The following is a 111,189-nucleotide window of genomic DNA, read 5'->3' as shown; positions in this document are numbered from 1 at the left end:
CGCCACGAACAGCACACCCAGACCATCCGCACCCAGCCGGACGGCGTCACGGAGCCGACCACGTCGACCAAGACCACCGTGACCGTCCGCAGCATCCACGGCCGCGACGTCAGCGTGATCCGCGACTTCGCCCGCGCCCTGGACGTCGCCGGCGCGCCCGGGACCGCCCTCGTCGAGATCAGTCAGGACCGCCTCACCGCCCGGTGGACCGAACCCACCGCAGAGACGGAGGGCTGAGCCGTGGACCTCGATCGCCTCCGCCGGGCCGCCGACACCCGGCCCGGCTACGCCACGTACCCGTCCACCGAGCCGGGCTCCCCGTCCTGGTGGTCCCGGCCGGGCGAGGAGTGCGTCCTGGTGGTCCGGCAGGGCGTCGGCATGGTGTGCGTCCACGCCGATCATCGGCACCCGCAGACCTGGCCCGCACCGGCGATGCCCGCCCCGCCGCCGGCCGCGCCGGCGACGGCCGACAACCAGACCGGCGCGCCCGGCAAGCTCGACCCCGAGCGGCTCGCCGAGGCCTTGACGGCCGCCCTGACCACGCCCCGCCGTCGCTGGTGGCATTGGTTCCGGCGGGCCAGCCGGTGAGGCCGCCCATCCCGTACTACGGCGGGAAGATCACCACCGGCCCCGCCATCGCCGCACTGCTGCCCGAGCACCACCACTACGTCGAGCCGTACGGCGGATCGCTGGCTGTGCTGCTCGCCAAGCCCCCGAGCCGGCACGAAACCGTCAACGACCTCGACGGCGACCTCATGACCTGGTGGCGCGTCCTCCGCGACCAACCCGAGGACCTCGCCCGCGTCTGCGCCCTTACCCCGCACGGACGCGCCGAATACGCCGCCGCGTACGAGCCGGCCAGCACCGACCTGGAGCGGGCCAGGCGCGTCTGGGTCCAGCTCAGCCAGAGCCGCGCCGGACAGCGAACCCGCACCGGCTGGCGACACTTCGTCAACCCGCTCGGCTCCTCCGTCGGCATGCCCCGCTACCTCGCCGGCTACGTCGACCGGATCGGCCCCTCTGCCGAGCGCCTGCGCGACGTGTCGTTGGAATGCATGCCCGCCCTCGACCTGATCGCCAAGTACGGCGCCGACGAGCGGTGCCTCCTGTACGTCGACCCGCCGTACCTCGGCAGCGCTCGCCAGGCTGGCGGCGGTGGCTACGTGTACGAGATGAAGGCCGAGGCCGACCACCGCGACCTGGCCGCCGCCCTCCACACCTGCCGCGCCGCCGTCGTCCTCTCCGGCTACGCCAGCGACCTCTACGACCGCGAGCTCTACGCCGGCTGGGACCGCCACACCATCGCCGCCAGCACCGGACAGGGCGGCACCTGGGCCAACCGCACCGAGGTGCTGTGGAGCAACCGCCCGCTAGGCGTCCAGCCGTCCCTGCTCGACGCCTTCGTCACGGCGGAGGTGGCCGACCTGTGAACCAGCAGGCGTTGATCCCCGACGGCCGGGTCCGGATCTGGCCACGGTTCCGCCTGTCCGGCTCCCGCGCCATCAACGCCGCCCCCTGGATGGACGCCCTGTCCCGCAACGAACCCGTCGGCAACTGCCGCTGCGGCGCCCACCTGTGGCCCGGCCAGCCGTACACCCCCATCGGCGCGAACCGCCAGTGGTACCCGGCCACCTGCAAGCCCCCTGCCGGCTGCGGCCACCAGCTCGCCGCAGCCGGCCCCGCACCCACCCGCAGAAGGAAGAGCCGATGACGACGCGCATCGACCCGACCCGGTGGCCCGCCTTCCTGGACGAGGCCACCAACCCGCCCGCCTGCCGTGGCCACGACCCGGAGACCTTCTTCCCGGAGCACCGCAAGGGCGGGCCGGCCGTACACGTCCAGGCCTCCCGCGCCAAGGCCATCTGCGCCGAGTGCCCGCTGCTCGCCCCGTGCCGGGAGTGGGCGTTCGAGCAGTCCCCCACCGCCCTGCACGGCATCTGGGGTGGCACCACGTACAACGACCGCCGCTACCGCCCTGGACGCCGCCGCGGCGTCCAGCCGCCGCACTTCCGCAACCCCGTCAAGAAGAGGAGCGCCAGCTGATGCCCACCCGCGTCCGCACCGTCCACAACGGTCCCGCCCGCAACCGGCCGAAGGGCACCGCCCAGTCGCCGGCGGCCACCGCCGACCCGACCCGGTGCTGCTGCGCGGGCGGCCCGGTCACCATCGGCACGTTCCGCGCCCAGCGCCTGGTCGACGTCGAGCGCCGGCACCTGCGGTCGCGGGGCTGTGTCCGCCCCAGCGAGCACGTCGAGCCCCGCGACTACCAGGCCGACCTGCTGACCCGCCGCCGCTGAGACCCGGGCCCGGCCGGCTTCCCCTCGGCCGGGCCGACCAGGCGCCACCCCGCTCAACCCCGCAAGCCCCGGAGGCCCGCACACATGACGTGGTTCAAGGTCGATGACTCGTTCTACGACCACCCCAAGGCGTTCGACGCATCCGACGCCGCCATCGCGCTCTGGCTCCGCGCCGGCACCTGGTCCGCACGCAACCTCACCGACGGGTTCGTGCCGACCGGGATGCTCGCCCGGCTGTCCACGACGCCCGATGCGGCCGCCGGCGAGTTGACCGCCCGAGGGCTGTGGAAGAAGGCGCGAGGCGGATACCGGTTCCACGACTGGGCCGACTACCAACCAACTCGAGAGGAGGCGACCGCCGGGAAGAAGAAGCTGTCGGCCGCCGGCGCGCTCGGCAACCACCGCCGCTGGCACGTCGTCGCCGGCAAGGTCGACCCGGAATGCAGGTACTGCCGGGGCGACGGACCCGATCGGGTACCGCCAACGAACGACCAACGAACGCCCGACGAAGAGCGATCGAAGGCATCGGGTACGCGATCGGGTTCGTCCGACGAAGACCCGTCGAGCACCCCCGGGCAATCGGGCAATCCGGCATCCGACCAGCAGGAACAGGTATCGCCCACCCGATCGGGTGGCGATCGGGTGGGCGAAGGGGTACCCGAATCGCCCCCGATTCCCCCCGACCCGGCCCGACCCGTCCTTAAGGGGGGTAGCTCTACGACCGTTACTCACGACCGCGCGCACGCGAGCCCGCCCCCCTCCCGATGCCCGGAGCACCTGACCGACCCGAGCCCGCCGCCGTGCCGCAATTGCGGTGACGCCCGCAAGGCCCGCGAACAGCACGACCGGAACGCCGCCGCCGCGCTCGCCCGCATCCAGTCCGAACGTGCCCGCGACCAGGCGGCCGCGTCCCGGGCCGCCATCGACGCCTGTCGGCTCTGCGACCAGCACGGCCAGCGCGACGGCCGGCTCTGCCTGCACGACCCCGACCTCAACGACCGATCCCGCCGAGGAGCCGCCGCCGCCCGCGCGGCGATTCGACCTCGCACCGCCTGACGGAGGAGAACCCATGGCAGAGCCGCACCTCGACCACCCCGGCGAGATCAGCTGGTTCAGCGGCGAGCACCCCGTCCCGGTGCTCGGCCCCTGCCCGCACGCCGACTGCCGGCACCTCGGCCAGAGCGTCATCGCCTGGGGACCCAGCTACGGGCGGTACGAGCTCGTCGAATGCGGCATCCGCGACGACGCCACCGGCTGCGCCGGCCGGTGCCGGGCCTGGTCCGACGGCCAAGGCCGCATCACCACCGCCTGGCTGCACGTCGACCTCGACGCCGCCCGCACCACCACGTGAGCACCATCCAGCCCAGCACGCACCACCGACCCGGAGACGCCTTGCACCCCCACCAGCTCCACGCCACCCGCGCCGCCTGGTCCCTCACCCACGCCCGCCGACGCCTCAACGACGCCGTCGCCCAGGAAGCCGCCGAACGCCGCGCCGAAGCCCGCGTCGTGGCCGCCGCGAGCAGCCTCCAGGCATGGCGCCCGATCCCCGGCCCCTCGGGCCGCGGTGGCCACGGCGACCCCGCAGGACGCGCCGTCGTCGACACCCTCGAACCCGACGTCCGCGACGGCCGCCTCGCCCGCTTCGCCGCCACCACCACCCAGACGCTCGCCTGGCTCGCCGATGCCCTCCGACTCCCCGCCACCAGCGACCCGATCCACGCCCTGGGCGACGCCGTGCCCGCTCTCCGCCCCACCACCTGCCGCGAGCTCACCCTCTGGCTCGACGAAGCCGACACCCGCATCCGCGACCGCCTCCACCTCGACCCCGACGGCACCGACCTCCCCGGCCGCCGCTGCCCCCGCTGCGCACGCCGCCAACTCACCGCCCACACCACCGGCCCCCGGTCGACCTGGACCGTCACCTGCGCCCCCACCTGCCTGTGCATCGGCGACGACTGCCCCTGCGGCATGGACATCCGAGCCCTGGACGTGCCCCACGTCTGGGGCCCCGACCACCAGCTCACCACCACCCTGCCCACCGCAGCCTGAGAGAGAATCAACCTGTGATCTCGTCCAGCGACATCCCCGACCGGCCCGGCGAACCACTCGCCACCTACGGGCGAACCGCAGCCGAGTTCGCCGACCTCATCAAGCGCATCTTCTGCACCCACCCCGGCCGCGTCGACATCTCGACCATTGCCGACAAACACCAGACGCTGCACTGCCCGGCATGCGGCGAACAGTGGACGGAGGCACGGTGACCGACAACGAGTGGATCCACCACAACGGCGACCACTGGGGCACCGCCCGCATGATCGCCAACCACCTCGGCCCCGACATCACCGAAGCCATGATCCGCAACTGGGCCGCACGCGACGGCCTCCCGGCAGTACGAATGCGCGACAGGCACGGCCGCCGACAGACCCTCTACCCCCGGCAGAAAGCCACCGACATCGAAGCCAAGAAGTACCTCTCCGGCCGCGGCCGACCCCGCCGACTTGACGCCCACACACCCGCCGCCGCATGATTTGATCACTCCGAACCACTAGGCGAACCCTGCCCAAAACCACGAACGGCCCGGTCGAGCACACGCTCCCGGGCCGTCGTCGTACCCGGGGAGGAACGATGCCTGCCCAGCGCGTCTGCGCCGAACCCGGCTGCCCCACCCTCACCTCGGCCCGCCGCTGCGACGACCACCAGCGCCAGCGCGAGCAGGCACGCGGCACCCGACAGCAGCGGGGCTACGACGCGGCGCATGACCGCGAGCGCGAACGCTGGCGGCCACGAGTCGAGCGAGGCGAGGTCGACTGCCAGGCGTCCACCTGCGTCATGCCCGAGCGGCGCATCCAGCCCGGCCAGGACTGGGACCTCGACCACACCGACGACCGGCGCGGCTACCGCGGCCCGGCTCATCGACCCTGCAACCGAGGATGGAGGCGAGGCCAGTGAGCGACGTCGACGCCGCGAGCGACCGCATCACCGCCGCCATCGGCGACGCCATCCGCGCAGGCGAACTCGGCGACACCACCACCGGCATGCCCGCCGGCTGGGTCCTCGTCGGCACCTACCACGACGCCGAAGGCGAACTGCGCACGTACTTCCTGACCAACAACGAGGCCAAGCAGCACGAGACCCTCGGCCTCATCGCGCTCGGCCAAACCGTGTGGCAAGCCGAGGCGCAGCGATGGGCGCTCGGCGACGAAGCCGACCCCGACTGACAGGACCGCTCGAAGGATGGACGCACGATGACGCTGCACGCCGGCGGGATCCGACGCCGCCTGATCCTCACCACCCGACGGTTCAGGGCCGCGCGTGACCTGCTCGTCGCCGCCGACGGGATGCGCGACCGGTGGGCCGAGGCCGACGATGCCGCACGCGGCGAGCTGTGGACCAACCTGCATCAGCGCGCCGACGACCTGCGCGACTCCATGGCCTGACCGGGCATCACCCTGAGTCACCAGGGGTGGGGGGTGACCCCCTGGATGCCCAGGTCACGGGACCGCCGGGGAGGGCGCCGTCCGGTCCGCCGGGTCAAACAAAAGCAGACCGTCACGCAAGGTGACGGCCAACCGAGGTGCCGCGCAACGCGGCCCGAGGAGTGATCGAACATGCCGTCAGGTGGACACGCCAACTCCGGCCCGCCGCCGGATCCGGGCGCTCTACGCCGTGACCGTGCTACCGACCCGGGCTGGCGAGTTCTGCCCGTCACTGGGCGGGTCGGTCCCGCGCCGGAGTGGCCGCTGACCGAGGCGACCGACCGGGAGCTCCTGCTGTGGGCCCGGGTCTGGGCGAAGCCGCAAGCGGTGATGTGGGAGCAGCTCGGCCAGGTCGAGGAGGTCGCGTTCTACGTGCGCCGGTTCGTGGTTGCCGAGCGGCCCGACGCCAGTTCGGACGCGGTGAAGGTGCTGCGGCAGATGGGCGACGCGTTGGGGCTGACGATCCCGGGCCTGGCCCGGAACCGGTGGCAGATCGGCGGCGAGTCGCACCAGCCGCCGCATGCCCCGCCGGCGACCGGCACGGAGGGCCAGCCCGCAACACCGAGGCGGGCCCTGGCAGCCGGCCGGGAGCGTGGCCGGCTGAAGATCGTCAAGCCCGATGGCGAGTGACGAATACGTCGTCGACTTCCCGACCTTGTGGGTCGCGCCGGCGTGGATCGAGGCGCACTGCATCCAGCCGGCCGGGTTCAGGCGGGGTGCCCCGTTCCGCCTCTACGACTGGCAGATGTGGTGCACGCTCAACCACTACCGGGTCAAGCCGTCGGCGTACTGGCGGCCGGAGAACCCGATGCTGGCCACCGCGTTCCACTACCGCCGGTCGGTCATCATCGCCCCGCAGAAGGTCGGCAAGGGGCCATGGTCGGCAGCGGGTTGCGCGCTCGAGGGAGCCGGGCCGGCGCTGTTCCGCGGCTGGGCGGGCAAGGACGACGGGTACGCCTGCTCGGATCACGGCTGCGGGTGCGGCTGGGAGTACCCGTACGAGCCGGGCGAGCCGATGGGCATGCGCTGGCCGACCCCGCTGATCCAGATCACGGCCTACTCCGAGAAGCAGACCGACAACATCTACCGCGAGGCCCTCCAAGCGATGATCCGCCTCGGGCCGCTCGGTGACCTGATGCGCGTCGGCGAGGACTTCATCCGGATCGGCACGGCGGGCCGGATCGACACGGTGTCATCGTCGGCGAAGTCGCGTCTGGGGAACCCGGTCACGTACGTGCCTCAGGACGAGACGGGCGTCTGGACCGATGCGAACGGGATGCGGGAGGTCGCCGAGACGCAGCGGCGCGGTCTGGCGGGCATGGGTGGCCGGGCGCAGGAAACGACGAACGCGTTCGACCCGGCGCAGGACTCGGTGGCGCAGCGCAGCTACGAGGCGGCGGCCACGGACATCTTCCGCTTCTACGAGCCGCCGCCGGCGAACCTGAGCTACCGCAACCGGCGGGAGCGCCGGCGGATCCACCAGATCAACTACGCCGGCAGCCCGCACGTCGACGTCGACGCGATCGACGCCGAGGCGGCCGAGCTGGCGGAGAAGGACCCGGCCCAGGCGGAACGGTTCTTCGGCAACCGCATGGTGTACGGCGCGGGCACGTGGATGGAGGGTGACCGGTGGGACGCCCGGGAGTGGCTGCGGTTGCAACCAGCCGGTACGCCGCGGCGGGTGGTGCCGGCCGGCACGCCGGTGGTGGCCGGGTTCGACGGCTCGGACACCGACGACTGGTCGGTGATCCGGCTCCAGACCGAGGACGGCTTCCAGTTCACCCCCCGGTACGGGCCGGACCGGCTGCCGTGCGTGTGGGATCCGGCGCAGCACGGTGGTCAGGTGCCGCGCCTGGAGGTGCGGGCCGCGTGGGACGAGATCGTCGAGACTTACCGGCTGGTGCGGGCGTACCTGGACCCGCCGGGGTGGAAGACGGAGATCGACGAGCTGGCCGAGCGGTACGGCGAGAAGGTGTTCGTGCGGTGGGAGACGTACCGGCTGACGCAGATGCACGCCGCGGTGCTGCGGCTGCACACCGACGTCACCAAGTCGGGGACCACGTTCACGCACGACGGTTGCCAGACCACCGCGGTGCATGTGCGGAACACCCGGAAGCTTCCCCGGGCCGGTCAGAGGTACGTGCTGGGCAAGCCGTCCCAGGCCCAGAAGATCGACGCGACCGTGTCGTCGGTGCTGTGCAACGAGGCCGCCGGCGATGTGACGGCGGCGAAGGCGTGGCCACGCGAGGAGCAGTCGCGTCACGTGCTGGTGTTCCGATAGCCGAGAGGGGGGCCCGTGGCGCTGACCGATGACGAGCGTCGACTCCTCGGCAAGCTGCAGATCAAGGTGGGGCGCGCTGAGCGCCGCAACCGCCTGATGGAGGCGTACTACGAGGGCGAGCAGCGCGTCGAACAGCTCGGCCTGGCGATCCCGCCGGAGCTGCGCCGGTTTTTGACGATCGCGGCGTGGCCGGGAACGTGGGCCGACGAGATCGCCGCACGGACCACCCTGGAGGGCTTCGAACTGCCGGACGCCACCGAGGCCGACGAGCAGCTGTGGCGGATCTGGCAGGCGAACGGCTTGGACGCCGAGTCGAAGCTGGGTCAGCTGGACGCGATCGTGCGGGGCAGCAGCTTCCTGGTCATCGGGGCCGGCGACGCGGACACCCCCGACGCCCCTTCACCCGAAGGTGGCGACGACGACCGGGAGCGGTCGGCGGAGATCCCGTTGATCAGCGTCGAGTCCGCCGACGAGATGGCCGTCGAGCTGTCCCCACGGACCCGGCAGCCGATCGCGGGCGCGAAGTTCTACACCGATGACGGCACCGCTAAGGCCACTCTCTACCAGCCTCGGGCGACGGTGTGGCTGGAGCGGCGCAACGCCCAGTGGGTGGAGGTCGACCGTGACGAGCACGACCTGGGCGTGGTGCCCGTGGTGCCGCTGGTGCGGGGTGCCCGCCTGTCGAGACGTGATGGTCGGTCGATCTTCACCCGCATCATCGGGCTGACGGACGCGGCGGCACGGGCATTGACGAACGGGCAGGTGGCGACGGAGGCGCTGGCGGTTCCGCAGCGGTTCGCGGCTGGCATGAAGCCCGAGGACTTCCGGGACAAGGACGGCAACTTGCTGCCGACCTGGGAGGCCTACTTCGGTGCCGTCTGGGCGACGCAGAACCCCGACGCGAAGTTCGGATCGTTCTCCGCCGCCGACCTGGCGAACTTCGACACCATCGTCAGCCTCTACGCCAAGCTCGTGTCCGGGGTGTCGGGTCTGCCGATGCGCTACCTCGGCCAGGCCACGACGAACCCGCCGTCGGCGGAGGGCATCCTGGCTGACGAGTCGCGGGTCATCAAGCAGGTCGAGGACTTCCAGACGGCCCTGGAAGCGGCCTACGAGCGGGCCATGAAGATCGCGGTCCGGATCCGGGACGGCCGGTGGGATCCGCGAATGGAGCAGCTGGAGACGCAGTGGCGGTCGGCGGCGACGCCGACCCGGGCGCAGGCCGCCGACTACGCGGTGAAGCTCGTGCAGCAGAAGATCATCCCGCGTGAGGCGGCGTGGGTTGACCTCGGCTACTCGGCGGCGCGGCGCAAGAAGCTCGCCGCGCTGTTCGCGGCCGAGGAGGCGAGGGACCCGAGCCGGTTGATCGCCCGCGAGCTGGGCCGGGGCCGCAACGGACTGACCGACGCGGACGTAGACGACCAGGCGGACGCGGACGAGGCGGTGCCGGCCGGTGCCGGCTGAGCAGGTCGCCCTCGACCACTACCGCAGCCGCCGGCAGCTCGTCGACGCGCTCGCCGACATCGCCCAGACGCTGTGGCTGCGCATCGACCCAGGCGACATCGCCCGGTCGTGGACCAGCTTGTTGGTCGACCTCCTGGTGATGACCAACGCCACTCAGCTCGCGGCCGCGCGGTCGGCCGAGGAGTACCTCGACGTGGTGCTCGACGAGCAGGGCATCGACCCGACCGCAGAGGGCCGGCTGGCGCCGGCCGCATTGGCCGGGGTCGCCTCCGACGGCCGGGACCTGGCGTCGCTGCTGTACGAGCCGGCGATCGGCACCCTGACGGCGATCGGTGCCGGGGCGGATGTTGACCGAGCGCTCGGCATCGGCGGCGACGCGCTGGACACGATGGTCAGGACGCAGGCCGCAGACGCTGGCCGGGCCGCCGACCAGGTGGCGCTGGTGACCCGGAAGCGTGCCGGCGGGTATGTCCGGATGGTCGTGGGCCGTACATGCGGTCGTTGCGTCGTCCTGGCGGGCCGCCGGTACGCGTGGAACCACGGCTTCGACCGTCACCCCCGCTGCGACTGCGTGCATGTGCCAGCCGGGGAGGACACGGCCGACGACGTGCGGACAGACCCGCGCGCCTGGTTCGACAGCCTGAGCCGCGCAGAGCAGGACAAGCAGTTCACCAAGGCCGGCGCGCAGGCGATCCGCGACGGCGCGAACATCAGCCAGGTGGTCAACGCTCGCCGGGGCTCGTACGGCCTGATGCCGGCCGGCGCGCGGATCACCGCCGCCGAGGCGCGTGCGCTACGCGGCGGCAAGGACCGCGGCCGGCTGGAGGCGGTCGACGTCTACGGGCGGCAGCTGTACATCACCAGCGAGGGCGTCACCACTCGGGGCGTGGCCGGCACTCGGCTCGGCGCTCGGGAGACCGGCGTCAAGCGGCCCGGCGGCCGGTACCGGTCGGCCCGGCCGCCCCGGCTCATGCCGGAGTCGATCTACGCGATTGCCGGCGACGACCGCGACGAGGCCCTCCGCTTGCTCAAGCGGTTCGGCTACATCCTTTGACCTCCCGCAGCGCAAGGCGGCGGGCCGACCCCGCAATGGAGTCAGCATGACCATCTACCTGCCGGCCATCGGGCCGGACCTGCCCGTCCATCCGCGTACCGGGCTGACCGCGATCGGACTGCGCCGCAACGGCCAGCCGATCTGGCCCGTCAAGGGCGGCGCTCCGGACGACGGCGACGACTCCGACAGTGGGAGCGACGGCGACGACGGGGCGGGCGACGAGGACGGCGACGGCGAGCAGGACGGCGACAAGCCGCTCGGCCCGGCCGGCGAGAAGGCCCTCGAGGCGGAGAAGGACAAGCGGCGCAAGGCCCAGTCCGCTCTACGCCCCTGGTCGGCGCTGGCCCGCGAGCTGGGCGTCAAGACGCCCGACGAGCTGAAGGCGCTAATCGCCGGCAAGAAGCCGAAGGACGGCGGTGACGGGTCCGACCAGGTCGACCCGGAGCAGATCCGCCGGGAGGCCCGCGCCGAGGCGCATCGGGAGACGCTCAACGAGCGGGTCCTGGACAAGATCGAGGCGAAGGCCCGGAAGTTCGCCGACCCGGCGGACGCGGCCGCACTGCTGTTGCGCGAGCACGGCGTCGACGACTTCCTGGACGGCACCCGCATCGACGGCGACGCGATCGCCGAGGCGCTCGACGACCTGCTGGAGAAGAAGCCGTACCTGGCCGCGTCGACCGGCGAGCCGAAGGCCCGCAAGGGGCCGAAGCCGGACCCGTCACAGGGATCCCGCGGCGGCGGCAAGGGCGGCTCGGTGGACGCCGGGGCGAGCCTCTACCAGCAGAAACACGGCAAGAAGAACTGACTGCGCGGGCGGGTGTACCGCGCTGAGACCCGCGCCAGGGTGGCGCGGTTTCGCTCGCGAAGGAGAGCACGATGAACCTTGCGCCTGTCACCGAGTCCTTCGGCCAGGACGACCAGTCCTGGCTGGGTTCGGCCGAGGGCACTAGCCGCGCCATGTCGATCACGCTGGACACCAGCGCGTTCAACGCCGGTCTGCACTACCCCGACGGCTACTTCAAGTCCGGCATCATCCTCGGCCGGATCACCACGACCGGCCTGTACGGCCCGTACAGCTCGGCGGCGTCCGACGGCACCGAGACCGCGGCCGGCATCCTGCTGTGCGCGGTCGGCGCACCGAGCACGAACACCATCGACGTGCAGGGCGCCATGCTCTGGCACGGCCGGGTGCTCTTGTCGAAGCTGCCGATGGCCGAGGGCCTCAACGGCGGCCCCGACGCCGGCGGCGCGTACAAGACCGACCTGCCGCAGATCCGATTCGACGCCTGAGAGGGGTGATTGACCGATGCTGCTGACCGACGAGTTCATCACCCCCGCCGAGCTGACCGGCTACGTGCGGGCGGCCCTGGCCGACATGGACCGCAACCGGTTCACGCTGTCGCGGTGGCTGCCGCGCCGGGAAATCGACGACCTGCTGTACCGGTACACGCGCGGCGGTGAGGGCCTCACCGAGGCCGCGACGGTCCGCGCGTACGACGCGGAGTCGCCGATCGGCTCCCGACCGGGTGTGACCCGGGTGACCGGCGAGCTGCCGCCCATCAGCCGCAAGATCCGGCTCAGCGAGTACGACCGGCTGCGGATGCGCCGCGACGACGCCGGGATCCGCAGCGCGATCCTCACCGACGCCGAACGGATGGCTCGCGCCGTTGCGGCCCGTCTGGAGATGTTCCGCGGCGAGGCCCTCTACCGGGGCCAGCTCGTCATCTCCGAGAACGGTGTGATCGCCACGGTCGACTTCGGCCGTTCCGGCAGCCACACGGTGGCCCCGGCCACGCTGTGGTCCGACCCCGCGGCGGCGACCCCGCTGGCGGACCTGATCGCCTGGCGGGACACCTACATCGCCACGAACGGGGAGGCGCCGGGCGCGATCGTCACGTCCACCACGGTGCTCGGCTACCTGCTGCGCAACGCCGAGATGCGGCAGCTCGCCGCGACCGTGGCCGGCACGCCGGCGATCGTGTCGCAGGCGACGGTGAACGCGGTGTTCGCCGCCTATGGTCTGCCGCCGATCGAGGTCTACGACGCGCAGGTACGCGTCGGCGGGTCCGCCACCCGGGTCATCCCCGCCGACCGGCTCATCATGCTGCCGGCGCCCGGCGACCCAGACGACGCGGAGAGCACCGACCTGGGGGCGACGCTGCTGGGTACGACCGCCGAGTCGCTGGAACCGGAGTACGGCCTGTCGGGCGTGGAGCCCGGCATCGTGGCCGGCTCCTACAGCACGAAGGACCCGGTGGCGGTGTGGACGAAGGCCGCAGCGATCGGCCTGCCGGTCCTCGCGAACCCGGACCTGACGCTCGCCGCCGACGTGGCCTGACCGGAAGGGGTGACCAGATGGCACGCAAGCTGAGCACGTTCGTGCACGTCCACGAGCGGGGCGAGGACGGCAATCCGACCGGCCGGACCGAGGTGTTCGGCCCGAACGACGACCTCCCGGACTGGGCGGTGCGGTCGATCAACAACCCGAACGTGTGGGCCGACAGCCAGGACGCCGCGCAGGCTGACGCCAACCCGGGCGGATCCGGCGGCCAGGACGGTCCGCCGCCGAAGGGCGGGGCCGGGTCCGGGGCCCCGGCGTGGCGGGAGTACGCCGCCCGCAACGGCGTGGAGGTGCCGGCGGACGCGTCCCGCGAGGACATCATCGCCGCCCTCGACGAGGCGAAGGTCCGCACCGAGTAGGACTCCGGCCGGCCCGGGAAGCCACGGGCCCGGGCCGGCCGGACCACGAAGGGGGAACCGGTGCCTGACGCTCTGTTCACGAAGGTCGAGCTGGAGGCGTACCCGCCACCGGTGACGGTCGCGCAGGCCACCGCCGACTTGGTCCTGGCGCTCGTCACCGCCGAGATCCGGGGCGTGGTCGGCGCGGACCGGTACGACGCGCTCACCGACGTGTCCGCGCTCAAGCCGGTCGCGTTGGCGCTGGCCCGGCGGATGGTCGACAACCCGGGCGGGAAGCGGTCAACGTCCCGGCAGCTCGACGACTACTCCGAGACGGACACGTATGCGACGGAGTCCCTGGCTCCGGCCGAGCTGACCGACAGCGAGATCGACCGGATCCACCGCGCGGTGGGCCTGGACCCAGCGGGGGCGTTCACGATCCGCCCGGCCGGCACTGGTTCACTGCGGCGGTACCGGTCGGTGCCCGTCTGGAGGCGGTGCTGATGGACGTCGCCGCGGTGCTGGCACGTGGCCGGGCGGCGGCCGAGGAACGGATGCGCGACGAGTGCGCCTTCCGCCGGAAGACCGGCACGACGACCGACCGGGTGACAGGGAAGATCACGCCGGTCTACGCCGACGGGTACGCGGGCCGCTGCCGGGTGAAGATGCCGAACCCGCAGGGCACGTCGACCGAGGCCGGCGAGGCGGTGGTGGTGATGTCGGCGATCGAGGTGCACATCCCGATGTCCGGCACGCCGGTGCCGCAGGTCGGCGACGAGTGCGTGATCACCGGGTCGGCAGGTGACCCGGCGCTGATCGGGGCGGTGTTCGTGGTGGACCGGCCGCACCGGCAGCCGGACTCGACGGCCCGCCGCATCGGCGTGAAGGAGAGGTCGTCGTGAACATCGACCTGACGTCGTCGGAGCTGAATCGGCTCGTCGCCGACCTCGAGGAGGTGCCGCCTAACGCGCACCGGAACATTCGCAAGGCGGTCGAGTTTACGGCCCGGGGCATCAAGGACTCCGCCCGCGACTTCGCCGGCGGCATTGCGCACGCCCCGCACTACCCGGCCGCGATCACCTACGACATCGACGACCAGGGCGTGGGCGTTGGGGTGTCGGCGGAGATCGGTCCGGACAAGGACCGCAAGCAGGGGGCACTGGGCAACATCCTGGAGTACGGCACGGTGAAGAACCCGCCGTACGCGCACCTCGGCCCGGCGCTGGACATCTGGACCCCCGACCTCGAAACGGGCCTGGAGAAAGCCGCCGGGGACGCCCTGGAGGGGCGAACGTGACCATCGACATCCAGGCCCACGCCGACGCTGTCCTCGGCCTGCTGCGGGCCGTCGGGCCGGACCTGACGGTGTATCCGCCGGAGGACCCGGACGACACGGGTGTGATCGTGCCCGACGGGGCGGATCCGCCGTACGTGGCGGTGTACATCCGGCCCGGGTTCGGCCTGGCCGGTCGGGTAGCCGACGCCACCACCAACGCCGTCTTCGACGTCACCTGCCACTGCGTGGGAGGCAACGACATCGCCGCCCGGGCGGTCGCCCAGATGGTGGTCGACGCGCTGCTGGACGTCGAGCCGGTCATCGCCGGCCGGCAGTCCCGTCCGATCCGCTACCTCGACTCGCCGCCGGCCCGCCCCGACGAGTCCACTGGCCGCCTGGTCGTCGACCAGATGTACCTGTTCCGCTTCGAGACCCTGCCGGGCTGACCGGCACCACACCCACAGGAGGAGTCGTGCCGACCGAGTTCGTGCGCGTACGCGACAAGAACAAGACCGAGTCGAGCCTGCCCGTGCGGCGGGCGAAGCAGCTCGCCGGCCGGGGTGACGTCGAGATTCTCGACGGACAGCCGGCGACCAACACGTTCGGCCAGCCGCTCCCGGCAAGCAGCCAGGACGAGAACCGCGCCGCCGACGACGGGCAGGACGACGCCACCGAGTCCGCCACCGTCAGCACCCCGGCCAAGCGCGCCGCCGGCAACAAGAGCAAGGAGCAGGCCCGATGACGCAGCCGCTGCCCGCCTCCGTCAAGTCCGACGGCACCCTCACCCTCCGGTACGTGCAAACCCTCGCCGACCCGACCGCCCCGACCCTCACCGAGATCAACGCGGTCACGTCGCAGGATCTGCACGGCTACATCACCGGTGACGGCTGGCAGCCGTCCGGTGAGCAGGCCACCGTCAACGACGAGCGGATCGCCTCGACGCAGACGTTCGAGAAGCCCGGCCGCAAGAGCAAGAGCCTGACGATCGTGGCCGTGCACAACCCGGCCTCTCCGGACGACAACGAGGCGTACCTGACCCTCGCCGAAGGGGTCACCGGGTACGTGCTGGCCCGGTACGGGGTGCCGCGTACGCAGGCGTGGGCGGCCGACGACATCACCGACGTGTGGCCGATCGAGGCGGGCGAGCCGATGAAGCAGTGGAACGGGGCGAACAGCGTGCACACCTACACGCAGCGGCTGTTCGTGCCGAACACGATGGTGTCCGACGCGGTGGTGGTGGCGGGCCCGTGACCGACCCGAACGCACTGCTCACCAGCGCGCGCCTACCGGAGGATGAGGTGCGGATCTGTACCCGCCTCGACCTGGTCACCGAGTGGCGGCGGCTGGCGGAGGAACTGGCCGCCGCGAAGGTCCGCACCACGGTGGACCCGCGTATCGCCGGCAGCGGCGTCACCGAGCTGGCGGAGCGGATGGAGGCGCTGCGTGGCCAGGTGGAGGCCGCCACCGTCACCATGAAGGTGCGGGGGCTGCCCCCGAAGCGGTGGAACGAACTGGTGGAGGCGCATCCACCGCGTCCCGGCAACGACCAGGACATCCGGATGGACGTCAACCGGGCGACTTTCCTGCCGGTGCTGGTGCGGGTCAGCACCTACGAGCCGGAGCTGACCGAGGAGACGTGGGCGGCGCTGCTCGACCCGGACGGCGAGCTGCTCGACGTCCAGCAGTGGCGCACCTGGTGGCGGACCTGCTGGAACCTCAACATGAAGCCCATCGACCTCCCTTTCTCGCTCGCCGGATTGCTGACGACCCCGGACTCCGGCAGCGAATCCGGCTCGCCCGCACCCTCGGCGTAAGCCCCCGCCGCCTCGAGGGATGGGAGCCGTCGACCATCCACGAGTACGACGACGCCGGCCGGCTCATCCGGTCGACGCCGGAGACGGAGTGGACGGCCGAGCAGGTCGGCTGGCTGGCCGCGCTGGAGGAGTACGAGGCGGGGCTGTGCAAGCAGTGCGGCCAGCCGCTGTCGGAGACGACGAAGCCGGAGCACGACTTCAACAATCCACTCAGCCCCGCCTTCTACGAGGCCGCCCCGGGCACGCCCGTGCAGTGCCACTGCTGCGCCGCGTTGCAGCGCAGCGAGCGGGACACGGCCGCCCTGAATCCACAGTTCCCGTCCGCGCTGATACACGCGGTCCGGCTCGTCCGAAGGTGGTGAATCGTGACCCGTACCGTCAAGGTCGGCCTGGACGTCAACGAGCAGCCCTTCGTCCGGGGCATGGACCGGGCCGCCGGGGCGGCCGGACGCCTGGAGGACGCCCTCGACGACGTCACCGACTCGGCGAAGGACACGGCCGCCGGCACCGACCGGGCCTCCGACTCGGCCGATGATTTGGGCGACTCTGCCCGCGACGCCGCGAAGGATCTCGACCGGCTGCGTACCGACGCGGCCCGCCTGGATCAGCAGATCGACGAGACGGCCCGGGGGATCCGTGACCTGGCGCGGGAGATCGCCCGCACCTCGGATGAGGCGGCCCGCGCCGACCTGAACAAGAAGCTGACGGTGGAGCGGGGACGGCTGCGGGAGCAGGTCGACCTCCGCAAGCTGATCGACTTCACCGACGCTGACGGCTTGGGCGCGGAGCTGGCTGAGAAGGTGTCCCTGTCGTTCACACAGCGGATCGGTCCGCTGATTGCGCGAGCACCGCTCGCCCCGGCTGGCGCGATCGCCGGTGGCGTCCTGGCTGCCGGGCTCGCCCCCACCCTCGGGGCGGCGGTCGCCGGTGCGGTCGCCGGTGGTGTCGCTGGCGGTGGCGTCATCGGCGGTGTCGTCCTGGCCGCCCGCGACCCGGCGGTCAAGGCCGCCGGCACCGCGCTGGGCGAGTTCATCCTTGCCGACCTGGAGCAGCGGGCGTCCGGGTTCACGCCGGTGGTGCTCGACGCCATCGACGACATCCGAGACGGCTGGCGGTCGCTGGGCCCCGACCTTGACCGGATCTTCCGGGCCAACCGGTTTGTGGATCCGCTGGTGGCTGGCGGGATCTCCGGTGCCCGGAAGATGGTGGCCGGGATCGCCGACGTGATGGACAACGCCGACCCGGCTGTGGACGCACTGGCAGCCGGCTTCGAGCGTATCGGCGATGCCGCAGGGGACACCTTGTCGACGCTGGCGGAGGACGCCGACGAGGGTGCGTCAGCGATCGACGATCTGACCATGGCCGTCTCGAATCTCATCCGGGTGACCGGCGGGATCGTGCACGGGGCTGCACAGGTGAAGGGCTTTTTCGACGAGGTAGACCAGGGCATCGACCGGGGCCGGTTCGCGCTGGAGGACTGGATGTCCTCCGGTGGGGCGTTGGAGAACTTCGGCATCCAGTTGGACCTAACGGCCGATGGTTTCGCCGCCGGTAGCGAGGCGGCGGAGGCATACCGGAAGGCCACCCTCGGCACCGCCGAGGCGGCCGACTTCGCCACCTTGAAGACGGCAGGGATGACCGATGCGGAGATCGCCGCCGCCGACGCCAGCGGCAGGTTCCGCATCCAGACCGAGCAGGCCGCCAAGGGTGTGCGCGATGTGGGTGACGCGGCTGCCGAGGCCGCTCCTGAGGTGCAAACCTTCACGCAGTTCCTGAACGAGTCCCTTGGCCGTGCGGCGGAGTCGGAAGAGGCGACCATTCGGATGGGCTCGGCCTTCCTGCGGTTGAAGGACGCGGCGAAGGACGGTGCAGACAAAGGCATCAACCCGCTCACGGAGGCAGGGAACCGGAACCGTGAGGCGCTCAAGGCCGCCGCCGACGCGGCGAACGCCAACGCGGCGCAGATCCTGAAGACCACCGGTAACCACCAGTTGGCCGCGCAGGTGACCGAGGATGCCCGGAAGCGGTTCCTGGCTGCGGCGGACGCGATGGGCGTCGAATCGGGTGAGGCGCGGACGCTGGCGAACCAACTGTTCGGCATCCCGAAGAACGTGAAGTCGACGGTCAACGCGGACACCGGCCCGGCCCGCCGGGCGGTGCAGTCGTACGACGCGTGGCTGGCGTCGGTGAACCTGGACAAGACATCCACCATCTATCAGCGGGTCATCACCGAGCAGAACACGGCACGCGGTGGACCCCGGGAGTTCAACCGGTGGGGTGGCGTGTACGAGCACGCCGCCGAGGGCGTTCTCCGTGAGGCGCAGATCGCCGCTCCGGTCTCGCCGGCCCGGTACGCGTGGGCGGAACCGGAGACCGGAGGCGAAGCGTTCATTCCGCGTATCGGTGATCGGGGGCGGTCGCTGGACATCCTCGACCAGGCAGCGTCGTGGTACGGGATGGGCATCACCAACCGGACCGCGACTCGGCACAGCGGCGTCACCTCGACCGTCGTGCAGCAGAACCAGTACACCCTCAACTTGACCCCCGGGGTGGTCGGATCCCGGTACGAGCTGGAGCAGTGGCTCGTCGGGGCGCTCGACTCTCTCCAGAGGCGAGGCAGAACATGATCCCCGACTACGACATCCGCATCGACTGGAACGCCGACGGCGACTTCGACGGGACCGGCGAAGACGTCACCGGGCGGATCAACGACCGAGGGCCAGCGCTGCAACTGCGGTACGGCCGTGACCAGGCACGCGCGTTCTCCCCCCTCGCCGGCGGGTCCGGGGCGATGGAGCTGAACAACGACTCCCGGGACTACTCGCCAGAGAACACGGCATCACCGCTGGCCGGGCTGGTCCAGCCGGGCCGGGACGTGCGGATCCGGGCGACGCTCGACGGTGTCACGTACGGGCTGATGCGCGCCCACCTCGACGACTACGTGGTGATCCCCGACCGGGAGCGGCGCGGAGTGCGGCTGTCGCTGCTCGACGGTCTGGCCCGGCTCAGGGGCGTGGAGGTGTCCACACCGCTGTACCACTCGGTGCGTACCGGGCAGGCGATCGGCCTGCTCCTCGACGCGGTCGGCTGGCCGGCTGACGCCCGCGACCTGGACGTGGGCGCCACGACCATCCGCTGGTGGTGGCTGTCCGGCACCGACGCCCTGTCCGCACTTCAGGCGATCCTCGACGCCGAGGGGCCGGGCAGCCTCGCCACCGTCGACATCGACGGCCGGCTCGTGTTCCGGGACCGGCATCATCGGCTGCTGCGTGCCCGGTCGCAGACGGCACAGGCCACGTACCGCACGACCGGCACCGTGGAACCCCTGATCAGCCCACCCATGGCCTACCACCACGGATGGCGGGAGATCGTCAACTCGGTGACGTTCGACATCCCCGTCCGTGTCCCGTCCGGTCAGCTGTCGCAGGTGTGGCAGATGTCCGGGCAGCGGGCACTCGCCGACGGCGAGACCGTGACGCTGTCCGCCCGCTCGTCAGATCCATTCGTCGGGGCGATCGCGCCGGTCGCTGGTACGGATTTCGAGGCGCTCGCCGGAACCGTCCGGACGACGTTGACGCGGACCTCGGGGCAGGACATCACCGTGCTGGTCACCGCAGAAGGCGGCCCGGCGGTGATCAACGGGATGGCGGTCCGGGCGTACCCGATCGACACCCAGACGACCGTGCACGTGGAGGCCGAGGACTCGACGAGCATCGCCGACGTCGGACGCCGGTCGTGGCCGTCGGGGCGCGCCCCCACGTGGGCGTCCCTGCCGGACGCCATCGCCATCGCCAACATGATCCTCGCCTACCGGGCCCGACGCCTGCCCACCGTGTCGATCACGCTGCGGGGCGGGGGCGTGGACCGGCTGCGTGAACAGCTCGCCCGGGACCTGTCCGACCGAGTCCGGATCGTCGACCCGGAAACCGGCCTGGACGCCGACTTCTGGGTCGAGCAGATCGAACACTCCAGCAGCCGCCTCGACCACACCACCACCTTCGGCTGCGAGCAGATCCCCACTCCGGCGGGCAACCCGTTCACGTTCGACCGGTCCGGCCGCGGCTTCGACCAGGGCACGTTCGGTGACATCGGCCGAGACGACCCGGCCACCGTTTTCATCTTCGACCACCCCACGCAGGGCTGCTTCGACGTAGGCCTGTTCGCGAACTGAGGAACCCATGGACGCTGTCGCCTACGTCAACCACGGCAGGTGGATCGCGGACTGCCCCCGGCCGCACTGCGGCAACGCTGAGCGGCTGTCACCTCGGCAGGCGAGCCTCCACTGCTCGAATTGCCTGCTGGTCAGCGCGGTGGCGTGGCCTGCGGACCCTGACGGAATCTGGTCGGCGCTGGAGGTCAGGCCGGTGCCGCAGACCCGAAACTGGGCGCCGGCCGGGCATCGGCAGGCAATCGCCTGCGGGATGCCGGAAGGGCAGTCGGTGGCGGACCTGATCAACGAGACACGAGAGCACGAGGTGTGACGTGACCTGGACTGCACCCATGACGGCAGTAGCGAACAGCGTGTTCACCGCCGCCCAGTTCAACACGCACGTCCGAGACAACCTGCTGGAGACCGCTCCGGCCAAGGCGACCACATCCGGTCGGATCTTCGTGGCGGCCGGCCTGAACCAGATAGCGGAGCGGCAGGCCGGCATCGCGTCGGTGATCCCGAACGAAACCACCTCCTCTACATCGCCCACCAACCTGGCCACGCTCGGCCCGACCGTGACGATGACGACCGGGTCTCGGGTCATCGTCATCCTCGGCTCGTACATGTCCAACACCAGCGCCAGCGGCACCAACTCGATGAGCGTGGAGGTGTCAGGCGCAACGACCATCGCCCCCACCGATCCAGCCAACGCGGTCCATTTCCGATCGAGTAGCGCGTCCGGTGAGGCGCAGATCAGCTATGCGTTTCCGCTGGACGTGACTGCCGGGACAAACACATTCACCGCGAAGTACGCCGTGAACATCGGCACCGGGACTTTCGGTCGCCGCCGGATCATCGTTCTCCCGTTCGGCTGACCGGCACCCCTCGCCACCACCCGACCTCACACCGAGGAGCACCCATGCGTGTGCCCGGAATCCGGTTCGTCGCCGGCCGCAACGACTACACCGACCGCGATGGCCGCAAATTCGGCGTCGCAATCCACAACACCAGCAACGACGCCTCGGCCGCCGGTGAGGCGTCGTACGCGACCCGCCGCACCGACGGCGTCAGCGCCCACTTCTACGTCGACGACCGCGAGGTCATCCAGTCGATCGACACGAAGCACCGCACCGGCCACGCCGGCTCGTCGCAGGGCAACGACAACGCCGTGTCCGTGGAGATCACCGGCACGAACGGCAAGAGCCGCCAGTGGTGGCTGAACAACGTCGCCTGGGACCGTCTCGCCCAGGTGCTCGCCGTGGTCTGCCGGGAGTACGGCATCGAGCCGCGCCGGGCCACGGTCGCCGAAATGAAGGCCAACCCGAAGGTCCGAGCGTTCTACGGCCACGACGACATGCGGTTGGCCTGGGGCGGCACCACCCACACCGACCCCGGGCCGAATTTCCCGTGGGACCACCTGCTGGCGAAGGTCAAGCAGGCCATGTCCAAGCCGAAGCCGGCCCCCGCGCCGGCACCTCAACCGGAGGATGAGATGGAACAGAACGACAGGCTCGTACAGCGGACCGACTACCCGACGCGGACCGTGGGGCACGTGCTCGCGGACGTGGCGAACCTCCGTAACCTCCTGGTCTCCGCCCCGGGATCGCAGGATCAGTACATCAAGCCGGCGGCGGACTCCCCGCTGGCGCTCCTGATCGATTTCGTCACGCTGGCGGACAAGCCCCTGCCGGAGGTCGCGAGCAAGCTCCGGACGCTGTTCGGCGAGGACCGGGCGGCGGAGCTGGGCGAGCTGCTCACCACCGGCACCGCGCCGCAGGACTGATGGACACGGCGGCCGGGGGCCTACGGCGGCGGATCGGAAGGCGCGGCGCAGCCCTGATCGCGTTCGCAGCCCTCGACGTGTCGATCGGGCTTCGGATGGCCACCGCCGACCCGGCCGCCCAGCCGTTCTACGCCTGGCTGGACATACCTGCGCCCCTCTGGGTGTGGGCGGGTCCGTGGCTGCTGGTGGCTGGGGTGTGCCTCGTCGGCGCGGTCAGCAGACGCGACCGGACCGCGTTCACCCTGGCGATCGCCATCAAGGTTCTGTGGTGCTGCCTTTACCTGTCCGGGTGGGCCCTCGGTCAGGTGCCGGACGGGTGGGTGTCTGGAGCGGTCTGGGCCGTCTTCGGGTTCTGTGTCTGGTTGGTAGCGGGGTGGCCTGAACCGGTCACGGAAAGGGGACGACCGTGGTGGACCCCACCACTGTCCTGACGTCTGTGCTGTCCACCGTGGCGGTGCTGGGGGCGGCATGGATTACGAGCCGCGTCGCCGGCCGAGCATCGCGGCGCGACTCGATGCTCACGTGGGCGCAGCAGCTGCGAGACAGCGAAACGGCCGCGCGAGAGGAGGCCCAGGCCGCACGCAGGGAGGCCCAGGAATCCCGGGAGCGAGCCGAGCGGATCAAGGAAGAGGCGGACAACGACGTCAAGGCGATCCGCTCCGAGATGACCGGGCTCCAGGCCCAGGTGCAACAGGCCAGAGAAGCCCTGGCGCGGATGACGGACAAGATGACGATGGTCGCTTCCGAGGTGTGGCGACCGGAGCCGGACATCCCGGCGCTGCGTCGGCTGGTGGGCCGTCCCAACTCGCAGGGCGTCAACGGCCACCCGCTGTAGGCCGGCAGTCGTGCTGGTCCTGCGTGACCTGGCCGCACCCGTCCCGCCGGCACCGCCAGTACCGACCCATCAGCCCGCACGTCGGGCACGCACCCCACCCGGGCGAGACGTCCGAGTGGCCGGCCGGGCACGCCCCGGCGATCTCTTCCCAGCCGGCGCGGGTCCGGCGCATCCGCACCACCCAATCACCGTACCGAGGAGGTACCTGTGCAGCAGCCGACCATCGGCAGCAGCGTCCACTACCAGAGTTTCGTCCCAGTCGGCAGCCCCGAGCCGAGCGTGTGCCAGCCCGCGATCGTCACCGCAGTCGACGGGGAGGTGGTGGACGGCGAGTTCGTCGGGCACCTCGACCTGGTGGTGTTCACCCGGCAGGACTCGTTCTTCAACTGGGGCACCAGCCACACTGCGGAACGCCACCCCGGCACCTGGCACTGGCCCGCGCAGGCCTGAACCGCGAACCCACACCAAGGAGACCCTGTGAAAATCCTCGGCCGGGAGCCGGCGCTGGTCATCGGCGCGATCGGCTCGATCATGACCGTGCTCGCCGCTCTCAACGTGCCTGGCATCGACGCCGGAGCTGCGGCGGCCATCACCGCTTTCCTCGCGTCGTGCATCATCGCCGCGACCACCCGGCCGGTCGCTCCGGCGCTGTTCACCGCCGTCATCTCCGCCGGGGTCGCCCTGGTTGCCGAGTACGGCATGAACGTGCCGGACGCGGTCACCGGTGCGCTGTCCGGTGCGGTGCTGGCCGGGTTCGCCCTGTTCGGCATCCGACCCCAGGTGAGTCCCACCCCGAGCCCGGAGACCAACACCGGCACGATCTGACTATCCTCGTGCAGACTGCGGCCCCCGTCGCCTCCCTCGGTTCGAGGGTGGGCGACGGGGGCCGCTTCGTCGTATCCGGGGTCAGCCGCAGGTGGCGGTCTTCCACGCCTGGTACGAGTTCATCACCTTCGCCACAGCCGCCGCCGTCTTCTCGGCCTGCTCCTGGTCGACGCCATCGCCCATCACGACTTGGAGGTTGACGAAGGAAATTTCGACGTTGTACTGCGCGATCGCGCTGGCCAGCTCCTTCGACGGCTGGTCGTCGTAGCCGGTGACCGCGTTGAGGTAGTTCTTGCCGTCCTCCATTGCCAGGCGCACGGCGCCCTCGTTCATGGCGGCAATCTCGTCGGCGGTGCGGAGGAGACTGGGGCGTTCCCACGCGTTGTGGGCGCGGTTGATGTTGACGCACTCCACCTCGTTGCGGGGCGCCGCGCTGGTGGCGGCCGGGGCGCTACTGCTTGCGGCGGCGGTGGGCTGGCCGGTCTCGTCGCCACCGCAGGCGGCGAGGGAGACGGTGAGGACGAGCGCGGCGATGGTGGCGGGGAGGGAACGAGTCACCGGGGCACGGTAGCGGCCGGTGTCCACAGTGGGTGTCGGGTGCGCGACACGGGCCCGGCGGAGCAGCCGAACGTACGCCACGGTGTACGCCGCTGCGGCCAACAGGAACCCGTACTGCCGGCTGATGACCGCGTACGCGAGCCACAGCGCCTGGGCGACGATGTTGATCGTCCAGCCGGCGCGCGGGTGGCGGGCGGCAACGAGCAGGCCGGTGATGCCGGCGGTGGAGAGCAGGTAGGACCACACACGCCGAGGGTGCCGGGCAGGCCCCGCCTGGACCCCGTAGAAGTACGGGTTCCGGGCACCTGGTCACTCCGGAGCGACCGCGTCGAGGATCTGCTTCCGGATCTCGGCGACGCGGGCCCGCCGCTCCGCCGATGGCCGGTACGCCGTGTAGGTGCCGCGCGGGCCGCGCGTGGTGTGACGGGCGGTAAGGCGGGCGTACTCGTCGAGCAGCTGCTCCAGTTGGTCTCGGGTCACGCCGGTCATGGTGCACGCCCCGAGGGCCGTACTGCTCACGGACTGCTCACGCTCGATGATCGTTGACCTTAGCGGCACGAGTGGCGCGCGTCACAAACTGATCGTCGGATGCGACGTGATCAGCGCCGGTCGATAGTTGGTAGCCAACCGCCCTGCCTGGCCTTCCCCCCGGTTGAGGCCAGTTCGGACGGGCCGGCCGGCCGGGCCCGGAGGAGGTGCCCGGCCGGCCCTTCTCTACGCGTGCCGCTTCAGCAGTTCGGCCCGCTCGATGACGTTGGTCGGCACGCCGATCTTGCGCAGCTCGGCCGGGTCGCAGGTGCCGGCGTACTTGATCGTCCAGGCCCGGTCGGCGGCCGAGATCCTCGGCCAGTCCTCCGACTCGGGGCCGCAGTACGGGCAGGCGGCCTGGTCGCGGCAGGAGTACTCGGGTCGGCCGGTTTCGAGGCAATCGACCATGCCGCATTCCTCGTGGCCGCAGTGGGGTCCGTAGACGGTCACCGGCCGGACCCTCGGCCCTCGATCGCCCGGCGGGGCCGCCTCGCCCGTACCGGCGGGGCCTCGGCCGGACCGGTGGTCGCGGTCGCCCGCACCGACGGCCGCCAGCCCGGCATGGCCACCGAGCCGTACAGGTGCGAAAACCCCTCCCGGCGGGCCTTGACGGTGCCGACCAGCACGTCGCAGCCGGCCGCGCGCAGGGCCTCCATCAGCGCGCGGGCCTCGCCCTCGTCGCCCTCTAGGCGGATGTGGAGCATGCCTACCTCCTCAGGTCATGGTCAGTCTGGCGGCTCAACGGCGTGGCCGGCGGCCCGCAGCGATGCCACCTTGTGGGCAGAAAGTCGTCACGGCCGGCCGGGCTCGGATGAGCCCGGCCGCCTCTACCTACGCGGCCAGCGGCCGGTTCCGCTTCATCCAGCCCTTGGCCGTCGACAGCCCGCAGCCGGCCGCCTTGGACAGTTCCTTCCCGGTCGGCCGCCGGCGCAGCTCCCGGGTCAGCCGGTCGTACTCCCGGGCGAGCCGTGCCGTGTCGAGCGGCCGGCCCGGACCCCGGCCAGCCCGGTCATTCCCAGTCGGCTCGGAGCCGGCGGGCTCGGAGCCGGGGATGGGGAGCTGGGCCGGGACCTCCGCCGATTCCGGCTCGGCCGGCTCGGCGGGCGGCGTGGTGGGCACCTCGGCCGCTCGGCGCGACCCGGCCGAGCCGGACCACCGGCGCACGGCCCAGGCGGCCCCGGACGTCAGCCGGGAGCGGGCGGCGGCCATCTGCGCGAGCAGTTCGGTGCACCGGCTGTCCGGCTCCGGCTCGGCCAGTGCGGCCGGCGTGGCCGGGGTCGGCTGGACGGTCCGGCCGAGCAGCGCGGCCCACGCGGCCCGGAGCCGGCCGGTCGGCCGGGCGGCCCGCTCGGCTCGGTAGCCCTCCCATGCCTCGATCGGGTTCCGCACGTTGTGGTCGATGCTCCACCGGCGGGCCGCCCAGCTGCGGAGCGGGAACGCCCGCCGGCGGGCCGGGTCGAAGGCCGCGCCGGTCGCGTCGACCAGCTCGTCGCGCAGCAGCTGCACGTGCTGGACCCGGCGGGTGTGCAGGCCCCAGAGCCACGGGGACAGGCAGGAAAGCACCCCGACGATCACCGCCAGGGCGGTCGGCTGGGTCAGCTCGTCGACGAAGTGCGAGTAGTTCGCGGCCGCCATGACCGCAGCGATCCCGTACGAGGCCCGGCGCAGCCACCGCGCCGTGGTGTACGCCCTGGCCAGCAGCGCATCGTGAGCGTGCCAGCCCACGTAGAGCGCCACCGACTCGGCGGCCGTGGCCACGCCGATGGCGACGGCGACCCGGGCCGGCTCCGGCCAGTCGGCGGGCGTCTCGCCGTGGACGTAGGCGAGCTGCGCGCCGATGGTGACCGCGTTGACGACGAGGAGCGGGCCGACGGTGCGGGCCGCCTCGGCGTACCGGCGCAGCGTCCGGATCCGGCGAGCTCTCGCCTTGGCCTTGGCCTTGGCCCGCTTCCGGGCGGTCCGCTCGGCCTCCCGGGCTACGCGGCGTTGCTCGGCCCGGTCGGCGGCGGCCTGCTCGCGCTGGACCTGGTCGAGCTGCCGGATCCGGTCGACCTCGGCGTCCAGCTCGATGCGGCGCAGCGTGGCGATCTCCTCGGCGGTCAACTGGGGACGGCGCGTCAGGAGCTTCACCGGGCACCCCCGGCGAGCGCCTCGGACCGGCAGGGCCCGCAATTGTGAGCGAGGGAGCCCCGGTGGCGGGGGCACTGGTCGGCACCCGGCGGCGGGGGCGGGGCGGCACCACGCCGGACCGGGTCGGCGCCCGCCTTGGTTTTCGGAATCCAGCGACGCCAGTCCCGCGCCCCGCGCGGCTTCTTCTCCTTCAAACCCTCTTCGCCTTCGGGTGCCACGTCCCCGCTGTCCTTGTCACCCCCGCCGGCCTGATCTGGCACCCCCCGCTTCCCAGATGACACCCCCTTGATCGCGGATGACACCCCGTCGATGACGATCCGGTACGTGCGGGTGGCCCGGCCGGCGACGTGACGCCAGACGAGGCGGCCCAGGTTGACGAGCCGGGCGAGGGACCGCTGCACGGTCCGCTCGCTGACGCCCACGTAGTCCGCGATCGTCTGCACGCTGGGCCAGGCGTCGCCGGTGGTGTCGGCGTGGGCGGCGATGGCGAGCACGACCAGGCGATCGGTGCCGCGCAGGTCGCGGGTGGCTAGCAGGGCGGCCTTGACGGGCATGCTCACCGGACACCGCCAGCGGTCAGCGCGGTAGCGGTCCGGGCCGGGCGGCCGACGGCGGCACCGGTGAGCAGCGCGGTGCGCAGCCCGGATGCGGGGCCGACGTAGCCGGCGGCCAGGCGCGGGGGCAGGGTGATGTGCGCGCAGGGGCGCGCGTCAGGGATGATGTGCACGGGTCGACTCCAGTCAGTCGATCAAGGGCCCGGGGCACAGGAGCGCCAACTCCTGCCGGGCCCGCCTTCAGTTGTGGGGTAGGTGCGTCACGTGGTGGCGCGCGGTCGCTGGCCACGCCTGGACGGTGCGCCGGTACGCCGCCGGTGGGCGCTGATCCGCCGGTTGATCTCGCTGCTGGAGATCTCGGCCTCCTTGGCTACCTGCTCGTAGGTCGCCGTGGTGGTGGCCTCGGCGATCGCGGCGTCCTGTTCGGCCGCGATCGCGCTCTTGATCTCGGAAGCCAGGTTGCGCAGCTCCCGGTACCGGGCTATCGGTGCCAGGTGTCGGGCTGCGGCGAGCCGGCCCCCGAGGCACGAGAGCGGATCCGTGTCGGTCACGTGGAGGACACTAGACCACCCTGTTCTCCAAATCAACACGACACCCTGTTGAATCAGCCGGCCAGAGTCCAGGCTGCCGGTGGCCTTCCGACCGAGCCGCCCCACCGCCCGAGGGTGTGGCCGGCGGCTGGAGGGTGACCTCGCCGACCCGGTCAGCGTGCCGGCTGCCGGGCGGTCAGGGCAACCCCGCCGCCTCCAGCGTGTGGATAACTTCCGACCTGTGGACAAGCCGCGCCGTCCACCGCGCTGTGCTAGCCCTCGGCGTAGACGTCCTGGAGGACCTCGCGGATCCGCGGGGCGAACTGGGCCGGGTGCACGTGATCGGCCGGCAGGCGCCCTACGCCTGTGTTCACCCGCGACTCGACCTCCGGGCCGGTGTATCCCGCCGGCAGCTTGAGGAACCACCGCCACCCGCCCGGGCGAGCGGGTATCCCCGCGTCGCCCAGGTACTCGTTGATGGAGTCGTCGATCATCTGCTGGTCCTCCGGCGAGCGCGCGACGGTCCTCTCCCGCGTCCCGGTCCGGTCGGTGCACACCTCGGTGTACCTGTGGGGAAGTCGGTCCGGGCAGCGCACCATCCGGTCGACGCCGCTGAGCCACCCGATGATGGCACCCCATCCGTTCTCGGTCAGCTCGTAGTAGCCGTCGCCCGGCGGGTCGTCCAGAACGGGCACGTCGTCCCAGCGGGGCGTGGCGGTGGCCGGCTGGTCGTTGGGCACGGGACTCCTTCACGGCGAGATGGAGCCGGCGACGCCGACCCCATCCGCCATCCTCGCAGTTCAGACGGTCCCTACAGAGAGAACTTGCACCGGGTGTCGCTGCCGACGTCCGCCGGGCACTTCCACTTCGACGTCCGTAGCGGCGGGTGGGTGTAGCCCGGGTACCCGGTCGGCCAGAAGGTCGCCGTCACATCGGCGTAGTAGGGGTTCGCGTTGGCCAGCCGGTTCCCGTACAGCGTTCCCGAGTTCCAACGGAAGGTCGCCGGACCGATCAGCGGGCCGCCGGCGTAGTGGTCGCCGCAGTTCGCGTCGGGGAGGTTGTTCCGGTCCTCCCGGCAGCGCACGGTCACGTCGTTGAAATCGATGCTGGGCCCGCCGTCCCAGATCAGGGCCATGCCGTGGTTGGCCTGCCTCCCGTTGAGGCTGGTCCGGATGATCACGTCGTACCGGCCGATCGCGCCGCTGGAGTTGCCGTAGGCGACGTTCCCCTTGGTTTCGTTGATGTAGTACGGGGTGATCACCCGGCGGCAGATGCCGCTGTGCTCGCACCAGGTGTCCCAGTCGTCGAGCGGCCCGAGGTCCGAGGCGGTGACCGGCTCCGACCAGACGACCGGCTGCTCGATCGGCGTGTAGACGGGCGGCTGGGGCTGGCCGGTGTCGTCGACGTCGACCTCCACCAGCATCTCGCTGGTGCAGGTCCAGAGGTCCGCGCCCCTGCTCAGCGCGAGGCTGACACAGGGCTCGGGCTGCGGTTCGGTCGCCGGGGCCGGCTTGGCGCTCGCAGAGGTGGGGGTGAGAAGGGTGGCGAAGGTCAGGGCGGCCAGGGCCGCCGTGATGGTTCTACGGGTGGTGCGCAATTTCAACCTCCATCGTTGGGGGTGACGCCAGGCTTGCGCTTGCTCTGAGCTGTGCCGATGGGCGATTGCATGGGGTGCGGCCGACTATCGGAGGGCCGCGACACCGGTCGACACGGGCAGACGTGTCGTCCACCGCCGTCAGGTACGCCTCGGCGGTCGAGCGTGCCTGGCAGTCGGCCACCCGGCAGACCGGGCACCGGCCGTCTCGGCGCGGCTGGTGGTCCCGCACGATCCACCGCGCCGACAGGATCAGCCGGTTCCGGATCTGCGCCAGCGACAGGTGCGGCGCGGCCATCACGCCACACCCAGCGTGGTGGCCAGCCGGGTCACCGCCGGCGGCATGTCCGGACAACGGACCACCCGAGTCATCACGTCCCGGGCCGCCGGCCGGTCGACCTCGGCCGGGGCGAGCCGGCCGGCGTCGACCAGTACGCGGCCGGCGGCGGCCGGATCATCGGCCTGGAGGTACGCGCGGGCCGCGTCGACGAGATGCCCGGCCCGGTGCTCCGGCGGCAGGCACCGCCAGCCGTCCCGCGCGGTGGCCTTCTCATGCCATGCGACCGCGTCGCGTCCGTCGCCCAGCTCGACGGCCGCCGTGACCCGGGCCAGATCCACCGCCGTCGGCCCGAACCCGGTCCGGTGGTGGTCGTGGCCGTCGCCCACCCGGGTCGCCAGGTCGGCGGCCTCGTCGACGAGCTCGGTTGCGCTGCGCTCGTCGCCGTGCCCGGCGGCGGCCAGCGCGGCCTGCACGAGCAGCGCCCCGCAGAGCGACAGGTCCTCCGCCGGGGCGTCGTCCGGGTTGGGTGCAGCGATCCGGTACGCGGCGGCCAGCAGCGCCGACATCGCCGCCCGGGCCCGACCGGCCGCGCGCAGCACTTGGCCGAGCTGCACGGTCGCGGTGGCCACCAGCACCGGATCACCGGTGGCCACCGCCATGGCCCGGTCGACGGCCAGCCACGCCAGGTCGGGCTCGGCGAGCTTCACCAGCAGCGACGCCGTCACCCGGTACGTGTCGACCAGCGGCGCCCGCCCCGACACCGGCCCGTGGGCGTGGGTGCGCTGCGCGGTGCCCAGCAGGCCCGGCAGCAGCGCGACCAGCTGCGGGTACCGGGCATGCTGGTAGGTGGTCCACGCGTGCTCGACCCGGCCGGCCAGCTCACCGGCGGGCACCACGGCGAGCGGTGCGTTCGGCCGGGCGAGGGCGACCTCGTACGTCGACAGGACAGCACGGATCCGCTCGACGCCGTCGACCCGCTCGGCGACGTCGTCCGTGCGGGCGTCCCGGCCGAGGAGCACCGCGGTGTCGATCCCGAGGGCCTCGGCGATCTCGCGGATCGTGCTGACCTTCTCCAGGCGGCGCACACCTCGCTCGACCTTGTCGACCCAGCTCTTCGACTTGCCGAGCCGGTCGGCGAACACCTGCTGGGACATCTTCCGTCGGGTCCGCCACTCGGCGACCCGACGGCCTATCGGCAGCTCGTCACCGTCCACGACGCCACCGCCGGTCCGGTACGGCCCGGGTCACCTCGTCGACGGGCACCCGATCGGCTTCGGCAAGGGCGAGGAGTCGCCGCTTCGCCGCTTCCTGCTCGGCCGCCTGGACCTGCTCGCCCCGGCTTGCTGCCGGAACCTCTGTATCGCCCACGTTCGCCCCCTGGGAGGGGGCGCGGCGGCGGGTGCTCTTGGAAGGACCGCCACCGCCGCGCCCAACTGGCGAGGGCGACCCGCGGCCGAGTCGGTGCTGATGGACCTCGCGTCGGTCGCCCTGGTGAACTCATGCTCACCCAGAGCGACCGATGATCCCAGGTGCCCGACTGACCACATTGGGCCCGAGGCGGAGAAGGTCGTACGCAGCGTGCGACTACGCCCCGACCAGCGACACCAGGTCAGCCAGCTCCTGGCTCATCGCCCGCCGGCGGTGCTCCGAGATCGACTGGACGATGTCTCGCGCGTACCGCTGCTGCCGTAGCCACATCGGGGCTTGGTGCCGCAGTTCCACCAGTACCCCGGTGGCCTCGGCGTGCGCACCTACCTGCATCTGCGACCAGGCGACATCCAGGCGATGCCGCCGCCAGGACGTCGCCGTCGTCTTGTCGGCCGGCACCCGCTCGGCCAAATCCAGTGCCCGCCCAGCATCGCCCGCGACCGCCGCCACCTCGACGCGCATCATGTCCACCCGCGCCGCCCGGAACCCGCCGACGACCGCCAGGTGCCCGTCGCCGACCGGCCGGGATCCGAGACGTGCCGCCGCCGCCGACGCCGCGTCCAGCATCTCCACCGCGTCGTCCGGCCGGTTGTCGCGGGCCGCCGCCGCAGCGCCGGCCAGCAGCAGCCAACCCCACACCGCCAGCTCCGCCGGGGCGGCCTTCCGCAGCCGCGGCTCGATGCTGTCGGCGGTGGCTACCGCCACCTGCTCCGCCTCGGCCAGACGACCCTGCCGCAGCAGGAGCCACGACGCGCCCTTGACCGTTGACGCACCGAGCAGCGGATCGCCGGCGGCTTCGGCCGCGTCGAGCGCACCGGCCACCGCCGCGTACGCCAGGTCGCCGGCGCGCAGCTGGATCAGCAGCTCGGTGGCCAGGTAGCGAGCCTGCGCCAGGGTGGCATGGGCCTGCGCCGACCCGCCGTCCTCGGCGGCCCGGCGGGCGTCGTCGAGCAGTCGGGGCGCTTCGGCCAGGGCGGTGGCGTAGTCGCCCCGGTGGTACGCCGCGTCGGCCGCCCATAGCCTCCCTCGCACGGTCTCCAGCGTGGGCGGCGGACCGTCCGGCACGGTGGCCACGGGGCCGGCCAGGCTGCGCGCGGGGGTGAGTACCCGGCGGATGCCGGCCAGGGAGAGTGGCCGGTGGTCGGGCTCCCGCCGCGCTGCGGCCTTGGACGCGTCGCCGAGCAGCGCCGTGGTGGGCACGCCCAGGGCACGTGCCAAGGCGTGGAGGGTGGGCAGGCGGGCACTGCTTCGCGCCCCCTGCTCCAGCTTGCGGATCGTCTCGATGGAGATGCCCGACTCCTCGGCCAGGCGTTCCTGCGTCATCGTCGACTCGGTACGCAGCTTGCGCAGACGGTCGCCAATGGTCTTCTTCGGCATGGCTGTCTCCCAGGTAGCGGTCTGGGCGGCGGCTCCGCCGGCCGCTACTCCGGCGGGCCGCCACTTCGGACGGTACTCCTCGTTCACCAACTGAACGCGCGGCTGCGGATGTAAGGCGCGGGCGGTGTCGAGATTGAGCTAGCGAGCTAGCGAGCTAGCTCAATCCTGGCCCCGCCATAGCGTGTGGTGGTGATCTTCCCGGGCCAGCCGCCGGTCGGCTACCGCGAGCTGGCGGACATTCTCCGCGAGCAGATCACGTCCGGCCAGATCAGGCCCGGCCACCGGCTGCCGAGCGAGAAGGTGCTCGCCCAGACGTACGGCGTGGCTGGCAAGACCGCACGGGCCGCGTTGCTGCTCCTGCGCCAGGAAGGCCTGGCGGCCGCCGTCCGGGGCTACGGTGTCGTCGTGCAGGAGCGCGCGGAGCCTGAGGTGATCGTCGCCGAGCCCGGGTCGACCGTGTCGTCCAGGCCGCCCACGCCGGAGGAGCGCGAGACGTACGGCGTGGCCGAGGGCTGGTCGCTGCTGATCGTGACCGACCCGGTCGGGGTCCAGTGGTTGTACCCCGCCGATCAGTACGTGGTACGGGTGCCTTCAGAGGGGGCCGACCGTCCGGCCGAGTAGGACGTCGCCCGACCTGGGGCTTCCGCCAGCCGCCCCGGCCGAGGCAGACTGAACCGCCTGAGAACGACGCGGCGGCCAGATTCGTTACGCCCCTGTTGCAGGAGTAGCGCCATCTGCAAATCTGGGCGACGGTGCGTGTCGATGCGCCCATGATCGATGAGACTCCCGTGAATGGGATTCGTGAAACAGCAGGTAGAGGACGCCGCCGAACTCCCGGGCGGCCCGTTCACATGATGCGCGCGGCGATCTACGGGCCCGCCCGGGACATCGGCCGCTGGCACCCGATCTGCGCTGCCTGGTGTGCCCAACGAGGCTACGACCTGGTGGCGGTCGTCGACGAGTCCGGGGCGACGACCGAGTGGAGACGGGTGCTCCACATGATGGCCGACCGCACGGTCGACGTCGTGGTGGTGGCCACTCTGGCGGATCTGCCGCCGCTGCGGCTGGCCCGCGTCGAGATCATCGGCCGGGGGCGGCCGGCTCGACGGCCCGGACTGCGGGTGGTGATCTACGGACCCGCCGAGGGTGGCGGCCAGTGGGAGCGGCACTGCGCGACGTGGTGCGAGCGTGCCGGCTACCAGATCCACGGCCGGGTGGCGGAGACGCCCGACGCGGCCCACTGGCCGGATGTCGTCCGCATGATGGCGACCGGCGAGATTGACCTTGTAGTGATGGAGAGCTGGGGGCATCTGCCCCCGCACCGGGTGCCGCGTCTGGAAATTGCAGGCGTCGACCCGCCGGGCCTGCTCCAGCCTCGGGCGTCAGGCTGGTGGTGACCGACCGTCCGGACAGGACGCGGAGTCGGCTGGGGGACGTATCTATCGGCTGAACTCATGTTCCGATTCGCGAGCGTGACGTTCTAACGCCGATCGGCTGATGGATGAACCCTGGCCGCCCGGCCATTTCACGATCGGTGGCTAGACATGGTCATCGATTCGGAGTCTGATCGATGCACCGCCGACCACTGTAGATCGGCGGGCCAATTGTGGGGAGGAACTAGCTGTGGGGGAGCGTGGGCGTGCCACTCGCAGTAAGACAGCAGTGGCGCGAATGTACGTCGCGGGACTGGTTGCCCTGGGGGTGACCGCGGCGGGGGTCGGTCACGTCAGGTTGAGCGAGCGCCGCAGGCGTCACCGCGAGGAGTTGGCGGCGGCGCGAGAGGACGGCATGGAGGAGGGTTTCGCGATCGGCTACCAGGCGCGCCTCAGGGAGTGCGGGGTGACGTACTTGCCGGGCCGCCGGCGCCGCCGACTCACCGGTGACTCATGATCTTCGGCTGAGAGAGTCAGAGGCCGGCTGGAGAACTCTCCAAACCGGCCTCTGACCTTGCTATATAGATGTGGGCGATACTGGGATCGAACCAGTGACCTCTTCGGTGTGAACGAAGCGCTCTCCCGCTGAGCTAATCGCCCTCAGCGCGCATGACTGTACCCGATCGGGTCCGGACTCCGCGAATCCGGGGTCAGTTCGTCGCCAGGTAGTGCAACAGCCGGGCGACGACGTCGATGCCGAGGCCGACCTTGAGGGAGAGCCAGACGACCGCGCAGACGAAGAGCAGGCCGACCGTGCCGAGGGCCAGGCGCACCGGCCACGAGCGGCTGGTCACCCACCTGGTCCAGCGCTGGACGTGGCGGCGGGTGAAGTTGAGCAGCCGCCGGGCCCAGTGGAACTCGACCGCCCAGATGCCGAGTCCGGCGATCACCAGCAGCCAGCCGGGGCCGGGCAGCGGGATGAGCACCGCGCCGATGGCGACCACCAGGGCCCCGGCCACGGAGATGAAGACCTTGAGCGCGATACGGCCGGTGGGGTTGGCCCGGATCAGCTCCAGCGTCGTCCGCAGCCGCCGCCAGCGGACCCGCCGTTCGGCGACCCGCACACCCCCTGTGCCGCCGGCACCGTGCCCGCGCAGCCCGTTACGGCCACGCCCCTCTTCCGGCACCCCGTACCCCCGATTTCCGGTCTTTCCGGTCACCGGACCCGGCAACCGACGCCCGGCCGCAGCCTCCATTGAGGAATGTTCCGCGACCATCTCACCCCCAGTGTCGCCCCGGCCCGTCACTCCTACCGACGACTGGACGTTACCGGAGTAAGTCGACGACTGAACCACCCGATGCCGGGCGGGACCAAGTTCTGGGCAGAACCGGATATCGTACATGAATTCTCACATTCTGGCGGCGTTTCCGAACCCCTTCCCACCACTGGGTGAAGTCAGCGTATGGCGGAGCGTAGCCATGAGGAGCGCCTGAGTATGGAAAAGCGGAACACGCGCGTTCCGCAGCGGTGCCGGGGGGAGAACGTCCATGAGTGTCATCCGACCGACGACCGTAGAGGTCGAGACGTCGCTAAGGCTCGTCGCACCTGACGCCACGGCCTTGCCGGTGCGTGCCAGTCTGCGCTACGACCCTGCTGACCCGTATGCGGTCCATGTCCTGTTCCATGCCGAATCCGCTGGCGGTGAGGCCGTGAGCTGGTCGTTCGCCCGCGAACTGCTGGTGACCGGGCTCGACGAACCGGCCGGCATCGGCGACGTCCGGGTGTGGCCCTGGGCCACACCACGCGGCGACTTCGTCGCGCTGGCGCTGTCGTCACCCGACGGCAACGCCCTGTTCGAGGTACCACGCAGTGTGCTGGTGCGCTTCCTGCGCCGCACCTACGTCGTCGTCCCGCGCGGCCGGGAGGCCGAGCACCTGGACGTCGACACGGCGGTGAACCGGCTGCTGGCCGGTCGCTGACGCCACACTACGGCGGGGCCGCGCGGATCTGCCGAGTCCGCGCGGCGCCCCGCCACCGATCCACCGGGTACGCCGCGACGTCCCGACCAGGTGGTCAACCGTGTGTCGTGATGCCGCCGTCGACCGGGATGACCGCGCCGGTCAGGTACGCCCCGGCACGGGAGGCCAGGTAGATCGCGGTGCCGGCCATGTCCTCGGGTCGGCCGATGCGGCCCAGCGGCACCTGCTGCTCGATGCCGGCCCGGGTCGCCGGGTCGTCCAGGGCGAACGCCATCATCCTGCTCTCGAACGGGCCGGGCGCGATCGCGTTGACCGTGACGTGCTCCCCGGCGAGTTGGTGGGCGAGAGTGCGGGTCAGCATGTGTACGGCCGCTTTGGTGGCCGAGTACGCGTACACCTCCATCGTCGGCACCCGGGTGCCGTCCACCGAGCCGATGTTGATCACGCGGGCCGGGTCGTCGGCGCTGGCCGCCGCGCGCAGTGCGGGCAGCAGCGCGGTGGTGAGCCGGAACACCGCCTTGACGTTGACCGCCCAGAGCTTGTCGAAGGCGCTCTCCGGGTACGCCTCCAGCGGCGCGCCCCAGGTGGCTCCGGCGTTGTTCACCAGCACGTCGAGCCGGGAGGTGTGGTCCCGCACGGCGGCGGCGAGGGCCTCCGCCCCGGCGTCGGTGCCCAGGTCGGCGGGGATCGCCACGCACCGACCGTCGGCGGACAGCTCGGCGGCGACGCGCTCGCAGACCTCCGCCTTGCGGGACGAGATGATCACCTCTGCCCCGGACCGGACGAAGCCCTGGGCGATCATCAACCCGATGCCCCGGGAGCCTCCGGTGACCAGCACCGTCTTGCCTTCGACCGAGAACAGATCCGTCATGTGCATCCCATCGCGAGTCGGCGGGGCCGCCCGCGCCGGCCGACCGGGCGCTACCGACCGGTAGCCTAACCGTCCCGACCCCTGTCGGAGGGCCGGCGATCCCCTACGTCCCCACCGCCGACATGCGGTGGGCGGCCCGGCGGGCTAACGTCGCTGGTGATGGTCTCTTCCGGTCAGCTCGCCCCGGCCACGGACGCCGCTCCCGCGCCGGTCGCAACCGGGATCCAGGCCCTCACGCTGGGTGATCTCGGCGCTGACCCGGCGTGGCGGCGACCGGTGCTGATCGGTTCGGACCACCTGATTCTGGTCACCGGCGGTCACGGCACTTTCGAGGTCGACTTCCACCCGTTCCCCTGCCGGCCCGGCACCATGTTCCGGGTCCGCCCCGGTCAGGCGGTGCGGCGCACCGACGCGCTGGACGCGGTGATGGTGCGCTGGAGCCCGCACGCCCTGCACGGGCTGGACGTCGACCCGGACGCCGTACCGGCCCACACCCAACTGGTCGGCGAGGACGAGGAGGCGGTGATCAACGAGGTCAGCCAGCTCGTGGTGGACTGCCGGCGGCACCCGGGCGTGGCCGGCGAGAGCCTGCTCCGACACCAGCTCGCCGTTCTGCTGCTGCGCCTGACGCTGACCACCGCCCCGACCGGCGGGACCGAACCGCGTACGTTCCGGCGGTTCTGCCGGGAGGTCGAGCACCACTACCGGTACACCCGGCGGGTCGAGGACTACGCCGACCGGCTGGGCTGCTCGGTGCGTACCCTCACTCGGGCCTGTCTGGCGATGACCGGGCGCAGCGCCAAGCAGGTCATCGACGAACGGGTGGCCTTGCAGGCCCGCCGGCTGCTCGCGGCGACCGACGAGCCGATCGCCCGGATCGGTCGGTATCTCGGCTTTCCCGAGCCGACGAACTTCGGTCGTTTCTTCAGCCGGGAGGTCGGCCTGAGCCCGGGTGCGTTCCGGGCGACCGGCGGCCGGGTGGCCGTGCCGGCGCGAATCGTCCGCCCCCGGCCGCCGCATTGGACCGACCGGGCATGATGGCATCGTGCAAATCTCGGCCCGTGGCGACTACGCGATCCGGGCGGCGCTGAGTCTGGCCGCCGCGTACCCCTCGCTGCTCTCCACCCAGTCCATCGCCGCGGAGCAGGACATGCCGCGCAAGTTTCTCGAAGCCGTCCTGGCGGATCTGCGCCGGGCCGGCATCGTCCGGGCCCAACGTGGGGCCGAGGGCGGCTACACCCTGGCCCAACCGCCCCGGGAGATCGCCGTCGGCGCGATCCTGCGGGCGGTGGACGGGCCACTGGCCGGCGTACGGGGGATGCGCCCCGAGGAGACCGAGTACCTGGGTGCGGCGGAGAACCTGCCCCGCCTCTGGGTGGCCGTCCGGGCCGCGGTCCGGCAGGTCGTCGACGAGGTGAGCCTGGCCGACCTGTCCACCGGCAAGCTGCCGGCGCACGTGCGGCGGCTGACCGCCCGGCCGGGTGCCTGGGAGCCGCGCTGAGGGGCTTCGGCGACCGGTGACCGCGCCGCCCGGCCCGGCCGGTGTTCCACCGTGGAACGATCACGGGTTTCGTGAAACGGCCATCCGGGCATGTTCGACACCGAACACGGACGGCTGGTCATGAAGGGAGGCCCCGACATGGGCCTGATGTTCCGCAAGCGGAAGAAGTACGGTCCCCTGGTCCTCAACTTCACCGAGAACGGCTTCTCCTCCTGGACCGTCCGGCTCGGCCGGTGGTCCTGGAACTCCAAGGCCCGGGCGCACCGGGTCGACCTGCCCGGCCCGCTCTCCTGGAAGCAGGACAAGTCCCGGTCGCGGGCGTAACCGGCACGACCGAAGCTCCCGACGTCGAGCGGGGTGCGTGGTGGACCACCACCGGCACCCCGCTCGACGTGTCCGGATCGTCCGCCCGCCGGGTGCCGGGTTCACTCCTCCGTCAGCCGGGACTCCGCCACCGGGTGGATGAGCACGTCCCCGCCGAGCCGGCCGTCCGCCGGTTCCCGGATCACCGTGCCGGCGTCCAGCAGTACGGTCAGCGCCCGTACCGCGTCGGCGGCCCGGTACGGGGTGGCGGTCAGCACGTGTCGGCGCAGCTCGGTGACCGTACGGGGGCCGGAGCGGGCCAGCTCGGCGACCAGCAGCGCGCCGAGCCGGTCGGCGTCCGGGGCGGCGGTGAGGTCGCGCGCCACGCCGTCAAGGTCCCGGTACCGGAAGCCGGCCGTCGCACCGACCTGCCAGATGGCCTCCTTGCCCGCCTCCAGGTTGCGGTCCGAGCCGGTGCCGAGGGCGAGCAGCCGGGCCGGTTCGTCGTCGGCCGGGCTGGTCTCGACCCCGGTGACCAGCGGGAAGCCGGCCCGGTGGAGAGCGGCCGGGCCGCCCGCGTCGGCGGGCACGGCGAGCAGCAGGTCGGCCGGGCGGCCGGCTGCGGCGGCGGTGAGGAGGGGCATGGCCGCCGGTCCGCCCAGCACGACGCCGGCCGGGTCGGCGAGGACGGTGAAGGTGGGTGCGCCGGCCGCGCCGGCGGCCTTCAGTGCCACCGGCAGTCGGTCCGGCGCACCGGGTACGGGGTACACGGCCACGTCGGCGGGGAGACGGGAGGTCACCGCGCCGAGCCGGGCCGGCAGGTCCGGGTCGACGCCGACCGCCACGACGGTGACGCGACGGCCGTGTACCCGGTCGGCGGCGTCGGTCAGGGCGCCCAGAGCGGCCTCGACGGTCCCGCCCACCGGGCCGGCGTACGCGAGGGCGAGCGTAACCCGCCGCGATCGGCGCAGCGCCCCGGTGAGCCAGGTGTCGAGCTGGCGGGCGAGGAGCCCGCAGAGAACGGCGTCGTACGGGTCACGCGGCATCCTGTGGTTCTACCAGGCGGCCGGTGCCAGCCCCGAGGGCCGGGGGCGGACGGGGCGCTCCGGACAGGGGGCGGACGGGCAGCCGCTCCGGGTCAGGCCGGGACGGAGACGCCGACGCCGCCCCGGGTCTGCCCGCCGTAGCGCTGCCGCTCGCGGGCCAGGTCGAGGCGGCCGATCCGGGTGCGCGCGGCGAGCGCGGCGGCGTCGAGCCGGTCGGCGGGAACCAGCCAGACGATCTCGAATTCCAGGCCGTCGGGGTCGCGGCCGTAGAGGCTCTTGGTGGTGCCGTGGTCGGAGCTGCCGACCAGTGCGCCGGCCGAGGTGAGCCGCTCGGCGGTGACGGCCAGTTCGTCGAGGGTGTCGACCTCCCAGGCCAGGTGGTAGAGGCCGACGGTGCGGCGGCCCGCCTCGGACGGGCCGGCGGCGGCGCCGATCTCGAAGAGGCCGAGGTCGTGGTCGTTGGTCGAGCCGGGCGCCTGGAGGAAGGCGGCGCCGGTGAACCCGTCCGGGGTCATCGGCACGGGCTGGAAGCCGAGCACGTCACGGTAGAAGGCGACGCTGCGCTCGACGTCGCGGACGAAGAGGACGGCGTGGTTGAGGCGGTGGATTCCCATGCCCACCACGGTAGCGCCATTTTGTTGAGCGTTCAACTAGTTGTCGTATGATGGCCGCATGACCCGGTGGTTGGACCCCGACGAGCAGCGCACCTGGCGGGCGTTCCTGGCCGCCTCCCGGGCGCTGATGGAAACCCTCGACCGCGAGCTGCAACGTGACGCCGGAATGCCGCACGCGTACTACGAGATCCTGGTCCGGCTCTCCGAGGCGCCCGGACGGGAGCTGCGGATGACCGACCTGGCCCTCGCCAGCGGGTCCTCGCGCAGCCGCCTGTCGCACGCGGTGGCCCGCCTGGAGGCCGCCGGCTGGGTGTGCCGCCGGGACTGCCCGACCGACCGGCGGGGACAGTTCGCCGTCCTCACCGACACCGGCTTCGCCGCGCTCGCCGCCGCCGCGCCCGGCCACGTCGAGGGGGTACGCCGACACCTGTTCGACGCGCTCAGCCCGGCGCAGGTCGACCAGTTGCGCCGGATCAGCGAGTCCCTCGTGGACCATCTGGGCGTCGATCGACCACTATCCTGACCAAACTGCCACCTGACGGGTCTTGTACATACCGTCGCGGAATGCGCACGATGAGGCGTGTCCTCCCCCTTCGGTGAACTGACCGGCCAGGCGCACCATCTCGTGGCCGCCGGCGATCTCTCCGGTGCCCAGGAGCTGCTCGCCGACGCCCTGGCCGACGCGGACCCGCGCCCGGCGAACGCCTCACCCGAGCTGGCCGAGGCCGCCGGTCTCCAGGCCCGGGTGCTGGTCACCCTCGGCGAACCGCACTCCGCCCGGGGCTGGGCGGCGTTCGCGTACGCCGCGATGACCCGGCTGTACGGCACGTCCGACCAACGGACCGTGGCCGCCGCCGCGACCCTCGCCGCCGTACTGCACCGGGTCGGCAGCTACGCCCGCGCCGCCCGGCTGTACCAGGAGGTGATCATCGAGCTGACCGCGCTCGACGGGCCGGAGTCGCTGCGGGTGCTCGCCGCGCACGCCGACCTGGCCACCGTCGAGTACGCCCGGGGCGAGTGCACGACCGCCCGGGAACGCCTCCAGGACGCCTGGGAGCTGCACCGCGAGGTGTACGGCGACGGGCACGTCAGCGGGATCAAGATGCTCGCCCGGCTCGGGGCGATGCAGCGCGACTGCGGTCACTTCGCCGACGCGCACGACAACCTGGCCCTGGCCCGGGAGCTGTGCCGGCAGCACCTGGACCCGGACGACCCGCTCGCCGCCCAGGTGGCCGGTCTGGCCCGCGCCGCCGCCAACCCGGACCACGCCTGCGACCACGTCGACGACGCCGAGCCCCCGGTGGTGCCCGCCGCGCGGACCCCCTCGGCCGACGAGGGAGACACCGGCGGGCCCTGGCCCCCCGAGACGGCCGACCACTCCGACGGGCCCGGACCGGAGACCTGGTACGCCGGGCGCGACCGGGGCACCGACGCCGGCTACCGGACGGGCCCGGACCACCGTACGGACCCCGGCCACGACACGGCGGCGGGCCACCGCCGGGACGCCGGTCACGACGACACCTACGGGACGGACACCGGCTACGTCACGGAACCGGCGTACGGCCCCGGGGCGGGGTACGGCACGGACCCGGGGTACGGGGCGGCGGCCGGTCACGGCCCGGTCCCGCGCCCACGTGTGCCGGAGGAGCCTGCCGGCTCCGGCCCGGACGACGCGTACCCGGCCGGTCCCGACCGGTTCCGGACCTACCCCGGTCGCCACCATCCCGGGGAGCCGGCGGCCAACGGCGGGCAGCGGCACGACGCCGGGTACGTCGACGAGGCCGGATACGCCGACGAGGGGGTCGGCTACGCGGGCGAGGGGGTCGGCTACGCGGGCGACTCCGGGTACACCGACGAACGCACCCGCAACGGCAGCGGGGGCCCCGGATCGGACGGCGGATGGTCGACCGGCCACCGGTACGCCACCGACGGCCGCTCGTACCGGCACGACCAGCGGTTCACAAGCGCCGGGCGGTACGGCGACGACCCCGACGGCGACGACTGGTGGCCCCCGGAGGGAGAGGTGGACCGCCCCGACGAGCCGACCGGTACCCGTGGTCCGACCGGGCCGGCACTGCCGCCTTCGGTGGTCGGCCTCACCGGCGGGCAGCACCCGGAGGAGTCCCCCGGCGTGCGCCGGGTCGCCCACCTGCCGGTGCGGGTCGGCTCGCGGCTGCCGGTGCACGTTCCCCGTCCGCCAGCCGATCCGCCCCGCCGGCTCGCGCCGCTGGTCGTCGCCGGGGTGGTCGTGGTGCTGCTCGGCACGGGGGCGGTGATCGCCGGGGTGGCCCGGGTCGACGAGCCGGCGGGGCAACCGCAGCCCGCCCCCGGCACCGGGTCGCCCCCGGGCGCGACGCCCGGCGGCACCGCGAAGCCGGCCAGCGCGGCACCCGGCGCTCCGCCCGGCGGGGTGACCCTGCGCGACAACCGGGACAGCGTCACGTTGAGCTGGACGTATCCGGCGGGGGCGGAGGGTCCGGTGGTGGTCTCCGGCGGCCGGGTGGGGCAGGACGCCCGAGCCTTCCAGGAGTTGCCGGCGGGCGCGACCAACTACATCGTCTACGGGCTGGACCAGGGCACCGACTACTGCTTCACGGTGGCGGTCGTCCACTCGGCGGACACCGTCGGCCGGGCGAAGCCGGTCTGCACGAAGCGGAGCTGAACCGGCCGCCCACCCGCAGGGTCGCTCCGGTCACGGCTCCGGGTCGGGCAGGGCCGGCAGGCGCACCGAGACACGCAGTCCCGGTTCGGCGTCGGACAGCCACACCGTGCCGCCGTGCAGCCGGACGAGTTCCCGGACGATGGCCAGACCCAGGCCGGTGCCCCCGGCGTCCCGGTCCCGGGCGTCGTCCAGCCGGGTGAACCGGTCGAAGACCCGTTCCCGGTCGGCCGCCGGGATGCCCGGCCCGTCGTCGGTCACGGTGACCAGGTGGATGCCGGCTGCGGCGTCACCGCTCACCTCGACCACGACCGTGCTCCGGCAGTGGCGGACCGCGTTGTCGATCAGGTTCGTCAGGACGCGGTGCAGGTCGTCCGGGTCGCCGACCGTCCACCGTGGCCCGGACGCCGGCAGGACGCGTACCGGAGGGGACGGGAAACGGGCGGCAACGGCCCGGACCAGCTCGGTCAGCTCGACCGGGCCGGTGGCCCGCCGCCCGCGCCCGGCCCGCCCGGGGACCCCGGTCCCGGCGACGGCGCCGGCGGGGGTGTTCCCGGCCTCGTCCAGGCGGGCCAGCAGCAGCAGGTCGTCGACGAGACGACTGAGCCGTTCGGTGTCCGCGAGCAGGTCGCGAGCCACCACCGGCCAGTCGGTGCGCTCCCCCAGCCGCCCGGCCACCTCCAGTTCGGTGCGCATGTTCGTCAGCGGACTGCGCAGCTCGTGGGCGGCGTCGGCGAGGAACGCCCGTTGTCGGGCGCGGGCCGCCTCCAACCGGGCCAGCATGTCGTTCAGGGTGACCGCCAGCCGGTGGATCTCGTCCCGGGAGGCCGGCACCGGCAACCGCCCGCCGCCGGCCCGGCCGGTGATCTCCTCGGCCCCGCTACGCAGCGCCTCGACCGGGCGCAGGGTCGCCCCGACCACCCGCCAGGCCACCCCGCCGAGGATCACGACCAGCAGCGGGATGCCTACCAGCAGGACGAACCGGACCACCTCGGCGCCCTGGTTCACGTCCGCCATCGACTTGCCGACCAGGACGGTCAGCGGTTCGGCCGGCGTGCCGGTGGGGACGCTCACCACCCGGACCGGGCCGGGCAGTCCCAGCCGCTCCCCCCGGACGAAGGCGCGCTGCCGGGCGGCGTGGTCGATCCGGTCCACCGGCAGCATCGGCACCAGCCGGTCGGCGTCGATCGAGGCGGCGCGGACCCGACCCTGTCCGTCGACCACCTGGACGCGCACCTGCCCGGCGGCGACCGGCAGTGGATCGGGCAGGGCGTCCTCGGCGGCGAGCAGCGCCACCGCGTCGGCGGTCTGGAACGCCTCGGCGTCGACGCTGCGTTGCAGGACGTGGCCGAGCACGCTGAGCAGCGCTAGCCCGCCCAACGCCAGCCCGACGGCCAGCCCGAGGACGCTGACCAGGGTCAGCCGGCCGCGCAGCCCGAGGGGCGGCGGCCGGCGCAGCCCCCGGCCGCCGGTCCGCTCCTCGCCCGGCGCTGGCTCCGGCGGTCGGGTCACGGCGTGAGGCGGTAGCCGGCGCCGCGGACGGTCTCCAGGTGGTGCCGGCCGATCTTGCGGCGGAGGTAGCCGACGTACACCTCCACCGCGTTCGGCGCGGTCTCCACGCTGGCGTCCCAGACGTGGTCGAGCAGTTCGGTCTTGGACACCACCTCTCCGGGGCGGCGCATCAGGTAGTCCAGCAGGGCGAACTCCCGGGCGGTCAGGGCGATCTCGGCGTCGCCCCGGGTCACCCGGCGACCGGCCGGGTCGAGGCTGAGATCACCGACAGTCAGCACGGTGGGGCGTTGCGGTGCGCCCCGGCGCAGCAGGGCCCGCAGCCGGGCCAGCAGCACCACGTACGAGAAGGGTTTGGTGAGGTAGTCGTCCGCTCCGCAGTCCAGCCCGTCGGCCTGGTCGTACTCGCCGTCCTTGGCGGAGAGCATCAGCACCGGCAGCCAGTGCTCCTCGGCCCGGAGCCGGCGCACCAGCTCGTAACCGGAGAGGCCGGGCAGCATCACGTCGAGGATCATCGCGTCGTAGCCGCCGTGCCGCGCGGCGTCCAGTCCGGCCGGGCCGGTGGTCGCCACGTCCACCGCGAAGCCCTCCGCCTGGAGCCCCCGTTGCAGCGTCCCGGCCAGCCGGGTCTCGTCCTCCACCACCAGCAGTCGCACGGGTCAAGGGTGCCACCGTCGCGCCGCCGGCTGTTTCGTCTTCCTCAGCCCCCTCACAGCATGGGTCGGGCAGGATGGCGGTCAGGAGGTGCACATGTCTGTTCTGACAAGCCGTCCGGCGTTGCGCTGGATCGTGCCGACGGCCGCGACGGTCGTCCTGATCTCCGGTGGCGCGGCCCTCGGCCAGTTCGCCGCCGAGGCCGAGCCGAGCCTGCCACCGAGGAGCGCCGCCCAGCTCCTGGTCGACCTGCAGACGTCCCGGCTGGAGGGGCTTTCCGGCACCGTGGTGCAGCGCGCCGACCTCGGCCTGCCGCCGCTGGTCGCCACGGTCGCGCAGCGCCGCGAGGACCTGACCGCCCTGGTCGCCGGCACCCACACCATGCGGGTCTGGTACTCCGGTCCGGACAAGGCCCGGATCGCCTTCAAGGACACCCTCGGCGAGCGGGACGTCATCCGCAACGGCACCGACCTGTGGGTCTGGAACAGCAAGAAGAACGAGGCGCACCACCGGACGCTGCCGGCCGACACCGGGCAGCGGCCCGACGCCGGCACGGAGCTGCCGGTGACCCCGGCCGAGGCTGCCGACCGGGCGCTGGCCGCGATCGACCCGAGCACCGAGGTCAGCGTCGGCCGGTCCGCGACGGTGGCCGGGCGGGACGCGTACGAGCTGGTGCTCAAGCCGCGCGACAGCGCCTCCCTGGTCGACCAGGTGCGGATCGCGCTGGACGCGAAGGAGCACGTGCCGCTGCGCTTCGAGCTCTTCGCCGACGAGGGCGACGCGCCGGCGATCGAGGTGGCCTTCACCCAGGTCGACTTCAGCCGTCCGGACGCCGACCAGTTCGCCTTCAACCCGCCGCCGGGGGTCAAGGTGAACGAGGAGAAGTCCACCGGGACGCGGCCCGAGCGTCCGGCCGGGTCGGAGAAGCCGGCCGGCGCGAAGGACCGGGACGCGACCGTGGTCGGTGAGGGCTGGGCGGCCGTGCTGGTCGCCCGGACCGGTGCCGGGTCTTCCGCCGGACGGCCGGCGGGGCAGGACGCCCCCGCCAGCCAGCCGGAGAGGCCGGAGGCCGCGGCCGGGCTGGACCTGCTCAACCAGCTGCCCAAGGTCAGCGGTCCCTGGGGCAGCGGTCGGCTCTTCTCCGGCACGGTCTTCAGCGTGCTGCTCACCGACGACGGGCGGGTGCTCGCCGGTCTGGTGACGCCGGAGCGGCTCTACGAGGTCGCCCGCGGCTGACCTCTCCGACGAGCCATGATTCGCGTCACCGGAACCCCGTTCCGGTGACGCGAATTCTTTGCCTGGACTTGGTCGGCACCGCCGGGGCACGCTATCTTTCTCAGTTCAGACACAAAAAGAACGACCATTAGCAAATGGCCGCTCGGAGCTATTTTAGCGAATTGGGAGAGGGCTTGTCAACGCAGTCCGACGAGCAGCAGCACACCGACGAGATCGGCCACGAGCAGGAGTACGTCTCGATGCTCTACCGCCGGCTGGACGGGCTGCGCGACCAGGCCGCCCGCCGGTTGGCCGAGGAGCTGCGCAGCGACGGTGGCACCATGCAGGCCCGCTCCCAGCGGGACACCGCGGTGCGGATGTACGCCGAACAGGTCGAGCAGTTCTCCGCCGTGGAGCAGGGGCTCTGCTTCGGCCGGCTGGACGCCGACGACGGCGCGCGTCACTACATCGGCCGGATCGGGATCTTCGACACCGGCGACGACTACGACCCGCTGCTGATGGACTGGCGGGCCCCGGCCGCCCGGCCGTTCTACCTGGCCACGGCGGCCAACCCGCAGGGCGTACGCCGCCGCCGGCACCTGCGGACCCGGGACCGCAAGGTGGTGGGGCTGCACGACGAGACCCTCGACCTGGCCAGCGCCTCCCCCACCGCACACGAGGAACTGACCGGTGAGGCGTCCCTGCTGGCGGCGCTGAACGCCAGCCGGACCGGCCGGATGCGGGACATCGTCGAGACCATCCAGGCCGAACAGGACCGGGTGATCCGGGCCGACCTGGGTGGCGTCCTCGTCGTGCAGGGCGGGCCGGGCACCGGCAAGACGGCGGTCGCGCTGCACCGTGCCGCGTACCTGCTGTACACCCACCGTCGGGAGCTCTCCAGCCGGGGTGTCCTGCTGGTCGGGCCGAACGCGACCTTCCTGCGCTACATCTCGCAGGTGCTGCCGACGCTGGCCGAGACCGGCGTGCTGCTGCGCACGCCGGGTGACCTCTTCCCCGGGGTGACCGCCCGCCGCGTCGAGTCGGCCCGCACCGCAGCGCTGAAGGGCCGGACGGCGATGGTCGAGGTGCTCGCGGCCGCCGTCCGGGACCGGCAGCAGGTGCCGGACGAGCCGCTGGAGATCGAGCTGGAGCAGCGCGACGTGCTGACGCTGACTCCGCAGATGTGCCGGGAGGCGCGGGAACGGGTTCGCCGCTCGGGCCGGCCGCACAACCTGGCCCGCGCCCTGTTCGACATCGAGATCATCCATGCCCTCGCCGACCAGGAGGCCGACCGCATCGGCGCGGACCCGCTCGGCGGGGAGAACCTGCTCGACGAGGCCGACGTCGCGGAGATCCGCCGGGAACTGCGGGAGGAAGCGGGGGTCCGCGCGGCGCTGGACCAGCTCTGGCCGGTGCTCACCCCGCAGCGCCTGCTGGCCGACCTGTTCGCCGATCCGGACCGGATCGCCACCGCCGCGCCCATGCTGGACGAGGACGAGCGGGCGTTGCTGCACCGCGAACCGGGCGGATGGGCCCCGTCCGACGCGCCGCTGCTCGACGAGGCCGCCGAACTGCTCGGCGAGGACGACCGATCGGCGGCGGCCCGCCGGGAACGGATCCGCGCGCAGGCCCGCGAGTATGCCGAGGGCGTGCTGGAGATCTGGCGGGGCTCCCGCTCCATCGACGTGGAGGACGAGGCGGACGGCGGCGAGATCCTCGGCGTCACCGACCTGCTCGACGCCGACAAGCTGCTGGAACGGCAGGAGACCGGTGACACGCTGACCACCGCCGAGCGGGCCGCCGCCGACCGGAACTGGGCGTTCGGGCACGTCATCGTGGACGAGGCGCAGGAGTTGTCACCGATGGCCTGGCGGCTGCTGATGCGCCGCTGCCCGAGCCGGTCGATGACCATCGTCGGCGACGTCGCGCAGACCGGCGCGCTCGCCGGCACCCCGTCCTGGCGGGAGGCGCTGGAGCCGTACGTGGCCGACCGGTGGCGGTTGGCGGAGCTGACCGTCAGCTACCGCACCCCGGCCGAGATCATGGCGGTCGCCGCCGACGTGCTCGCCCGGATCGACCCGGAACTCCGCCCGCCCCGCTCGGTGCGCAGCACCGGGGTCGAGCCCGTGGAGCGTACGGTCGCCCCGGAGCGGCTCGCCGCCGAGGTGATCGACGTTGCCCTCCGGGAGGTGGCCGACCTCGTCGACGGCCGGCTCGGCGTGATCGTGCCGGCCGGACGCGTCGACGAGTTGGGCGCGGCGGTGACCGGCGCGCTGCCGGAGGCGGCGGTGGGCGAGCACCCGGAGCTGGCGAGCCAGGTCGTGGTGCTGACCGTCGCCCAGGCGAAGGGGCTGGAGTTCGACTCCGTCCTGCTGGTCGACCCGGACGCGATCGTCGCCGAGTCCCCGCGCGGCGAGAGCGACCTGTACGTCGCCCTCACCCGCGCCACCCAACGCCTGACCACCCTCGTCTGCCCTTGAGCCGGGGCGGGTGGGTCAGTCGTCGGTGAAGCCGCCGGTGTGGCTGGCGGGCGCCGACTGGTCACTGGTGGAGCTGCCGGCCGGGGTGCTCAGGCCCCCGGTGGTGGCGTCCCCGGTGGTGGTCGGAGCGACCGTGCCGGGATGCCGCTCCGGCTGCCGCGCCAACCGGCGGACGCTCGCCGGCCCGGCGGTGCCGCCGGTGGTGGTGACCGCCCCCTGTCCCCGGGTCGGGCCACCGTCGCGCAGCACCTCCGGGTCGATCGGGACGTCCGCCGGGTCGCCCGGGTCCTCCCGCTGGAGTTGCTGCTGCACGTCGCTCGGGGGCGAGTTCATCTCGTTCAGGGCGTCCTCGCCGTAGACCCCGGCGAGGAGCCGCTTTTCGGTCCGGCGGGCGGACTCGCGCATGCTCTCGGACACGTGGATCACCTCGCAGAATTGTCGGTGACCCGTGGCCTGCCCGACCCCGGCCCGGCTAAACCCCGCCGCCGGGCGGCCGGCGTCGACGGTCGTCCCCGGCGGTTCACCGTCACGTCGTCTGCCGCTCGCCCGCGCGCCGACCGCGCTCGGCGATGCTGTCGGGCGGGTAGGCGGGACCCACCCGCCCCCGAGGGGAGCAAGCGTGCGGACAGTACGCCGTACCGCCACCGCTGTCCTGGCGGTGGCGATCGTGACGACCGGGCTCAGCGTGCCCGCGCAGGCGCGGCCGTGACCGGACCGGACGTTCGACGTGCAGGCCCACCGGGGCGGGCTGGGCCTGCGGGTGGAGAGCAGCCTCGCGTCGTTCGGCAACGCGCTCCAGATGGGTGTGACCACCCTGGAGCGCTGAGCCTCCTGCGCTGAGCCGGCCGGCGGACCCGGCGACGATGTCATCCGCCCAGGGCAGGCGCGTTACTGCCCCACCGACGCCGGGTAGCCAGGCGGTGCCCCGCCGAGTACCGCCCCGTGACCGGAACGCGGAGTGGGGGCGTGGGTGCAGTACTCATCGCATCCTGAGGAGGAAAGATGAGCACGCAGGCTGCAAGCACCAGGCCGGTCAACCGCCCGGCGCAGGACATGCAGAACCGGGCGGGACAGGACATGCCGAACCGCGCGATGGCGGAGGCACCGACCCGTCCGATGCCGGCGATGCACGACGGCCGGCGCGAGGCCATGCAGGCACCGGGTACGGAGACGAAGAACGCCTTCCGTACCACCGAGTTCTGGGTCTACGTCGCCGCCGTGATCGGCGTCCTGGCCGCCTCTCAGCTGGTGGGCCGGAACTCGACCGGAGTGGACATCTTCCGGGCCGACAACGCCTGGTTCATGATCACGCTGCTGACCATCGGTTACCTCGGTAGCCGTGGCCTGGCCAAGGCCGGAAGCGCCTTCCGCAGCGGCGCGGAGCGCACCGCCCGGCACTGACCGGACGGACGGTACGCGCGGTCACTGACCGGCGTCACCGCGACGGTGGCCCCCGGGGATTCCCCGGGGGCCACCGTCGTCGTATCGTCCGGGCCGGTCCTGCGACCCGGGTGGGTCACTCCTCGAAGTCGCCCCCGTCGTCACCCTCGAAGGCGTCGTCGAGCATCTCGCCGGCGATCATGCCGCCGGCCACGCCGAGGGCCGCGCCGGCCACCACGCCGCCCATGCCCATCCCCCGGCTGTGGCCGTGGCCGTGCCCGGGGCCGTGGCCGTGGCCGTGGCCGTACCCCTGCGGGGCGAAACCGTGCGGGCGCATGCTGCCGTAGCGGTTGATGGTGTCCTGGAGCCATCCGTCGACCACCTGGGCCCAGTCGACCCGGTCGACGTCGGCGTGGGAGACCGTGTAGCGGCCGAACGTGTCCTGCCCGGGGGTGAAGAGCCCGCCGCGCTTGTCGCACTCCAGGATCACGTCGACGCCCTGCTGGCTGGTCACGAAGGTCAGCTCAACCTCCCGGACCGTGTGCGCGTACTGCGGCGCGGCGAAGTACTCGATCTCCTGGTAGAACGGGAGCGTCTGCTGCACGCCGTAGATGTGCCCCCGCTCCAGGTCGGCGTTCTTGAACCGGAACCCGAGGCGCTGGAACGCCTCCAGGATCCGCTCGTGCACCGGCAGCGGGTGCACCGAAACCTGGTCCAGGTCGCTCTTGTCGACCGCGCGGGCGATCGCCAGCTCGGTACGCAGACCCATGGTCATGCCGTGCAGGCGCTGGCCGTACACGTCGGTGATCGGGGTCTCCCACGGCACGGGCAGCTGGAACGGAATGGAGAGCTGTTGCTTCGGGGCGAGCTGGAGCGCGCCGCTGACCCCCATCCGGTGGAACTCCATGACGCCCGCGTACTCGCCGTCACCGGTCTCGACCTCGACCCGGGTGACCAGCCCGACGCTGATCTGCTCGATGTTCGCCGGGGCGTCCCCGCCGACCAGGTTGACCTGGCCGTCGAGCATGAGGCCGGGTCGGGTGTTCGGGTTGGCGAGGACGGTGTCCACAGTCGGCCCGCCGACACCGAACGCGCTCAACATCTTCTTGAAGACCATGTCGCAAACTCCCGGGAAATCGCACCGGCCCTCCAGGTGGAGCCGGACGCCACTCTCCGCACCCTAACCGCTCCCACTGGGAACTACCTGGGAGGACACCACCGGTCACAGCGGACGGCCCGGTCCGGCCGGCCGGGTGGTGAGCAGCCCGCGCAGCCAGGCCCGCGTCCAGGCCGCGATGGTGAACGAGTCGGTGACGACGCCGTCCCGGATCAGCTCGCCCACCTGCTCCGGTGGATACGTCCGGGCGGACCGGATGCCCTCCTTCGTGTCCAGCGGGCCGAGCTCCGCTATCTCCACGAGATAGAGGTGGACCCGGTCGGTGGCGGTGCCGGTGTCCGGGTGCAGCAGACCGAGGTCGACCACCCGCGTGGGCACCGTCCCGAGTTCCTCCCGCAGTTCCCGGGCGGCCTGCTCCATCGCCGGTACGCCGGCCTCACCGAACCCGCGCGGAGCTTCGAGCTGCCAGGCCCGGATGGCGTGCCGGAAGTGCTCCACCAGGACCACCGCGCCGTCGAGCACCGGCAGCAGCACCACCCCGTCCGCGTCGCTGCCCGGCATCGACCGGATGTACGTCCCGAGCGACCCGTCGGAGAAGCGGACCGGGTCACGGACCAGGGTCACGTACTCGTCCCGGTACGCCACCCCGACCCGGCTCCACTCCGTCGGCAGGCCCCGCCTGCGGAGCGCCTCGGCCTTGGCCCGCTCCGCCGCCACCACCTCCTCCGGTTCGTGCAGGATGCGCACCGCGGCGTCCGACGGGTTGGCGAAGCGATCGGGTTGCCGCTCGCGCAGTTCGACGTACTGCTCCCAGCTACTCGTCACCGTCTTCTCCCTGCGCCCGGTCGATGTTCGGCTCGTCGTCGCGTGCCGCGTCCCCGTCGGTGACCGGGAAGCCCAGCTCCTGGAGCCGGCGGACGAGTTCCCGCCAATCCTCCCCGGCCCGTTGCAGACGCACACGCATCACGTCGATACCGGTGCTCAGTTCCCGGGCGGCGCGGCGCTCGTCCCGGCCCACCACGGCGAAGCGGAGCACGGCGGTCGCGGCCCGGGCGACCACCTCGGTCGGCACCTCGCCGAGCAGTTCCAGCCTCGGATGGCCGTCGAAGACGACCGAGAGGACCGCGCCGGAGACCTCGACGGTGACCCGGATCGCCGGGTCCCAGACGTTCATCCGGTTCTGTCGCCGCTCGCCCACGATCTCGGCCAGCCGCCCGGCGAGTGCGACGTACCGGTCGTACAGCCGCTGGGACCGGTCGACGAAGTCGAGCGGCTCGTCGAGCAGCGCCTGCAGGGCGGCGACGTAGTCGCGCCACTCGTCGGTCTGCCGGGCCTGCCGGACGTGGTGCAACTCCAACCCGGTCAGGTCGAGCCGCAGCGGCAGCTGCGCCAGGTCGAAGACCTGTGGCCGGAGTGTCTGGACCACCTCCAGCAGGTCGTCGAGCCCGCGCCGCACCTGTTCCGGCCGGCGGTACTCCTGCATCGCCGTACGGCGGAGCGAGTCCGCCGGGGTCAACGGGTACCTGTCGACGGCGTCCGGGAGGGTGGTGTTGTACCGCAGGTCCACGAGTTGCTTGAGCTCGGCGACCAGCGGATCGGTGCGGAAGATCCCGTCCGCCGGGTTGGTGCCCGGCTCCACCAGGAACTCCTGGTAGAAGCTGTTACGGGTGACCTGCTCGACGTCGACCGCCCAGTTGTTGATCTCCCGCAACCGGCGCTTGAGCCCCGGTCGGTCCTCGTCGCGCAGGCCCAGGTCCCGCTCCAGTTGGGGCAGGTCGAAGACGGCCATGTCGACCAGGAACCGGCGGAACTCGGCGTACATGCAGCGCTGGGTCAGTCGCTCGTTCTCGTCGTCGTCCCACGACAGTCGCAGACAGCGGACGGAGTCCACCTCGTCGAGGACCCGCAGCCAGGCCGGCCAGCCGGCCGAGTCGACGCCGAACTGCGGTTCCTCGGTGGGGTTGCGCTCCCGTAGCAGGAAGGGCACGATCACGCCCTCGTCGAGCAGGTCCCGGAACGCCTCCCGCTGCGGACCGGTGGAGACGAAGTCCCGGTGGACGACCGGGTTGTTGAAGAAGTACGCACGGTTGATGACCACCTGCTCGGCGTTCAGGATCGACCGGAGGTACTCGGCCCGCGCGTCGCGCTGGCGCTGCCGCTCCACGTCCCGGAACGACCGCCGCCGCTTGATGATCTCGGTGAGCAGGTCCTGCGTGATCCACTGGTTGTCCAGACACTGGGCGACGACCGCGACCCGCGCGAGGTCCCGATTGTCGAGCTGCGCCCGACGTACACCGCTGAAGAGTTCCGACATGACGCTCCCCTGTGGATGGACGTTCCCCCCACAGGGATGATGACGGACCGGTGCCAGCCGACGACACGGCGCCGGCCGACCCTGCGGCCGGCCGGCGCCGTGGACCTTTCCCGGTCGGGGTCACCCGGCTCCGGGAGGGTCGGGGTCAGGCGGCGGTGCAGGTGGGCGTCGGCGACGTGTTGCCGCCGGACGTCGAGCCGATGAAGCCGAAGGTGGTGCTGGCCCCGGCCCCGAGGTTGCCGTTGTAGGCGACGTTCCGGGCGGTGACGGCCGAGCCGCTGCTGGTCACCGTGGCGTTCCAGGACTGGCTGACGGTCTGGCCGTTGGCGTAGGTCCAGTTCACCGTCCAGCCCCGGATGGCGGCGGAGCCGGCGGTCACCTTGACCTCACCCTGGAAGCCACCCTGCCACGAGCCGACCACCGTGTACGTCGCCGTGCAGCCGCCCGGCGGCGGGGTCGTCGGCGGGGGCGTGGTGGGCGGAGGGGTGGTGGGCGGGGGCGTGGTGGGCGGCGGGGTGGTCGGCGGCGGGGTGCCGCCGAAGACGGTGGCCTCCCGGGCGGTCTGCTTGATGCCGTTGGCACCGTTGAAGATCCGCTGCCCCCAGCTGCTCAGGTTGGCCGGGTCGAAGTTGATCGCCATGTCGAGGTACTCGACGCCACCGCCGTTGCCGCTCCACGACCAGCCCAGGTAGCCGATACCGTTGGCCTGGCTGTAGGAGAGGATGGCGTCCTCGTCCGGATCGCCGTCGGAGTGGTTGTGGCCGAACTCGCCGACCACGATGGGCAGTCCGGCGGTCCGGAACCGGCCCAGGTAGTCGCTGATCTTCGCGGCGGTGTTGAACACGCCGTACATGTGGATGGAGAAGACGGTGTTCTTCGCCGGGTCGGCGGCGAAGACCGAGGCGGCGTTGTCCCGCATGGTGTACGTCCAGTCCTGGCCCCAGTTCGGCCCGTCCACCATGATGGTGTGCGCGAACCCGGCGGTCCGCAGCCGCTTGATCGCGTTGGCGGTGTCGGTCGCCCAGCCGCTGTAGTTCTGGTTGCCGTACGGCTCGTTGCCGATGTTGACGATGACGTACTTCTCCTGGCCGGTCAGGGCCGACTGGATGCTGATCCAGTAGTCGACCGCCTGGGCCAGGGTGGCCGCCCCGCTCTGCTCGCCGTAGCCGGTGGTGTCGTGCACCTCCAGCACGCAGATCAGGCGGTTCTGCTTGCAGAGCGAGATGACGTTGGCGACGTCGGCGGTGTCGTTCTTCGTCCAGCGCTGGCCGCTGGCGAGCACCACCCGGACGCTGTTCGCGCCGAGTGCCTTGATGTTGGCGAACGAGCTGGTCTGGTGGGCGTACCAGGTGTGGGCGTGGTTGACGCCGCGCATGATGAATTCCGCGCCGTTGGCGTCGTACAGCTTGCCGTTGGCGACGGTGAACCCGGTCGCGGCGTGCGCCGGCTGTCCACCGAACGCCACCAGGCTCACGACGAACGCGAGCAGGGTGGCGGCGACGACGGAGAGTCGTGTCTTCATGACCTTCCTCAGGGATGACCCCCGGCCCGACGGGGGTGAAGGGTATGACGAGGGCGGCTGCAGCCCGACAGCCGCGCCCGACTCCACGGCGCGGGATCAGCGTAGGCCGATGCGTTCCGGGAGGCAACCTGAACCGGTTAAGAAAACCACCCAGCTGCGGCCCCGCACACGGTGACGGACGGAGGGTTGAGCGGCGGGGCCGGGGGTAAGCCGGAGGGACCGGTGCGGCGAGAGGAGCGTGATGGTCAACGTCGGCTACACCCTGATGTGCGAGCAGGCCGGCCCGAAGCAGCTGGTCGACTACGCGGTACGGGCGGAGGCGGCCGGCTTCGACCAGCTCGTCATCTCCGACCACTACTACCCGTGGCTGGACTCGCAGGGCCACTCGCCGTACGCCTGGTCGGTGCTCGGCGCGGTCGCGCACGCCACCAGCCGGGCCGAGCTGATGTCCTTCGTGACCTGCCCGATCCGGCGCTACCACCCGGCCGTCGTGGCGCAGAAGGCCAGCACCGTCGGCGTCCTCTCCGACGGCCGGTTCACCCTCGGCCTCGGAGCCGGGGAGAACCTCAACGAGCACGTGGTCGGCGGCTGGCCGCACGTGCAGCAGCGGCACGAGATGTTCGAGGAGGCGTTACAGATCATCCGGCCGCTGCTCAACGGCGAGACGCTGACCTTCTCCGGCAACCACTACGACGTGCCCGACGCGTACGTGTGGGACCGGCCGGAACGGCCGGTGCCGTTGGCGATCGCCGCCTCCGGCCGGCAGTCCGCCACCCTCGCGGCCGAGTACGGCAACGGCATCGTCGCCACCGAGCCGGACCGGCACATCATCCAGATGTACGACGACGCGGGCGGCGCGGGCCAGCCCCGCTACGGGCAGGTGGCGATCTGCTACGGCCCGGACGAGGCCGAGTGCCGCAAGATCGTGCACGACCAGTTCCGCTGGTTCGGCCTGGGCTGGAAGGTCAACGCCGAGCTGCCCGGACCGGACGCGTTCGAAGCGGCCAGCCAGTACGTCCGGGAGGAGGACGTCGCCGAGGGCATCTCCTGCGGTCCGGACGTCGAACGGCACGTCGAGGCGGTCAAGAAGTTCGTCGACGCCGGCTTCAGCCACGTCGCCGTCGTCCAGGTGGGCGGCGAGAGCCAGCCGATGTTCCTGGACTGGGCGCGCGAGGAGTTGCTGCCCCGGCTGCGCGACCTGTGAGCACCCCACTGGTCCCGGCCCCGAGGGGCACCGGGCGGGTGCCGACGACCGGTCCGGCCCCGGACGGTTTCGGATGGGCGCAGCTGCGGCTGGCGTTGGCCGCGCCACGTCCGGCCGCCGGGTTGACCAGCGAGTGGCGGTTGGTGGACGGCATCCGCACCCACTGCCGGCGGTCCGCCGGGGCGCCCGGCGGGCGACTGCCCGTACTGCTGGTGCACGGCCTGGCTGTCTCGCACCGGTACCTCACCCCGCTCGCCGCAGCCCTCGCGCCCACGCATCCGGTCTACGTACCGGACCTGCCCGGCTTCGGGTTGAGCGGCCCGCCTCCACGTCCGTACGACGCGGCCCAGCACGCGGCGCACCTGGCCGCCTGGCTGGAGGCGTACGGCCTGGGGCCGGTCTGTGTGTTCGGGCACTCGTTCGGTGCGGAGGTGGCCGCGGCGCTCGCCGCCCGGCACCCCGACGCGGTCCGGGCGGTCGTGCTGGCCGGGCCGACCAGCGACCCGGCCGCCCGGTCCCGGTGGGGGCAGGTCCGCCGCTGGCTGCTGGACACCACCCGCGAGGCCGCGCTCCAACTTCCGGTCCTGCTCCGCGACGTCCGCGACGCCGGCCCGCACCGGGTGTACGCCACGTTGGCGCACTCGGTGCGCAACCCGGTGGAGGCGGACCTGGCCCGGATCACCGTGCCCACCCTGGTGCTCACCGGCGCGCGGGACCCGATCGTGCCGCCCGCCTGGCGGGAGACGGTCGCCCGACTGGTCCCCACGGCGACCACGGTGACCGTGCCCGGGGCCGCGCACAACGTCGCCACCACGGCACCGGCGCGGGTGACCGACGCGGTCCGTGCCTTCCTCACCCGACCCGACCTCCTCGACGGACAGGTGGACACCCATGCGCATCGGTAACACGGAGATCCGGCCGCTCGGCGGCGGCCTCGGCTGCCTGCTGATGATCCTCTTCTCGGTCCTCGCGTCGATCGTGCTGACCGTGCTGGTCAACACGGTGCTCTGAGCACCCCTCAAAGACAGCTATGGCTTTCGATATTTACCGCTAGTAACATGACGCGCACTCAGGGCGCGGCGACGATGCCGACCTCAAGCACACCCAGCCTGGAACACCAGCGTGTACCAGCCGCTGCCGAAGGGCGGCGCGTACAAGTGCGAGCCGGACCTCCAGGCCTTCTCCGACGGCCAGGTCTTCCTGGCCCCCAGCCCGACCTCCACCGCGTCGACCGGCGGCCTGGCCCGCACGCTCAGCTTCGCGGTACGCGGCCTGACCATCGGGGCGGTGGTCCAGGTCGTCGGTGGCGTCAAGATCTCGGTCACCAAGGACCCGGCCACCGACTCGTTCACCGCCGTCATCGGCACCCCGAAGACGCTGCGGGCCCAGGTCGAGGCGACCGGCCCGGACGGCAACGTGGTCCGCGCGGTGTGGGACTCCAGTTCGCAGGGCCAGCCGAACGACGACAGCATCCAGCTCGCGTTGCCGGCCGGGGTGAACCTCGACCCGGTGGTGCAACTGCTCCAGCTCTACCTGGACCTCGACGCGCCCAGCCTGGACGACGCCACCGCCGAACGTCGCCGCCGGGTGGTCTACCTCTGATCCGCCTGCCGCCTCGGTGCTGACGGTCCTCGCCGCGACGGTGCTGGCGGTCCTGTCCGTTGATCGGCAGGACCCGGTCGGACGGGTGGTCGCCTTGCCGGTCCTTTGGAGCTGCCCCGTTTGTGCGGGCACCGGGTGCGCTGGAGCCGGTCGGTCTACTGACGGCAGAGACCGCTAGGGCCTACACGAAGGTCGGCGGTGACGCCTGGACGGTGTCACCGCCAGGCGGCCTGTCCGTGGCGCCGGCCACGGAGCCTGCGCAGAAAACACGTTCGGCGGGTCACGGCGGCCGCTGCTAGTGTTCTGGAGGCCGTGCGAGAGACCGAGGAGGTGGTACCCGTGAACGTTCGACATGGGTGCTCCCCTCTGGGGTCACGGTCGGGCGATAGGTCGTCCGGGAGCGCCGTTCACGAGCACTCCCGAAGGGCACGACCATGCGATTCACTTCTGAACAGCGCCTTGATGACGGCGTCCTCGAACGCGAATTCACCCTCGGCGAGATCCCCGGCATCCTGTGGACGCCCGGGTCCGCATCCGCACCGGTCCCGCTGATCCTGCTCGGCCACCCCCCGCTCGGGCTGCGCAGGATGTACCCCCGTCTGGTGACGCGGGCCCGGCACGCCGCAGCGGACGGCTTCGCCGCGGCCACCATCGAGCTTCCCGGCAGCGGTGACCGGCCCCGTTGGGCCGCCGCCGAGCGGGCCCGCGCCGACCTGCGTCGGGCCATGGAGGCGGGCGAGCCGGTCAGCGACGACATCATCGACGCCCTCGTCCTCCCGCTGGTCGACAAGGCTGTCCCGGAGTGGCGGGCCGCCCTGGATGCCCTCCTGTCGCTGCCCGAGATCGGCGGCCCGGTCGGTTACTCGGGGGGAGTAATCTCCGTCGGCATCCGGCTTGCGGTGGTCGAGCCGCGCATCATGGCCGCCGGCTTCTTCGCCGGGAGTCTCGTACCTCGCACCATGTTCGAGGAGGCCCGACAGGTCACCATTCCGCTGCACGTCCTGCTGCAGTGGGATGACGAAGGGAACGACCGGCAGGCCGCCCTGGACCTGTTCGACGCCTTCGGCTCCAAGGAAAAGACGCTGCACGCCAACATGGGCGGACACACCGGTGTTCCGCAGTTCGCCGGGCAGGACGCGGCCGCGTTCTTCGCCCGACATCTGCGCTAGAGCCCGGTCGAGCGCTGTGGAGTCCACGGGCGCTGATTGCCGACATTGCAGCGGGTGAGCGGACATCCGTTACCGCACGCAGTGGTGACAGCTCAGATACACGACACGCCGGGCGGATCACACCTCAGGCAGCCACGAACCTCGAACACCCTGACAGACGTGGGTGGGGCCTGACTTCAGCCAGAGTCAGGCCCCACCCGTCGTCCGATCAGTGACGCCGGGTCAGTGCGCCAGCCACGGTGGCCCGAGCGAAAGCCGCCCATGCGGCGGGCGGGAAGGACAGCACCGGCCCCTGCCGGTCCTTGCTGTCACGAACGCCCACCACGTCAGGCAGGTTCGTCGCCACCTCGACACAGGTGGAACCGCCGTTACCGCTCCGGCTGGACTTCCTCCACACCGCCCCGGTCAGGTCCATGACTTCGCCGCCTTCTGAATCAGCTCACGAGAAGCCCTGCGCGGCAGCGCCTCCCCACGCATGGCCTCCCACTTGCGTTGAAGAGTATCAACGTCTTCCGGTCTGTCGGTGACGTGCGCGCGGAGTTGGTTGTCGAGATGCACGACCTCACTGCCGTCCGGCGTCTTGGCGAGGATCAACGCACCGGCGAGGCCAGCGTGAGCACCTGCCCCGAACGGCATCACGTGCAGATGAACGTGCGGCCACTCGGAAACCTGCGCCAGGTGCTCGAACTGTTCGACCATGAGCGCCGGCTCACCGACGGCGCGGTGCAGCACCGCCTCGTCCAACAAGGCCACGAACTGCGGAGGCGTGTCAGCCGAGAGAATCGCTTGCCGTGACATGCGGGACGTGACCCGTTGCTCGATCTCGGGCTGGCGAAGCAGCCCGCCCCACGCCAGGACCGCGCGGGCGTACGCCTCGGTTTGGAGTAGGCCGGGGACGAGGGACGGCTCGAACCAGCGGATCAGGGTGGCCTCCTTCTCCACGCTGATCCACTCACGCAGCCAAGGCGGCGCGGCATCGGCGCGAACCAGCGTGAGCAGCCGCTCGAACAGGCCACCGGCCCGCAGTTCGGCGTCCACCCGGACGATGAAGTCCTGTGACGGCGTCCGGTGCCCGATCTCCACCATCCCCACCAACGAGGACGAGTAGCTGATCCGCTGGGCCAGGTCGTCCCGGCTCAGCCCGGCCTCCTTGCGCGCCCGCCGCAGCTCCGCGCCGAGGAACTCCAGGGTCGACAGTCGACCGTCCGCCATCACACCTCCACCACCGCCTGGGACACCGCACCCCTTCGGAAGGTAGTCGATTGACCGCAGAGTGTGAACAGGCGATCCGGTAAGCGCTGAACAGCGGCAGCGAGTACATCCCTTCGGCGCGAGCAACGGCCAAGCCATCGCCCAACAGCTCGGCCTCCCCCGTCACCTGACAGACCGGATGGTCTGATTAGTCACGCGGCGTCAGTGCGCCAGCCACGGTGGCCCGAGCGAAAGCCGCCCATGCGGCGGGCGGGAAGGACAGCACCGGCCCCTGCCGGTCCTTGCTGTCACGAACGCCCACCACGTCGGGCAGGTTCATCGCCACCTCGACACAGGTGGAACCGCCGTTGTCGCTGCGGCTCGACTTCCGCCAGACCGCGCCGGTCAACCCCATGACTTCGTCAACTCCTGAATAAGGTCCCTGGTCGCCCTGCGGGGTAACGCTTCTCCGCGCAGACACTCCCACCTACGTTGAAGGCTATCAACGTCCTCCGGCCGGTCGGTGACATGCGCCCAGAGCGGGTTGTCCAGGTGTGCGACCTCAGTTCCGTCCCGCGTCTTGGCCAAGATGAACGGTCCAGCCAGACCAGCATGCATGCCAGCATCGGCCGGCACGACGTGCAGATGGACATGGGAGCGCTCGGCAACCTGGAGTAGATGTGCGAACTGCTCGACCATCACGGCCGTTTCGCCGATACGACGATGCAACACCGCCTCGTCCACCACGGCCACGAACTCAGGAGGATCGTCCCCCCACAGGATGCTCTGCCGCTCCAACCGGGAACCGACACGTTGCTCGATCTCACTCTCCCGGAGCATGCCGCTTCCGCCCAGGACCGCGCGGGCGTACGCCTCGGTTTGGAGTAGGCCGGGGACGAGGGACGGCTCGAACCAGCGGATCAGGGTGGCCTCCTTCTCCACGCTGATCCACTCACGCAGCCAAGGCGGCGCGGCATCGGCGCGAACCAGCGTGAGCAGCCGCTCGAACAGGCCACCGGCCCGCAGTTCGGCGTCCACCCGGACGATGAAGTCCTGTGACGGCGTCCGGTGCCCGATCTCCACCATCCCCACCAACGAGGACGAGTAGCTGATCCGCTGGGCCAGGTCGTCCCGGCTCAGCCCGGCCTCCTTGCGCGCCCGCCGCAGCTCCGCGCCGAGGAACTCCAGGGTCGACAGTCGACCGTCCGCCATCACACCTCCACCACCGCTGCCCCACCCGGTGTCACCGCCCCGACACGCGAGGTCGACCGGAGAGCACGCCCGACGTTGGGACACCACATCCTCTTCGGAAAGTAGTCGATCGACCGCAGAGTGTGAACAGGCAGTGAGGAGAGGATCGAGATGGCACGTCGTCCCAAACCCGTACCACTGGCTCCGCGACCGCTGGACCGGGTCGACGAACCCCGACGGAAGGCGAGAGTGTCGTGACGTCCCAGATCCTGTCGGTCGTGTTCGGCGGGCTGATGCCGGGGTTCCTGCTCGGCCTGCTCGCTTTCCGGGTCAAGTCCCGCTGGTGTCCGCGCTGCGGCGAGCACACCGAACCCGTCCACCCGACGGAGCGGCGGTGAACGCGCCCCGCCAGCCCGACCGCCGGGACCTACCCATCGGCCGACGCGTCGCACAACTACGCGCCCGACGCGGCATGAGCCAACAGGTCCTCGCCGACCGAATCGGCCGCTCGAAGAGCTGGGTCGACAAGGTCGAACGCGGCGTTCGCACCCTCGACCGCCTTCCCATGATCGAAACAGTCGCCGCCGCCCTCGGCGTGGCGCCCGGCATCCTGCTCGGCCGGCGCGTCCAGCGCGCACCCGCCACCGACGCCACCACCGCCATCGAACGTGTCCGCGAAGCCTTCGCCAGCCACCACACCCTCGACACCGCCGGCCGCGACCGGCCGCCGTCCATCGCCGCCCTCGACCACCAGGTCGGATACGCCTGCACGGCATACCGTCACGCGCACCACGCCCAGGTCCTCAGGATGCTGCCCGACCTGCTCGCCGCCGCCCATCCCGCCCGCCACCCGGCCTCGACAGCCGGCGCTCTTCTCCTGGTACGCGTCTACCGGCTCACCGCCCAGACGCTGGTCAAGCTCGGTGAGCCGCACCTCGCCTGGCTCGCCGCCGACCGGGCCATGACCACCGCAGCCGGGGACCCGTGCCGCACGGCCCTGGCCGCCGTCCCCCTGGCCCAGGCGCTGCGCACGCTCCACCGGGGCCGGCTGGCGCTGACCGTCGCCACCACCGCCGTATGCCCTCTCGACCTGACCCGGCACCGCGAATCCCCGCCGGACCACCTCGCCCTGGCCGGGACGCTCCTCACCGAAGCCGCCCTCGCCGCCGCCACCTGCGGTGACCCCACCGCCGTGGACGACCTCACCGACCGCGCCGCCCACCTCGCCGCCACCCACGGTGAGCTGCCCGACCACAGCTTCGGGCCGATCGTGGTCGACCTGGCCCGCGCGCTGGCCGCCGCGCACCTGGGAGACAACCATCTCGCCGTCACCCTGCACCACCGCGCCACCACCACCGACGCCTGGCACCGGCTACCCGCCGAACACCGCGCCGCCCACCTCGTCGACATCACCCGAGCCCACCTCGACCTCGGCGATCACCACGCCGCCGGCCGTGCCCTGCTCACCGCCGACCGGATCGCCCCCGCCGAGGTACGCCTCCGACCCGCCGCCCACACCATGCTGACCGCCGTGCTCCGCGCCGGCCCCACCCCCGCCGACCTCACCCGCCTCGCCGCCGCCATCGGCCTGACCGGGTCACCGTGACGGGGCTGGCGGGGAACGGTGCCGGGGGCCTCGCGCGTGCGCCGGTCAGGCCGGGGAGAGGTCGAGGTCCACGACGACCGGGTAGTGGTCGGAGGCGTACTCGGTCGCGCCGCCGCGCACCACCCGGCAGTCACGGGCGCGGGCGGCCAGCGCGGGCGTGCCGAACAGGTAGTCCAGGCGCATTCCGGAGAACTCCGCGCCCCCGCCGTACCGGGTCGGGGCGGTCTCCGGCTCCCCGGAGCCGGCGTGGGTGAACAGGTCCACCAGCCCGGCCCGGTGCAGCCGGGCCACCGCCCGGGTCTCCACCGTCCGACCGTCACGGCGCAGGTGCCGCCGCCGGTACGCCGCCGGCAGCCGGGCGATCCGCGCCCGATGGTCGACGCCCGGTTCGAGGGTGTTCAGGTCCCCGGCGAGCAGGGCCGACTCCCCCGGTGCCCGGCGCAGCGCGGCGGCCAGCCAGCCCGCCTCCCACAGTCGCCGACGCCCGCAGTACGGGTCCAGGTGGGCGCTGACCACGGTCAACGGTCCGGCCTCGGCGGTGGCCAGCGTGACCCGCTGCGCGGCGTGGTGGAACGGCCGGCGTACCGGGCCGGCGGAGAGCACCCGCCAGGGCGGGCGGACCAGCACCGCCACCGGCTGGCCGAACCAGCTTTTGGCCAGGTGCACCCGCATCTCCACCGCTTCGCCGAAGCGCTCCGCCACGCCGGGCGCGTCGAAGCCGCGCAGCTCCTGGAGGGCGAGGACGTCCGGCCACTGCTCGCCGACGACCCGGACCAGCCGGTCCCGGCGGTCGGCGGTGCGGTCCCGGCCGCCGGTCCGGACGTTCCAGGTCATCACCCGCAGCATGGCGGCGGCCTCAGTCGACCCGGCCGGCCTTGACCAGCTCGTCGTCGAGGGTGTGCACGTCCTCGGACTCGATCGCGGGTCGGTTGCCCTCGGCCACGTCGGCGTTGGGGCGGACCACCCAGTAGAGCAGGCCCACCCAGCACGCGGTGAGCATCATCGCGCCCATGAAGTCGGTCGGGTGGTGCATGCCCCGGTACATCCGGGAGATCGCCACCCCGAGCGGCATGACCACGGCGAGCCCGACGAACACCCAGCGCCACCAGCGGTCGGTGCGCGGGAACACGACGATCGCGATGGCCACCCAGACGCAGAGCGTCGCGGCGATGTGGCCGGACGGGAAGGACGAGGTGGGCATCGGCCCGTCCAGGTTCTCGATCGGCGGGCGGGGCCGGTCCACCGCCGCCGAGCTGGCCAGGAAGAGGGTCAGCTCACCGAACATGGTCAGCGCCACGAAGAGCACCGGCCGCCAGCGCCGCCAGACGGCCAGCACCAGGGGGCAGAAGACCAGCGAGATCAGCAGGATGGCGTGGGTGTCGCCGACCTTGCTCCACCAGTGGCTGAGGTCGTCCCGGCCGGGGGTGCGCTGCGCGTCGAACCACTCCGGCACGGCGCGGTCCATGGTGGCGAAGAAGGTGCCGTCGGCGTGGTAGCTGACGAAGGTGCCGAAGCCGTAGAGCACGCCGAGCACCAGCACCCAGCCGATGATCAGCTCGGCCACACCGGCCCGGGGATGCGGCAGCAGCCGCTCCTCGTCGGGCGCGGGCGCGACGTCGTGCGCGGCCTCCGGTTCCAACCCCTCCTCGATCGGTACGGCGGGCCGGCCGCGCTCCAGCCGCCACAGCCGGAAGGCGTACGCGGTGACGCCGAGCCAGACCGCGCCGAGCAGCCAGGCCCCGAGCACGTCGGAGACGAAGTGGACGCCGAGCGCGATCCGGGTGAAGCCGATCAGGGCGACGACGAGGGCGGTGATCGCGATGGCCGGCTTGCGCCACCGGTGGGACATGGCGGGCAGGAAGACCAGCAGCAGCGCGCCGTACGCCACCATCGAGCCGAGCGCGTGCCCGCTGGGGAAGCTCTCCCCCGAGTAGGTGCCGATGGGCACCTCGACCTCGGGCCGCAGTCGGTCGACCAGGGCCTTGACCGTCGGGTCGAGGATGAGCGCTCCGGCCCCGGTGACCAGCAGGTAGACCGCGAGCCGTCCCTGCTTGCGGATCAGCAGGCCGACCACGCCGACCGACACCAGCCAGAGGATCACCGCCAGCCCACCGAGGTCGGTGACCGCGTTCAGCACGGTGACCAGCGGGCCGTGCGGTGCGATCTGCTCGTTGAGCCAGGCGGCGATGCCGTGGTCGACGTCGTAGAGGGGGGTCCACCGGCCGCGGACTCCGACGAGCAGCACCCCGAAGGCGACCCCGGCACCGAGGACCAGCGCCAGGCCGGCGAGGCTCCGTTCGGTGAAGTGTCCCAGGGGTCGACGCAGAACCTCTCTGACCGTGGTCACGTCCAGCCTCCCTTTTCGCCTCTGGCGAGCCGAATTACCCGGACGGGCGGTTCGGTACACGCGTCCGGCGCGGGGGTCAGAGCGCGGTCATCTCTCCGGTGTCGTGGATCTGTTCCCGGTGACTGTCCGGCTCCCAGAGGTCCGGTTGGGCGGGCTCCTGCACGCCGATGCGCAACGCCTCCAACTGGGCGGCGAAGGCCAGCCCACCGAAGAGCGCCATGCCGGTGAGGTTGGCCCAGAGCAGCAACGCCATCATCCCGGTCAGCGGTCCGTACGTCTGCCCGAAGTTGTCGCCGAAGGCGACGTAGCCGGCGAGCAGCAGGCTGGCCAGCCACCAGAGCACGGTGGCGATGGCCGCTCCGAAGAACAACCAGGACAGGCCAGGCTGCTTGCGGCGCGGCGCGTGCCGGAACAGCACGGAGACGGCGAGGACGGTCAGGCCGAGACTGAGCGGCCAGCGCAGCACGCTCCAGACGCCGTGCGCGGCGTCGCCCCAGGCGTAGTGCCGGCGTACCGAGTCGCCCATCGCGCCGCCGCCGACGAGGATGAGGAAGCCGGCCAGCGCCGGCAGGCCGGCGGTGACGGCGAGCACGGCGGCCCGCAGGTACTTCCAGAGTGCCGGGCGGTCCCGCTCGACGCCGTAGATCCGGTTCGCGCCCCGCTCGATCTGGGCCATGGTGGAGGTCAACGCGACCAGGCCGGTCAGCAGACCCAGGGTCAGCGCCAGTTCGCCGACCTCCTCGGTGCGTTCCCGGTCACTGAGCAGTTCCTTGACCATGTCGTCGCTCGCGCCGGGGCTGAGCGCGAGGACGGTGTCCGCGACGACCGTGCCGCCCTCCTCCACGCCCAACTCGCTGATCAGACCGGTGAGCGCGATCATGAACGGCACCACGGCGAGGCAGAGTTGGAAGGCGAAGGCGCGGGCGTGGCTGAAGCCGTCGCCGTAGCGGAACCGGACGAAGGCGTCCCGCAGCAGGGACCAGCCGCCCTCGCGGCGCAGGGTGTGCCACGCGTCGTCGGCGGAGAGTTCCTCGTCCGCCATGCACCGGGTCTCGGGGACGATCCGGGTGCTACTCACCGCGTGCCTCCTCGACCCGGCGTTCACCCCGCTCCGCGACCGCGTCGGCGTCCTCGGTGAGGTCGGGTGCCTGCGCCGGGCGCGGTACGCAGAGCCACAGCGCCCCGGGGCGGACCTCCACCCGCAGCGACCGGCCGGGTTCGATCAGGTCGCCGTCGAGTTCCCGGGGCTGCGCCCGGTTGCTGGTGATCTCGACGCGTCGGCACCGGAGGACCTCCATCCGGGGCACCCGGTCGCGGCGGCGCATCACCGCCCAGCCGAGTTCCAGCCAGTGCCGCAGCGTGCGCGGGGTGAGCACGGCCACGTCGAGGTAGCCGTCGTCCGGTTCCGCCTCGGTCAGCAGGGTGACCCCGCCCTGGAGCCGCCCGACGTTGGCGACCAGCACCGACCGGGCGCGGCGGCGCAGCGGGGGACGGTCGTCGACGCGGATGCTGACCTTCATCGGCCGGTCCCGCAGGTGGCGGGCGGCGCCCACCACGTACGCCGGCCAACCGATGCGCGCCTTGGTGGTCTCGGAGGTGTCGGCGAGCATCTGGGCGTCGAAGCCCATGCCGGCCATCACCACGAAGTGGTGCCCGTCGACGGCGCCCACGTCGAGGCGGCGGCGTCCCCGTTCGACGGCGACCTCCAGTCCGGCGGCGAGGTCGCCGGAGAGACCGAGGTTCGCCGCGAGCAGGTTGCCGGTGCCCTGCGGGAGCACCGCCAGGGCCACCTCGGTGCCGACCAGCCCGCTCACGCAGGACATCACCGTGCCGTCGCCGCCGCAGGCGAAGACGACGTCCACCCCGGCCGCGACGGCCTTCTCGGTCTGGCCGCGACCCGGATCCTCGACGGTGGTCTCGTACCAGAGCGGCTCGGGCCAGCCCGCGGCGGTCAGGGTCTCGTCGACGACGCGCCGCAGGTCGTCGAGATCGGCGACCTTGACCGGGTTGACCACCACGGCGGAACGCAGCCCGCCCCGGTCCGCCCCGCGCCGTCCGCCCTCTCCAGCATCCACGGCGCAAGTGTGCAGCAATGTGACGGCGGCAGCGACCCGGCGGCGTCCGTCGTCGAGCACACCACAAAAAGGTTTCCGGCGGGCCCCCGGTGGTCAGGGACCGCACCGCTGTGGCCCGGGCGGTTCGACCCGTCGCCGGCTACGCCCCACCCGGCTGGAGAGTCCCGGGGATCGGCAATCGGGGAAAGCGGACGGCGGTGGCGGCTCTGGTCGCCACCGCCGTCCGGGCTCAGGCCACCGCCCGCACCGCCACGTCGACGCGGTGACGCAGGTCACGCAGGTCGACACCGGCCTCGGCGAGCACCTGACCGGCCAGGCCGGCACGCTCGTGCCGCAGGCCGAGCAGAATGTGCTCGGTGCCGATGTGCCGGTGCCGCAGGTGCAGCGCTTCGCGCAGGGCCAGTTCCAGCACCTTCTTCGCCCGGGGCGAGAAGGCGCCGCCCTCCGATCGCCGCCACCAGCCCCGGCGGCGTGGAGGCGGGGTGGGGCCACGCAGCGCGCCCGGCCCAAAGGTCTCCTCGATCCGCGCCTCGATGGCGGCCAGGTCGATCCCGATCTGCCGCAGCGCGTCGGCGTCCGCCTCGCCGAGCACCGCACCCCGGTCGACCTGGGCGACGATCCGGGAGCGCAGGTCGTCCGCGTGGAGTCCACCGTCGGCGAGCACCCGGACGGCCAGGCTGTCCGGGTCGGCGAGCAGGGCCAGGAGCAGGTGCTGGGTGTCGACCGGCTCCGGGCCGGCCTCGTCCCGGGCCCGCCCGACAACCTCACGGGCCCGGCGGGTGAACCGTTCGAACATCACGCCTCCCTGGAGTGCTCGACCGCCGGACGCCCGGCGTGCTTCTTGTGGACCGCCTGCCGGCTGACCTCGAGCGCGTCGGCGATCTCCTGCCAGGACCAGCCCGCCCGTCGGGCGTTGTCCACCTGGACCACCTCCAACCGCTCCAGCAGCCGGCGCAGGGCGAGCACGGCCCGCAGCCCGACCCGGGGGTCGGCGCTGCCGGCCGCGGCCGCGAGTTCCGTCGCCTGACTCATACTGTCAATGTACGTTGACACTCCACCCCTTGTCAACCTCAGTTGACAGACCCTGGTGTGGCCGGGCGGTGATCCGTACCATCGAGGCGCGTCAGCGGCATCCCGGCACGGGTGCCGCCGCGGAGCGGGACCACCCCACCGGCATGCGGGCTCATGCCGGCCGACCGGCGTGCGGTCCCCGCGTCCTCCTCGCACCGACGCCCCCGCGCGCATACACCCGGACCATGGAAGGACAACCCATGCGCGCTGTCAGAACGCGCCACCGTCGGGCGCTGCCGGGCCTGCTGGCCCTGGCCGCCCTCGCCACCGCCGCCCTCGCCGCCGTGCCGCTGACCGGTCCGCCCGCCCACGCCGCCGACCCCGTCGTGGTGCTCGACGCCACCTTCGAGAACGGCACCACCCAGGGCTTCCGGGCCCGGGGCGGGGAAACCGTCGCGGTCAGCACCGCCGCCGCCCACGGCGGCACCCGCAGCCTGCTCGCCTCCGCCCGGACCGCGAGCTGGCAGGGCCCCACCGTCGACCTGCTGGACGAGATGGTCAAGGGCACCCGCTACGAACTGTCGATCTGGGTCCGGCTCGCCGCCGGGCAGTCCCCCGCCCAGGTCCGGCTCAGCGTGCAACGCGACGCCGACGGCACCTCCGCCTACGACCAGGTGGCCGGCAACACGGCCGTCACCGCCGACGCCTGGGTCCGGCTGCGCGGCACCTACGTCCTCGCCCACGACGTGGACGGCCTGTCGGCGTACGTGGAGACCGCCAGCGGCACCGCCGACCTGCACGTCGACGACTTCACCCTGTCGTACCTGCCGACCAAGCCGGTGCAGACCGACATCCCCGCGCTGCGCGACGTCCTCGCCGACGACTTCCCGATCGGGGCGGCGATCAGCAACCGGCAGATCATCGGCGACCAGGCCACCCTGCTGCGCCGGCACTTCTCCACCGTGACACCCGGCAACGCGCTCAAGTGGGACGCCACCCAGCCGACCGAGGGCACCTTCCGCTGGGCCGACGCCGACGCGCAGGTCGGCTTCGCCACCGACCACGGCCTGGCCGTGCGGGGGCACACCCTGGTGTGGCACCAGCAGACCCCGGCCTGGGTGTTCACCGACACCGACGGCACCCCGCTGACCTCGGACCCGGCCGACCGGGCGCTCCTGCTCGACCGGCTGGAAACCCACATCCGGGCGGTGGTCGGCCGGTACGGCGACGCGGTCGGCGTCTGGGACGTCGCGAACGAGGTGATCGACGAGAACCAGGCCGACGGCCTGCGCCGCAGCCGGTGGTACGAGATCAGCGGCCTGGACTACCTGCGCACCGCGTTCCGGGTGGCCCGCCAGGTCGCGCCGCAGGCGAAGCTCTACATCAACGACTACAACACCAACGTGCCGGCCAAGCGCGACACGCTGCGCAACCTGGTGAGCCAACTGCGTGCCGAAGGCGTGCCGATCGACGGGGTCGGGCACCAGATGCACGTCAACATCCAGTGGCCGTCGGTCGCCGAGACCGAGGCGATGCTCCAGGCGTTCGTCCCGCTCGGCGTCGAGCAGCAGGTCACCGAGATGGACATCAGCATCTACACCAACAACGACGAGTCCTTCCCCACCCCGCCCGCCGACCGGCTGCTCACCCAGGCGTACCGGTACCGGGACCTGTTCGCCCTCTACCGCCGCTACGCCGACGAGCTGACCTCGGTGACCCTCTGGGGACTGGCCGACGACGACACCTGGCTCGACACCTTCCCGGTGGCCCGCAAGGACGCGCCGCTGCTCTTCGACACCGAACTCCAGGCCAAGCCCGCCTACTGGGGGATCGTCGACCCGACCCGGATCAACCCGACCCCGTCGCCCACGGTCAGCCCCTCCCCCACCGGCACTCCCACCCCCGACCCCACCGGCGGGATCGACTCCTGCCGGGTCACGTACGCCGTCACCAACCAGTGGTCGGACGGCTTCCAGGCGACCGTCCGGGTCAGCAACACCGGCACGCGGGCCCGCACCGGCTGGACGGTGCGCTGGAGCTTCCCGGACGGGCAGCGGATCACCCAACTCTGGAACGGCACCCACCAGCAGTCCGGCACCGACGTGACGGTCTCCCCCGCCTCGTGGAACGGGACCCTGCCCGGCGGCGGGACGGTCGAGGTCGGCTTCCTCGGCAGCTGGTCCACGGCCAACCGGCACCCGTCCGCGTTCTCCCTCGACGGCCTGCCCTGCCTCCTCGGCTGAACAGCCCTCCGGTTCCGCCGACTCGCCCTGACGGCGGCGACCACGCCACTACTGTCGGCGATGACACGGTGACGGCCGGGAGGTGACGCGACAATGAGCGCAGCCGCCGACGCGCCCGTCGTGGTCGGGGTGAGCGGCTCGGAGGAGAGCCTGCCGGTGGTCCGGCTGGCCGCCCGCGAGGCGGCCGAGCACGGCCGGCGGCTCTGCGTGCTGCACGCCTTCAACTGGGAGGCGGCACTGGCCGCGCCGAGCCTCGCCGGAGCCCGGGCCGAGGCCGAGCGGGGGCTCACCCGGGCCGTCGAGGTGGCCGGTCGGGTGGCCCCCGACCTGCCGGTGGACGCACACGTCGTCGAGGGTGCGGCGGTGGCGGCGCTGCTACGGCAGTCCGAGTCGGCCTTCCTGGTCGTCGTCGGCGACGGCGGCATGGCCGCGCGGGACTGTGTGTCGCCCGAGGCGGCGGCCGTGCAGGTGGCCTCCCGGGCCGGCTGCCCGACCCTGGTGGCCCGGCTCGACCCGCCGCCGGAAGGCCCGGTCCTGGTCGGACTGGACGGCTCGCCCACCTCCCGGTTCGCGCTGGACTTCGCCTTCGACTGCGCCACCCGGCACGACGGCCGGCTCCGCGCGGTCCGGGTGGTCGAACCGGACGACGACGCCGAGCGGGCCGGGCGGGACGTCGGCGACCTGCTCGCCGAGCGGGGCGAGCGGCACCGGACGGTCACCGTCGAACGGGAGGTGGTGCTCGGCGACCCCGGCCAGGTGCTGATCGACCAGTCCCGGTCGGCCCGGCTGGTGGTGGTCGGCACCCGGGGCGACCAGCCCTGGCGGGGCCTGCTCGGCGCGGTCAGCCAGTCGCTGCTGTACCACGCGCCCGCCCCGGTGGTGTTCATCCGTGGGGTCACCGACGTGCCCCTGGAGTCACCGTGACCGACGGGTCGTCCCGCCCGGTGCTTCCGGGACCAACGACCCTGCGCCCACCGCAACGGGCCGACGAGGCTGGAACCGCCGGACGAATCCGCCGCTGGCGGATGCAGGATCCCCCGACCCGCGAGAGGCTTGTGCAGATGGACACCGCTCTGGAGCTGCCCGTCCCGCTGACCGACGACGAGCTTCGCCGGCTGGACGCCTACTGGCGGGCGGCCAACTACCTGACGGTCGGCCAGATCTACCTGCTGGACAATCCCCTGCTGCGGGAGCCGCTGCGCGTCGAGCACGTCAAACCCCGACTGCTCGGCCACTGGGGCACCAGCCCCGGCCTGAACCTGCTCTACGCGCACCTCAACCGGCTGATCGTCGACCGGAACCTGAGCGCCGTCTTCGTCACCGGCCCCGGTCACGGCGGTCCGGCCCTGGTGGCGAACACCTGGCTGGAGGGCACCTACAGCGAGCGGTACCACTCGGTCGGGCGCGACGGGTCCGGCATGGCCCGGCTGTTCCGCCAGTTCTCCTTCCCCGGTGGCATCCCCAGCCACGTGGCTCCGGAGGTGCCCGGCTCCATCCACGAGGGCGGCGAGCTGGGGTACGCCCTCAGCCACGCCTACGGCGCCGCGTTCGACAACCCCGACCTGCTGGTCGCCTGCGTGATCGGCGACGGCGAGGCGGAGACCGGCCCGCTGGCCGGCAGTTGGCTGTCCAACGTGTTCCTCAACCCGGCCCGTGACGGCGCGGTCCTGCCGATCCTGCACCTCAACGGCTACAAGATCGCCAGCCCGACGGTGCTGGGCCGGATCCCCACCGACGACCTGCTCGCCATGATGCGCGGCTTCGGCCACGAGCCGTACGTGGTCGAGGGCGACGACCCGGCGCGGGTGCACCAGGCGCTCGCCGCCACCCTGGACCGGGCGGTCGACGAGATCACCGCCATCCAGCGCCGGGCCCGGTCCGGGGAGACGGTCACCCGGCCCCGCTGGCCGATGGTCGTCCTGCGGACGCCGAAGGGCTGGACCGGCCCGGAGGTGGTCGACGGCAAGCAGGTCGAGGGGACCTACCGGGCCCACCAGGTGCCGCTCTCGAACATCCGGGACAGCCCGGAGCACCTGGCCGCGCTGGAGCGCTGGCTGCGGTCGTACCGGCCGGAGGAGCTCTTCGACGCCACCGGCGCGCCGGTGGCCGAGCTGACCGCGCTGCCACCGGCCGGGGACCGGCGGATGAGCGCCAACCCGGTCACCAACGGCGGGCAGGTGCTGCGTGATCTGGTCCTGCCGGACTTCCGCAAGTACGCGGCCGACGTACCCGAACCGGGCGCGGCCGGGGCCGGCGCGACCGGCGTCCTCGGCCCCTGGATACGCGACGTGATCACCGCCAACCCGCAGACGTTCCGCCTGTTCGGCCCCGACGAGGTCGCCTCGAACCGGCTCGACGCGGCGTTCGAGGTCACCGACCGCGTGTTCGTGGCCGGCACCGGCCCCGACGACGACCACCTCTCCGTCGACGGCCGGGTGATGGAGGTCCTCTCCGAGCACCTGTGCCAGGGCTGGCTGGAGGGCTATCTGCTGACCGGGCGGCACGGCGTCTTCACCAGCTACGAGGCGTTCATCCACATCGTCGACTCGATGGTCAACCAGCACGCCAAGTGGCTCAAGGTGACCCGGGGCATCCCCTGGCGGATGCCGCTCGCCTCGCTGAACTACCTGCTCTCCAGTCACGTGTGGCGGCAGGACCACAACGGTTTCTCGCATCAGGACCCGGGCTTCATCGACCACGTGATCAACAAGAAGGCCGAGGTGGTCCGGGTCTACCTCCCGCCGGACGCGAACACCCTGCTCTCCACGATGGACCACTGCCTGCGCAGCCGGCACTACATCAACGTGGTGGTCGCCGGCAAGCAGCCCGCGCCGAACTGGCTGACCATGGACGAGGCCGTCCAGCACTGCCGGCGCGGCCTGGGCATCTGGGACTGGGCCAGCACCGACGAGGGCAGCGAACCGGACGTGGTGCTCGCCTGCGCCGGGGACGTGCCGACGCTGGAGACGCTCGCCGCCGCCGACCTGGTCCGCCGGCACCTCCCCGACCTGAAGGTCCGGGTGGTCAACGTGGTCGACCTGATGCGGCTCCAGCCGCCGTCGGAGCACCCGCACGGGCTGCCGGACAACGAGTTCGACACCATCTTCACCCAGGACAAGCCGATCATCTTCGCCTACCACGGCTACCCGTGGCTGATCCACCGGCTCACCTACCGCCGGACGAACCACGGCAACCTGCACGTGCGCGGCTACAAGGAGGAGGGCACCACCACCACGCCCTTCGACATGGTGATGCTCAACGACCTGGACCGCTTCCACCTGGTCATCGACGTGATCGACCGGGTCCCGGGGCTGGCCGCCCGGGCCGCGCACCTGCGCCAGGAGATGATCGACGCCCGGCAGGAGTGCCGCGACCACACCCGGCGCTCCGGCGAGGACGCCCCCCGGGTGGCGGAGTGGCGCTGGGTCCGCGAGACCGACCCGACGAACCGGTAGTGACCGTCAACGAGAGGCAGGCATCATGAGCGACGAGGAGATTGTGGTCGGCTACGACGGCTCCCCGGACGCGGCGGCCGCCCTGGCCTGGGCGCTGGAGGAGGCCGGGCGGACCGGACAGCCGGTGCGGCTGGCGTACGTGTTCGAGTGGTTGACCGTGGGAGGATGGATCGGCCCCGGCATCGCCCCCGGCGCGTGGCCGGACGCCGCCGCCCGACAGCAGGTGGAGCAGCTCGTGCAGCGGGCGGTCACCGACACGGTCACGGCCAACCCGGGACTGACCGTGCACGGCGAGGTGTTCGACGGACCGCCCGCGCTGGTGCTCCAGGAACGTTCCGCCGAGGCGGCCCTGCTGGTGCTGGGCAGCCGGGGACACGGCGGGTTCACCGGCCTGCTGGCCGGCTCCACTGCGGTCTCGGTCACCGCCCACGCGCACTGCCCGGTCGTGGTGGTCCGCCGCGACACCCCGACCGCCACCGGGAAACGGGTCGTGGTCGGGGTGGACGGTTCGGAGATGTCGCTGGTCGCGCTCGGGTTCGCGGTGGAACGGGCCGCCGGGCGCAACGCCCCGCTGCACGTGGTGCGGGCCTGGGCCCCGACGCAGTGGCGGGCCCAGGGCTTCGACCCGGACGAGGCCCAGGCGACCGAGCAGGCCAACCTCGAGGAGTCCCTGCGACGGTGGCGGGAGGGTTTCCCGGACGTCCCGGTGACCACCGAGGTGCTCTCCGGCAACGCCGCCTCCGTGCTGGTGGGGGCGAGCCGGGACGCGCAGCTCGTGGTGATCGGCACCCGGGGGCGCGGCGGTCTGCGCGGGGCGCTGCTCGGGTCGGTCAGCCAGCAGGTGCTCCAACACGCGCACTGCCCGGTGGCGGTGATCCGGCAGCGGTGACCGGCGATCGGCTCAGCCCGGACCGGCGGCGGACCCGGGACCTGCCCCTGTTCGACCGGGTCGAAGGGCCCCCGACCCGGGACCGGTGGCACCGTGCGGGACCGGCCGCCGTGGCGCAGGATGGAGCCGCAAGCCCACCCGGAGCACCACCCGGGTACGGCACGATGGGGTGGAGACGAAAGGTCGTTACATGAGCCACGAGACGTCGGCACGCCCGCTGACCACCGCGTACGCGGAGGCCGCCGCCACCGCCGGCTACGCCCCCTCGGTGCACAACACCCAGCCCTGGAGCTGGCGGGTGCTGCCCGACGCGCTGGAGCTGCGGACGGCACCGGAGCGACGGCTCACCGCGACCGACCCGGAGGGACGGCTGCTCGCCCTGAGCTGCGGTGCCGCCCTGCACCACGCCCGGGTGGCGCTCACCGCCGAGGGCTGGACACCGGCAGTGGAACGCCTGCCCGACCCGGCCGACCCGGAGCTGCTGGCCCGGATCACCGGTTCCCGGCGGGCAGAGCCGGAGCCGGAGGCGATGCGGTTGGTGCAGTGCATGCAGGTCCGGCACACCGACCGCCGCCCGGTCAGCGAGGAGCAGGTGCCCACCGCCGCGATCGGCGAGATCACCCGGGCCGTCAGCGTGGCGGGCGGGCGGATGCAGATCCTCGACCGCGACCAGGTGCTGGAGCTGGCCGCCGCCGCGTCGCACGCCGAGTCGGTCGAGGCGGAGGACCCGCAGGTACGCGAGGAGCTGGCGTACTGGACCGACCGCGCGGACAGCGGCCTGGGCCTGCCACCGGAGGTGCTGCCCGAGCAGGCACCGCAGACCACCGTCCCGGCCCGGGACTTCGGTCGGGCCGGCACCCTGCCGATCGGCCCCGGGCACGACCGGGCCGCCGTGTACGCGCTGCTCCACGGTGACGAGGACGAGCCGGACAGCTGGCTGCGGGCCGGCGAGGCGCTCTCCGCCGCGTGGTTGGCCGCGACCCGACTCGGGGTGTCCGTGGTGCCGTTGAGCGGTGTGGTGGAGGTGGCCGGCACCCGGCAGACCCTGCGTCACCTGTTGGCCGGGATGGGTTTCCCGTACCTGGTCCTGCGGCTGGGCATCGCCGACCCGGCGCACGCCGGTCCACCGCACACCCCCCGGCTGCCCACCGCCCAGGTGGTGGACACCTCCGCCGTGCAGGGGCAGCTCTGACGGCGGGGGCCGCGCGCCGGTCACCCGGTCGTGGGGGCGGTCACGGCGCGCTCACGGGGTCGTCCGCCACGGTCACCGAGCGGTAGCATCCCCCGGTGGCCGCACCCGCCCCGACCCCGTCTCCCGAGCCGCAGCAGGGCATCCCGTCGTTGGGGTTGAGCCCGCTCTCCCGGGTCCGCCTCGACGAACTGCTCCAGGAGATGCTCGACCGGGTCGGCGACGTGGTTGCCAGCCGGGAACGGCTCCGCGCGCTGCTCGACGCGGTCGTCGGCATCAGCACCGACCTCGACCTGCACAGCACCCTGGAACGGATCGTACGGTCGGCGTGTGAGCTGGTCGGCGCCCGCTACGGCGCGCTCGGCGTGATCGGGCCGGACCGGATGCTGCACGACTTCATCGTGCACGGCATCTCCCCCGAGCTGCACGCGCAGATCGGCGACCTGCCCCACGGCCGGGGCGTGCTGGGGCTGCTCATCGGCGATCCGCGCCCGCTGCGCATGCCCGACATCACCCAGCACCCGAGGTCGTACGGGTTCCCGCCGAACCACCCGCCGATGCACACCTTCCTCGGCGTCCCGGTCCGCATCCGCGACCAGGTCTTCGGCAACCTCTACCTGGCCGAGAAGCAGGGCGGGATGGAGTTCACCGAGGACGACGAGGAGATCGTGGTGGCGCTCGCCGCCGCGGCCGGCGTGGCGATCGAGAACGCCCGCCTCTACGCGCTCGCCCACCGCCGGGAACGCTGGCTCGCCGCGACCGCCGAGATCACCTCGGTGCTCCTGGGCGAGGTACGCCGGACCGACGCGCTGGCCCTGGTCGCCCGCCGGGCCCGCGAGGTCGCCGAGGCGCAGCTGGCGTTGGTGCTCCTCTACGACGACGAGGCCGACCAGTTCACCGTCGAGGTCGTGGACGGCACCGGCGACCGGGTGGGGGAACTGCTCGGGGCGGTCCTCCCGGCCCCGGAGACCACGTTCCGCGGATCGGTCACCGAGCACCGGCACGAGCTGGTGGAGAACCTCGCCGAGGCCGCCCCCTGGCCCGCGCCGGTGACCAACGGACCGGCGGTGGTGTCTCCGCTGGCCGCCGGGGACACCCTGCACGGCGTGCTGGTCACGGCACACCTGCCGGACCGGGACGGCACCACCGACGACGACGTGGCCCTGCTGCGCAGCTTCGCCGGTCAGGCCGCGCTGGCCATGGAACGTGCCCGGGGGCAGGAGGAACGGGAACTGCTGGTGGTCCTGGAGGACCGGGAGCGGATCGCCCGCGACCTGCACGACGTCGTGATCCAGCGGTTGTTCGCCACCGGGTTGCAGTTGCAGAGTGCTGCCCCGATGTCGTCCCGCCCGGACGTCACCAAGCGGATCAACGCCGCCGTGGACGACCTCGACGCCACCATCCGGGACATCCGGCGCACCATCTTCGAGCTGCGGACGCCGATGAGCGCGGCGCTGCGCACCGACATCCGCGAGGCGATCGACGCGGCCGCCGAGTCTCTCGGGTTCCGCCCCGGACTGGACCTGGTCGGACCGATCGACAGCGCGGTACCCGAGTCGATCCGGCCGGACCTCCTGGCCGTCCTCCGCGAGGGGCTCTCCAACGCGGTACGCCACGCCCGGGCCGACCGGGTCGGCGTGCGGGTGCGGGTCGACGCGGGCCGTGTGACGGTGACCGTCACCGACGACGGCGTGGGCACGGATCCGTCCGCCGCCCGCAGCGGGTTGGTCAACCTGCGTGAGCGGGCCGAACGGCTCGGCGGCGAGTTCACCGTCCGTGCGGTCGACCCACACGGCACCGAGGTGTGCTGGGGCGTCCCGCTCGTCGACTGACCCTGCTCACCTCCACGGCGGTGAGCGGCGGACCGCGGTCCGTCGCGTAGGTCAGGCGGGGCACCACGACCCGGCGGACACCACCGGACCGACGGGCACCACCGGACCGACGGGACAGCCCTTGCGGACGCTGTCGAGCTGCCCGCACAGACGGGGCAGACATCCCACTGGCCGACCACAACCGCTCGCCACCGTCGCCCACACTTACTCGCCGTCGGTCACCCGCACCCGCTCGCCACAGCCGCTCGCCCGCACCCATTCGCCGCCGCTCACCGCAGCCGCCCGCCCGCACCCATTCGCCGCCGCGCGCCGCACCCGCCCGCCCGCACCCATTCGCCGCCGCGCGCCGCCGGTCACCCGCGCCCGCGCCGCAACCGTCGCCGGTGAGGCGGCGCGTCGGGACACCACCCCTTTCCGCTGTTCCCCCGTAGCAGCGACCGACGGACCTGCTCAGGGCCCTGAGGTCCACGTCCGTCGGGTGGTGGGCGCACGGACGGGGCAGCTCGACAGCGTCGCCAAGGTCAGACCTTCCCCCGGCCGGACCGCCGGCCCCCGTAGGGCGAACGCCATGACCACCCGACCCCGCCGGGTCAACGCGGGGCAACCGCCGGCCGGAACCGGCACGGGGCGGACCTCACGGCGGGCTCGACGCGACGGCACACTGTGGCGCCCGGAACGCGGCACGCCACGGCAGCCCGGCCGATTCGCTGCCGCCCCGGTCGCTCAGTGCCGCTGGCCGAGCAGGCGGGTGGCCAGCACCGCCGCCTGGGTGCGCCGTTCCAGGCCGAGCTTGGCCAGCACGCTGGAGACGTAGTTCTTGACGGTCTTCTCGGCGAGGAACATCCGACCGGCGATCTCCCGGTTGGTCAGCCCCTCGGCGACGTACTCCAGGATCCGCCGCTCCTGCTCGGTGAGCGACTGGAGCTCCCGGGGCTGTTCCACCCCGCTGCGGATGCGGTCCAGCACCCGGGTGGTGATCGCCGGGTCGAGCAGGGACTGCCCGGCCGCCACCCGGCGCACCGCGTCCACCAGGTCGGTGCCCCGGATCTGCTTGAGCACGTAGCCGGCGGCCCCCGCCATGATCGCCGCGAACAGCGCCTCGTCGTCCTCGTACGAGGTGAGGATCAGGCCCTTGATCGACGAGTCGACGGCCCGGACATCCCGACAGACGTCGATACCGTTGCCGTCAGGCAGCCGGGCGTCGAGGATCGCCACGTCCGGGCGGAGCGCGGGAATCCGGCGGGCCGCTTCCTGGGCGGAGCCGGACTCGCCGACCACCTCGATGTCACCGCTGTTGGTGAGCAGGTCGGCGAGGCCACGACGGACGACCTCGTGGTCGTCGAGCAGGAACACCCGGATCATCCCTCGTTTCTACCCCGTCCGAGGGGCACGAACACGGGCCGAAGGTCCCGAACACCGCACCCGGCGGCGGGCAGCTGGTCCCGACGGGTGGGGACGTCCGGCCCTGCCCGGTGACCGGATCGACGGCGCACCGTGGAGACGAACCTGGAGGAGCCCCGCACGACCGCCCGGAGGGACCAACACCATGCACGTCGGCTACACCGTCGAGCAGCTGCGCGCCGCGGCGGCGGACGCCGTCCGGGCGCCGTCGCTGCACAACACCCAGCCGTGGCGGTTCCGGCTGTACGAGGGGGGCATCGAGGTCGTCGTCGACCCGGCCCGCCGGCTGCCCGCCACCGACCCCAGCGGCTGGGGAACCCGGATCGCCTGCGGGGCGGCCCTGTACAACCTGCGGCTCGCCCTGGCGGCGGCCGGCACCCCGGCGTCGGTGCGGCTTCGGCCGTACCCGGGCGAACCGGATGTGGTGGCCCGGCTGGTGCCGGACCTGCCCCGCCGCCCCACCCCGACCGAGCAGAGCCTGCACGCCGCCATCCCGCACCGGTTCAGCAACCGCCGACCGTTCCGGCCCGACCCGGTGCCGGCCGACGTCCGTTGGCGGCTCGGCGAGGCGGCCCGGGCCGAGCAGTGCTGGCTCGAACTGGTGATCGGCACCAGCGCCGTGAACGCCTTCGGCGAACTCGCCCGCAGCGCGCACCGGGTGCTGGAACGGGACCCGGCCTACCGGGCCGAGCGGGTCGAGTGGACCCGCGCCGAACCGGCACCCGACGGCGTGCCGGCCACCGCCGGTGGCCCCCGGAGCGAACCGCAGGACCTGCTCCCGCAGCGTGGCTTCGGCACCCTCCACCGGGCGGCCGGGCGGGACTTCGAGCCGGAGCCCCTGGTGGCCGTGCTCATCGCCGCCGGCAACACCGCCACCGACCAGATCGTCGCCGGGCAGGCCCTGCAACGGGTGCTGCTGACCACCACCGACACCGGCCTGGCCGTGTCGTTGCTCTCCCAGCCGATCGAGGTGCCCGGGGCACGCGAGCAGCTGCGCCTGTCCCTGGGCCGGTTCGGCACCCCGCAGATGGTGATGCGGATCGGGTACGGCCAACCGGGACGACCCACCGCCCGCCGGGCCGTCGACGACGTGCTCGACCTGCCGATGGCGCACGGATTCCAGGTCCGAAAACAAACCGGCCCGCCACCGCTGATCGGATGACGAGCCGACATATGCTCTACAAAATTGCTGGTGGGCGATACTGGGTTTGAACCAGTGACCTCTTCCGTGTCAAGGAAGCGCGCTCCCACTGCGCCAATCGCCCAAGCCCCACAGGCGGGCCGCGAGCGGACGACGGGATTCGAACCCGCGACCCTCACCTTGGCAAGGTGATGCGCTACCAGCTGCGCTACGTCCGCACGTCCCCGGTGTGTCCCGGTGACGGGGTGAACTCTACCCGAACACAAGATCAGCCCGACACCGGGTATCCCCGACCGGACTCAGCCCTGGCCCCACCCCGGTCCCTGCGGCGGCTCCGGCTGCTGCCGCTGCCGGGGCGGCTGCGGCGGACCCGGCGGCTGCGGCGCCGTGCGCCCCGGCTGCGGGCCGGGCTGCGGCACCGGCTGCTGATGCGGCACCGGGCCGCCCGCACCCCAGCCCGGCAGCACACCGGCGGCGGCCTGCTCCGGCGAGGTCGGCTGCGCGACGATCGGCGCCGGCTGCGAGAGCGTGACCTGACCCGGCACCCCGGAGACCGGCTGCGCGGCCTCCCCAACGGGGGGCGGCGGCACCACCGGCAACGGGTCCATCGTCATCCGGGGCAGGGTGACGATCTCCGGATTGCACTCCACCGCCTGCACCACCGAGCCACGCCCCTCCCCCTTCACCAGGAGCAGGGCGTAGTCCGGCAGGTCCTGCAAGACCCGGGGCTCGACGGCGTACTCGTACACCCGCTGCGCGGCGGCGGCGTCGCTCCAGTTCGCCCCGCTCGCCACCGACTGCGTCTGACTCCAGGTCCGGCTCCGGCTCCAGTTGCGGCTCCGCTGCTTGATCAGCGACTTCCCCTCGCCCCGGGACCCCTCGCTGCCCCCCTCGGTCTCCGACCCGCCCTCGGAGTTGGCCAGGGTGTGCGTCTGGTCCCCGCCCAGGGTGCGGGTCAGCCCGCTGAGCACGAACCGGTGCTGCCGGCCGATGAACTCCGCCGCCTGCTGCGCCTCCCGGTGGTTGCCCAGCCGCATGAACGCCACCTCGCCGCCCCCGAGGGCGTGCAGCGACTGCTCCCGGAGGTGCGCGAAGAAGAGCACCAGACGGATGCCGCGCCGCTCGCAGAGCGAGCCCAGCCGCTCGATCTGCCGGTGGTGCAGGTCGTCCGCACCGACCAGCACGATCGACCCGCCGCTGATCGCCTCCCGGCTCACCCGCCGGATCAACCACTGCACCAGCAGGTCCTTGAGCAACTCGTGCTGGGCGCTGCGGCCGTCCCGGTCGGCGACCAGGCAGGACAGCTCGGCCGTGGGCGGCCCCCCGGCGGCCTGCCCCAACCCCGTCAGCGGACGCAGGAAGCTCTCCAACCGGCGCACGTGCTGGTGGGCCTGCCGACGGGCCTCCTCCGGCATCAGCCCCGCCACCAGCGCGCACTCGATCTCGCTGAGCGCCGGCTGGCCGGGCCGGTCGGTCAGCACCCGCAGGCCGGCGACCAGCCGCGCGATGCTCACGTCCTCCCCGAGCACCTCGCAGAGCTCGCCCAGCAGCATCGTGTCCCGGTGCCGGTCGGCGCGGTCACCGCCGGCGCCCTCGCCGTACATCGACTCGACCAGCAGGTCGACCAGCTCCCGGGAGGAGAGGCCGGCGAGCAGGTCCAGGTCGCGCAGGCCGGACGGGAACCCGGTGACCCGCACCGACCGACCGGTCTGCTCGGCCAGGGTCATCAGCTCGCCGCAGAGCGCCTCACCGGTGAAGTCCACCAGCGTCATCGGCCCCCGGGTGCTCAGCAACGACCCCCCGAAGACGGTCAGCAGCGCCTCCCAGCCGTAGCTGGTGCCGCCGACCACGTCGATGCGGCGGGTGCCCGGGGACGGGGTCGCCGCACCCCACTCGTACATCTGCGCCAACGCCTGCTGCTGCTGGTGCTCGAAGGCCGCGCAGCGCGCGTCCCACCCCGCCCTGGCCTGCTCGTACGTGGTGCGGACCTGCTCCTGGGCGGTGGCCAGGTCCCGCTCGGCCTGGTACTTGAGCAGCCAGACGACCACCGCCCCGCCGATGCCGCCGAACGCCGAGAGGATCATCAGGAACATCACGAGCGCGCCGACCGGCTCGCCGAGGGCGGTGGCGAACCGCTGGCAGCAACCGAGCAGCACCGCCAGCCCGAGACCGACCCCCAGGGCCACCCCCATCCGGCGCATCGCCCGTTGCCGGGCGGTGGCGGCCCGGGTGACCAGCTCCGGCGGGACGATCCCCGGCTCCGGCGGCGGCTCGGGGAAGCGCCGTCGGTAGAGGCTGGAGTCCTGGTAGATCCAGCCGAACCGCTCACCGGGCACGGCGAGCCGGGGCAGCGGGTTGTCACGGTGCGCGATCTCGGTCATGGGGCAGGGAGCCGCCTTCCACACTGGCACGATCCACGATCGAATTCGCAGTTAACCAGGCACCTGCCGAATCGAGAAGACCACCGTCCGCTACCGGGCGGTACGGGGCCTAGAGTTGTCCGGTCCCCGTCACCGGCCCGAGGAGCCATCATGGGCAGTGCCGTCGTGGCCGTCCTCCTGCTGCTGCTGGCGGTCGGGGTCTCGACCGCCTTCTCCCGGTGGCGGCGACGGACCGGGCGGAAGGCGTCCGGACCGGCCGGGGTGGACGCACGTCCGGGGCGGGACAAGCCGTCCCTGCCGGAACGCTGGCGGCTCCGGTCCGCCCGCTGGCTGCGCCGGCCCGGGGAGCCCCGGCGTCCGGTGGTGCCGGAGGAGGTCACCCTCATCTGCCTCACCTGCCAGGGCCGGGGGTGGATCGACCGGCGGGAACGGACCCTGACCTTCACCGGCACCGGCTTCGCGGACGTGGAGAACCCGCCCGCGATGTGCGAGACGTGCGGGGGTTCCGGCCGGGTGACCCGCTGATCCGTCGGCGCGGGTCCCGCAGCACGGACCGGGCAGAAGCAGAGTCCCACCGCGACCCGCACAGCAGTCGGCCCGCTACCGAATCTCCGGTAACGGGCCGAACCTGTTCATCCAACTGGTGGGCGATACTGGGTTTGAACCAGTGACCTCTTCCGTGTCAAGGAAGCGCGCTCCCACTGCGCCAATCGCCCTCGTCTACTGCCGAGGTGGAGACGGGATTTGAACCCGTGTACACGGCTTTGCAGGCCGTTGCCTCGCCTCTCGGCCACTCCACCGAGGTTGCCCCCGCATACGTGGCGGCATCTCTCCGAGCGGACGACGGGATTCGAACCCGCGACCCTCACCTTGGCAAGGTGATGCGCTACCAGCTGCGCTACGTCCGCACGCCCCCGGCGTTTCCCGGTGACGGATGAGAACTTTAGCCGAGCACGGGAACGCTTGCCAAATCGGGGGGATATCCGGTGCGTTCCGCCCACCCCGCACGCGCTCCCGTGGCAGGCCGGGCGGGCACCGGACGGTAGTGGAGGAGGTCGAGGTCACCACCGGTGAGCTTCCTAGGAGCCTGGCCAGAATGGCCTCTGGCGCGCGGAGACCGCAGTGCCGTTCCAGCGTCCGCGGCGCGGGCCCGTGCCGGCCGGGAACCGTCGGACTGCCGAGCCCCTCCGGCAGCTCCTCGACGGCAGGCCGGAGCGGTAACTCCCCGTGAGCGGGCGGATGGGCTACGGTAGCCGCGTGACGAGACGTGCCGCTGAGATCCGCCTGGATGCCCTGCTGCGCACGGCGTGTGACGTGATCGTGGAACGTGGCCTGGCCAACACCCGCACCGCCGACGTGGCACAGGCGGCCGGAGTCAGTCAGGCGCTGGTCTTCTACCACTTCGCCACCAAGGACCGCCTGCTGGAGCAGGCGTTCGCCTACGCGGTCGAGCAGGACCTGGCCCGCCTGGACACGGTGGTCCGCTCCTCCGCCACCCCGTTGGCCAAGCTCAAGAAGATCCTGCGGATCTACACACCGTCCGGGCGCTCCACCTCCTGGTCGCTCTGGATCGACGGCTGGTCCGAGTCGCTACGCACGCCGGAGCTGGAGAAGGTCTGCCGCCGCCTCGACCTGCGCTGGCGTCAGGATCTCGCCGCGGTCATCGCGGCCGGCGTCGAGGACGGCACCTTCGAGTGCGCCGACCCGGCCGGCGCGGCCTGGCGGATCAACGCGGTGATGGACGGGCTCGCGGTGCAACTCGCCGTGCACCACCGGGTGATCACCCGACGCCAGTTCGCCGACTGGATCCGCCTGGTCACCGCGCGGGAGCTGGGCCTGGACCCGGCCGAACTCGACTGAGTCGCCGGGTTCCCCGGGCCAGGTGGTCCCTCGGGCCGGCCAGGCCGGATCCGGGCCGGGTGGTCCCTCGGGTCGGCCAGGCCGGATCCGGGCCGGGTGCCCCCTCGGGTCAGCTGAGGCGGAAACCGCCCCGCCCGGACAGCGGAACGGGACAATCGCGGCATGGACCTGCTGGAGACGTACCGGCGCAGCCTGGCGGAGTTCACCGACCGGGTCGGTCGGGTCGACCCGGGGCAGTGGTCGGCACCGACGCCCTGCCCGGAGTGGAACGTCCGCGCCCTGGTCGCGCACGTGGTCACTGAGGACCGGTGGGCGGTGCCCCTGCTGGACGGCGCGACCGTCGAGTCGGTCGGTGACCGGTTCACCGGCGACCAGCTCGGCGACGACCCGGTCGAGGCGGCCCGGGACGCAGCACGGCAGGCCGAACAGGTCGCCAGCGTCCCGGGGACGACGGAGCGGACCGTCCACCTCTCGACCGGGCCGACGCCGGCCCGGGAGTACCTCCACCAGCTCGTCGCCGAACACCTGGTGCACGGCTGGGACCTGGCCGTGGCGATCGGCGCGGACTCCCGGCTCGACCGGGACGCCGTCCGCGAGTGCGCCCGGTGGTTCACCGGACGGGTCGCCGACTACCAGGCGGGCAAGCTGGTCCGCCCCGGGGTGGACGTGCCCGCCGACGCCGACGAGCAGGACCGGATGCTCGCCCTGTTCGGCCGCGATCCGGCCTGGACGCCGGGAGGCTGACCCGCGCTCCCCACCACGGCGGTCGCCCGCCCGCGCCTCACCGGGACGACGGCTGGGGCGTGCCGCTCCCCGGCGGCGGCCCGGAGAGTCGGCGGCGGGCCGGCGGGTGCACGTTGGCCCGCGACAGCTCGCCGCCGTAGTGGGCGAGCACCCGGTGGTCCATCACCCGTCGCCACAGCGGCGGCACCAGGGCGGCGACCACCATGGTCGCGTACCCGGCGGGCAGTTGCGGGGCGGAGTCGAAGCTGCGCAGCGTCTGGTAGCGGCGCAGCGGGTTGGCGTGGTGGTCGCTGTGCCGCTGGAGCTGGAAGAGGAAGACGTTGGTGACCGTACGGTCGCTGTTCCAGCTGTGTCGGGGGTCGACCTTCTCGTAGCGGCCGGTGGCGGTGCGCTGCCGGGCCAGCCCGTAGTGCTCCAGGTAGTTGACCGCCTCCAGGAGCGAGAACCCGACCACCGCCTGCGCCGCCAGCAGGAGGAGCACCGCCGGGCCGAAGACGACCACCAGGACGGCCACCAGGAGCACCGTCATGGCCCAGGCGTGCAGCACCTCGTTGCGCCACGTCCACGGGGTGCGTCCGCGCAGCCGGAACCGATTGGTCTCCAGACGCCAGGCGGAGCGCAGGCTGCCGACGACGGTACGCGGCCAGAACGCCCAGAAGCTCTCCCCCAGCCGGGCGCTGGCCGGATCCTGCGGAGTGGCCACCCGGACGTGATGCCCCCGGTTGTGCTCCACCTGGAAGTGCCCGTACCCGGTGGGCGCCAGGGCGATCTTGGCGAGCCAGCGTTCCGTCCGCTCCCGCTTGTGCCCCAGCTCGTGTGCGGTGTTGATGGCGATGCCGTTGACGATGCCGAGGGTGACGGCCACCCCGGCTCCGGCCACCGCACCGGGCTCGTCACGGACCCAGACCGCGCAGCCCAGCACCAGTCCGGCGTACTGCGCGGGCAGGTAGAGGAAGGTCAACCAGCGGTAGTAGCGCTCGCCGGACAGCCGGGGCACCGCCTCCTCCGGCGGGTTGTCGTGGTCGTCCCCGACGAGCAGGTCCACCACCGGGATCGCACCGAAGACCAGCAGCGGGGCGAGCCACCAGGCCCACCACCCGCCGGTGGCGTCCCACACCAGCCAGCTCAGGAAGGGCAGCCCCGGCACCAGCAGGGCCAGCGGCCAGAGCGGGCGGCGCGGGTCCCGCCAGGCGGCCGGCGGCGGGGTCGGAGCGATGCCGTCGGCCATGCCAACCTCCGATCAGCGGCTACCTCGACTGTGACATGGGACACGCTTCTTTACAAGAGGACAGATTTTGTCAAATATCGATGGATCTATCGGTGGCCCGCACCGACCCCGGCGGCACCCACCGGGCAGAATTCACCGGGTGTCCGAGATCTCCGCGGCCTTCGTCCGGCTGCACGCCCGGCTCGCCCCCGTCGCCTTCGTCCCCGAGGTGCGACTGCACCAGGCCGACGAACCGATCGGGCTCTGGGAGCTGACCGAGGGCGAGTTCCGCAGCGCCCAGCCACCGCCGTTCTGGGCCTTCGCCTGGGCCGGCGGTCAGGCCCTGGCCCGGTACGTGCTCGACCACCCGGAGACCGTCGCCGGCCGGCGGGTGCTCGACCTCGCCTCCGGCTCCGGCCTGGTCGCGGTCGCCGCCGTCCGCGCCGGGGCCGCCGCGGTCCGCGCGGTGGAAATCGACGAGCGGGCGGTCGCCGCCGTCGCGCTCAACGCCGAGGCCAACGGGGTACGCGTCGACGCGGAACTCGGCGACGTCCTCGACGACCCCGACGCCGGGACGGCCGAGGTGGTGCTCGCCGGGGACGTCTTCTACAGCGCGGCGATGGCCAACCGGATGCTGCGCTTCCTGCTCCGCGCCACCCGGGCCGGGGCGCGGGTGCTGGTCGGCGATCCCGGCCGGGCCTTCCTCCCCCGCGAGCGGTTCACCGAACTGGCCGCCTACGACGTGCCGGTGCCCCCGGCGCTGGAGAGCGTCCGGGTCCGGCACACCACCGTCTGGGAACTCAGACCCGGCCGTCCCCGTGCCGACGGTTGACGTGTCCGACGTGCTGTTCCGGGGCTGGGGCCCGGCGCTGGCCGTCGACGCCCCCGACACGGTGCCCGTCGCCGACCACCTCGGCGCCACCCACCTGCTGGTGACCCGGCACGCCCTGGTCCGGCAGGTGCTCGCCGACCCGGTGACCTGGCGACCCGACAACGCGCTGGACGCGGTCACCCCGATCCCGGTCGCCGCGCTGCGGGTCCTCGCCGGTCACCGGTTCCGGCTGCCGCCGACCCTGGCCAACAACTCCGGCCCGAGCCACCCCGGGATCCGGGCGCTGGTCGCCGAGGCGCTGCACCCGGAGCGGGTCGCCGCCCAGCAGCCCTGGCTGACCGGGCTGGTCGACGAGCGGGTCGGCCGGCTCACCGCCGCACTGGACGCCGGGACGGCCGTGGACCTCCACGCCGGGCTCGCCGCCGACCTGCCGTTGCTGGTGCTGGCCCGCCTGGTCGAGTTGCCGGACGCCCCGGTCGGCGCGGTCAAGGAGTTCGCCCGCGCCGCGCTGGAACTCTTCTGGGCCCCGCTCGACGCCGACCGGCAGCAGGCCCTCGCCGTCGAGGTGGGCCGCTTCCACCGGGTGCTGCGGGAGTTCGCCGCCACCGGCGGTGGGCTGACCGCCCGGTTGCGGGCCGCCGGCCATCCCCCGGACGTGGTGGTCGGCGCGCTGTTCTTCCTGCTGGTGGCGGGACAGGAGACCACCTCCCAGTTCCTCACCCTGCTGCTGCACCGGCTCACCGGCGAACCGGCGGTGCTGGCCGGGCTCCGCGCCGGCGCGGTGCCGGTGGCCGACGTGGTGGAGGAGGGACTGCGGCTGGAGCCACCGATCGTCACCTGGCGGCGGGTCGCCACGGCGGACACCACGCTGGGCGGGACGCCGGTGCGGCGGGGCACCAGCGTGGTGCTCTGGCTGGCCCGGGCCGGACGGGACCCGGCCGTGGTGGCCGAGCCGGGGCACTTCCGCCCCGGTCAGCGCGGCTCCCGCCGCCACCTGGCGTTCGGCGCGGGCGCGCACCGCTGCGTCGGGGCGCACCTGGCGCGGATGGAGGCGGCCGTGGTGGTGACCCGCACGGCGGAGCTGCTGACCGGCGTGGAGGTGGTCCGTGCGCCGTGGTGCCCGGACAACCTGACCTTCCGGATGCCGGACACCTTCCTGGTACGCCGGGCCGACCGTCGACCCTGACGAAGATCAGTGGTCGACCGGGTCGGTCGACAGTGGGGAGTCGAGGTCCACGGCCGTTAACGTCCGGTCATGATGACCCTACGTCACGGCGGCCGGGCGGTCGCCGTACTCCTGGCCCTGACGGCGACGCTGGCACCCGGCGGCGCGGTCGCCGCCGGATCCACGCCCGCTCCCGCGCTGACCCTGCCCGCGCCGACCGGCCCGCACCCGGTCGGCACCACCTGGCTGCACCTGACCGACCACGACCGGCCCGACCCGTGGCAGCCGGAGCAGTCCCGCGAGCTGATGGTGTCGATGTGGTACCCGGCGGCGGCCCCGGCCGGCGCACCCGCCCCCTACACCACGGCGGCGGTCTCCGCCCGCGTCGTCGCCGGCACCGGACTGCCGCTCCCGCCGGACGTGCTCACCACGGTCCGCACCCACGCCCGCCGGGACGCCCCGGTGCGGCCGAACCGGCACGGCTGGCCGCTGGTGCTGCTCTCCCCCGGCTTCTCGCTCAGCCGGGAGTCGCTCACCGGGCTCGCCGAGGAACTGGCCAGCCGGGGGTACGTGGTCGCCGGCATCGACCACCCGTACGAGGCGTACGGCGTCGAGTTCCCCGACGGCCGGGTCGTCGGCTGCCTGGCCTGCGACGAGTGGGGCGACGGCACCGCGCAGAAGGTGATCGCGGGACGGACCGCCGACGTGTCGTTCCTGCTGGACCGGCTCACCGGGCCACGACCGGTCTGGCGGGGCTTCGTCGACCGGCAGCGCGTCGCCATGGTCGGTCACTCCATCGGAGGCGCGTCGGCGGTCCGCACGCTGGTCACCGACGTACGGGTGGACGCCGCCGCCAACCTGGACGGGACGCTGTTCACCCCGGTCGGGCCCACCGTGCGGCCGGTCATGCTGGTCGGCGCCGAGCGGCCGGCGGACCACAGCTGGGTGCGGGACTGGCCCGACCTGGGCGGCTGGAAACGCTGGCTGACGGTGACCGGCAGCGGGCACATGTCCTTCACCGACCGGCCGGTGCTCGGCGCGCAGCTCGGTCAGGACCCGGGGGCGATCCCGGCGGAGCGGCAGATGCTGATCACCCGGGAGTACGTGGCGGCCTTCGTCGACCGGCACCTGCGGGCCCGCCCCGCGCCGCTGCTCGACGGCCCGGACCCCGCGTACCCCGAGGTGACCTTCCGGTGAGACCGGGTCCGCCGGGCGGGCGCACCGCCCGGCGGACCGGCTCGGCCACGCCCCGCCCCCCGGCGGCTGACGCCGGGAGCGGGAGTCAGTCGTCGGATCCGACCAGTCCCGCCTCGTACGCGAGGATCGCCGCCTGCACCCGGTTGCGCACCCCGAGCCGGATGAACACGCTGGACAGGTAGCCCTTGACCGTCCCCTCCACCAGGTGCAGCCGGCGGGCGATCTCGGCGTTGGACAGCCCCGCCCCCACCAGGGCGAGCACGTCGCGTTCCCGGTCGGTGAGCGCCGCCGCGCGGTCCCGGGCCGCCGGCCGGCGGGCCATCCGCGCGCCGCTCAGCTCGATCACCCGGCGGGCCACCCGGGGCGACAGGTACGCCCCGCCGTCGGCCACCGCCCGGACCCCGGCCAGCAGTTCCCGGGGATCGCCCGCCTTCAGCAGGAAGCCGGTGGCCCCGTCGCCGAGCGCCCGGGCGACGTGGTCGTCGTCGCCGAACGTGGTCAGCACGGCCACCGCCGTGCCGGGCACCAGTCGGCGGATCTCGGCGGCGGCGGCCAGCCCGTCCAGCCGGGGCATCCGGATGTCCAGCAGCGCCACCCGGGGCCGGTGCGCGCGGGCCAGTTCCACGGCGGCCCGGCCGTCGGCGGCCTCGGCGACCACCTCGATTCCCGGGTCGGTGGCGAGGATGGCCCGGACCCCGGCCCGGATCATCGCCTCGTCGTCGGCGAGCAGTACGGAGATGGTCACGGCACTCGTTCCTTCTCGACCAGCCGGTCCTGCGCGAAGCAGAGCCGGTAGGCCGGTTGGGCCAGCGGGAAGTTCCCGTCGGTGTAGTACTCGCAGCCGGTCGGCGCGTCGGCGGGGCCCTCGACCTGCCGGCGGGGCAGACCGGTCAGTTCGGAACGGAGCTGACCGGGCCGCATCCGCTCGTACGCTCCCGGCTCCAGCACCGCGTCGGCGGTGACGAACGGGTGGTAGACCAGCGCGAGCAACCCGGCCAGGGCGACCGGCGCCCCGACCGCGACGAGCAGGCTGCGGCGCACCCGCCGCCGGGCGTCGCCGAGCCGTCCCGGCAGCGCAGCTCCCCCGCCCGGGGGCGGGACCGACGCCGGTGCCGTCGCGGCGCCGCCCGGCGGCACGGTCCAATCCGGTGGCGTGCCCTGCCCGCGTGAGAGTGCGGCGGCCGGCTCCGGCGCGGCGGCCCCGTCGGGGAGCAGGGTGGGCGGCTCCGGCGCGGCGGCCCCGTCGGGGAGCACGGTGGCCGACTCCGGCGCGGTCGCCCCGCCCGGGGGTGCGGTGGCCGGCTCCGGTGCCGTGGTCGCTCCGGTGACGGCCGGGGCAGCGGGAAGGCGAGCCGCCACCACGAACCCGCCGTCGCGGGGACCGGCGTCGAGGGGACCGGCGTCGCGGGGACCGGCGTCGAGGGGACCGGCGTCGAGGGTGCCCCCGGCGAGCCGGACCCGCTCGCGCAGCGCCAGCAGCCCGGTGCCGGCCGACACCGAGGCCGGCGGCGGCACCGGCGGCGGGGCGTTGCGCACCGACACCTCGACGTCGTCACCGTCGCGGTGTACCGACACGGTGACCGGGGTGCCGGGAGCGTACCGGGCGGCGTTGGTGAGCGCCTCCCGGACCAGTCCGCGCAGCGCCACCCCGGTCAGCGCGGGCAGGTCGGCGTCGGTCGGGTCGCCGCGCAACGCGACCACCATCCCCGCCGCCCGCGCCCCGGCCACCAGCGCGGCCACGTCGTCGACGGGATCCAGCGGGGACGGTCCCGCGTCCGTACGGAGCACCCGGACGATCTCGCCGAGCCGGGCGGTGGCGGCGGTCACGCTGGCCCGCAGCTCGCCCACGGCCGCCCGGTGCCTGTCGTCGAGGTCGGCAGCCAACTCCAGGGCACCGGCCCGCAGGGCGATCAGGCTCAGGTCGTGACCGAGCGAGTCGTGCATGTCCCGGGCGATCCGGGCCCGCTCGCGCAGCCGGACCCGCTCGTCCGCGCCGCGCTGCTCCCGGCGCACCGACTCGGCGTGTTCCCAGCCGGCCAGCAGCAGCGCGTGCTGCTGACGGAGGTACCGGCCGACCAGCCACGGGAACACCCCGGCGAAGATCAGCACGGTGACGAGCAGGAACCAGGTGCGCGGCCGGGTACCGAGCAGCCCCACATTGAGCAGGGTCCCCCCGGCTGCGAGCACCGCGAAGACCACTGCGGCGGGGGCGGCCCGGGCCTCGCGCCGGCCGACCAGGTAGCTGAACACCGGCAGGGCGAAGACGAAGTTCCCGTCGACGGCCGAGCCGAGCACCACCAGCACCAGCGCCGGCAGGGGTCGCCGCCAGGCCAGCACCACCGCCGTGCCGAGCAGCAGCAGTGCGCCGACCAGCAGCAACGCGCTCTGTCCGGAGTACGGCGGGGTCAACCGGGGGTACGTGATCGGCGCGGCGAGCAGCACGCCGAGGAGCCCGTCCCCCAGCCGCCGCCGGCCACCGTCGATCCGCCGTCCGAATATCCGCACGCCCTCGGAGGCTACCCACCGGTGGGACCGGTCGACACTGCCGAAAGTGGGTGGGGTCAGATCTCCTCGGCCCAGGCGCGCCAGTCGTCGAGCACCCCGTACAGGGCCGGGGTGAGCCAGCCCGGGGCGGACCGGCGGAACACCCCCGGATCCATCGCCCCGGCCCCGGTCGGCAGCGCCCCGAGCAGCTTCGGCACCAGCTCGCCGAGGTTCGCCCAGTGCACCAGCTCCGGCTCGGCCGGCCAGGCGCCGATCACCACCCCGGCCGGCACCGCCCGGCGGTCCAGCGCCTCCAGGGTGAGCGCGGTGTGGTTCAGGGTGCCCAGCCCGGCCCGGGCCACCACCACCGCCGGCGCGCCGAGCGCCACGGCCAGGTCGGCGACGGTCCACGCCTCGCCGGAGGGGCGCAGCCCCATCGGGACGAGCAGCCCACCGGCCCCCTCGACGAGCACCAGGTCGTGCTTGTCCGCCTCCTCGCGGACCGCGTCGACGACGGTGTACAGCTCCAGCGGTTCCAGTTCCGCCACCCGGGCGGCGGTCAGCGGGGCGAGCGGATCGGGGAAGCTGGCCAGCGTCCGGCCGGTCAGCGGGGCGGCCAGCCGGGTCACGCTGTCGACGTCGGAGGGCTCACCGGTGGCCGTACCGGTCTGACCGGGCTTGACCACCGCGACCCGCAGCCCGGCGGCCTGCGCGGCGGCGGTCACGGCCGCGGTCACCACCGTCTTGCCGACCCCGGTGTCGGTGCCGGTGACCAGCACCGTCCCCTGCCACGGGGCGGTCACGCGGCCACCCCGTCCCGCAGCCCCCGCGCCCCCTCGGGCGCGCACTCCACGACGACGTCCAGCGCTCGCGCGAAGTCGCCCCGGGGCACCCCCGCGTTGAGGGTCAGCCGCAGCCGGGACCGGGGATCGGGGGTGGAGGGCGGACGGAAGCAACCGACCGCCACCCCCCGGTCCCGGCACGCCTCGGCCCAGCCCGTGGCGGCCTCCGCGCCCGGTGCGGTCACCGACACCACCCCGGCGGTGGGCGTGGAGACGGTCAGGCCGGCGGCACGCAGCCGGCGTACCGTCAGGGCGGCCCGGTCGGCGAGTTCGGCGCGCAGGTCGTCCCGGGAGCGGGCCAGGCCGACGGCGGCCCGCACCCCGGCGGCCACCGCCGGCGGGAGCGCGGTGTCGAAGATGAAGGTCCGGCCGGTCTCCACCAGGTGCCGGACGAACGGGGCGGGACCGGCCACCACCCCACCCACACCACCGAGGGACTTCGAGAGGGTCGCGGTCACCACCACGTCCGGCGCTCCGGCGAGCCCGGCGGCGACCACTGCGCCGGCACCGGCCGGTCCGGTCACCCCGAGCGCGTGCGCGTCGTCGACGAGCAGCAGCGCGCCGAACCGGCGGGCCACCTCGTGCAGCCGGGCGAGCGGGGCGAGGTCCCCGTCGACGGAGAAGACCGACTCGGTGACCACCACCGCCGGCCGGCCGGGGGCGGCGGCGAGCGCGGCCTGCACGGCGGCCACGTCGGCATGCGGGGTGACCACGGTCTCCGCCCCGGAGATGCGGCAACCGTCGATCAGGGAGGCGTGGTTGTGCGCGTCCGAGACGAGCAGGGTACGGGGCTGCACGAGGGCCCGCAGCGCGCCGAGGTTCGCCAGGTAGCCGGAGGAGAAGACCAGCGCCCGTTCCGCGCCGAGCCAGTCGGCGAGGGCGTCCTCCAGGTCGTGGTGCACGTCGGTGGAGCCGCGCACCAGCCGGGAGCCGGTCGCGCCGAGCCCGTACGCCCGCAGGGCGGCCGCTGCGGCGGCGGTGACCTCGGGGTGGGTGGCGAGCCCGAGGTAGTCGTTGCCGGCCAGGTCGACCACGGTGTCGTCCGCGCCCCGGGGTCGCAGACGCCGGGTCAGCCCGGCCTTCGCCCGCAGCTCGGCACGGCGTTCGAGCGCCGCCAGCCAATCCGCCACCGTCACTCCCCTGCTCGCCGCCCGACCTCGCCGCCGCGCCCGGCGACCCTTCCGCCGGGCGAAGTTACCATCCGGACCCGAGTCACCGGCGTGGCGCGGCTCGGCCCCCGCCGGAGCGCCTCCCGGGGCCCCGCCGGGGGCGGCTCGGGGGCGGCTGGAGCCGGGAGAAGCAGGCACACGTCCCGCCCTCGCGGCCTTGTAGGGTACGAGCCATGCCAGAGATCCTCGACCAGGCTCGGACCCAGGTGCTGGAGAACGGCGTCGGCCTCGACGAGGCCGGTGTCCTCGCCGTGCTGAACCTGCCCGACGAGCACCTGACCGCAGCGCTCCAGCTCGCCCACGAGGTGCGGATGCGCTGGTGCGGCCCGGAGGTCGAGGTGGAGGGCATCGTCTCGCTCAAGACCGGCGGCTGCCCGGAGGACTGCCACTTCTGCTCCCAGTCCGGTCTCTTCGCCTCGCCGGTCCGCTCGGTCTGGCTGGACATCCCGTCGCTGGTCGAGGCGGCGAAGCAGACCGCGGCCACCGGGGCGACCGAGTTCTGCATCGTCGCCGCCGTACGCGGCCCGGACGCGAAGCTGATGAAGCAGATGCGCGAGGGTGTGGCCGCGATCCGGGCGGCCGTCGACATCCAGGTCGCCGCGTCGCTGGGCATGCTCACCCAGGAACAGGTCGACGAGCTGGTCGACATGGGTGTGCACCGGTACAACCACAATCTGGAGACCTGCCGCTCCTACTTCCCGAACGTGGTCACCACGCACTCCTGGGAGGAGCGCTGGGAGACCCTGCGGATGGTCCGCGAGTCCGGCATGGAGGTCTGCTGCGGCGGCATCCTCGGCCTCGGCGAGACCGTCGAGCAGCGGGCCGAGTTCGCCGCGCAGCTCGCCGAACTGGACCCGCACGAGGTCCCGCTGAACTTCCTCAACCCCCGCCCCGGCACGCCACTGGGCGACCGACCGGTGGTCGAGGGCAAGGACGCGCTGCGGGCCATCGCCGCGTTCCGGCTGGCCATGCCGCGCACCATCCTCCGGTACGCCGGCGGACGTGAACTCACCCTCGGCGACCTGGGCACCCGGGACGGTCTGCTCGGCGGCATCAACGCGGTGATCGTCGGCAACTACCTGACCACCCTGGGACGTCCGGCGACCGACGACCTGAAGCTGCTCGAGGACCTGAAGATGCCGGTCAAGGCGCTCTCCGCGACGCTGTGACGGCGGACGGAGCGGTGTCCGTGGACAACGGCACGACGCCGGACAGCGTGTGGTGCGACCGGTGCGGTGAGCCGGTCGGGGCGGGGGCGCACGAGGCGTGCCGGACCGCCCGGACGCTCGAGCCGCCCCGATACTGCCCCTCCTGCCGGCGCCGGATGAAGGTGCAGGTGCTGCCGACCGGCTGGCGGGCGACCTGCGTCGAACACGGCGCCATCGGGAATGGAACCGGATAACCGGCAGACCCGCCCTCTCCCACCGCTTCTCCCCATACCACCCACCGCCCCCGTCATCCCTCACCCGCGCCACCCACTCCACCCGCCACCGCCTGCCGCTCGCGGATCGCCGCCGCGCCCGCTCGCCACCACGCCACTCGCCGCCGCTCGCCACCGCGCCACTCGCCGCCGCGAATCTTGGACAGTTACCGTCCGATGAGGACGGTAACTGTCCAAGATCTGGCGGCGTGGTCGGTGGGAACCGGGCCAGACTCGGTGGGATGTTTGCCGACCTTCCCCGCGAAGATGCCGCGACGCTGGACTGGCTGGCGTTCGAGCAGTCCGGAATCCTCACCACCGCGCAGGCGACCGGTCTGCTGGCCGAGGGCCTGGTCCGCAGCCGGATCCGCACCGGACGCTGGCGGTCGATCTGTCGGGGCGTCCTGCTGACCGGCAACGGTCGGCTGACCCGGGACCAGCAGCTCTGGGTGGCGGTGCTGGTCGCCGGGGCGGGTGCCGTGCTGGCCGGGACCACTGCGGCCACCGAGGCGGGCGTCCGCGGGCTGCCCCGGGAACCACTGCATGTGCTGGTCCCGGCCGAACGACGCGCGGCCCGGACGGTGCTGCGCCGGCTGCCGATCGACATGGCGGCCGTACGCGTGCACCGCACCTCCGTGCTCCCGGCGGAGCACCTCCAGGTCGGCCGGCCGCCCCGCACCACCACCGCCCGGGCCCTGGTGGACGCGGCCGGCTGGGCACGCGACGAGGCCCAGGCGCAGGAGGTGCTGGCCGCCGGTTGCCAGCAGCGCCGGGTGCTGCCCGAGGAGCTGAGGAGTGTGGTGACCGTCCTGCCCCGGACTCCCCGTCGGCAGCTCATCCGGCAGACGATCGAGGACGTGGCCGGTGGCGCAGAAGCGCTCTCGGAGATCGACTTCGTCCGTCTCTGCCGTCGGTACGGGCTGCCCCGGCCGGATCTCCAGCAACGGCGCACCGACCCGGCGGGGCGGACCCGGTGGCTGGACGCGTACTGGCAGGCGTACCGGCTGCACGTGGAGATCGACGGCGCGCACCACATGGACGTACGCCAGTGGGCGGCCGACATGCGACGGCAGAACGACGTCTGGACGGCGGGTGACCGGATCCTGCGCTTCCCCGCCTGGCTGGTCCGCACCCGCCCGGCGGAGGTCGCCGCCGACCTCCGCCGGGCCCTGACCGCCGCCGGCTGGCGCCCCGCCGCGTAGGCCGTCGACGGACCCTCGGCCGGCTTCCACCCCACCGCCCGACGACCGCCGACGGACGCCGCCGCGCGGGCCGTCGACGGACCCTCCGCCGGGCTTCCGCCCCGCCGCGTGACGACCGCCGCTGCGGATCTTGGACAGTTACCGTCTACATGCGACGGTAACTGTCCAAGGTCTCCTCGGGATGGTCAGGCGACTGTGCAGGGTGAGCCGTTGAGGGTGAAGGCGGTCGGCTTCGGGTTGCTGCCGCTGTGGGTGCCGTTGAAGCCGAAGCTGGTCGACGCCCCCGGCGCGAGCGTGCCGTTGTACGCCAGGTTCGTCGCGGTCACCGCCGCCCCGGACTGCGTGACGTTCGCCGACCATGCCTGGGTGAGCTGCTGCCCGGCCGGGAAGCTGAAGCCGAGGCTCCACCCGGTCAGTGTGCTGGTGCCCGTGTTGGTGAGGGTCACCGTGGCGGTGAAACCGGTGCTCCAGTCAATGGTGGTGTAGCCGACCGTGCAGGGCGCGGTCGGCTGCGCCGGCGCGGTGGTGACCGTCAGAGTGGGCGACGGGGCCGACGGGTTGCCGGCGGCGTCCACCGCGACCACGTAGAACACGTACGCGGTCGCCGGGGTCAGCCCGGTCACCGGGTACGTGGTGCCGGGAACGGTCGCCACCAGGGTGTCCACCGGCCAGTCCTTGCGGTAGACCCGGTATCCGGTGACCCCGACGTTGTCGGTGGACGGCCCCCAGGCCAGGGTGAGCCCGGTCGGGCCGACCGCCGAGGCGGTGGGGGTGCCGGGCGGGGTGGGCGCGCTGGTGTCCGGGCCGCCGCCGGCCGGGGTGGTCACCGGCAGAACCGGGGAGGACGCCGACGAGTTGCCCGCGTTGTCCCGGGCCCGTACCCAGAACCGGTAGTTGCGGGCCGGCTGGAGCGAGGTGAGGGTCAGCGTGTTGGTACTGGTCCGGTGCAGGACCAGCGCGTCGCTGCCGACGGTCTCCTGGGTGACCTCGTAACCGGCCACGCCGCTGCCGGCGTCAGTGGAGGCGGGCCAGGTCAGGGTGACTCCGGTGGCCGTGAGCCCGGACGCGACCGGGGTGCCGGGCACGGTGGGCGGGGTGGTGTCCGGGGTCGTGCCGGAGGGCTCCTCGCCCCAGACCCGCCGGCCGCCGGAGTAGAGCGGCACCTTCGGGTTCGGCCCGGCGGCGGGCTGCCAGGACGGGTCGTTGGTCGGGTCCCAGGTGCCTCCCTCCGGCACCCCGATCTTGAACTGCACCTCCATCCGGTGCTGCGACTGCCCGGCCGGGGCGATGGTGTGCCCGGTGCAGTCGACCTCGACGTACCAGAGGTCGCCCTCGATCTGGCGGGCGGTCGACGGCGAGGGGCAGCCCTGGGTGTAGCCGGGGGTGACCTGCACCGGGGAGGTGCCCTCGGTGCGGAAGTAGTACCGGTACCTCGCGTCGGTGAGCGCGCGGGCCGGGAACGCGGACTTGTTGTAGACCATCACCTTCAGGCCGACCGAGCGGGGTTCGTTCTGCATGACCGTGGTCTCCACGCTCAGCTCGGCCAGGTCCGGCTGCTCGGCGACCGGGAAGCCGGCCAGCGGCGTGCCGCCGTACTTCGCGGTCAGGGCTGCCAGCGCGGAGCTGAAGCCGGCGTTGTAGTCGGTGGCGACCTCGTTCATCACGTAGTCCGAGCGGCTGTCGGTGTACGCGTCGTTGGCCGCGGACGGGCCGCCGACCAACGCGCCGTACAGCACGTGCCGGGTCTCGGTGGGTACGGTCTGGCTGTCCCACCAGGAGCCGTGCGCGGTGCGGTGGTGCGGGTTGCGCGGCGAGTTCGCCCCGAAGCCGATCTGGTAGCTCGACCTGCGCGGGTTGTCGCCGAGCGCGTAGTTGATCTGCCGGACCCCGAAGTCGTGGTAGCGCGCCTTGCGGGTCGCGTCGGTGATCTTGTCGCTGTGCAGCAGCGCGACGAACGCGGTGTTCGCGGCGTAGCGCAGCGCGCCCCAGGAGTCGAGCACCGCCATCCCGCCGGGCGAGTAGGGCACCCGCTGGCCGTTGACGCCGACGGTCCAGTAGTCGAGCCACCGGTTGGCGTCGTCGAGGTACTTCTGCTTGCCGGTCAGCGCGGCGAGCAGCACGTACGCGCCGAACTGCTTGTTGTCCCAGGCGATCGTCCACTTGTAGGACTTGGTGGTGGACTGGTTCTCGGTGCCGAGTTTGTCGTACTCGGCCTCCGCCTTGGCCAGGTAGCTCGCCTCGCCGGTGGCCCGGTGCAGCCAGATCGCACCCCAGACCAGTTCGTCCTGGTACCCGCTCCAGGAGCGGTAGAAGCTGGTCGCGTCGGTGATGCACTCGTGGTAGCTCTTCCGCACGGTGTCGGCGAAGGTGTAGAGCTGCCGGGCGTGGGTGAGCAGGGTGTTCGCGTAGGCCGGGTCGGTGGGGCGGAACACCATCGACGAGGCGGCCATCGCCGCCGCCGTCTCCCCGGCGAGGTCCGCGCCACCACAGCTCGCGTCGATCTTGTACGCCGGCCGCGCCATCGGCATCACCTCGGCCGGGCCCCACCACTTGTGGTCGTCGTCGCCCTTGCCGACCTGTCCGTAGAGGACGTTCGGGGCGGGGTGCGCCTTGATGAAGTAGTCGTTGACGAAGCGCAGGTTGTTGAGCAGGTGCGGCAGTTGGCCGGAGGTGGCGTAGCCGGTGCGGTACTCGACCGCGCCCCAGGCGAGCATGGTCGTGCTGAACGCCATCGGGAAGCCGAACTTCACGTGGTCGCCGGCGTCGTACCAGCCGCCGGTCAGGTCGAGGCCGACGTCCGCGCCGTCGCGCAGCGCGGAGTCGCCCCGCCAGGAGACCCGGTTCCAGTCGGGCAGGTCGCCGGACTGCTGGGCCTCGTAGAAGAAGAGCGACTTCTGCAACGCCTCGGCGTAGTTGAAGGCGGGTGCCGCCGTGGCGGCGGTCGGCGCGATGCCGGTGACGGCGAGGGCGAGTCCGGTGGTCAGCGCGGCACCGGCCGCGACGAGACGCCGGTACCAGGGCGGTTCGGACCGACCGCGGACGGTGCGGAGACGCATACCGGTACTCCTGTCCGGTAGGGCGCCCGGCGACGTCGGCGGAACGGCGGGTGGTGGTGCGACGCCGCCGGGCGGTGGGTGGTGAGGGATCCGGAAGCGTCCTCCGACGGTTACGTGGAAGCGCTCCCATGGATACGCGACAATGTAACGGTCGTCTCACCTGTTTGTGAAGAGCGCCGGGCCGCCGACCACCTTCCGGAACTCCGCCGACCCGATCACCAGCCCAAACCCGCGTCCCGGCGGACGGACCCTGCCCCGCGCTGCCAGGAAAGCCCTTTCCCGTCAAGCCGGACTGAATCACATCATCGATCCACAACGATGTAGTGTCTCCGTAATCGCAGCTCAGCGCGGAGAACTGCGGGACAACGAGCCGGATTCCCCGGCTCGCCACGGTGGACGGCCGTCCTGGCATACGAACGTACTGTTGCCGCCGGTGATCCGGGCACGGGACAGTACCGCCAAGCGGTGCCGTCGATGCCGCCGCTCCACTGGAAGAACCTGAGGAGATCGCGATGGCTCTACGACTCGCCGACGGCACCGCCTGGTCCGAGACCCTGGCCCGGGCCGTCCAGACCGCCCCCGAGGCGTTCGACCCCGCCGGCCCCGACGGCACCACCACGCTGCGCAACCTGATCGAGGGCGACTGGGCCTCGGCGGGCACGCCCAGCCCGGTGCGCACCCCGGTCGACAACACGATCCTGGTGAACCTGCCCCGGCTGGACGCCGCCACGGCCCGCGCCGCCGTGGTCTCCGCCGCCGCCGCGCACCGCGACTGGGCCGAGACCCCCCTGGCCGAGCGGAAGGCCCGGGTGAACGAGGCGCTCGACGCGCTGAGCGCCCACCGCGATCTGCTGGCCCTGCTGCTGGTCTGGGAGATCGGCAAGCCCTGGCGGCTGGCCTGCGCCGACGTGGACCGGGCGCTGGACGGCGTCCGCTGGTACGTCGACGAGATCGACCGGATGCTCGCCGACGGGCGCGAGCCGCTCCCCGGCCCGGTCAGCAACATCGCCAGCTGGAACTACCCGATGAGCGTGCTGGTCCACGCCGAACTGGTCCAGCTCCTCGCCGGCAACGCGGTCATCGCCAAGACCCCCTCGCAGGGTGGCGCGGTCTGCCTGACCGTCGCCCACGCACTGATGCGCCGCGCCGGACTGCCCACCACCCTCGTCTCCGGCGGTGGCGAGGAACTCTCCGAGGTGCTCGTCCGCGCCCCGGAGATCGGTGCGGTGGCCTTCGTCGGCGGGCGCTCCAACGGCGGGAAGGTCGCCGCCGCGCTGCTCGACTCGGACAAGCGTCACTTCATCGAGCAGGAGGGCCTGAACGCCTGGGGCATCTGGAACTTCTCGCAGTGGGACATGCTCGCCAAGCACCTCAAGAAGGGCTTCGAGTACGGCAAGCAGCGCTGCACCGCGTACCCCCGGTTCGTCGTGCAGCGGGACCTGGTCGACGAGTTCCTCGACATGTACCTGCCGGTGGTCCGCTCGGTACGCTTCGGCCACCCGCTCGCCGTCGGCGACGACTGGTCCGCCGGTGACCCCCTGCCCGAGCTGGACTTCGGCCCGCTGATCAGCGGCGCCAAGGCCGACGAGCTGCGCCGCAAGGTCGACGAGGCGGTCCGGGGCGGGGCGGTCCCGCTCTACCGGGGCAGGCTCGACGGCGCGCCGTTCCTGGCCGGTCAGGACACCTCGGCGTACGTGGCCCCGTCGGTGCTGCTCGCCCCGCCCGGCCGGTCCCGGCTGATGCACGCCGAGCCGTTCGGCCCGGTCGACACGATCGTGGTCGTGGACACCACCGACGAACTGCTCGCCGCGATGAACGCCTCCAACGGTGCGCTGGTCGCCAGCCTCGCCTGCGACGACGAGGAGGAGGCGGCGAAGCTGGCGGTGGACCTCCAGGCGTTCAAGGTCGGCATCAACAAGCCGCGCTCCCGGGGTGACCGGGACGAACCCTTCGGCGGCCGGGGCGCCTCCTGGAAGGGCGCGTTCGTCGGCGGTGACCTGCTGGTGCAGGCGGTCACGGTCGGCGGCGACGGCCGCCTCTACGGCAACTTCCCCGACTACAACAGCTACCCGGCGACCTGACGGTCGGCACGCGGGGTCCGGTCGCCCGGCGGCCGGACCCCACCGGCGGTACGGTCACCCCATGGCCGCCATCGACCAGATCTCTCTCGGGGTGTCCGACTGCGAACGGGCGGGCCGGTTCTGGGCCGCCGCGCTGGGCTACGTACGCCGGCCACCGCGCTACCCGGGCGACGAGTGGATCGTGCTGGAGCCGCCTCCCGGCGCATCCGGCGTGCCGATCGCGATGGATCTCAGCGAGAGTCCGGTCGCCGAGTTCCCCCGCATCCACCTGGACCTCATCGCCGGGGACCGTGACCTCGACGACGAGGTGGAGCGGCTCGTCGGGTGCGGCGCCCAACGGGTCGACTGGCCGCACTACCCGGCGGAACTCGAACCGGGCGCCGCACCGTACGTCGTGCTCGCCGACACCGAGGGCAACCGCTTCTGCGTCTCCGGCCAGGTGCCCCAGCGCGGGGAGCCGGCGGGACGCTGACCTGCCGCACCCCGCCCGGTCAGGTGCGCGCCGGGCTGGGCCGGGGGTCGAGCGGCAGGGTGACCGTCACCATCGGGCCGTCCCGGTCCAGCCGCATCGGCCGGCCGAGCCGGTGCAGGGTCCGCAGCATCGGCGTGTTGCCGGTGTGCACGTGCAGCTCCAGCGCCGCGTACCCGGCCCGGTCGGCCCGGGCGACCAGCCGGCGCAGCAGCGCCCCGCCGAGGCCACGGCGCTGCCGGTCGTCGGCGACCAGCAGCGCCGCCTCGGCCTGGTCCCCCTCGCCGAGCAGGTTCGCCATCGCGACCACCGACTCGGCCGAACCGGCCGGGTCGGTCTCGACGGCGACCAGGGTGGTGCCCCACGCCGGGTCGAGCAGCCGCCGCACCCGCTCCGGCGACGGTCGACCCGCGCCGCTGAGGTAACGGCGGTGCAGGCTCCGCGCCGAGCACCGTTCGTGCAACGCCAGGACGGCGGGGAGGTCGTCCGGACCGGCCGGGCGTACCACCATCTCGGAGCCGTCGAGCAGCACCAGCGTGACCTGCTCGGCGGCGCGCCGGACGACGGTGGTGGCCAGCTCGACGAGCGCCTGCGCGCGGGCGTACTCGGCCGGGGTGAAGTCCGGCGCGACGCGGGCCAGGTCGAAGGACCCACCGGCCCCGTCGCCGAGGCGCATCCGGGTGCCGTCGACGCCGGCCGTCGGAGCACCGGCCGCGACGACGGGCAGCGGCCGCCAGGTCACCGTCTCCGCGCCGAGCAGGGCACGCAACGCCTCGCCGGTGGCGTCCGGGTCGCGGACCAGCCGGGTGGCCAGCCCGAGCACCCGGGTGGGCTGGTCGACCAGGCCGCGGGCCTCGCTGCGGGCCACCCAGCAGTTGCGGCCCCGCCCCTTCTCGACGGCGGCGAGCAGGTCGGCCTCGCCGAGGGTCTCCGGCGCGTCGACAAGGAAGTCGTCCACTGCGCCGGCCTCGGTGGTGTGCACCTGCACGGCGAGAATGTTCACCCCGCGCAGCGCAAGGCTGGCGGTGAGCACCGACAGGTAGCCGGGCCGGTCGTCCACGGTGGCCCGGATCCGCCACAGGGTCACGGCCGCCCCCCGGATGCCGGGGACGCCGGGGCGCCCACCAGGTCGAGCCGGTCGCCGAGGATCACCGCGCTGGCCCGCACCAACTGGGCCAGCCGGTCCACCTCGGTGCGGTGGAAGGCGGCCGGGGAGAACATCTCCGTCGCACCGCGGGTCACCACGAGCACCAGCCCGGCCCGGCCGAACGGCGCGACCGCGTGGTGGGCGCCGTCGGGCGCGGTCAGCGCGCGGGAGCGCAGCGGCGTCACCTCCGGCAGGGCCGGTCCGGTCGGGGTACGCCAACTCGCGTACCCGACGGTGGCCGCGCCACCGCCGGAGGAGGCCCAGTCGACGGGGACCACCGCGGCCACCGCCCAGTCCGCCGCGATCAGGCCGGGCACCGCGTCGACCAGGGTGGCCAACCCGTCGGCCGGGTTCGCCGCCACCTGGGTGAGCAGTTCGGCGTCCTGCCCGGTGGCGGTCGGCGCGCCGATCGCCCGCCACACCCCGTCCACCTGCACACCGGGAATCGCGGCGAGGCCGGCCATCAGCCGCTCCAGCCGACCGGCCCCCGGCCAGACCACGGTGAAGTCGTCGACCGCGCGGCCACCGAGCCGTTCCAGCACCACCACCTGGACGATGTCCGCGCCGGAGACCCCCAGGGTGCGGGCCACCTGGCCGAGCGTGCCGGGCCGGTCCGGCAGGGTCACCCGAACTCTCAGCAGCATGTCTGTCCCCCATCGCTCGGCGGCCGGTACGCGTTCCCGGCAGGCGGGCCGGTACACGTCCGGCAGGCTGGTCCCAGCGTGTCCGACGGGCGTTTCGCCCCTGTTGCCGCCTGGTGTCCCCGGCGAAAAACACGTCTTGACACGATGAGCTGAGGTGCCATCAACTATTCGGATGACCGATCCGGCCGTCGACGCGGTCCGGCCGGGGACAGGCTCGGCCTCCCCCGCCGGGACGCCCCCGCGCGGGCTCGACCTCGACCGGCTCGCCGCCCACCTGGCCACCCACCGGCCCGACCTGGCCGACGGCCCGTTGCACGCCCGGCTGATCGCCGGTGGGAAGTCCAACCTGACCTACCTGCTGGCCGTCGGCGACCGGGAGGTCGTGCTGCGCCGGCCCCCGCTCGGCCACGTGCTGGCCACCGCGCACGACATGGCCCGGGAGCACCGGGTGCTCAGCGCGCTCGCCCCGACCGGGGTGCCGGTGCCGACCCCGCTGCTGCTCTGCACCGACCCGGCGGTGATCGGCGCACCGTTCTACCTGATGGAACGCGTCGACGGGGTGGTCTACCGCAGCCGCACCCAGACCGACCGGCTCACCGCCGGGCAGCGGCGGGAGCTGGCCGCCGCGATGATGGACACCCTCGCCACCCTGCACTCGGTGCCGCCGGCCGAGGTGGGGCTCGCCGACTTCGGCCGTCCGGACGGCTACCTCGCCCGCCAGGTCCGCCGCTGGGCCGGCCAGCTCGAGAAGTCCCGCAGCCGGCCGCTGCCCGGCATCGACGAGCTGCGCGACCGGCTCGCCGCGACCGTTCCGGAGGGGGCGAACGACGGCCGGATCGTGCACGGCGACTACCGGCTGGACAACCTCCTCGCCGTCGTCGACCCGGTCGCCGTCCGCGCGGTCCTCGACTGGGAGATGGCCACCCTCGGTGACCCGCTGGCCGACCTGGGCCTGCTGCTGACCTACTGGGACGTGCTCGGCGACTCCGGCCTCGCCGCCGGCAACCCGGTGGCCGACGGGCTCGGCCCCCGCGCCGGCTTCCCCACCGGCGCCGAGCTGATCGAGCGGTACGCCGGCCGGGCCGACGTGGACGTGGGCCCGCTGCACTGGCACGTGGCCCTGGGCTGCTTCAAGCTCGCCGTGATCTGCGAGGGGATCCACTACCGGCACACCCTCGGGCAGACCGTCGGCGCAGGGTTCGACCGGATCGGCGAGCTGGTGGCCCCGCTGGTCGCGCACGGGCTGGCCGCCACCGGCGGCCACCGCTGACCGGCACGCCGCAGGGGGACCGACCGGCACCGCCGGAATTGACACGAGGGCGGCCGTGCGCCGCTCGGGGAGGGACACATGGACTTCGGTTTCGACGCCCGGACCACCGAGCTGCACGACGTGTTGCTGCGCTTCCTGGAGGAGAAGGTCTACCCGGCCGAGGCGGTGCACGCGGAGCAGGTCGCGGCGGCCGGCGACCCGTGGGCGCGCCCACCGGTGCTGGCCGAGCTGAAGGCCGAGGCGCGGGCCCGGGGCCTGTGGAACCTTTTCCTCCCCGACCCCCGTCACGGGGCCGGCCTGACCAACCTCCAGTACGCCCCACTTGCCGAGCTGACCGGCCGCAGCCCGCACCTCGCTCCCGAGGCGCTCAACTGCGCCGCCCCGGACACCGGCAACATGGAGTTGCTCGCCGCGTTCGGCACCGGGGAGCAGCAGGAACGCTGGCTGCGTCCACTGCTGGCCGGGGAGATCCGGTCGGCGTTCTGCATGACCGAGCCGGCGGTCGCCTCGTCCGACGCCACCAACATCGCCACCCGGATCGTCCGGGACGGCGACGAGTACGTCGTCAACGGGCGCAAGTGGTGGTCGTCCGGCGCGATGGACCCGCGCTGCGAGCTGCTGATCGTGATGGGCAAGACCGACCCGGACGGCGAGCGGTACAAGCAGCAGAGCATGATCCTGGTGCCCCGGGACACCCCCGGCGTGACGATCCGCCGGGGCATGACCGTGTTCGGCTACACCGACGCCGCGCACGGCGGACACGCCGAGATCGACTTCACCGATGTCCGGGTGCCGGCGGCGAACCTGGTCGGGGTGGAGGGCGGCGGCTTCGGCATGGCCCAGGCCCGGCTCGGACCGGGGCGCATCCACCACTGCATGCGGCTGGTGGGGATGGCCGAGCGGGCCCTGGACCTGATGTGCCGGCGGGTGGTCGACCGGGTGGCGTTCGGCCGGCCGCTGGCCGAACAGGGCGTGGTCCAGGAGTGGATCGCCGAGTCCCGGGTCCGGATCGAGCAGGCCCGGCTCCTGGTGCTCAAGACCGCCTGGCTGATGGACACCGTCGGCAACAAGGGCGCCCACACCGAGATCCAGGCCATCAAGATCGCGGCACCGGCGATGGCGGAGTGGGTGATCGACAAAGCCGTCCAGGCGCACGGCGGGGCCGGGGTCAGCCAGGACACTCCGCTGGCCGCGCTCTGGGCGCAGGCCCGCACCCTCCGCCTCGCCGACGGCCCGGACGAGGTCCACCGCGCCTCTCTCGCCCGCCGCGAACTCCGCCGCCACACCACCCCCTGACCCTGTTTCCTGCCCCACCGCCCGGACGGATCAGGGGATCAGGTTCATGATGAGCCCGTTGGGTGGGATGTCGACCGGGCGCATCCCCAGATGACGATCCCCGATGCGCTGATTCCACAGACAGGAGTCGAAAGGGGCGTTCGGTGCGAAGATGCCCCATTCTCCGGCCCAGAAGGCGCCGTCGGCGGCCTCGGCGAAGAAGTACGCCCGGGGATGGTTCGTGTCCAGGACCCACACCGACTGACCGGAGTCGATGGCCCAATAGCCACGCGTTCCCCACTGCCCCGCCGTGGCGCATCTGACCGGGTCGTAGAACGAGATACAGATCCACACCCGGGGCCCGTACTGGTTACGGAAGTGCAGTTGCACAGGTTCGTCCTTTCTCTGTCGACGCGGGTGGACGGTCGCGCACCACGACCGGGCGGGGTTCAGGAGGAGGAGGGCCGCTGCGCCGACTCGGTCAGCCCGCCGGCCGCGCGCCCCTCCTCCCCCTGCCGGTGGCGCCGCACGACCTGGGCCACCGGCGCGTCACCGAGAGCACCGACCGGGTCGGGGCGTGGCGCACCGCCGCTCGACGTGGCGTCGGCGGCCCTGGCGACGAGGACGCCACTGACACCCAGGCCGAGCAGCGCCCCGAGACGGAAGAACCAGCGCCGGCTGGTCCGGCCATCGACTGATCGATTCACGATCGTCCTTTCTCGTCCGCGCAGTCCCGGACGGCCATCGTGATTTCCCGGACGCACCTGACCAGCATTGAAGATATTCATCTATGCGAATCAAGTGCCCGCCGATTCTCCGCCCTTACGACAACCGGGAGCGAGGGTGAACGGCACCTTTGTGCGGTGGGCGCGAGACGCCGCACCGCACCGAGACGCGGGATTCGGGAGTTGTTCCCCGACGGAGACGGGAAGTGCTGGCGGGCAGACTCACCAGACCGGAGGTGATCTCCCGAACCACGAATGGGTTCTGCTGGCACCGCAGCACGCCGCCGACACGGGTGAAGGGAACCGCGAAGCCCGTCGCCGGCGACGGGCGGATAGTTCCCCCTGAGTGACCTCCACCCGGGACAGCAGACCCCCCGCGCACCCCTTTGCTCTGCACTCCCGAACGCGCCAGGCACCCTCAGTAATCGACAGTCCCCACACCGACGCTCGTCGACATGCCACGCCCCCTGCTCAGCGCAGGCGTCGCACATGCGGGTGCAGAGCAAAGGAAGACTGGGTACAGGCACCGGCGGACAGAGGGTTACCTACCGTGAGCGACCGCCTCCGCCTCGACCGGCGGACACACAGCGTGACCGCGCGGAAGTTCGCACCCATGTACATGCACACCACTGCCGACCTGGTCGAAACCCCGAGCAGCCGCGCGCCGTCGCCGACCAACGAGATCCGCGAGACGCACCCTAGGCGGAGGCGCGGGGGACCATGTGGGTGTCGAGGAGGACGTAGGGGGCCGGAAGGTCCTCGCCGCGGATGCGGGAGACCAGCAGGTGGGCCATCTGTCGGCCCATCTCCTCCACCGGCTGGAAAACCGTGGTCAGTGGCGGGTCCGACTGCCGGGCCAGCGGCGAGTCCTCGTATCCGACGACCGCCACGTCGTCGGGCACTCGCCGACCGGCCTCGCGCAGCGCCCGGAGCGCGCCGTACGCCATCAGGTCACTGGCGGCGAAAACGGCGTCGAGGTCCGGGCAGGACTCCAGCAGCCGGCGCATGCAGGCCGTCCCGCTGCCCTCGCTGAAGTCGCCGTACGCGATCATCGCCGGGTCGACCTGGCCGCCGGTCGCCGCGACGGCCTCCCGGTAGCCGGTCAACCGGGCCAGGCCGGCGCCCATGTCCTGCGGGCCGGCGATGGTGGCGATGCGCCGCCGGCCCTTGGCGGCGAGGTACTCCACCGCCTGCCGGGCACCGCCGACGTTGTCCACGTCCACGAAGTAGGCGGGCTGGGCCCCGGGGCGCAGCATCCGCGCCGGTCGGCCGCCCAGCACGGTGGGCAGGCCACGCTCCTCCAGCAGCGTGGGCAGCGGGTCGGCGTCGTGCAGGGAGAGCAGCAGGACGCCGTCGACGTGCTGGTTGGTCAGGTGGTGCTCGACCCGCTCCCGTTCGACCGGCGACTGGGCCATGGCGAGCCAGAGCTGCATCGGGGTCTCCAGCAGCCCGGAGCTGATCCCCCGGACGATGCCGGCGAAGAACGGCTCGGTGAAGACCCGCTCGCCGGACTCGGAGACCACCAGGGCCACCGAGTCGGTACGCTGGGTGACCAGGGCGCGGGCGGCCCGGTTCGGCACGTACCCCAGCTCGGCGATGGCCTGCTGCACCGCGGCCCGGGCCTCCGGGCTCACCTGCGGCGAGCCGTTGACCACGCGGGAGACCGTGCCGCGACCGACGCCGGCGCGGGCCGCCACCGCGTCGAGGGTCGGGCGCCCGAGGGAGCGGGTGCGCTGGGTTGTCATGGTTCTGCTCCTCCGACGTCGGGCGGTCCGGCGGGAACCCGGGAGAGGGCACCCGCCGGAGCCGCCCGTTACTGGCTGGCCCTGCGGCCTATTGTGCGGCCAGACCGTTGCGTCGGATCACCTCGGCGTACCACCTGGCGCTGGACTTCGGGATGCGGAGCTGACTGTCGTAGTCGACGTACACCATGCCGAAGCGTTTGGTGTAGCCCCACGCCCACTCGAAATTATCCATCAGCGACCAGGCGAAGTATCCGCGCAGCGGCACCCCGGCGCTGATCGCCTCGTGCGCGGCCCGCAGGTGGGCGTCGAAGTACGCCAACCGGTCGGCGTCGTCGACCCGGCCGTCGACGACGGTGTCGACGAAGGCCGACCCGTTCTCGGTGACGTACAGCGGCAGGTCGGTGTACTCCTCGTGCACCCGGCGCAGCGTCTCGACCAGGCCGGGGGCGTCGATCTCCCAGTCCATGTCGGTGACCGGGACGCCCCGGGTGACGAAGCGCACCAACTCGCTTCCCGGCCAGCAGGACGGGGCCCGCCAGTACTTCTCCGGGGGCGTGCCCTCGACCGGCGCGGCGACCACGTGCCGGCTGTAGTAGTTGACGCCGACCAGGTCCAGCGGGCTGGAGATGATCTCCAGGTCCTCGTTCCGGACGTGCCCGAAGTCGCTGACCGCGCGCAGGTCGGCGACCAGGTCGTCCGGGTACCGCCCGCGCAGGATCGGGTCGAGGAAGAACCGGTTGGCGATCCCGTCGATCCGACGGGCCGCGTCGGCGTCGTCGGGCGAGTCGCTGGCCGGGGTGACCGGGTAGAGGTTGAGGGTCACCCCCACCTCGGCGGCGTGCCGGCCGGCGCGCAGCGCCTGCGTGGCCAAACCGTGCCCGAGCATCAGGTGGTGCCCGGCGCGGACCGCCTCGACGCCGGCCGAGCGGCCCGGGGCGTGCGCCCCGGAGCCGTACCCGAGGAACGCCGAGCACCAGGGCTCGTTCAGCGTGGTCCAGTACCGCACCCGGTCACCGAGGGCGTCGTGCACAAGCGCGGCGTAGTCGGCGAACCGACTGGCGGTGTCCCGGGCCGGCCAGCCGCCGGCGTCCTCCAGCTCCTGGGGCAGGTCCCAGTGGTAGAGGGTCACCCAGGGCTCGATGCCGTGGGCGCGCAGTTCGTCGACGAGCCGGCGGTAGAAGTCCAGGCCCTCCTGGTTCGCCGGCCCCGAGCCGCCCGGCTGCACCCGCGGCCAGGAGATCGAGAAACGGTACGACCGCAGCCCCAGCTCCGCC

Annotated in this window: 123 protein-coding genes and 6 tRNA genes (2 of these 129 only partly in view); 75 read left to right on the top strand and 54 right to left on the bottom strand. The window is 72.8% G+C overall.

Annotated elements, in window-relative coordinates; translation table 11 throughout:
* The 38 genes from ACIBJE_RS02195 to ACIBJE_RS02010 all read left to right on the top strand — a co-directional run.
* Nucleotides 1-237: the 3' portion of a hypothetical protein gene (locus ACIBJE_RS02195; RefSeq protein WP_396741825.1), read on the top strand. It extends 15 nt beyond the left edge of the window; only the last 237 of its 252 coding nucleotides appear in the window; the start codon falls outside the window, past its left edge; the stop codon is at nt 235-237.
* Nucleotides 238-240: 3 nt separating this feature from the next.
* Entirely contained in the window at nt 241-588 is a 348-nt protein-coding gene (locus tag ACIBJE_RS02190; RefSeq protein ID WP_396741823.1) for a hypothetical protein, read from the top strand.
* Nucleotides 585-1,430 (top strand): DNA adenine methylase, encoded by an 846-nt coding sequence (locus ACIBJE_RS02185; protein ID WP_396741821.1) that lies wholly within the window; start codon nt 585-587, stop codon nt 1,428-1,430. Before ACIBJE_RS02190 ends, ACIBJE_RS02185 begins: the two co-directional genes overlap by 4 nt.
* On the top strand, nt 1,427-1,711 hold the full coding sequence (locus tag ACIBJE_RS02180; protein WP_396741819.1) for a hypothetical protein: 285 nt from the start codon (nt 1,427-1,429) through the stop codon (nt 1,709-1,711). Before ACIBJE_RS02185 ends, ACIBJE_RS02180 begins: the two co-directional genes overlap by 4 nt.
* Nucleotides 1,708-2,043: a WhiB family transcriptional regulator gene (locus ACIBJE_RS02175; RefSeq protein ID WP_396741817.1), complete on the top strand. Its 336-nt coding sequence runs from the start codon at nt 1,708-1,710 to the stop codon at nt 2,041-2,043. The genes ACIBJE_RS02180 and ACIBJE_RS02175 overlap by 4 nt, the downstream gene beginning before the upstream one ends.
* A complete protein-coding gene (locus ACIBJE_RS02170) occupies nt 2,043-2,297 on the top strand; it encodes a hypothetical protein (protein ID WP_396741815.1) in 255 nt (84 codons plus the stop codon). The genes ACIBJE_RS02175 and ACIBJE_RS02170 overlap by 1 nt, the downstream gene beginning before the upstream one ends.
* Nucleotides 2,298-2,381: 84 nt before the next feature.
* Nucleotides 2,382-3,353: a hypothetical protein gene (locus ACIBJE_RS02165; protein ID WP_396741813.1), complete on the top strand. Its 972-nt coding sequence runs from the start codon at nt 2,382-2,384 to the stop codon at nt 3,351-3,353.
* Between the two features lie 13 nt (nt 3,354-3,366).
* Entirely contained in the window at nt 3,367-3,648 is a 282-nt protein-coding gene (locus ACIBJE_RS02160; RefSeq protein ID WP_396741811.1) for a hypothetical protein, read from the top strand.
* Between the two features lie 41 nt (nt 3,649-3,689).
* Nucleotides 3,690-4,349, top strand: a complete 660-nt coding sequence (locus ACIBJE_RS02155; protein ID WP_396741810.1) for a hypothetical protein — start codon at nt 3,690-3,692, stop codon at nt 4,347-4,349.
* A 14-nt stretch (nt 4,350-4,363) separates the two neighbouring features.
* Entirely contained in the window at nt 4,364-4,561 is a 198-nt protein-coding gene (locus ACIBJE_RS02150; protein ID WP_396741808.1) for a hypothetical protein, read from the top strand.
* Entirely contained in the window at nt 4,558-4,827 is a 270-nt protein-coding gene (locus ACIBJE_RS02145; RefSeq protein WP_396741806.1) for a hypothetical protein, read from the top strand. Before ACIBJE_RS02150 ends, ACIBJE_RS02145 begins: the two co-directional genes overlap by 4 nt.
* 98 nt (nt 4,828-4,925) lie before the next feature.
* Nucleotides 4,926-5,249, top strand: coding sequence for a hypothetical protein (locus tag ACIBJE_RS02140; protein ID WP_396741804.1), 324 nt, complete (start codon nt 4,926-4,928; stop codon nt 5,247-5,249).
* Nucleotides 5,246-5,518 (top strand): hypothetical protein, encoded by a 273-nt coding sequence (locus tag ACIBJE_RS02135; RefSeq protein ID WP_396741802.1) that lies wholly within the window; start codon nt 5,246-5,248, stop codon nt 5,516-5,518. Before ACIBJE_RS02140 ends, ACIBJE_RS02135 begins: the two co-directional genes overlap by 4 nt.
* Nucleotides 5,519-5,545: 27 nt before the next feature.
* On the top strand, nt 5,546-5,737 hold the full coding sequence (locus tag ACIBJE_RS02130; protein WP_396741800.1) for a hypothetical protein: 192 nt from the start codon (nt 5,546-5,548) through the stop codon (nt 5,735-5,737).
* 171 nt (nt 5,738-5,908) lie between these two features.
* The gene (locus ACIBJE_RS02125; RefSeq protein WP_396741798.1) at nt 5,909-6,406 is read left to right on the top strand and encodes a hypothetical protein; all 498 of its coding nucleotides are present in this window, start codon (nt 5,909-5,911) and stop codon (nt 6,404-6,406) included.
* Nucleotides 6,396-8,057: a hypothetical protein gene (locus tag ACIBJE_RS02120; RefSeq protein WP_396741796.1), complete on the top strand. Its 1,662-nt coding sequence runs from the start codon at nt 6,396-6,398 to the stop codon at nt 8,055-8,057. The genes ACIBJE_RS02125 and ACIBJE_RS02120 overlap by 11 nt, the downstream gene beginning before the upstream one ends.
* 15 nt (nt 8,058-8,072) lie before the next feature.
* Nucleotides 8,073-9,521, top strand: a complete 1,449-nt coding sequence (locus ACIBJE_RS02115; RefSeq protein WP_396741794.1) for a phage portal protein — start codon at nt 8,073-8,075, stop codon at nt 9,519-9,521.
* Nucleotides 9,511-10,575, top strand: a complete 1,065-nt coding sequence (locus ACIBJE_RS02110) for a hypothetical protein (RefSeq protein ID WP_396741792.1) — start codon at nt 9,511-9,513, stop codon at nt 10,573-10,575. The genes ACIBJE_RS02115 and ACIBJE_RS02110 overlap by 11 nt, the downstream gene beginning before the upstream one ends.
* 46 nt (nt 10,576-10,621) lie before the next feature.
* Nucleotides 10,622-11,380, top strand: a complete 759-nt coding sequence (locus tag ACIBJE_RS02105) for a hypothetical protein (protein ID WP_396741790.1) — start codon at nt 10,622-10,624, stop codon at nt 11,378-11,380.
* Nucleotides 11,381-11,451: 71 nt separating this feature from the next.
* Entirely contained in the window at nt 11,452-11,865 is a 414-nt protein-coding gene (locus tag ACIBJE_RS02100) for a head decoration protein (protein WP_396741788.1), read from the top strand.
* Between the two features lie 16 nt (nt 11,866-11,881).
* Nucleotides 11,882-12,913: a major capsid protein gene (locus tag ACIBJE_RS02095; protein ID WP_396741786.1), complete on the top strand. Its 1,032-nt coding sequence runs from the start codon at nt 11,882-11,884 to the stop codon at nt 12,911-12,913.
* A 17-nt stretch (nt 12,914-12,930) separates the two neighbouring features.
* Nucleotides 12,931-13,275, top strand: a complete 345-nt coding sequence (locus ACIBJE_RS02090; RefSeq protein ID WP_396741785.1) for a hypothetical protein — start codon at nt 12,931-12,933, stop codon at nt 13,273-13,275.
* A gap of 60 nt (nt 13,276-13,335) precedes the next feature.
* Nucleotides 13,336-13,758, top strand: coding sequence for a hypothetical protein (locus tag ACIBJE_RS02085; RefSeq protein ID WP_396741783.1), 423 nt, complete (start codon nt 13,336-13,338; stop codon nt 13,756-13,758).
* Nucleotides 13,758-14,156, top strand: coding sequence for a DUF6093 family protein (locus tag ACIBJE_RS02080; RefSeq protein ID WP_396741781.1), 399 nt, complete (start codon nt 13,758-13,760; stop codon nt 14,154-14,156). Before ACIBJE_RS02085 ends, ACIBJE_RS02080 begins: the two co-directional genes overlap by 1 nt.
* Nucleotides 14,153-14,551 (top strand): hypothetical protein, encoded by a 399-nt coding sequence (locus ACIBJE_RS02075; protein ID WP_396741779.1) that lies wholly within the window; start codon nt 14,153-14,155, stop codon nt 14,549-14,551. The genes ACIBJE_RS02080 and ACIBJE_RS02075 overlap by 4 nt, the downstream gene beginning before the upstream one ends.
* The gene (locus ACIBJE_RS02070; RefSeq protein WP_396741777.1) at nt 14,548-14,976 is read left to right on the top strand and encodes a hypothetical protein; all 429 of its coding nucleotides are present in this window, start codon (nt 14,548-14,550) and stop codon (nt 14,974-14,976) included. The genes ACIBJE_RS02075 and ACIBJE_RS02070 overlap by 4 nt, the downstream gene beginning before the upstream one ends.
* 26 nt (nt 14,977-15,002) lie before the next feature.
* A complete protein-coding gene (locus ACIBJE_RS02065; protein WP_396741776.1) occupies nt 15,003-15,272 on the top strand; it encodes a hypothetical protein in 270 nt (89 codons plus the stop codon).
* Nucleotides 15,269-15,781 (top strand): hypothetical protein, encoded by a 513-nt coding sequence (locus ACIBJE_RS02060; RefSeq protein WP_396741774.1) that lies wholly within the window; start codon nt 15,269-15,271, stop codon nt 15,779-15,781. The genes ACIBJE_RS02065 and ACIBJE_RS02060 overlap by 4 nt, the downstream gene beginning before the upstream one ends.
* The gene (locus ACIBJE_RS02055) at nt 15,778-16,344 is read left to right on the top strand and encodes a hypothetical protein (protein WP_396741772.1); all 567 of its coding nucleotides are present in this window, start codon (nt 15,778-15,780) and stop codon (nt 16,342-16,344) included. Before ACIBJE_RS02060 ends, ACIBJE_RS02055 begins: the two co-directional genes overlap by 4 nt.
* Nucleotides 16,227-16,706, top strand: a complete 480-nt coding sequence (locus tag ACIBJE_RS02050) for a hypothetical protein (RefSeq protein WP_396741770.1) — start codon at nt 16,227-16,229, stop codon at nt 16,704-16,706. Before ACIBJE_RS02055 ends, ACIBJE_RS02050 begins: the two co-directional genes overlap by 118 nt.
* 3 nt (nt 16,707-16,709) lie before the next feature.
* Complete coding sequence (locus ACIBJE_RS02045) at nt 16,710-18,971, top strand: hypothetical protein (RefSeq protein ID WP_396741768.1); 2,262 nt, start codon at nt 16,710-16,712, stop codon at nt 18,969-18,971.
* Nucleotides 18,968-20,515 (top strand): hypothetical protein, encoded by a 1,548-nt coding sequence (locus tag ACIBJE_RS02040; protein ID WP_396741766.1) that lies wholly within the window; start codon nt 18,968-18,970, stop codon nt 20,513-20,515. Before ACIBJE_RS02045 ends, ACIBJE_RS02040 begins: the two co-directional genes overlap by 4 nt.
* Nucleotides 20,516-20,522: 7 nt before the next feature.
* Nucleotides 20,523-20,825 carry a hypothetical protein gene (locus ACIBJE_RS02035; protein WP_396741764.1) on the top strand — a complete coding sequence of 101 codons (303 nt, stop codon included), beginning with the start codon at nt 20,523-20,525 and terminating at the stop codon, nt 20,823-20,825.
* 1 nt (nt 20,826) lies between these two features.
* Nucleotides 20,827-21,369 (top strand): hypothetical protein, encoded by a 543-nt coding sequence (locus tag ACIBJE_RS02030; protein ID WP_396741762.1) that lies wholly within the window; start codon nt 20,827-20,829, stop codon nt 21,367-21,369.
* Nucleotides 21,370-21,413: 44 nt separating this feature from the next.
* A complete protein-coding gene (locus ACIBJE_RS02025) occupies nt 21,414-22,277 on the top strand; it encodes an N-acetylmuramoyl-L-alanine amidase (protein WP_396741760.1) in 864 nt (287 codons plus the stop codon).
* A 406-nt stretch (nt 22,278-22,683) separates the two neighbouring features.
* Entirely contained in the window at nt 22,684-23,112 is a 429-nt protein-coding gene (locus ACIBJE_RS02020) for a hypothetical protein (protein WP_396741758.1), read from the top strand.
* A 207-nt stretch (nt 23,113-23,319) separates the two neighbouring features.
* Entirely contained in the window at nt 23,320-23,562 is a 243-nt protein-coding gene (locus tag ACIBJE_RS02015) for a hypothetical protein (protein WP_396741756.1), read from the top strand.
* 27 nt (nt 23,563-23,589) lie between these two features.
* Nucleotides 23,590-23,937 (top strand): hypothetical protein, encoded by a 348-nt coding sequence (locus tag ACIBJE_RS02010; RefSeq protein WP_396741755.1) that lies wholly within the window; start codon nt 23,590-23,592, stop codon nt 23,935-23,937.
* Between the two features lie 81 nt (nt 23,938-24,018).
* Here ACIBJE_RS02010 and ACIBJE_RS02005 read toward each other — a convergent pair whose 3' ends face one another.
* From ACIBJE_RS02005 to ACIBJE_RS01945, 13 genes are all read right to left on the bottom strand, one after another.
* On the bottom strand, nt 24,019-24,741 hold the full coding sequence (locus ACIBJE_RS02005; RefSeq protein WP_396741753.1) for a hypothetical protein: 723 nt from the start codon (nt 24,739-24,741) through the stop codon (nt 24,019-24,021).
* Nucleotides 24,742-24,804: 63 nt separating this feature from the next.
* On the bottom strand, nt 24,805-24,975 hold the full coding sequence (locus tag ACIBJE_RS02000; RefSeq protein WP_396741751.1) for a hypothetical protein: 171 nt from the start codon (nt 24,973-24,975) through the stop codon (nt 24,805-24,807).
* A gap of 234 nt (nt 24,976-25,209) precedes the next feature.
* Nucleotides 25,210-25,431 carry a hypothetical protein gene (locus tag ACIBJE_RS01995; protein ID WP_396741749.1) on the bottom strand — a complete coding sequence of 74 codons (222 nt, stop codon included), beginning with the start codon at nt 25,429-25,431 and terminating at the stop codon, nt 25,210-25,212.
* Nucleotides 25,432-25,469: 38 nt separating this feature from the next.
* Nucleotides 25,470-25,727 carry a hypothetical protein gene (locus tag ACIBJE_RS01990; RefSeq protein ID WP_396741747.1) on the bottom strand — a complete coding sequence of 86 codons (258 nt, stop codon included), beginning with the start codon at nt 25,725-25,727 and terminating at the stop codon, nt 25,470-25,472.
* 127 nt (nt 25,728-25,854) lie between these two features.
* Nucleotides 25,855-27,153 carry a hypothetical protein gene (locus ACIBJE_RS01985; protein ID WP_396741745.1) on the bottom strand — a complete coding sequence of 433 codons (1,299 nt, stop codon included), beginning with the start codon at nt 27,151-27,153 and terminating at the stop codon, nt 25,855-25,857.
* Complete coding sequence (locus tag ACIBJE_RS01980) at nt 27,150-27,707, bottom strand: helix-turn-helix domain-containing protein (RefSeq protein WP_396742227.1); 558 nt, start codon at nt 27,705-27,707, stop codon at nt 27,150-27,152. Before ACIBJE_RS01980 ends, ACIBJE_RS01985 begins: the two co-directional genes overlap by 4 nt.
* A gap of 2 nt (nt 27,708-27,709) precedes the next feature.
* Nucleotides 27,710-27,880 carry a hypothetical protein gene (locus tag ACIBJE_RS01975; RefSeq protein ID WP_396741743.1) on the bottom strand — a complete coding sequence of 57 codons (171 nt, stop codon included), beginning with the start codon at nt 27,878-27,880 and terminating at the stop codon, nt 27,710-27,712.
* A gap of 87 nt (nt 27,881-27,967) precedes the next feature.
* On the bottom strand, nt 27,968-28,258 hold the full coding sequence (locus ACIBJE_RS01970) for a hypothetical protein (protein ID WP_396741741.1): 291 nt from the start codon (nt 28,256-28,258) through the stop codon (nt 27,968-27,970).
* Nucleotides 28,259-28,509: 251 nt separating this feature from the next.
* Entirely contained in the window at nt 28,510-28,977 is a 468-nt protein-coding gene (locus ACIBJE_RS01965) for a DUF5956 family protein (protein ID WP_396741739.1), read from the bottom strand.
* A gap of 71 nt (nt 28,978-29,048) precedes the next feature.
* Complete coding sequence (locus ACIBJE_RS01960; RefSeq protein ID WP_396741737.1) at nt 29,049-29,834, bottom strand: hypothetical protein; 786 nt, start codon at nt 29,832-29,834, stop codon at nt 29,049-29,051.
* 294 nt (nt 29,835-30,128) lie between these two features.
* Entirely contained in the window at nt 30,129-31,325 is a 1,197-nt protein-coding gene (locus ACIBJE_RS01955) for a helix-turn-helix domain-containing protein (RefSeq protein WP_396741735.1), read from the bottom strand.
* Nucleotides 31,315-31,479: a hypothetical protein gene (locus ACIBJE_RS01950; RefSeq protein WP_396741733.1), complete on the bottom strand. Its 165-nt coding sequence runs from the start codon at nt 31,477-31,479 to the stop codon at nt 31,315-31,317. The genes ACIBJE_RS01955 and ACIBJE_RS01950 overlap by 11 nt, the downstream gene beginning before the upstream one ends.
* A gap of 216 nt (nt 31,480-31,695) precedes the next feature.
* Nucleotides 31,696-32,916, bottom strand: coding sequence for a helix-turn-helix domain-containing protein (locus ACIBJE_RS01945; protein ID WP_396741731.1), 1,221 nt, complete (start codon nt 32,914-32,916; stop codon nt 31,696-31,698).
* A gap of 189 nt (nt 32,917-33,105) precedes the next feature.
* On the opposite strand from ACIBJE_RS01945, the gene ACIBJE_RS01940 reads away from it, so the two are divergent.
* Together ACIBJE_RS01940 and ACIBJE_RS01935 are read left to right on the top strand one after the other, a co-directional pair.
* On the top strand, nt 33,106-33,537 hold the full coding sequence (locus ACIBJE_RS01940; protein WP_396741729.1) for a GntR family transcriptional regulator: 432 nt from the start codon (nt 33,106-33,108) through the stop codon (nt 33,535-33,537).
* A gap of 233 nt (nt 33,538-33,770) precedes the next feature.
* Entirely contained in the window at nt 33,771-34,313 is a 543-nt protein-coding gene (locus ACIBJE_RS01935; protein ID WP_396741727.1) for a hypothetical protein, read from the top strand.
* 564 nt (nt 34,314-34,877) lie between these two features.
* Here the strand turns inward: ACIBJE_RS01935 and ACIBJE_RS01930 are convergent.
* Nucleotides 34,878-34,949, bottom strand: a tRNA-Val gene (locus tag ACIBJE_RS01930).
* A gap of 50 nt (nt 34,950-34,999) precedes the next feature.
* Nucleotides 35,000-35,545: a TIGR02611 family protein gene (locus ACIBJE_RS01925; protein ID WP_396741725.1), complete on the bottom strand. Its 546-nt coding sequence runs from the start codon at nt 35,543-35,545 to the stop codon at nt 35,000-35,002.
* Nucleotides 35,546-35,837: 292 nt separating this feature from the next.
* On the opposite strand from ACIBJE_RS01925, the gene ACIBJE_RS01920 reads away from it, so the two are divergent.
* Nucleotides 35,838-36,269, top strand: coding sequence for an SsgA family sporulation/cell division regulator (locus tag ACIBJE_RS01920; protein ID WP_007457244.1), 432 nt, complete (start codon nt 35,838-35,840; stop codon nt 36,267-36,269).
* 94 nt (nt 36,270-36,363) lie between these two features.
* Here ACIBJE_RS01920 and ACIBJE_RS01915 read toward each other — a convergent pair whose 3' ends face one another.
* Nucleotides 36,364-37,140 (bottom strand): SDR family oxidoreductase, encoded by a 777-nt coding sequence (locus tag ACIBJE_RS01915; protein ID WP_396741723.1) that lies wholly within the window; start codon nt 37,138-37,140, stop codon nt 36,364-36,366.
* Between the two features lie 159 nt (nt 37,141-37,299).
* Here ACIBJE_RS01915 and ACIBJE_RS01910 point away from each other — a divergent pair, with 159 nt between their 5' ends.
* The 3 genes from ACIBJE_RS01910 (at nt 37,300) to ACIBJE_RS01900 (ending at nt 38,965) form a co-directional block, all read left to right on the top strand.
* A complete protein-coding gene (locus ACIBJE_RS01910; protein WP_396741721.1) occupies nt 37,300-38,178 on the top strand; it encodes an AraC family transcriptional regulator in 879 nt (292 codons plus the stop codon).
* 7 nt (nt 38,179-38,185) lie between these two features.
* The gene (locus tag ACIBJE_RS01905) at nt 38,186-38,641 is read left to right on the top strand and encodes an Rrf2 family transcriptional regulator (RefSeq protein ID WP_088979961.1); all 456 of its coding nucleotides are present in this window, start codon (nt 38,186-38,188) and stop codon (nt 38,639-38,641) included.
* A gap of 138 nt (nt 38,642-38,779) precedes the next feature.
* Entirely contained in the window at nt 38,780-38,965 is a 186-nt protein-coding gene (locus tag ACIBJE_RS01900; protein ID WP_088985195.1) for a DUF4236 domain-containing protein, read from the top strand.
* A gap of 101 nt (nt 38,966-39,066) precedes the next feature.
* Here the strand turns inward: ACIBJE_RS01900 and ACIBJE_RS01895 are convergent, their stop codons facing one another.
* Nucleotides 39,067-39,990, bottom strand: coding sequence for a hypothetical protein (locus tag ACIBJE_RS01895; RefSeq protein ID WP_396741719.1), 924 nt, complete (start codon nt 39,988-39,990; stop codon nt 39,067-39,069).
* 92 nt (nt 39,991-40,082) lie between these two features.
* Nucleotides 40,083-40,604 carry a VOC family protein gene (locus ACIBJE_RS01890; RefSeq protein ID WP_088979964.1) on the bottom strand — a complete coding sequence of 174 codons (522 nt, stop codon included), beginning with the start codon at nt 40,602-40,604 and terminating at the stop codon, nt 40,083-40,085.
* A 58-nt stretch (nt 40,605-40,662) separates the two neighbouring features.
* Between ACIBJE_RS01890 and ACIBJE_RS01885 the strand changes: the two genes are divergently transcribed.
* A complete protein-coding gene (locus ACIBJE_RS01885; RefSeq protein WP_396741717.1) occupies nt 40,663-41,127 on the top strand; it encodes a MarR family winged helix-turn-helix transcriptional regulator in 465 nt (154 codons plus the stop codon).
* A gap of 57 nt (nt 41,128-41,184) precedes the next feature.
* Nucleotides 41,185-43,266: a tetratricopeptide repeat protein gene (locus ACIBJE_RS01880; protein ID WP_396741715.1), complete on the top strand. Its 2,082-nt coding sequence runs from the start codon at nt 41,185-41,187 to the stop codon at nt 43,264-43,266.
* Between the two features lie 30 nt (nt 43,267-43,296).
* Here ACIBJE_RS01880 and ACIBJE_RS01875 read toward each other — a convergent pair whose 3' ends face one another.
* Both ACIBJE_RS01875 and ACIBJE_RS01870 read right to left on the bottom strand, forming a co-directional pair.
* Nucleotides 43,297-44,721 carry a sensor histidine kinase gene (locus ACIBJE_RS01875; protein ID WP_396742225.1) on the bottom strand — a complete coding sequence of 475 codons (1,425 nt, stop codon included), beginning with the start codon at nt 44,719-44,721 and terminating at the stop codon, nt 43,297-43,299.
* A 50-nt stretch (nt 44,722-44,771) separates the two neighbouring features.
* The gene (locus tag ACIBJE_RS01870; RefSeq protein ID WP_396741713.1) at nt 44,772-45,428 is read right to left on the bottom strand and encodes a response regulator transcription factor; all 657 of its coding nucleotides are present in this window, start codon (nt 45,426-45,428) and stop codon (nt 44,772-44,774) included.
* A gap of 94 nt (nt 45,429-45,522) precedes the next feature.
* On the opposite strand from ACIBJE_RS01870, the gene ACIBJE_RS01865 reads away from it, so the two are divergent.
* A complete protein-coding gene (locus tag ACIBJE_RS01865; protein ID WP_396741711.1) occupies nt 45,523-46,662 on the top strand; it encodes an outer membrane lipoprotein carrier protein LolA in 1,140 nt (379 codons plus the stop codon).
* A 239-nt stretch (nt 46,663-46,901) separates the two neighbouring features.
* Entirely contained in the window at nt 46,902-49,121 is a 2,220-nt protein-coding gene (locus tag ACIBJE_RS01860; RefSeq protein WP_396742223.1) for a HelD family protein, read from the top strand.
* 15 nt (nt 49,122-49,136) lie between these two features.
* Here the strand turns inward: ACIBJE_RS01860 and ACIBJE_RS01855 are convergent, their stop codons facing one another.
* Nucleotides 49,137-49,544, bottom strand: coding sequence for a hypothetical protein (locus ACIBJE_RS01855; RefSeq protein WP_396742221.1), 408 nt, complete (start codon nt 49,542-49,544; stop codon nt 49,137-49,139).
* Nucleotides 49,545-50,123: 579 nt separating this feature from the next.
* Here ACIBJE_RS01855 and ACIBJE_RS01850 point away from each other — a divergent pair.
* Entirely contained in the window at nt 50,124-50,522 is a 399-nt protein-coding gene (locus ACIBJE_RS01850) for a hypothetical protein (protein WP_396741710.1), read from the top strand.
* Nucleotides 50,523-50,637: 115 nt separating this feature from the next.
* Here ACIBJE_RS01850 and ACIBJE_RS01845 read toward each other — a convergent pair whose 3' ends face one another.
* The 4 genes from ACIBJE_RS01845 to ACIBJE_RS01830 all read right to left on the bottom strand — a co-directional run bounded on the left by ACIBJE_RS01845 (nt 50,638) and on the right by ACIBJE_RS01830 (nt 55,454).
* Nucleotides 50,638-51,618 (bottom strand): sporulation protein, encoded by a 981-nt coding sequence (locus ACIBJE_RS01845; protein WP_396741708.1) that lies wholly within the window; start codon nt 51,616-51,618, stop codon nt 50,638-50,640.
* A gap of 105 nt (nt 51,619-51,723) precedes the next feature.
* The gene (locus tag ACIBJE_RS01840; protein ID WP_396741706.1) at nt 51,724-52,443 is read right to left on the bottom strand and encodes an NUDIX hydrolase; all 720 of its coding nucleotides are present in this window, start codon (nt 52,441-52,443) and stop codon (nt 51,724-51,726) included.
* Nucleotides 52,433-53,932, bottom strand: a complete 1,500-nt coding sequence (locus ACIBJE_RS01835; protein WP_396741705.1) for a hypothetical protein — start codon at nt 53,930-53,932, stop codon at nt 52,433-52,435. Before ACIBJE_RS01835 ends, ACIBJE_RS01840 begins: the two co-directional genes overlap by 11 nt.
* A 145-nt stretch (nt 53,933-54,077) precedes the next feature.
* Complete coding sequence (locus ACIBJE_RS01830; protein WP_396741703.1) at nt 54,078-55,454, bottom strand: cellulase family glycosylhydrolase; 1,377 nt, start codon at nt 55,452-55,454, stop codon at nt 54,078-54,080.
* 241 nt (nt 55,455-55,695) lie between these two features.
* Here ACIBJE_RS01830 and ACIBJE_RS01825 point away from each other — a divergent pair, with 241 nt between their 5' ends.
* The 4 genes from ACIBJE_RS01825 to ACIBJE_RS01810 all read left to right on the top strand — a co-directional run bounded on the left by ACIBJE_RS01825 (nt 55,696) and on the right by ACIBJE_RS01810 (nt 59,429).
* Nucleotides 55,696-56,658: a TIGR03557 family F420-dependent LLM class oxidoreductase gene (locus tag ACIBJE_RS01825; RefSeq protein ID WP_396741701.1), complete on the top strand. Its 963-nt coding sequence runs from the start codon at nt 55,696-55,698 to the stop codon at nt 56,656-56,658.
* Nucleotides 56,659-56,696: 38 nt separating this feature from the next.
* Nucleotides 56,697-57,563: an alpha/beta fold hydrolase gene (locus ACIBJE_RS01820; RefSeq protein ID WP_396741699.1), complete on the top strand. Its 867-nt coding sequence runs from the start codon at nt 56,697-56,699 to the stop codon at nt 57,561-57,563.
* A 217-nt stretch (nt 57,564-57,780) separates the two neighbouring features.
* Nucleotides 57,781-58,260 (top strand): hypothetical protein, encoded by a 480-nt coding sequence (locus ACIBJE_RS01815; protein WP_396741698.1) that lies wholly within the window; start codon nt 57,781-57,783, stop codon nt 58,258-58,260.
* A 434-nt stretch (nt 58,261-58,694) separates the two neighbouring features.
* Entirely contained in the window at nt 58,695-59,429 is a 735-nt protein-coding gene (locus ACIBJE_RS01810) for an alpha/beta hydrolase (protein WP_396741696.1), read from the top strand.
* Between the two features lie 208 nt (nt 59,430-59,637).
* Here the strand turns inward: ACIBJE_RS01810 and ACIBJE_RS01805 are convergent, their stop codons facing one another.
* The 4 genes from ACIBJE_RS01805 to ACIBJE_RS01790 form a co-directional block, all read right to left on the bottom strand.
* Entirely contained in the window at nt 59,638-59,844 is a 207-nt protein-coding gene (locus ACIBJE_RS01805) for a DUF397 domain-containing protein (protein ID WP_396741694.1), read from the bottom strand.
* Nucleotides 59,835-60,641 carry a Scr1 family TA system antitoxin-like transcriptional regulator gene (locus tag ACIBJE_RS01800; RefSeq protein ID WP_396741693.1) on the bottom strand — a complete coding sequence of 269 codons (807 nt, stop codon included), beginning with the start codon at nt 60,639-60,641 and terminating at the stop codon, nt 59,835-59,837. Before ACIBJE_RS01800 ends, ACIBJE_RS01805 begins: the two co-directional genes overlap by 10 nt.
* A 187-nt stretch (nt 60,642-60,828) precedes the next feature.
* Nucleotides 60,829-61,035: a DUF397 domain-containing protein gene (locus ACIBJE_RS01795; protein ID WP_396741692.1), complete on the bottom strand. Its 207-nt coding sequence runs from the start codon at nt 61,033-61,035 to the stop codon at nt 60,829-60,831.
* Nucleotides 61,026-61,832 (bottom strand): Scr1 family TA system antitoxin-like transcriptional regulator, encoded by an 807-nt coding sequence (locus tag ACIBJE_RS01790; RefSeq protein ID WP_396741691.1) that lies wholly within the window; start codon nt 61,830-61,832, stop codon nt 61,026-61,028. Before ACIBJE_RS01790 ends, ACIBJE_RS01795 begins: the two co-directional genes overlap by 10 nt.
* Before the next feature lie 233 nt (nt 61,833-62,065).
* On the opposite strand from ACIBJE_RS01790, the gene ACIBJE_RS01785 reads away from it, so the two are divergent.
* Together ACIBJE_RS01785 and ACIBJE_RS01780 are read left to right on the top strand one after the other, a co-directional pair.
* Complete coding sequence (locus ACIBJE_RS01785; RefSeq protein WP_396741689.1) at nt 62,066-62,209, top strand: hypothetical protein; 144 nt, start codon at nt 62,066-62,068, stop codon at nt 62,207-62,209.
* Nucleotides 62,206-63,417 carry a helix-turn-helix domain-containing protein gene (locus ACIBJE_RS01780; RefSeq protein WP_396741687.1) on the top strand — a complete coding sequence of 404 codons (1,212 nt, stop codon included), beginning with the start codon at nt 62,206-62,208 and terminating at the stop codon, nt 63,415-63,417. Before ACIBJE_RS01785 ends, ACIBJE_RS01780 begins: the two co-directional genes overlap by 4 nt.
* Before the next feature lie 45 nt (nt 63,418-63,462).
* Here ACIBJE_RS01780 and ACIBJE_RS01775 read toward each other — a convergent pair whose 3' ends face one another.
* From ACIBJE_RS01775 to ACIBJE_RS01750, 6 genes are all read right to left on the bottom strand, one after another.
* Nucleotides 63,463-64,263 carry an endonuclease/exonuclease/phosphatase family protein gene (locus tag ACIBJE_RS01775; RefSeq protein WP_396741685.1) on the bottom strand — a complete coding sequence of 267 codons (801 nt, stop codon included), beginning with the start codon at nt 64,261-64,263 and terminating at the stop codon, nt 63,463-63,465.
* A 10-nt stretch (nt 64,264-64,273) separates the two neighbouring features.
* Nucleotides 64,274-65,764: a phosphatase PAP2 family protein gene (locus ACIBJE_RS01770; RefSeq protein WP_396741683.1), complete on the bottom strand. Its 1,491-nt coding sequence runs from the start codon at nt 65,762-65,764 to the stop codon at nt 64,274-64,276.
* Between the two features lie 76 nt (nt 65,765-65,840).
* On the bottom strand, nt 65,841-66,842 hold the full coding sequence (locus ACIBJE_RS01765) for a YihY/virulence factor BrkB family protein (RefSeq protein ID WP_396741681.1): 1,002 nt from the start codon (nt 66,840-66,842) through the stop codon (nt 65,841-65,843).
* Complete coding sequence (locus ACIBJE_RS01760; protein WP_396741679.1) at nt 66,835-67,839, bottom strand: diacylglycerol/lipid kinase family protein; 1,005 nt, start codon at nt 67,837-67,839, stop codon at nt 66,835-66,837. Before ACIBJE_RS01760 ends, ACIBJE_RS01765 begins: the two co-directional genes overlap by 8 nt.
* Before the next feature lie 229 nt (nt 67,840-68,068).
* Nucleotides 68,069-68,635, bottom strand: a complete 567-nt coding sequence (locus ACIBJE_RS01755) for a Clp protease N-terminal domain-containing protein (RefSeq protein WP_396741677.1) — start codon at nt 68,633-68,635, stop codon at nt 68,069-68,071.
* Complete coding sequence (locus ACIBJE_RS01750; RefSeq protein WP_285787473.1) at nt 68,635-68,871, bottom strand: HTH domain-containing protein; 237 nt, start codon at nt 68,869-68,871, stop codon at nt 68,635-68,637. The genes ACIBJE_RS01755 and ACIBJE_RS01750 overlap by 1 nt, the downstream gene beginning before the upstream one ends.
* A 239-nt stretch (nt 68,872-69,110) precedes the next feature.
* On the opposite strand from ACIBJE_RS01750, the gene ACIBJE_RS01745 reads away from it, so the two are divergent.
* From ACIBJE_RS01745 to ACIBJE_RS01720, 6 genes are all read left to right on the top strand, one after another.
* Nucleotides 69,111-71,093, top strand: coding sequence for an endo-1,4-beta-xylanase (locus ACIBJE_RS01745; protein ID WP_396741675.1), 1,983 nt, complete (start codon nt 69,111-69,113; stop codon nt 71,091-71,093).
* Between the two features lie 93 nt (nt 71,094-71,186).
* Nucleotides 71,187-72,017 carry a universal stress protein gene (locus ACIBJE_RS01740; protein ID WP_396741673.1) on the top strand — a complete coding sequence of 277 codons (831 nt, stop codon included), beginning with the start codon at nt 71,187-71,189 and terminating at the stop codon, nt 72,015-72,017.
* A 137-nt stretch (nt 72,018-72,154) separates the two neighbouring features.
* The gene (locus tag ACIBJE_RS01735; protein ID WP_396741671.1) at nt 72,155-74,548 is read left to right on the top strand and encodes a phosphoketolase; all 2,394 of its coding nucleotides are present in this window, start codon (nt 72,155-72,157) and stop codon (nt 74,546-74,548) included.
* Nucleotides 74,549-74,573: 25 nt separating this feature from the next.
* Nucleotides 74,574-75,437 carry a universal stress protein gene (locus ACIBJE_RS01730; RefSeq protein WP_396741669.1) on the top strand — a complete coding sequence of 288 codons (864 nt, stop codon included), beginning with the start codon at nt 74,574-74,576 and terminating at the stop codon, nt 75,435-75,437.
* 190 nt (nt 75,438-75,627) lie between these two features.
* Nucleotides 75,628-76,629, top strand: coding sequence for an Acg family FMN-binding oxidoreductase (locus tag ACIBJE_RS01725; protein ID WP_396741667.1), 1,002 nt, complete (start codon nt 75,628-75,630; stop codon nt 76,627-76,629).
* A gap of 155 nt (nt 76,630-76,784) precedes the next feature.
* The gene (locus ACIBJE_RS01720; protein WP_396742219.1) at nt 76,785-78,458 is read left to right on the top strand and encodes a GAF domain-containing protein; all 1,674 of its coding nucleotides are present in this window, start codon (nt 76,785-76,787) and stop codon (nt 78,456-78,458) included.
* A 723-nt stretch (nt 78,459-79,181) separates the two neighbouring features.
* Here ACIBJE_RS01720 and ACIBJE_RS01715 read toward each other — a convergent pair.
* Nucleotides 79,182-79,820: a response regulator gene (locus ACIBJE_RS01715; protein WP_396741665.1), complete on the bottom strand. Its 639-nt coding sequence runs from the start codon at nt 79,818-79,820 to the stop codon at nt 79,182-79,184.
* A 184-nt stretch (nt 79,821-80,004) separates the two neighbouring features.
* On the opposite strand from ACIBJE_RS01715, the gene ACIBJE_RS01710 reads away from it, so the two are divergent.
* Complete coding sequence (locus ACIBJE_RS01710; RefSeq protein ID WP_396741663.1) at nt 80,005-81,021, top strand: Acg family FMN-binding oxidoreductase; 1,017 nt, start codon at nt 80,005-80,007, stop codon at nt 81,019-81,021.
* Nucleotides 81,022-81,049: 28 nt separating this feature from the next.
* Here ACIBJE_RS01710 and ACIBJE_RS01705 read toward each other — a convergent pair.
* The 3 genes from ACIBJE_RS01705 to ACIBJE_RS01695 all read right to left on the bottom strand — a co-directional run bounded on the left by ACIBJE_RS01705 (nt 81,050) and on the right by ACIBJE_RS01695 (nt 83,381).
* Nucleotides 81,050-81,124 (bottom strand) — tRNA-Val (locus ACIBJE_RS01705).
* Between the two features lie 21 nt (nt 81,125-81,145).
* Nucleotides 81,146-81,218: transfer RNA gene (locus ACIBJE_RS01700), tRNA-Gly, on the bottom strand.
* Between the two features lie 81 nt (nt 81,219-81,299).
* Nucleotides 81,300-83,381 carry a hypothetical protein gene (locus ACIBJE_RS01695; protein ID WP_396741661.1) on the bottom strand — a complete coding sequence of 694 codons (2,082 nt, stop codon included), beginning with the start codon at nt 83,379-83,381 and terminating at the stop codon, nt 81,300-81,302.
* A gap of 150 nt (nt 83,382-83,531) precedes the next feature.
* Between ACIBJE_RS01695 and ACIBJE_RS01690 the strand changes: the two genes are divergently transcribed.
* Entirely contained in the window at nt 83,532-83,906 is a 375-nt protein-coding gene (locus ACIBJE_RS01690) for a hypothetical protein (RefSeq protein ID WP_396741660.1), read from the top strand.
* Between the two features lie 116 nt (nt 83,907-84,022).
* Here ACIBJE_RS01690 and ACIBJE_RS01685 read toward each other — a convergent pair.
* From ACIBJE_RS01685 to ACIBJE_RS01675, 3 genes are all read right to left on the bottom strand, one after another.
* Nucleotides 84,023-84,097: transfer RNA gene (locus ACIBJE_RS01685), tRNA-Val, on the bottom strand.
* A gap of 13 nt (nt 84,098-84,110) precedes the next feature.
* Nucleotides 84,111-84,181, bottom strand: a tRNA-Cys gene (locus ACIBJE_RS01680).
* A gap of 35 nt (nt 84,182-84,216) precedes the next feature.
* Nucleotides 84,217-84,289 (bottom strand) — tRNA-Gly (locus tag ACIBJE_RS01675).
* A gap of 349 nt (nt 84,290-84,638) precedes the next feature.
* Between ACIBJE_RS01675 and ACIBJE_RS01670 the strand changes: the two genes are divergently transcribed.
* Nucleotides 84,639-85,241 (top strand): TetR/AcrR family transcriptional regulator, encoded by a 603-nt coding sequence (locus ACIBJE_RS01670; protein WP_396741658.1) that lies wholly within the window; start codon nt 84,639-84,641, stop codon nt 85,239-85,241.
* Between the two features lie 162 nt (nt 85,242-85,403).
* Entirely contained in the window at nt 85,404-85,985 is a 582-nt protein-coding gene (locus tag ACIBJE_RS01665; protein ID WP_396741656.1) for a TIGR03086 family metal-binding protein, read from the top strand.
* Nucleotides 85,986-86,022: 37 nt separating this feature from the next.
* Here ACIBJE_RS01665 and ACIBJE_RS01660 read toward each other — a convergent pair whose 3' ends face one another.
* Complete coding sequence (locus tag ACIBJE_RS01660; RefSeq protein ID WP_396741654.1) at nt 86,023-87,213, bottom strand: alkane 1-monooxygenase; 1,191 nt, start codon at nt 87,211-87,213, stop codon at nt 86,023-86,025.
* Between the two features lie 139 nt (nt 87,214-87,352).
* On the opposite strand from ACIBJE_RS01660, the gene ACIBJE_RS01655 reads away from it, so the two are divergent.
* The 3 genes from ACIBJE_RS01655 to ACIBJE_RS01645 all read left to right on the top strand — a co-directional run bounded on the left by ACIBJE_RS01655 (nt 87,353) and on the right by ACIBJE_RS01645 (nt 90,386).
* Nucleotides 87,353-88,024, top strand: coding sequence for a class I SAM-dependent methyltransferase (locus ACIBJE_RS01655; RefSeq protein ID WP_396741652.1), 672 nt, complete (start codon nt 87,353-87,355; stop codon nt 88,022-88,024).
* Between the two features lies 1 nt (nt 88,025).
* Nucleotides 88,026-89,210 carry a cytochrome P450 gene (locus tag ACIBJE_RS01650; protein ID WP_396741651.1) on the top strand — a complete coding sequence of 395 codons (1,185 nt, stop codon included), beginning with the start codon at nt 88,026-88,028 and terminating at the stop codon, nt 89,208-89,210.
* A gap of 69 nt (nt 89,211-89,279) precedes the next feature.
* The gene (locus ACIBJE_RS01645) at nt 89,280-90,386 is read left to right on the top strand and encodes an alpha/beta hydrolase family protein (RefSeq protein ID WP_396741649.1); all 1,107 of its coding nucleotides are present in this window, start codon (nt 89,280-89,282) and stop codon (nt 90,384-90,386) included.
* Nucleotides 90,387-90,471: 85 nt separating this feature from the next.
* Here the strand turns inward: ACIBJE_RS01645 and ACIBJE_RS01640 are convergent, their stop codons facing one another.
* From ACIBJE_RS01640 to ACIBJE_RS01625, 4 genes are read right to left on the bottom strand one after another with little or no spacing between them, the layout of a single operon-like run.
* Nucleotides 90,472-91,131, bottom strand: coding sequence for a response regulator (locus tag ACIBJE_RS01640; protein ID WP_396741647.1), 660 nt, complete (start codon nt 91,129-91,131; stop codon nt 90,472-90,474).
* Nucleotides 91,128-92,891, bottom strand: coding sequence for a histidine kinase (locus ACIBJE_RS01635; RefSeq protein WP_396741645.1), 1,764 nt, complete (start codon nt 92,889-92,891; stop codon nt 91,128-91,130). The genes ACIBJE_RS01640 and ACIBJE_RS01635 overlap by 4 nt, the downstream gene beginning before the upstream one ends.
* Before the next feature lie 56 nt (nt 92,892-92,947).
* On the bottom strand, nt 92,948-93,649 hold the full coding sequence (gene bioD / locus ACIBJE_RS01630; RefSeq protein ID WP_088985202.1) for a dethiobiotin synthase: 702 nt from the start codon (nt 93,647-93,649) through the stop codon (nt 92,948-92,950).
* A gap of 20 nt (nt 93,650-93,669) precedes the next feature.
* Nucleotides 93,670-94,842 (bottom strand): 8-amino-7-oxononanoate synthase, encoded by a 1,173-nt coding sequence (locus tag ACIBJE_RS01625; protein WP_396741643.1) that lies wholly within the window; start codon nt 94,840-94,842, stop codon nt 93,670-93,672.
* A gap of 212 nt (nt 94,843-95,054) precedes the next feature.
* Between ACIBJE_RS01625 and bioB the strand changes: the two genes are divergently transcribed.
* The 3 genes from bioB to ACIBJE_RS01610 all read left to right on the top strand — a co-directional run bounded on the left by bioB (nt 95,055) and on the right by ACIBJE_RS01610 (nt 97,503).
* Entirely contained in the window at nt 95,055-96,050 is a 996-nt protein-coding gene (gene bioB, locus ACIBJE_RS01620; protein WP_396741641.1) for a biotin synthase BioB, read from the top strand.
* Nucleotides 96,047-96,283 carry a hypothetical protein gene (locus ACIBJE_RS01615; protein ID WP_396741640.1) on the top strand — a complete coding sequence of 79 codons (237 nt, stop codon included), beginning with the start codon at nt 96,047-96,049 and terminating at the stop codon, nt 96,281-96,283. The genes bioB and ACIBJE_RS01615 overlap by 4 nt, the downstream gene beginning before the upstream one ends.
* A 260-nt stretch (nt 96,284-96,543) precedes the next feature.
* Nucleotides 96,544-97,503, top strand: coding sequence for an endonuclease domain-containing protein (locus ACIBJE_RS01610; RefSeq protein ID WP_396741638.1), 960 nt, complete (start codon nt 96,544-96,546; stop codon nt 97,501-97,503).
* A 185-nt stretch (nt 97,504-97,688) separates the two neighbouring features.
* Here the strand turns inward: ACIBJE_RS01610 and ACIBJE_RS01605 are convergent, their stop codons facing one another.
* Nucleotides 97,689-100,559, bottom strand: a complete 2,871-nt coding sequence (locus tag ACIBJE_RS01605; protein WP_396741636.1) for a glycoside hydrolase family 9 protein — start codon at nt 100,557-100,559, stop codon at nt 97,689-97,691.
* 512 nt (nt 100,560-101,071) lie between these two features.
* On the opposite strand from ACIBJE_RS01605, the gene ACIBJE_RS01600 reads away from it, so the two are divergent.
* On the top strand, nt 101,072-102,640 hold the full coding sequence (locus ACIBJE_RS01600; protein WP_396741634.1) for an aldehyde dehydrogenase family protein: 1,569 nt from the start codon (nt 101,072-101,074) through the stop codon (nt 102,638-102,640).
* Between the two features lie 61 nt (nt 102,641-102,701).
* Nucleotides 102,702-103,112: a VOC family protein gene (locus tag ACIBJE_RS01595; protein ID WP_396741632.1), complete on the top strand. Its 411-nt coding sequence runs from the start codon at nt 102,702-102,704 to the stop codon at nt 103,110-103,112.
* A gap of 19 nt (nt 103,113-103,131) precedes the next feature.
* Here the strand turns inward: ACIBJE_RS01595 and ACIBJE_RS01590 are convergent, their stop codons facing one another.
* Nucleotides 103,132-104,196 (bottom strand): GNAT family N-acetyltransferase, encoded by a 1,065-nt coding sequence (locus ACIBJE_RS01590; protein ID WP_396741630.1) that lies wholly within the window; start codon nt 104,194-104,196, stop codon nt 103,132-103,134.
* Entirely contained in the window at nt 104,193-104,900 is a 708-nt protein-coding gene (locus ACIBJE_RS01585) for an amino acid-binding protein (RefSeq protein ID WP_396741628.1), read from the bottom strand. The genes ACIBJE_RS01590 and ACIBJE_RS01585 overlap by 4 nt, the downstream gene beginning before the upstream one ends.
* A gap of 172 nt (nt 104,901-105,072) precedes the next feature.
* Between ACIBJE_RS01585 and ACIBJE_RS01580 the strand changes: the two genes are divergently transcribed.
* Together ACIBJE_RS01580 and ACIBJE_RS01575 are read left to right on the top strand one after the other, a co-directional pair.
* Nucleotides 105,073-106,170, top strand: coding sequence for a phosphotransferase family protein (locus tag ACIBJE_RS01580; protein WP_396741626.1), 1,098 nt, complete (start codon nt 105,073-105,075; stop codon nt 106,168-106,170).
* A gap of 78 nt (nt 106,171-106,248) precedes the next feature.
* Nucleotides 106,249-107,466, top strand: coding sequence for an acyl-CoA dehydrogenase family protein (locus tag ACIBJE_RS01575; RefSeq protein WP_396741624.1), 1,218 nt, complete (start codon nt 106,249-106,251; stop codon nt 107,464-107,466).
* A gap of 30 nt (nt 107,467-107,496) precedes the next feature.
* Here ACIBJE_RS01575 and ACIBJE_RS01570 read toward each other — a convergent pair whose 3' ends face one another.
* The 4 genes from ACIBJE_RS01570 to ACIBJE_RS01555 all read right to left on the bottom strand — a co-directional run.
* Nucleotides 107,497-107,835, bottom strand: a complete 339-nt coding sequence (locus ACIBJE_RS01570) for a hypothetical protein (protein WP_396741622.1) — start codon at nt 107,833-107,835, stop codon at nt 107,497-107,499.
* Between the two features lie 59 nt (nt 107,836-107,894).
* Entirely contained in the window at nt 107,895-108,152 is a 258-nt protein-coding gene (locus tag ACIBJE_RS01565; RefSeq protein ID WP_396741620.1) for a hypothetical protein, read from the bottom strand.
* 716 nt (nt 108,153-108,868) lie between these two features.
* Complete coding sequence (locus ACIBJE_RS01560) at nt 108,869-109,915, bottom strand: LacI family DNA-binding transcriptional regulator (RefSeq protein ID WP_396741618.1); 1,047 nt, start codon at nt 109,913-109,915, stop codon at nt 108,869-108,871.
* A gap of 88 nt (nt 109,916-110,003) precedes the next feature.
* Nucleotides 110,004-111,189 carry the 3' portion of a GH1 family beta-glucosidase gene (locus ACIBJE_RS01555; protein ID WP_396741616.1) on the bottom strand. The gene runs 248 nt beyond the window's last position, so the window shows 1,186 of its 1,434 coding nt (coding positions 249-1,434); its start codon lies off the right edge, out of view; its stop codon occupies nt 110,004-110,006.

Origin of the sequence: Micromonospora sp. NPDC050187 (assembly GCF_044459745.1) — a bacterium.
Lineage (GTDB): Bacteria > Actinomycetota > Actinomycetes > Mycobacteriales > Micromonosporaceae > Micromonospora.
This window is presented reverse-complemented; position numbering and strand designations above follow the sequence as displayed.

Coding starts and splice junctions, on each gene's coding strand:
- ACIBJE_RS02175 (WP_396741817.1), top strand. CDS start 1,708: ATGACGACGCGCATCGACCCGACCCGGTGGCCCGCCTTCCTGGACGAG.
- ACIBJE_RS02170 (WP_396741815.1), top strand. CDS start 2,043: ATGCCCACCCGCGTCCGCACCGTCCACAACGGTCCCGCCCGCAACCGG.
- ACIBJE_RS02165 (WP_396741813.1), top strand. CDS start 2,382: ATGACGTGGTTCAAGGTCGATGACTCGTTCTACGACCACCCCAAGGCG.
- ACIBJE_RS02160 (WP_396741811.1), top strand. CDS start 3,367: ATGGCAGAGCCGCACCTCGACCACCCCGGCGAGATCAGCTGGTTCAGC.
- ACIBJE_RS02140 (WP_396741804.1), top strand. CDS start 4,926: ATGCCTGCCCAGCGCGTCTGCGCCGAACCCGGCTGCCCCACCCTCACC.
- ACIBJE_RS02130 (WP_396741800.1), top strand. CDS start 5,546: ATGACGCTGCACGCCGGCGGGATCCGACGCCGCCTGATCCTCACCACC.
- ACIBJE_RS02125 (WP_396741798.1), top strand. CDS start 5,909: ATGCCGTCAGGTGGACACGCCAACTCCGGCCCGCCGCCGGATCCGGGC.
- ACIBJE_RS02120 (WP_396741796.1), top strand. CDS start 6,396: ATGGCGAGTGACGAATACGTCGTCGACTTCCCGACCTTGTGGGTCGCG.
- ACIBJE_RS02105 (WP_396741790.1), top strand. CDS start 10,622: ATGACCATCTACCTGCCGGCCATCGGGCCGGACCTGCCCGTCCATCCG.
- ACIBJE_RS02100 (WP_396741788.1), top strand. CDS start 11,452: ATGAACCTTGCGCCTGTCACCGAGTCCTTCGGCCAGGACGACCAGTCC.
- ACIBJE_RS02095 (WP_396741786.1), top strand. CDS start 11,882: ATGCTGCTGACCGACGAGTTCATCACCCCCGCCGAGCTGACCGGCTAC.
- ACIBJE_RS02090 (WP_396741785.1), top strand. CDS start 12,931: ATGGCACGCAAGCTGAGCACGTTCGTGCACGTCCACGAGCGGGGCGAG.
- ACIBJE_RS02080 (WP_396741781.1), top strand. CDS start 13,758: ATGGACGTCGCCGCGGTGCTGGCACGTGGCCGGGCGGCGGCCGAGGAA.
- ACIBJE_RS02060 (WP_396741774.1), top strand. CDS start 15,269: ATGACGCAGCCGCTGCCCGCCTCCGTCAAGTCCGACGGCACCCTCACC.
- ACIBJE_RS02040 (WP_396741766.1), top strand. CDS start 18,968: ATGATCCCCGACTACGACATCCGCATCGACTGGAACGCCGACGGCGAC.
- ACIBJE_RS02035 (WP_396741764.1), top strand. CDS start 20,523: ATGGACGCTGTCGCCTACGTCAACCACGGCAGGTGGATCGCGGACTGC.
- ACIBJE_RS02025 (WP_396741760.1), top strand. CDS start 21,414: ATGCGTGTGCCCGGAATCCGGTTCGTCGCCGGCCGCAACGACTACACC.
- ACIBJE_RS01995 (WP_396741749.1), bottom strand. CDS start 25,431: ATGGTCGATTGCCTCGAAACCGGCCGACCCGAGTACTCCTGCCGCGAC.
- ACIBJE_RS01990 (WP_396741747.1), bottom strand. CDS start 25,727: ATGCTCCACATCCGCCTAGAGGGCGACGAGGGCGAGGCCCGCGCGCTG.
- ACIBJE_RS01980 (WP_396742227.1), bottom strand. CDS start 27,707: ATGCCCGTCAAGGCCGCCCTGCTAGCCACCCGCGACCTGCGCGGCACC.
- ACIBJE_RS01945 (WP_396741731.1), bottom strand. CDS start 32,916: ATGCCGAAGAAGACCATTGGCGACCGTCTGCGCAAGCTGCGTACCGAG.
- ACIBJE_RS01935 (WP_396741727.1), top strand. CDS start 33,771: ATGCGCGCGGCGATCTACGGGCCCGCCCGGGACATCGGCCGCTGGCAC.
- ACIBJE_RS01925 (WP_396741725.1), bottom strand. CDS start 35,545: ATGGAGGCTGCGGCCGGGCGTCGGTTGCCGGGTCCGGTGACCGGAAAG.
- ACIBJE_RS01920 (WP_007457244.1), top strand. CDS start 35,838: ATGAGTGTCATCCGACCGACGACCGTAGAGGTCGAGACGTCGCTAAGG.
- ACIBJE_RS01915 (WP_396741723.1), bottom strand. CDS start 37,140: ATGACGGATCTGTTCTCGGTCGAAGGCAAGACGGTGCTGGTCACCGGA.
- ACIBJE_RS01910 (WP_396741721.1), top strand. CDS start 37,300: ATGGTCTCTTCCGGTCAGCTCGCCCCGGCCACGGACGCCGCTCCCGCG.
- ACIBJE_RS01900 (WP_088985195.1), top strand. CDS start 38,780: ATGGGCCTGATGTTCCGCAAGCGGAAGAAGTACGGTCCCCTGGTCCTC.
- ACIBJE_RS01895 (WP_396741719.1), bottom strand. CDS start 39,990: ATGCCGCGTGACCCGTACGACGCCGTTCTCTGCGGGCTCCTCGCCCGC.
- ACIBJE_RS01890 (WP_088979964.1), bottom strand. CDS start 40,604: ATGGGAATCCACCGCCTCAACCACGCCGTCCTCTTCGTCCGCGACGTC.
- ACIBJE_RS01885 (WP_396741717.1), top strand. CDS start 40,663: ATGACCCGGTGGTTGGACCCCGACGAGCAGCGCACCTGGCGGGCGTTC.
- ACIBJE_RS01865 (WP_396741711.1), top strand. CDS start 45,523: ATGTCTGTTCTGACAAGCCGTCCGGCGTTGCGCTGGATCGTGCCGACG.
- ACIBJE_RS01860 (WP_396742223.1), top strand. CDS start 46,902: ATGCTCTACCGCCGGCTGGACGGGCTGCGCGACCAGGCCGCCCGCCGG.
- ACIBJE_RS01850 (WP_396741710.1), top strand. CDS start 50,124: ATGAGCACGCAGGCTGCAAGCACCAGGCCGGTCAACCGCCCGGCGCAG.
- ACIBJE_RS01845 (WP_396741708.1), bottom strand. CDS start 51,618: ATGGTCTTCAAGAAGATGTTGAGCGCGTTCGGTGTCGGCGGGCCGACT.
- ACIBJE_RS01835 (WP_396741705.1), bottom strand. CDS start 53,932: ATGTCGGAACTCTTCAGCGGTGTACGTCGGGCGCAGCTCGACAATCGG.
- ACIBJE_RS01830 (WP_396741703.1), bottom strand. CDS start 55,454: ATGAAGACACGACTCTCCGTCGTCGCCGCCACCCTGCTCGCGTTCGTC.
- ACIBJE_RS01825 (WP_396741701.1), top strand. CDS start 55,696: ATGGTCAACGTCGGCTACACCCTGATGTGCGAGCAGGCCGGCCCGAAG.
- ACIBJE_RS01810 (WP_396741696.1), top strand. CDS start 58,695: ATGCGATTCACTTCTGAACAGCGCCTTGATGACGGCGTCCTCGAACGC.
- ACIBJE_RS01805 (WP_396741694.1), bottom strand. CDS start 59,844: ATGGACCTGACCGGGGCGGTGTGGAGGAAGTCCAGCCGGAGCGGTAAC.
- ACIBJE_RS01800 (WP_396741693.1), bottom strand. CDS start 60,641: ATGGCGGACGGTCGACTGTCGACCCTGGAGTTCCTCGGCGCGGAGCTG.
- ACIBJE_RS01795 (WP_396741692.1), bottom strand. CDS start 61,035: ATGGGGTTGACCGGCGCGGTCTGGCGGAAGTCGAGCCGCAGCGACAAC.
- ACIBJE_RS01790 (WP_396741691.1), bottom strand. CDS start 61,832: ATGGCGGACGGTCGACTGTCGACCCTGGAGTTCCTCGGCGCGGAGCTG.
- ACIBJE_RS01775 (WP_396741685.1), bottom strand. CDS start 64,263: ATGCTGCGGGTGATGACCTGGAACGTCCGGACCGGCGGCCGGGACCGC.
- ACIBJE_RS01755 (WP_396741677.1), bottom strand. CDS start 68,635: ATGTTCGAACGGTTCACCCGCCGGGCCCGTGAGGTTGTCGGGCGGGCC.
- ACIBJE_RS01750 (WP_285787473.1), bottom strand. CDS start 68,871: ATGAGTCAGGCGACGGAACTCGCGGCCGCGGCCGGCAGCGCCGACCCC.
- ACIBJE_RS01745 (WP_396741675.1), top strand. CDS start 69,111: ATGCGCGCTGTCAGAACGCGCCACCGTCGGGCGCTGCCGGGCCTGCTG.
- ACIBJE_RS01740 (WP_396741673.1), top strand. CDS start 71,187: ATGAGCGCAGCCGCCGACGCGCCCGTCGTGGTCGGGGTGAGCGGCTCG.
- ACIBJE_RS01735 (WP_396741671.1), top strand. CDS start 72,155: ATGGACACCGCTCTGGAGCTGCCCGTCCCGCTGACCGACGACGAGCTT.
- ACIBJE_RS01730 (WP_396741669.1), top strand. CDS start 74,574: ATGAGCGACGAGGAGATTGTGGTCGGCTACGACGGCTCCCCGGACGCG.
- ACIBJE_RS01725 (WP_396741667.1), top strand. CDS start 75,628: ATGAGCCACGAGACGTCGGCACGCCCGCTGACCACCGCGTACGCGGAG.
- ACIBJE_RS01715 (WP_396741665.1), bottom strand. CDS start 79,820: ATGATCCGGGTGTTCCTGCTCGACGACCACGAGGTCGTCCGTCGTGGC.
- ACIBJE_RS01710 (WP_396741663.1), top strand. CDS start 80,005: ATGCACGTCGGCTACACCGTCGAGCAGCTGCGCGCCGCGGCGGCGGAC.
- ACIBJE_RS01695 (WP_396741661.1), bottom strand. CDS start 83,381: ATGACCGAGATCGCGCACCGTGACAACCCGCTGCCCCGGCTCGCCGTG.
- ACIBJE_RS01690 (WP_396741660.1), top strand. CDS start 83,532: ATGGGCAGTGCCGTCGTGGCCGTCCTCCTGCTGCTGCTGGCGGTCGGG.
- ACIBJE_RS01665 (WP_396741656.1), top strand. CDS start 85,404: ATGGACCTGCTGGAGACGTACCGGCGCAGCCTGGCGGAGTTCACCGAC.
- ACIBJE_RS01660 (WP_396741654.1), bottom strand. CDS start 87,213: ATGGCCGACGGCATCGCTCCGACCCCGCCGCCGGCCGCCTGGCGGGAC.
- ACIBJE_RS01645 (WP_396741649.1), top strand. CDS start 89,280: ATGATGACCCTACGTCACGGCGGCCGGGCGGTCGCCGTACTCCTGGCC.
- bioB (WP_396741641.1), top strand. CDS start 95,055: ATGCCAGAGATCCTCGACCAGGCTCGGACCCAGGTGCTGGAGAACGGC.
- ACIBJE_RS01610 (WP_396741638.1), top strand. CDS start 96,544: ATGTTTGCCGACCTTCCCCGCGAAGATGCCGCGACGCTGGACTGGCTG.
- ACIBJE_RS01605 (WP_396741636.1), bottom strand. CDS start 100,559: ATGCGTCTCCGCACCGTCCGCGGTCGGTCCGAACCGCCCTGGTACCGG.
- ACIBJE_RS01600 (WP_396741634.1), top strand. CDS start 101,072: ATGGCTCTACGACTCGCCGACGGCACCGCCTGGTCCGAGACCCTGGCC.
- ACIBJE_RS01595 (WP_396741632.1), top strand. CDS start 102,702: ATGGCCGCCATCGACCAGATCTCTCTCGGGGTGTCCGACTGCGAACGG.
- ACIBJE_RS01585 (WP_396741628.1), bottom strand. CDS start 104,900: ATGCTGCTGAGAGTTCGGGTGACCCTGCCGGACCGGCCCGGCACGCTC.
- ACIBJE_RS01580 (WP_396741626.1), top strand. CDS start 105,073: ATGACCGATCCGGCCGTCGACGCGGTCCGGCCGGGGACAGGCTCGGCC.
- ACIBJE_RS01575 (WP_396741624.1), top strand. CDS start 106,249: ATGGACTTCGGTTTCGACGCCCGGACCACCGAGCTGCACGACGTGTTG.
- ACIBJE_RS01560 (WP_396741618.1), bottom strand. CDS start 109,915: ATGACAACCCAGCGCACCCGCTCCCTCGGGCGCCCGACCCTCGACGCG.